This window comes from Paraburkholderia sp. BR10936 (assembly GCF_040965735.1).
GTDB classification, from domain to species: domain Bacteria; phylum Pseudomonadota; class Gammaproteobacteria; order Burkholderiales; family Burkholderiaceae; genus Paraburkholderia; species Paraburkholderia nodosa_A.
Genome location: NZ_JBFRCM010000017.1, coordinates 1 through 113,024, shown reverse-complemented (window position 1 = coordinate 113,024; position 113,024 = coordinate 1). Strand labels below are relative to the sequence as shown.

General features: G+C 62.4%; 101 protein-coding genes, 1 tRNA gene and 7 pseudogenes (1 of these 109 running past the window's edge). 39 read left to right on the top strand and 70 right to left on the bottom strand.

Annotation, left to right across the window (positions count from 1 at the left end; genetic code table 11):
• A protein-coding gene (locus AB4Y36_RS30200) for a D-amino acid dehydrogenase (RefSeq protein ID WP_368684922.1) crosses the window boundary here: on the top strand, window positions 1-458 show its end. 835 nt of this gene lie to the left of the window's left edge; 458 of the gene's 1,293 nt are visible here — the last part of the coding sequence; the start codon falls outside the window, past its left edge; it ends in the stop codon at window positions 456-458.
• A 49-nt stretch (window positions 459-507) separates the two neighbouring features.
• Here AB4Y36_RS30200 and AB4Y36_RS30195 read toward each other — a convergent pair whose 3' ends face one another.
• Window positions 508-1,044: a Uma2 family endonuclease gene (locus tag AB4Y36_RS30195; protein ID WP_368603385.1), complete on the bottom strand. Its 537-nt coding sequence runs from the start codon at window positions 1,042-1,044 to the stop codon at window positions 508-510.
• 348 nt (window positions 1,045-1,392) lie between these two features.
• Between AB4Y36_RS30195 and AB4Y36_RS30190 the strand changes: the two genes are divergently transcribed.
• The gene (locus AB4Y36_RS30190) at window positions 1,393-1,605 is read left to right on the top strand and encodes a hypothetical protein (RefSeq protein ID WP_342947076.1); all 213 of its coding nucleotides are present in this window, start codon (window positions 1,393-1,395) and stop codon (window positions 1,603-1,605) included.
• Between the two features lie 18 nt (window positions 1,606-1,623).
• Here the strand turns inward: AB4Y36_RS30190 and AB4Y36_RS30185 are convergent, their stop codons facing one another.
• Together AB4Y36_RS30185 and AB4Y36_RS30180 are read right to left on the bottom strand one after the other, a co-directional pair.
• Complete coding sequence (locus AB4Y36_RS30185) at window positions 1,624-1,803, bottom strand: hypothetical protein (RefSeq protein WP_368684982.1); 180 nt, start codon at window positions 1,801-1,803, stop codon at window positions 1,624-1,626.
• 11 nt (window positions 1,804-1,814) lie between these two features.
• The gene (locus AB4Y36_RS30180) at window positions 1,815-1,991 is read right to left on the bottom strand and encodes a hypothetical protein (protein ID WP_176732920.1); all 177 of its coding nucleotides are present in this window, start codon (window positions 1,989-1,991) and stop codon (window positions 1,815-1,817) included.
• 238 nt (window positions 1,992-2,229) lie between these two features.
• Between AB4Y36_RS30180 and AB4Y36_RS30175 the strand changes: the two genes are divergently transcribed.
• Window positions 2,230-2,448: a hypothetical protein gene (locus tag AB4Y36_RS30175; protein ID WP_069266156.1), complete on the top strand. Its 219-nt coding sequence runs from the start codon at window positions 2,230-2,232 to the stop codon at window positions 2,446-2,448.
• 162 nt (window positions 2,449-2,610) lie between these two features.
• On the opposite strand, the gene AB4Y36_RS30170 is transcribed toward AB4Y36_RS30175, so the two are convergent.
• The 6 genes from AB4Y36_RS30170 to glnT form a co-directional block, all read right to left on the bottom strand.
• Window positions 2,611-4,428 carry a bifunctional protein-serine/threonine kinase/phosphatase gene (locus tag AB4Y36_RS30170; RefSeq protein ID WP_368684921.1) on the bottom strand — a complete coding sequence of 606 codons (1,818 nt, stop codon included), beginning with the start codon at window positions 4,426-4,428 and terminating at the stop codon, window positions 2,611-2,613.
• Complete coding sequence (locus AB4Y36_RS30165; RefSeq protein WP_368684920.1) at window positions 4,429-5,862, bottom strand: APC family permease; 1,434 nt, start codon at window positions 5,860-5,862, stop codon at window positions 4,429-4,431.
• A gap of 77 nt (window positions 5,863-5,939) precedes the next feature.
• Window positions 5,940-7,301 carry an FMN-binding glutamate synthase family protein gene (locus tag AB4Y36_RS30160; protein WP_069266158.1) on the bottom strand — a complete coding sequence of 454 codons (1,362 nt, stop codon included), beginning with the start codon at window positions 7,299-7,301 and terminating at the stop codon, window positions 5,940-5,942.
• A gap of 26 nt (window positions 7,302-7,327) precedes the next feature.
• Window positions 7,328-8,017 (bottom strand): protein glxC, encoded by a 690-nt coding sequence (locus AB4Y36_RS30155; protein WP_069266159.1) that lies wholly within the window; start codon window positions 8,015-8,017, stop codon window positions 7,328-7,330.
• Window positions 8,005-8,913 carry a class II glutamine amidotransferase gene (locus AB4Y36_RS30150; protein WP_368603380.1) on the bottom strand — a complete coding sequence of 303 codons (909 nt, stop codon included), beginning with the start codon at window positions 8,911-8,913 and terminating at the stop codon, window positions 8,005-8,007. Before AB4Y36_RS30150 ends, AB4Y36_RS30155 begins: the two co-directional genes overlap by 13 nt.
• A 12-nt stretch (window positions 8,914-8,925) precedes the next feature.
• Window positions 8,926-10,314, bottom strand: a complete 1,389-nt coding sequence (gene glnT / locus AB4Y36_RS30145; RefSeq protein ID WP_368684919.1) for a type III glutamate--ammonia ligase — start codon at window positions 10,312-10,314, stop codon at window positions 8,926-8,928.
• 258 nt (window positions 10,315-10,572) lie between these two features.
• Here glnT and AB4Y36_RS30140 point away from each other — a divergent pair, with 258 nt between their 5' ends.
• On the top strand, window positions 10,573-11,175 hold the full coding sequence (locus tag AB4Y36_RS30140; protein WP_069266161.1) for a helix-turn-helix domain-containing protein: 603 nt from the start codon (window positions 10,573-10,575) through the stop codon (window positions 11,173-11,175).
• A 314-nt stretch (window positions 11,176-11,489) separates the two neighbouring features.
• On the opposite strand, the gene AB4Y36_RS30135 is transcribed toward AB4Y36_RS30140, so the two are convergent.
• The gene (locus AB4Y36_RS30135; RefSeq protein WP_368684918.1) at window positions 11,490-12,455 is read right to left on the bottom strand and encodes a LysR family transcriptional regulator; all 966 of its coding nucleotides are present in this window, start codon (window positions 12,453-12,455) and stop codon (window positions 11,490-11,492) included.
• Window positions 12,456-12,638: 183 nt separating this feature from the next.
• Here AB4Y36_RS30135 and AB4Y36_RS30130 point away from each other — a divergent pair, with 183 nt between their 5' ends.
• The 3 genes from AB4Y36_RS30130 to AB4Y36_RS30120 are packed head-to-tail and all read left to right on the top strand — an operon-like array spanning window position 12,639 to window position 15,588.
• Window positions 12,639-13,826: an FAD-binding oxidoreductase gene (locus AB4Y36_RS30130; protein WP_069266162.1), complete on the top strand. Its 1,188-nt coding sequence runs from the start codon at window positions 12,639-12,641 to the stop codon at window positions 13,824-13,826.
• Window positions 13,827-13,870: 44 nt separating this feature from the next.
• Window positions 13,871-14,644: an electron transfer flavoprotein subunit alpha gene (locus tag AB4Y36_RS30125; RefSeq protein ID WP_368684917.1), complete on the top strand. Its 774-nt coding sequence runs from the start codon at window positions 13,871-13,873 to the stop codon at window positions 14,642-14,644.
• 2 nt (window positions 14,645-14,646) lie between these two features.
• Entirely contained in the window at window positions 14,647-15,588 is a 942-nt protein-coding gene (locus tag AB4Y36_RS30120; protein ID WP_368684916.1) for an electron transfer flavoprotein subunit alpha/FixB family protein, read from the top strand.
• Window positions 15,589-15,802: 214 nt separating this feature from the next.
• Here AB4Y36_RS30120 and AB4Y36_RS30115 read toward each other — a convergent pair whose 3' ends face one another.
• Entirely contained in the window at window positions 15,803-16,006 is a 204-nt protein-coding gene (locus tag AB4Y36_RS30115) for a hypothetical protein (protein ID WP_342947184.1), read from the bottom strand.
• 302 nt (window positions 16,007-16,308) lie between these two features.
• Here AB4Y36_RS30115 and AB4Y36_RS30110 point away from each other — a divergent pair, with 302 nt between their 5' ends.
• Together AB4Y36_RS30110 and AB4Y36_RS30105 are read left to right on the top strand one after the other, a co-directional pair.
• Window positions 16,309-17,838: a CHAD domain-containing protein gene (locus AB4Y36_RS30110; protein WP_368684979.1), complete on the top strand. Its 1,530-nt coding sequence runs from the start codon at window positions 16,309-16,311 to the stop codon at window positions 17,836-17,838.
• Window positions 17,839-18,641: 803 nt separating this feature from the next.
• Window positions 18,642-18,914: a hypothetical protein gene (locus AB4Y36_RS30105; protein WP_368603375.1), complete on the top strand. Its 273-nt coding sequence runs from the start codon at window positions 18,642-18,644 to the stop codon at window positions 18,912-18,914.
• A gap of 279 nt (window positions 18,915-19,193) precedes the next feature.
• Here the strand turns inward: AB4Y36_RS30105 and AB4Y36_RS30100 are convergent, their stop codons facing one another.
• The gene (locus AB4Y36_RS30100) at window positions 19,194-19,637 is read right to left on the bottom strand and encodes a hypothetical protein (RefSeq protein ID WP_368603374.1); all 444 of its coding nucleotides are present in this window, start codon (window positions 19,635-19,637) and stop codon (window positions 19,194-19,196) included.
• A 195-nt stretch (window positions 19,638-19,832) separates the two neighbouring features.
• Between AB4Y36_RS30100 and AB4Y36_RS30095 the strand changes: the two are divergent.
• The 4 genes and pseudogenes from AB4Y36_RS30095 to AB4Y36_RS30080 all read left to right on the top strand — a co-directional run.
• Window positions 19,833-19,955 (top strand): annotated as a pseudogene (locus AB4Y36_RS30095) (glyoxalase); the annotation flags it as partial.
• Window positions 19,956-20,098: 143 nt separating this feature from the next.
• On the top strand, window positions 20,099-20,371 hold the full coding sequence (locus AB4Y36_RS30090; RefSeq protein ID WP_368603373.1) for a metal/formaldehyde-sensitive transcriptional repressor: 273 nt from the start codon (window positions 20,099-20,101) through the stop codon (window positions 20,369-20,371).
• 7 nt (window positions 20,372-20,378) lie between these two features.
• The gene (gene dmeF, locus AB4Y36_RS30085; protein WP_368684915.1) at window positions 20,379-21,668 is read left to right on the top strand and encodes a CDF family Co(II)/Ni(II) efflux transporter DmeF; all 1,290 of its coding nucleotides are present in this window, start codon (window positions 20,379-20,381) and stop codon (window positions 21,666-21,668) included.
• A 3-nt stretch (window positions 21,669-21,671) separates the two neighbouring features.
• Window positions 21,672-21,872, top strand: a complete 201-nt coding sequence (locus AB4Y36_RS30080) for a DUF1289 domain-containing protein (protein ID WP_342947065.1) — start codon at window positions 21,672-21,674, stop codon at window positions 21,870-21,872.
• Window positions 21,873-21,928: 56 nt separating this feature from the next.
• Here the strand turns inward: AB4Y36_RS30080 and AB4Y36_RS30075 are convergent, their stop codons facing one another.
• Both AB4Y36_RS30075 and AB4Y36_RS30070 read right to left on the bottom strand, forming a co-directional pair.
• The gene (locus tag AB4Y36_RS30075; protein WP_368684914.1) at window positions 21,929-22,939 is read right to left on the bottom strand and encodes an alpha/beta hydrolase family protein; all 1,011 of its coding nucleotides are present in this window, start codon (window positions 22,937-22,939) and stop codon (window positions 21,929-21,931) included.
• A 166-nt stretch (window positions 22,940-23,105) separates the two neighbouring features.
• Window positions 23,106-23,819, bottom strand: a complete 714-nt coding sequence (locus AB4Y36_RS30070) for a DUF4396 domain-containing protein (RefSeq protein WP_368684913.1) — start codon at window positions 23,817-23,819, stop codon at window positions 23,106-23,108.
• 353 nt (window positions 23,820-24,172) lie between these two features.
• On the opposite strand from AB4Y36_RS30070, the pseudogene AB4Y36_RS30065 reads away from it, so the two are divergent.
• A pseudogene (locus AB4Y36_RS30065) lies at window positions 24,173-24,595 on the top strand (flavin reductase family protein); the annotation flags it as partial.
• A 40-nt stretch (window positions 24,596-24,635) separates the two neighbouring features.
• A pseudogene (locus tag AB4Y36_RS30060) lies at window positions 24,636-24,803 on the top strand (phenol degradation protein meta); the annotation flags it as partial.
• Window positions 24,804-24,916: 113 nt separating this feature from the next.
• Here the strand turns inward: AB4Y36_RS30060 and AB4Y36_RS30055 are convergent.
• The 10 genes and pseudogenes from AB4Y36_RS30055 to AB4Y36_RS30010 form a co-directional block, all read right to left on the bottom strand.
• A pseudogene (locus AB4Y36_RS30055) lies at window positions 24,917-24,991 on the bottom strand (adenylate/guanylate cyclase domain-containing protein); the annotation flags it as partial.
• 98 nt (window positions 24,992-25,089) lie between these two features.
• Window positions 25,090-26,334 (bottom strand): alginate lyase family protein, encoded by a 1,245-nt coding sequence (locus tag AB4Y36_RS30050; RefSeq protein WP_368684912.1) that lies wholly within the window; start codon window positions 26,332-26,334, stop codon window positions 25,090-25,092.
• Between the two features lie 550 nt (window positions 26,335-26,884).
• Window positions 26,885-27,223, bottom strand: coding sequence for an L-rhamnose mutarotase (locus AB4Y36_RS30045; protein ID WP_342947182.1), 339 nt, complete (start codon window positions 27,221-27,223; stop codon window positions 26,885-26,887).
• 203 nt (window positions 27,224-27,426) lie between these two features.
• Entirely contained in the window at window positions 27,427-28,953 is a 1,527-nt protein-coding gene (locus tag AB4Y36_RS30040) for a UxaA family hydrolase (protein WP_368684911.1), read from the bottom strand.
• Entirely contained in the window at window positions 28,950-30,110 is a 1,161-nt protein-coding gene (locus tag AB4Y36_RS30035; protein WP_368684910.1) for a mannitol dehydrogenase family protein, read from the bottom strand. The genes AB4Y36_RS30040 and AB4Y36_RS30035 overlap by 4 nt, the downstream gene beginning before the upstream one ends.
• Before the next feature lie 31 nt (window positions 30,111-30,141).
• Window positions 30,142-31,152, bottom strand: coding sequence for a zinc-binding alcohol dehydrogenase family protein (locus AB4Y36_RS30030; RefSeq protein WP_368603353.1), 1,011 nt, complete (start codon window positions 31,150-31,152; stop codon window positions 30,142-30,144).
• 134 nt (window positions 31,153-31,286) lie between these two features.
• The gene (locus tag AB4Y36_RS30025) at window positions 31,287-32,303 is read right to left on the bottom strand and encodes an aldo/keto reductase (RefSeq protein WP_368684909.1); all 1,017 of its coding nucleotides are present in this window, start codon (window positions 32,301-32,303) and stop codon (window positions 31,287-31,289) included.
• Between the two features lie 82 nt (window positions 32,304-32,385).
• Window positions 32,386-33,333 carry an ABC transporter substrate-binding protein gene (locus AB4Y36_RS30020; RefSeq protein WP_342947057.1) on the bottom strand — a complete coding sequence of 316 codons (948 nt, stop codon included), beginning with the start codon at window positions 33,331-33,333 and terminating at the stop codon, window positions 32,386-32,388.
• Window positions 33,334-33,386: 53 nt separating this feature from the next.
• Window positions 33,387-34,418, bottom strand: coding sequence for an ABC transporter permease (locus AB4Y36_RS30015; protein WP_342922409.1), 1,032 nt, complete (start codon window positions 34,416-34,418; stop codon window positions 33,387-33,389).
• Entirely contained in the window at window positions 34,411-35,961 is a 1,551-nt protein-coding gene (locus AB4Y36_RS30010; protein WP_368684908.1) for a sugar ABC transporter ATP-binding protein, read from the bottom strand. The genes AB4Y36_RS30015 and AB4Y36_RS30010 overlap by 8 nt, the downstream gene beginning before the upstream one ends.
• Window positions 35,962-36,192: 231 nt before the next feature.
• Between AB4Y36_RS30010 and AB4Y36_RS30005 the strand changes: the two genes are divergently transcribed.
• Together AB4Y36_RS30005 and AB4Y36_RS30000 are read left to right on the top strand one after the other, a co-directional pair.
• Window positions 36,193-36,918 (top strand): FadR/GntR family transcriptional regulator, encoded by a 726-nt coding sequence (locus AB4Y36_RS30005; protein WP_342947055.1) that lies wholly within the window; start codon window positions 36,193-36,195, stop codon window positions 36,916-36,918.
• Window positions 36,915-37,061, top strand: coding sequence for a hypothetical protein (locus tag AB4Y36_RS30000; protein ID WP_176732800.1), 147 nt, complete (start codon window positions 36,915-36,917; stop codon window positions 37,059-37,061). Before AB4Y36_RS30005 ends, AB4Y36_RS30000 begins: the two co-directional genes overlap by 4 nt.
• Before the next feature lie 211 nt (window positions 37,062-37,272).
• Here AB4Y36_RS30000 and AB4Y36_RS29995 read toward each other — a convergent pair whose 3' ends face one another.
• The 4 genes and pseudogenes from AB4Y36_RS29995 to AB4Y36_RS29980 form a co-directional block, all read right to left on the bottom strand.
• Entirely contained in the window at window positions 37,273-38,058 is a 786-nt protein-coding gene (locus AB4Y36_RS29995; RefSeq protein WP_368684907.1) for an ABC transporter ATP-binding protein, read from the bottom strand.
• The gene (locus AB4Y36_RS29990; RefSeq protein WP_368684906.1) at window positions 38,055-38,966 is read right to left on the bottom strand and encodes an ABC transporter permease; all 912 of its coding nucleotides are present in this window, start codon (window positions 38,964-38,966) and stop codon (window positions 38,055-38,057) included. The genes AB4Y36_RS29995 and AB4Y36_RS29990 overlap by 4 nt, the downstream gene beginning before the upstream one ends.
• 17 nt (window positions 38,967-38,983) lie before the next feature.
• Window positions 38,984-39,922: an aliphatic sulfonate ABC transporter substrate-binding protein gene (locus AB4Y36_RS29985; protein WP_368684978.1), complete on the bottom strand. Its 939-nt coding sequence runs from the start codon at window positions 39,920-39,922 to the stop codon at window positions 38,984-38,986.
• A 572-nt stretch (window positions 39,923-40,494) separates the two neighbouring features.
• Window positions 40,495-40,704, bottom strand: a pseudogene (locus AB4Y36_RS29980) (hypothetical protein); the annotation flags it as partial.
• Window positions 40,705-40,807: 103 nt separating this feature from the next.
• On the opposite strand from AB4Y36_RS29980, the gene AB4Y36_RS29975 reads away from it, so the two are divergent.
• The 6 genes and pseudogenes from AB4Y36_RS29975 to AB4Y36_RS29950 form a co-directional block, all read left to right on the top strand.
• A complete protein-coding gene (locus tag AB4Y36_RS29975) occupies window positions 40,808-41,830 on the top strand; it encodes a sugar ABC transporter substrate-binding protein (protein WP_368684905.1) in 1,023 nt (340 codons plus the stop codon).
• Entirely contained in the window at window positions 41,827-43,440 is a 1,614-nt protein-coding gene (locus tag AB4Y36_RS29970; protein ID WP_368684904.1) for a sugar ABC transporter ATP-binding protein, read from the top strand. The genes AB4Y36_RS29975 and AB4Y36_RS29970 overlap by 4 nt, the downstream gene beginning before the upstream one ends.
• Window positions 43,437-44,465, top strand: a complete 1,029-nt coding sequence (locus tag AB4Y36_RS29965) for an ABC transporter permease (protein WP_342947049.1) — start codon at window positions 43,437-43,439, stop codon at window positions 44,463-44,465. The genes AB4Y36_RS29970 and AB4Y36_RS29965 overlap by 4 nt, the downstream gene beginning before the upstream one ends.
• Window positions 44,458-45,417, top strand: coding sequence for an ABC transporter permease (locus AB4Y36_RS29960; protein ID WP_342947048.1), 960 nt, complete (start codon window positions 44,458-44,460; stop codon window positions 45,415-45,417). Before AB4Y36_RS29965 ends, AB4Y36_RS29960 begins: the two co-directional genes overlap by 8 nt.
• 164 nt (window positions 45,418-45,581) lie before the next feature.
• Complete coding sequence (locus tag AB4Y36_RS29955; RefSeq protein WP_368684903.1) at window positions 45,582-47,300, top strand: ABC transporter substrate-binding protein; 1,719 nt, start codon at window positions 45,582-45,584, stop codon at window positions 47,298-47,300.
• 101 nt (window positions 47,301-47,401) lie between these two features.
• Window positions 47,402-47,605 (top strand): annotated as a pseudogene (locus AB4Y36_RS29950) (molybdopterin-dependent oxidoreductase); the annotation flags it as partial.
• Window positions 47,606-47,750: 145 nt separating this feature from the next.
• On the opposite strand, the gene AB4Y36_RS29945 reads toward AB4Y36_RS29950, so the two are convergent.
• A complete protein-coding gene (locus tag AB4Y36_RS29945) occupies window positions 47,751-48,101 on the bottom strand; it encodes a helix-turn-helix domain-containing protein (protein WP_256094432.1) in 351 nt (116 codons plus the stop codon).
• Between the two features lie 139 nt (window positions 48,102-48,240).
• On the opposite strand from AB4Y36_RS29945, the gene AB4Y36_RS29940 reads away from it, so the two are divergent.
• The gene (locus AB4Y36_RS29940) at window positions 48,241-49,203 is read left to right on the top strand and encodes an NmrA/HSCARG family protein (protein WP_368684902.1); all 963 of its coding nucleotides are present in this window, start codon (window positions 48,241-48,243) and stop codon (window positions 49,201-49,203) included.
• Between the two features lie 1,202 nt (window positions 49,204-50,405).
• A complete protein-coding gene (locus AB4Y36_RS29935) occupies window positions 50,406-50,978 on the top strand; it encodes a cupin domain-containing protein (RefSeq protein WP_069261308.1) in 573 nt (190 codons plus the stop codon).
• 72 nt (window positions 50,979-51,050) lie between these two features.
• On the opposite strand, the gene AB4Y36_RS29930 is transcribed toward AB4Y36_RS29935, so the two are convergent.
• The 15 genes from AB4Y36_RS29930 to AB4Y36_RS29860 all read right to left on the bottom strand — a co-directional run bounded on the left by AB4Y36_RS29930 (window position 51,051) and on the right by AB4Y36_RS29860 (window position 70,802).
• Window positions 51,051-54,203, bottom strand: coding sequence for a multidrug efflux RND transporter permease subunit (locus AB4Y36_RS29930; protein WP_368684901.1), 3,153 nt, complete (start codon window positions 54,201-54,203; stop codon window positions 51,051-51,053).
• A 16-nt stretch (window positions 54,204-54,219) separates the two neighbouring features.
• Window positions 54,220-54,777, bottom strand: coding sequence for a GNAT family N-acetyltransferase (locus tag AB4Y36_RS29925; RefSeq protein WP_069261310.1), 558 nt, complete (start codon window positions 54,775-54,777; stop codon window positions 54,220-54,222).
• Between the two features lie 5 nt (window positions 54,778-54,782).
• Complete coding sequence (locus tag AB4Y36_RS29920) at window positions 54,783-55,310, bottom strand: GNAT family N-acetyltransferase (protein ID WP_069261311.1); 528 nt, start codon at window positions 55,308-55,310, stop codon at window positions 54,783-54,785.
• Between the two features lie 44 nt (window positions 55,311-55,354).
• The gene (locus AB4Y36_RS29915; RefSeq protein ID WP_368684900.1) at window positions 55,355-56,716 is read right to left on the bottom strand and encodes a metallopeptidase TldD-related protein; all 1,362 of its coding nucleotides are present in this window, start codon (window positions 56,714-56,716) and stop codon (window positions 55,355-55,357) included.
• Complete coding sequence (locus tag AB4Y36_RS29910; RefSeq protein WP_368684899.1) at window positions 56,716-58,152, bottom strand: TldD/PmbA family protein; 1,437 nt, start codon at window positions 58,150-58,152, stop codon at window positions 56,716-56,718. Before AB4Y36_RS29910 ends, AB4Y36_RS29915 begins: the two co-directional genes overlap by 1 nt.
• Complete coding sequence (locus tag AB4Y36_RS29905; RefSeq protein ID WP_368684898.1) at window positions 58,149-59,780, bottom strand: ABC transporter ATP-binding protein; 1,632 nt, start codon at window positions 59,778-59,780, stop codon at window positions 58,149-58,151. The genes AB4Y36_RS29910 and AB4Y36_RS29905 overlap by 4 nt, the downstream gene beginning before the upstream one ends.
• Window positions 59,780-60,892, bottom strand: a complete 1,113-nt coding sequence (locus AB4Y36_RS29900; RefSeq protein WP_368684897.1) for an ABC transporter permease — start codon at window positions 60,890-60,892, stop codon at window positions 59,780-59,782. Before AB4Y36_RS29900 ends, AB4Y36_RS29905 begins: the two co-directional genes overlap by 1 nt.
• Window positions 60,846-61,901 carry a microcin C ABC transporter permease YejB gene (locus tag AB4Y36_RS29895; RefSeq protein ID WP_069261316.1) on the bottom strand — a complete coding sequence of 352 codons (1,056 nt, stop codon included), beginning with the start codon at window positions 61,899-61,901 and terminating at the stop codon, window positions 60,846-60,848. The genes AB4Y36_RS29900 and AB4Y36_RS29895 overlap by 47 nt, the downstream gene beginning before the upstream one ends.
• Window positions 61,902-61,909: 8 nt before the next feature.
• Complete coding sequence (locus AB4Y36_RS29890; protein WP_368684896.1) at window positions 61,910-63,739, bottom strand: extracellular solute-binding protein; 1,830 nt, start codon at window positions 63,737-63,739, stop codon at window positions 61,910-61,912.
• Between the two features lie 232 nt (window positions 63,740-63,971).
• Window positions 63,972-66,728, bottom strand: a complete 2,757-nt coding sequence (locus AB4Y36_RS29885; protein WP_368684895.1) for a TonB-dependent receptor plug domain-containing protein — start codon at window positions 66,726-66,728, stop codon at window positions 63,972-63,974.
• A gap of 293 nt (window positions 66,729-67,021) precedes the next feature.
• Window positions 67,022-68,158, bottom strand: a complete 1,137-nt coding sequence (locus tag AB4Y36_RS29880; RefSeq protein ID WP_368684977.1) for a tetratricopeptide repeat protein — start codon at window positions 68,156-68,158, stop codon at window positions 67,022-67,024.
• An 83-nt stretch (window positions 68,159-68,241) separates the two neighbouring features.
• Window positions 68,242-68,673 (bottom strand): biopolymer transporter ExbD, encoded by a 432-nt coding sequence (locus tag AB4Y36_RS29875; RefSeq protein WP_069261320.1) that lies wholly within the window; start codon window positions 68,671-68,673, stop codon window positions 68,242-68,244.
• 9 nt (window positions 68,674-68,682) lie between these two features.
• Window positions 68,683-69,108 (bottom strand): biopolymer transporter ExbD, encoded by a 426-nt coding sequence (locus AB4Y36_RS29870; protein WP_069261321.1) that lies wholly within the window; start codon window positions 69,106-69,108, stop codon window positions 68,683-68,685.
• A 14-nt stretch (window positions 69,109-69,122) separates the two neighbouring features.
• Window positions 69,123-70,034 (bottom strand): MotA/TolQ/ExbB proton channel family protein, encoded by a 912-nt coding sequence (locus AB4Y36_RS29865; protein ID WP_368603335.1) that lies wholly within the window; start codon window positions 70,032-70,034, stop codon window positions 69,123-69,125.
• Between the two features lie 75 nt (window positions 70,035-70,109).
• Entirely contained in the window at window positions 70,110-70,802 is a 693-nt protein-coding gene (locus AB4Y36_RS29860; protein WP_368684894.1) for an energy transducer TonB, read from the bottom strand.
• A gap of 1,529 nt (window positions 70,803-72,331) precedes the next feature.
• On the opposite strand from AB4Y36_RS29860, the gene AB4Y36_RS29855 reads away from it, so the two are divergent.
• Together AB4Y36_RS29855 and AB4Y36_RS29850 are read left to right on the top strand one after the other, a co-directional pair.
• On the top strand, window positions 72,332-72,973 hold the full coding sequence (locus AB4Y36_RS29855) for a TetR/AcrR family transcriptional regulator (protein ID WP_069261324.1): 642 nt from the start codon (window positions 72,332-72,334) through the stop codon (window positions 72,971-72,973).
• Between the two features lie 89 nt (window positions 72,974-73,062).
• Window positions 73,063-74,037, top strand: coding sequence for a DMT family transporter (locus AB4Y36_RS29850; RefSeq protein ID WP_368684893.1), 975 nt, complete (start codon window positions 73,063-73,065; stop codon window positions 74,035-74,037).
• A 237-nt stretch (window positions 74,038-74,274) separates the two neighbouring features.
• Here the strand turns inward: AB4Y36_RS29850 and AB4Y36_RS29845 are convergent, their stop codons facing one another.
• On the bottom strand, window positions 74,275-74,796 hold the full coding sequence (locus AB4Y36_RS29845; RefSeq protein ID WP_368616393.1) for a DUF2867 domain-containing protein: 522 nt from the start codon (window positions 74,794-74,796) through the stop codon (window positions 74,275-74,277).
• Between the two features lie 246 nt (window positions 74,797-75,042).
• Window positions 75,043-75,672 (bottom strand): TetR/AcrR family transcriptional regulator, encoded by a 630-nt coding sequence (locus AB4Y36_RS29840; RefSeq protein ID WP_069261327.1) that lies wholly within the window; start codon window positions 75,670-75,672, stop codon window positions 75,043-75,045.
• A gap of 324 nt (window positions 75,673-75,996) precedes the next feature.
• Between AB4Y36_RS29840 and AB4Y36_RS29835 the strand changes: the two genes are divergently transcribed.
• Window positions 75,997-77,127, top strand: a complete 1,131-nt coding sequence (locus AB4Y36_RS29835; RefSeq protein WP_368684976.1) for an alpha/beta fold hydrolase — start codon at window positions 75,997-75,999, stop codon at window positions 77,125-77,127.
• Window positions 77,128-77,399: 272 nt separating this feature from the next.
• On the top strand, window positions 77,400-78,089 hold the full coding sequence (locus AB4Y36_RS29830; protein ID WP_368603331.1) for an alpha/beta fold hydrolase: 690 nt from the start codon (window positions 77,400-77,402) through the stop codon (window positions 78,087-78,089).
• Between the two features lie 160 nt (window positions 78,090-78,249).
• Here the strand turns inward: AB4Y36_RS29830 and AB4Y36_RS29825 are convergent.
• The 3 genes and pseudogenes from AB4Y36_RS29825 to rpoD form a co-directional block, all read right to left on the bottom strand.
• A pseudogene (locus AB4Y36_RS29825) lies at window positions 78,250-78,399 on the bottom strand (integrase); the annotation flags it as partial.
• A gap of 130 nt (window positions 78,400-78,529) precedes the next feature.
• Window positions 78,530-78,617, bottom strand: a tRNA-Ile gene (locus AB4Y36_RS29820).
• 162 nt (window positions 78,618-78,779) lie between these two features.
• The gene (gene rpoD, locus AB4Y36_RS29815) at window positions 78,780-81,035 is read right to left on the bottom strand and encodes an RNA polymerase sigma factor RpoD (protein WP_256094438.1); all 2,256 of its coding nucleotides are present in this window, start codon (window positions 81,033-81,035) and stop codon (window positions 78,780-78,782) included.
• A gap of 34 nt (window positions 81,036-81,069) precedes the next feature.
• On the opposite strand from rpoD, the gene AB4Y36_RS29810 reads away from it, so the two are divergent.
• A complete protein-coding gene (locus tag AB4Y36_RS29810) occupies window positions 81,070-81,294 on the top strand; it encodes a hypothetical protein (protein ID WP_256094439.1) in 225 nt (74 codons plus the stop codon).
• Window positions 81,295-81,330: 36 nt separating this feature from the next.
• Here AB4Y36_RS29810 and dnaG read toward each other — a convergent pair whose 3' ends face one another.
• The 5 genes from dnaG to AB4Y36_RS29785 all read right to left on the bottom strand — a co-directional run bounded on the left by dnaG (window position 81,331) and on the right by AB4Y36_RS29785 (window position 86,684).
• Window positions 81,331-83,211: a DNA primase gene (gene dnaG / locus AB4Y36_RS29805; RefSeq protein WP_368616395.1), complete on the bottom strand. Its 1,881-nt coding sequence runs from the start codon at window positions 83,209-83,211 to the stop codon at window positions 81,331-81,333.
• A gap of 133 nt (window positions 83,212-83,344) precedes the next feature.
• Complete coding sequence (locus AB4Y36_RS29800; protein ID WP_368684892.1) at window positions 83,345-83,791, bottom strand: GatB/YqeY domain-containing protein; 447 nt, start codon at window positions 83,789-83,791, stop codon at window positions 83,345-83,347.
• A 225-nt stretch (window positions 83,792-84,016) separates the two neighbouring features.
• Window positions 84,017-84,229 carry a 30S ribosomal protein S21 gene (gene rpsU, locus AB4Y36_RS29795; RefSeq protein ID WP_013434742.1) on the bottom strand — a complete coding sequence of 71 codons (213 nt, stop codon included), beginning with the start codon at window positions 84,227-84,229 and terminating at the stop codon, window positions 84,017-84,019.
• 145 nt (window positions 84,230-84,374) lie between these two features.
• The gene (locus tag AB4Y36_RS29790; protein WP_368605197.1) at window positions 84,375-85,295 is read right to left on the bottom strand and encodes a universal stress protein; all 921 of its coding nucleotides are present in this window, start codon (window positions 85,293-85,295) and stop codon (window positions 84,375-84,377) included.
• 168 nt (window positions 85,296-85,463) lie between these two features.
• Window positions 85,464-86,684 carry an NAD(P)/FAD-dependent oxidoreductase gene (locus AB4Y36_RS29785; protein ID WP_368684891.1) on the bottom strand — a complete coding sequence of 407 codons (1,221 nt, stop codon included), beginning with the start codon at window positions 86,682-86,684 and terminating at the stop codon, window positions 85,464-85,466.
• Window positions 86,685-86,853: 169 nt separating this feature from the next.
• Here AB4Y36_RS29785 and tsaD point away from each other — a divergent pair, with 169 nt between their 5' ends.
• Window positions 86,854-87,882: a tRNA (adenosine(37)-N6)-threonylcarbamoyltransferase complex transferase subunit TsaD gene (tsaD, locus tag AB4Y36_RS29780; protein ID WP_368616720.1), complete on the top strand. Its 1,029-nt coding sequence runs from the start codon at window positions 86,854-86,856 to the stop codon at window positions 87,880-87,882.
• An 81-nt stretch (window positions 87,883-87,963) separates the two neighbouring features.
• Here the strand turns inward: tsaD and folE2 are convergent, their stop codons facing one another.
• The 4 genes from folE2 to AB4Y36_RS29760 all read right to left on the bottom strand — a co-directional run bounded on the left by folE2 (window position 87,964) and on the right by AB4Y36_RS29760 (window position 92,116).
• Window positions 87,964-88,770 (bottom strand): GTP cyclohydrolase FolE2, encoded by an 807-nt coding sequence (gene folE2, locus AB4Y36_RS29775; RefSeq protein WP_368684890.1) that lies wholly within the window; start codon window positions 88,768-88,770, stop codon window positions 87,964-87,966.
• Window positions 88,771-88,937: 167 nt separating this feature from the next.
• Entirely contained in the window at window positions 88,938-90,839 is a 1,902-nt protein-coding gene (dxs, locus tag AB4Y36_RS29770) for a 1-deoxy-D-xylulose-5-phosphate synthase (RefSeq protein WP_069261333.1), read from the bottom strand.
• An 84-nt stretch (window positions 90,840-90,923) separates the two neighbouring features.
• Window positions 90,924-91,805 carry a polyprenyl synthetase family protein gene (locus tag AB4Y36_RS29765; RefSeq protein ID WP_069261334.1) on the bottom strand — a complete coding sequence of 294 codons (882 nt, stop codon included), beginning with the start codon at window positions 91,803-91,805 and terminating at the stop codon, window positions 90,924-90,926.
• Window positions 91,802-92,116, bottom strand: coding sequence for an exodeoxyribonuclease VII small subunit (locus AB4Y36_RS29760; RefSeq protein WP_342946998.1), 315 nt, complete (start codon window positions 92,114-92,116; stop codon window positions 91,802-91,804). The genes AB4Y36_RS29765 and AB4Y36_RS29760 overlap by 4 nt, the downstream gene beginning before the upstream one ends.
• Before the next feature lie 307 nt (window positions 92,117-92,423).
• On the opposite strand from AB4Y36_RS29760, the gene AB4Y36_RS29755 reads away from it, so the two are divergent.
• Window positions 92,424-93,530, top strand: a complete 1,107-nt coding sequence (locus AB4Y36_RS29755; protein WP_069261336.1) for an aromatic ring-hydroxylating dioxygenase subunit alpha — start codon at window positions 92,424-92,426, stop codon at window positions 93,528-93,530.
• 139 nt (window positions 93,531-93,669) lie between these two features.
• Window positions 93,670-94,539, top strand: a complete 870-nt coding sequence (locus AB4Y36_RS29750; RefSeq protein WP_368684889.1) for a sulfurtransferase — start codon at window positions 93,670-93,672, stop codon at window positions 94,537-94,539.
• A 27-nt stretch (window positions 94,540-94,566) separates the two neighbouring features.
• Here AB4Y36_RS29750 and AB4Y36_RS29745 read toward each other — a convergent pair whose 3' ends face one another.
• The 3 genes from AB4Y36_RS29745 to polA all read right to left on the bottom strand — a co-directional run bounded on the left by AB4Y36_RS29745 (window position 94,567) and on the right by polA (window position 99,967).
• Window positions 94,567-95,439: a dienelactone hydrolase family protein gene (locus tag AB4Y36_RS29745; protein WP_069261338.1), complete on the bottom strand. Its 873-nt coding sequence runs from the start codon at window positions 95,437-95,439 to the stop codon at window positions 94,567-94,569.
• Between the two features lie 86 nt (window positions 95,440-95,525).
• Window positions 95,526-96,902, bottom strand: coding sequence for an NAD(P)/FAD-dependent oxidoreductase (locus AB4Y36_RS29740; protein WP_069261339.1), 1,377 nt, complete (start codon window positions 96,900-96,902; stop codon window positions 95,526-95,528).
• A gap of 257 nt (window positions 96,903-97,159) precedes the next feature.
• Window positions 97,160-99,967 carry a DNA polymerase I gene (polA, locus tag AB4Y36_RS29735; RefSeq protein WP_368684975.1) on the bottom strand — a complete coding sequence of 936 codons (2,808 nt, stop codon included), beginning with the start codon at window positions 99,965-99,967 and terminating at the stop codon, window positions 97,160-97,162.
• 1 nt (window position 99,968) lies between these two features.
• Here polA and AB4Y36_RS29730 point away from each other — a divergent pair, with 1 nt between their 5' ends.
• Entirely contained in the window at window positions 99,969-100,736 is a 768-nt protein-coding gene (locus tag AB4Y36_RS29730; protein WP_342946997.1) for a TIGR00730 family Rossman fold protein, read from the top strand.
• Between the two features lie 89 nt (window positions 100,737-100,825).
• On the opposite strand, the gene AB4Y36_RS29725 is transcribed toward AB4Y36_RS29730, so the two are convergent.
• Window positions 100,826-101,752: a transcriptional regulator GcvA gene (locus tag AB4Y36_RS29725; RefSeq protein WP_342946996.1), complete on the bottom strand. Its 927-nt coding sequence runs from the start codon at window positions 101,750-101,752 to the stop codon at window positions 100,826-100,828.
• Between the two features lie 100 nt (window positions 101,753-101,852).
• Here AB4Y36_RS29725 and AB4Y36_RS29720 point away from each other — a divergent pair, with 100 nt between their 5' ends.
• Both AB4Y36_RS29720 and AB4Y36_RS29715 read left to right on the top strand, forming a co-directional pair.
• Window positions 101,853-102,458: a chromate transporter gene (locus tag AB4Y36_RS29720; RefSeq protein ID WP_083244975.1), complete on the top strand. Its 606-nt coding sequence runs from the start codon at window positions 101,853-101,855 to the stop codon at window positions 102,456-102,458.
• On the top strand, window positions 102,455-102,982 hold the full coding sequence (locus AB4Y36_RS29715) for a chromate transporter (RefSeq protein ID WP_069261343.1): 528 nt from the start codon (window positions 102,455-102,457) through the stop codon (window positions 102,980-102,982). Before AB4Y36_RS29720 ends, AB4Y36_RS29715 begins: the two co-directional genes overlap by 4 nt.
• Window positions 102,983-103,080: 98 nt before the next feature.
• On the opposite strand, the gene AB4Y36_RS29710 is transcribed toward AB4Y36_RS29715, so the two are convergent.
• Complete coding sequence (locus tag AB4Y36_RS29710; protein WP_069261344.1) at window positions 103,081-104,607, bottom strand: AMP nucleosidase; 1,527 nt, start codon at window positions 104,605-104,607, stop codon at window positions 103,081-103,083.
• Between the two features lie 215 nt (window positions 104,608-104,822).
• Here AB4Y36_RS29710 and AB4Y36_RS29705 point away from each other — a divergent pair, with 215 nt between their 5' ends.
• The 3 genes from AB4Y36_RS29705 to AB4Y36_RS29695 all read left to right on the top strand — a co-directional run bounded on the left by AB4Y36_RS29705 (window position 104,823) and on the right by AB4Y36_RS29695 (window position 107,193).
• The gene (locus tag AB4Y36_RS29705; protein ID WP_069261345.1) at window positions 104,823-105,230 is read left to right on the top strand and encodes a hypothetical protein; all 408 of its coding nucleotides are present in this window, start codon (window positions 104,823-104,825) and stop codon (window positions 105,228-105,230) included.
• 173 nt (window positions 105,231-105,403) lie between these two features.
• On the top strand, window positions 105,404-106,411 hold the full coding sequence (locus tag AB4Y36_RS29700) for a homoserine kinase (RefSeq protein WP_342946994.1): 1,008 nt from the start codon (window positions 105,404-105,406) through the stop codon (window positions 106,409-106,411).
• Window positions 106,402-107,193 (top strand): BPSS1780 family membrane protein, encoded by a 792-nt coding sequence (locus AB4Y36_RS29695; protein WP_368684888.1) that lies wholly within the window; start codon window positions 106,402-106,404, stop codon window positions 107,191-107,193. Before AB4Y36_RS29700 ends, AB4Y36_RS29695 begins: the two co-directional genes overlap by 10 nt.
• A 343-nt stretch (window positions 107,194-107,536) precedes the next feature.
• On the opposite strand, the gene AB4Y36_RS29690 is transcribed toward AB4Y36_RS29695, so the two are convergent.
• From AB4Y36_RS29690 to AB4Y36_RS29660, 7 genes are all read right to left on the bottom strand, one after another.
• Complete coding sequence (locus AB4Y36_RS29690; RefSeq protein ID WP_368684887.1) at window positions 107,537-107,806, bottom strand: hypothetical protein; 270 nt, start codon at window positions 107,804-107,806, stop codon at window positions 107,537-107,539.
• Between the two features lie 213 nt (window positions 107,807-108,019).
• Complete coding sequence (locus AB4Y36_RS29685) at window positions 108,020-108,844, bottom strand: AAA family ATPase (protein ID WP_368684886.1); 825 nt, start codon at window positions 108,842-108,844, stop codon at window positions 108,020-108,022.
• 80 nt (window positions 108,845-108,924) lie between these two features.
• The gene (locus tag AB4Y36_RS29680) at window positions 108,925-109,386 is read right to left on the bottom strand and encodes a helix-turn-helix domain-containing protein (protein ID WP_368684885.1); all 462 of its coding nucleotides are present in this window, start codon (window positions 109,384-109,386) and stop codon (window positions 108,925-108,927) included.
• Window positions 109,387-109,768: 382 nt separating this feature from the next.
• Window positions 109,769-110,374 carry a hypothetical protein gene (locus AB4Y36_RS29675; RefSeq protein WP_368684884.1) on the bottom strand — a complete coding sequence of 202 codons (606 nt, stop codon included), beginning with the start codon at window positions 110,372-110,374 and terminating at the stop codon, window positions 109,769-109,771.
• A 68-nt stretch (window positions 110,375-110,442) separates the two neighbouring features.
• Window positions 110,443-111,702 carry a hypothetical protein gene (locus AB4Y36_RS29670; protein WP_368684883.1) on the bottom strand — a complete coding sequence of 420 codons (1,260 nt, stop codon included), beginning with the start codon at window positions 111,700-111,702 and terminating at the stop codon, window positions 110,443-110,445.
• A gap of 77 nt (window positions 111,703-111,779) precedes the next feature.
• Window positions 111,780-112,595 (bottom strand): hypothetical protein, encoded by an 816-nt coding sequence (locus AB4Y36_RS29665; RefSeq protein ID WP_368684882.1) that lies wholly within the window; start codon window positions 112,593-112,595, stop codon window positions 111,780-111,782.
• The gene (locus tag AB4Y36_RS29660; protein ID WP_368684881.1) at window positions 112,596-112,919 is read right to left on the bottom strand and encodes a hypothetical protein; all 324 of its coding nucleotides are present in this window, start codon (window positions 112,917-112,919) and stop codon (window positions 112,596-112,598) included.
• Window positions 112,920-113,024: the final 105 nt, after the last annotated feature.

Below are 113,024 nucleotides of genomic sequence, written 5' to 3'. Positions count from 1 at the left end.
TCACGGCGCCGATCCTGGACGAGGCACGCGCCCCTGTCTCGACTGTCCTCGACGAGACCTACAAGATCGCCATCACGCGCTTCGATAAACGAATTCGCGTGGGCGGCATGGCCGAGATCGTGGGGTTCGACAAGCGCCTGCGCGAGGCTCGGCGCGAGACACTCGAAATGTGCGTGAACGATCTGTTCCCGGGTGGCGGCGACACATCGAAGGCGACGTTCTGGACCGGGCTGCGGCCGATGACGCCGGACGGCACGCCCATTGTTGGCCGCACTGCCGTGCCCAACCTCTTCCTGAACACGGGCCATGGCACGCTTGGGTGGACCATGTCGTGCGGTTCGGCGCAGCTTCTCGCCGACCTGATTTCAGGCAGGAAGCCCGCTATCGAGCACGATGATTTGAACGTGTTCCGCTACGCCAGGGAGCCGGAGGCCCCGGCGGATTTCGCGCTGGACTAGTCAGTACTGCTGGTGGAGTCGCGAGCGTCGGCCGACGCTCATCTTATGATCAGTGCGAAGACGGAGCGAACGCTTCGAAGTACATCCGCTCGAGTGTGAGCATGATGCCGAACTGCGAAGTTTGCCGCAGCCCATTGGCGCCGCAGAACTGCAGCTCTCCGCGCTGGCCGACAACGATGACCTCCTGGGCGCCGCCCTCGAGGTACGCCCTGACCCGCGCGCCGATGTCGTGCGCATACTTGCGGTCGAGGAGCACCTCGACGCACAGATCCGGCACAAACGGAACAGGATCGTCCCGGTCAAACCCTTCCCACTTTTCAGGCGGCATCCAGACGACGTCGGGTACGCGGATGCCAAATGACGGTGTCGCCACGGCAACCGACATCGCTGCCACGTGACCGATCTGTTCGGCGATCTGGCAGTACACGTCGGTGAGAACAATCTGGCGCCGTGCCGAGGGCTGAGGATGCGGCACCACTTCACCGCGGCCATCGAGTTCACAGCATTCCCACGCCCCGGAATCGGCGCTGGGGTGCATCCGACGCCAGGTCGCTACCAGCCCGTCCTGCTCGAGAAGAGTCGACACAACCACAAGCCTCCGATAAGGGAATTTTCTAAGGGTATTCCCTTTGTTGGCCGCTGAAAAGCCATTGTTTCTGTGCATTGCACAATAAACTACGCAATGTGCATGGATTCGAATTTGCGCCCGTTATCGGGCCATATCGGGTGGTCTTACATTCAGGTCGATGCAAACGTTGCGGCCAAATCGGACGGACATTCGATTTTCATTGTGCAACGCATCAACATCGCCCCAAAGGGTAGTATCAGCGTGGGTATTCAGCTTCTGCCGAAGTCGCATTCTGCGGGTGCGTCGTTGAAGTGCTACCGTAAGGGTTTGTCGAGTGCGCCCCGGCGCTTGAACACGAGAAGTGCAATGGAAATCGATGCGGAGACTTTCCGGCAACTGCGCCGTCTCGCCCCCGTCGTTGACGACATACTCAACGCCGGGGAAGTTGAACATGCGGGCCAGGCAGTGAATCTCGCGGCACTCGCGCAACTATGCTCGACCCTCTTCGACGCTTACTGCTCGATGCATCCCGAGGAGACCGCGCAAGCCAACCTGGACATGCTCGAGTCGCAAAAGTAGCGACCGGCGGCGCCAGGGTCACTGCGGGTCCGGATGCGCCAGGCCCGCTTCCTCGATGATCTGTTCGTATTTTTCCGCGCCGACGACGTCACGGTACTCCTGTTTCAGCCGGATGAGCGCCTGCGCCGTTCTGGAAATCACCCCGGAGGCTTCCAGCTGCTCAGCGTGCACGAGGGCCTGCCCCAAAGTCATGGCCACGTCAGTATTCCTTATTGCAGTTGAACAGCCATCAAGTCGTTGACGAACGTGGGCTGGGCCGAAGCAAACTCCATCAGGTTGGGGAAGCCCTCGCTGAGCGCAAACGCTTCCAGCGCATCCTTGCCGCTGTCAGCCTTGATGCGGCCGTAGCTTTCGATCATCTTCAGGTCGGTAATCAGGTACACCATTTCAACCTCTTTGCGTCTATGGATGCCTCGAGTCGTTGTCCGCTCAAGGATTCTTTCGAAGAGTACGTAGCGTCACTTAAATCGAGCTTAAACAATGCCGACAGGACGAAAGCCTTGCCGGGCCGCGATCAGAAAGCGCAGGCTGCCGCTTCGGCGCGTGACGGCATGCCCTCGTCGAGGAGAGAAGTTAAGATGAGAACGAGATAAGCAACGGCTCCCGCCTTCAGGCACCAGAAAGATGGAACGAGAGACTTACAAAGGCTACGATTTGTGGGGTCATGCCATCGCGCAACAGGCAGAGCTGCTGACGCCAGAGCGCTACGCGGGGGGCGGGACCATCATCCAGGGGAACAAGCTCATCTGCACTTCCGGAGTTCTCGATCTGTTCGATTCGGAGGAGGAGGCGCAGGACGCGGGAATCGCCTGGGCAAAGGCGTGGGTCGACACACACGGTTAGCACGCAGGCGCAACGCAAGTTCCGTGGATACCTCGCTTCAGTCGGCGCCTAAGTGCGCGCAGATACACGGGTGGCACATCGCACTTCGAGGCAACCTTCCATCCGAAAGCCCACCGCGCCCCGGTCTCGCGGTTCAATGTGCCAGCATGTCAACGCGAAAGCTCATCGCCGTATCAGCGACCACAGCAGCAGCGCCAGCAATAGAATCGAGATCCCCTGCCAGAACAGCACTGGTTCGCTCTCGAGCAAGGGCTTGCGTCGAACCGGAGCCATCGCACCCTGGCCGCTCGAAAGGCGCTCGAGATCGGCGCAAACCGCCAGTACGTCCTGATACCTGCGTGCGGGATCGGACTGCAGCGCTTTCTCCAGCACGAGGTCAAGCCAATGCGGCGCGTCGAGCCGGTACTCGTAGAGCGGCACGCGACCATTGAAGCCGTACGGCAGTTTGCCGCCGCTGAATAGCCGGTACAGCGTCACGCCATACGCAAATACCTCCGAGCGCGCATCGCCTTGCGCACCCCTCATCAACTCAGGCGCCATGTACGCGGGCGAGCCAGGCGCGCAGGCTGAGCCCGGCAGCTCCATACCGGGCATATAACCAAAGCCCAGGTCGAGCAGGCATGTCCTGTCGTCCTGCATCACCAGCACGTTCTCGGGCTTGATATCGCGATGGAAGATATTGCGTCGATTCAGCGCGTCGATCGAGCGGCCCAATTGCCGTGCGATTCCGATCGCGCGCGGCAGCCCTATGGGCTCGGGCGCCGAAAGCAGCTTTTCGAGCGTGACTCCCGCGCCGAGCGGCATTACCACATAAAGCCGGGTTTGCCGATTGGCGTCAACAGGCAGCGGCGCGAGCACGCCGGCGTCGCCAACCTTGCCTGCGAGCCAGCGCTCACGCACGATCGACTGGCGTATGTTCTCGTCTTGCTCGACGCGCGGTTTGGGAAACTTGAGCGCCAGTGGCGTGTCCGGATCGGCCAGATCGTAGCCGGCGAAGATCCGCGAATAAAAGCCATCGCTGAGCACGCTCTTGAGCAGATATCCATCGATAACCTCACCGGCGTCGGGCACGGCGAGAATCGGCAGCATTCCGACCACTCGCTCCAGATACCCGCCGTCGAGCAAAGGCAGGCTGCCAACGTCAATCACGGCGCTCGTAACGTCGTCCTGGGAACCGCGCGTCAGTGCCAGCGCGTCGAGTCGGCGCGCAGTTTCGAGCGCGCCATTGCGCGTCGCGAGCACCGTCTGCAGTTCACGCACTGGCACATGACGGTAAAGACCGTCCGAGCACAATAGCAGGCGATCATCCTCACGCAGTTCGAACGTTTCGAAGCGGGTCACGAGCGCCGGGTTCATGCCAATGGCGTGCGCCACGTACGAACCAAAAGCGACCGGCACAATGTCGTCTTCGCCGATTTGTGCCAGTTGCCCGTCGCGCAGCAAATAGAGCCGGACATCTCCGGCTGCGACCAGATACGCTGTGGCGCGCCGTATGACCAGCGCCGCAAATGACGCGGCCATCTGTTTAAGCTTTGGATCGACGCGGCCCATGTGGTGCAGCCAGCCGTGCAGCGCCTGTAGCGAACGCGCAGCGGCCACGCTGGGCTGGAGCGTTTCGGGTAGCCCGTAATACGCATCGATGAAGGTACGCACCGAAAGCTCGGCCGCGACCCGGCCACCCTGGCTTCCGCTCACTCCGTCAGCCAGCGCGATCACACTGCCACGCGCGGCGCGCGCGGCCAGGTCGCCGAGCATCACGCCGAAATAGTCCTCGTTGACGCGATTTTGCCCACGCAGACGCGCGGGGCGGGAGACGCAGCCGATCTCGAGCGCGGCGCATTCGCCGCGCTCGGGCCGCAACTGCAGGTCGACTTCCTGGGAATCCGCTTCGCGAGTTGCAACGGCCGTCCCGGCTGCATGGACCGACCTCCGGTCCGCAGCCGGTGCGGAAAGGTGGTCCACGGAGCGCGGTTCAGTCATTTACTTTTTGCCGTGAGTCATCACGTCGCTGGTTTCCAGATCGTGCTCGATCTTCTCGAGCACCTGGGGCGAACGCTTCTTCAGCATGAGCAACCAGACCGTGCCGACCAGCATGTACGCCACGAACAGATACGGCAGTATGTTATACGGATAATCCGGCACCGGATACACGCTGCCGATCACTGCGCCGACCATCGCCAGCGCGCCAAGCACGCTCCACAGCACGTTGACCGGCTTGAGCACGCCCATCTTCTTCAGATAGAGAGGCGCGGAAACCGCGACGAGAAAATAGGTCACCAGAAAGCCAAAGGTGGCGAACGTACTCGTGTAGCCGAAGGTATTGAGCGGACCGGCGCCAAGCATCGCAATGCACACAACGAGCGTCACGATCGAGGAAAACGCCACAGCGAGATACGGCGTCTGATGCGTGCGGTGAATCATTCCCATCGAGCGGTGCACGAACTGGTAGCGCCCCATGGAGTACAGCAGGCGGCTGGACGAGTTGATGCACGCAAGGACACACGAGAACGCGCTGACCGAAGCGATCAGGTAAAACACCGGGCCGAGCGGCGAGGCGCCAACGCTCGCAAGCAAGGTGTTGAGCACGGCCGAATCGGCGCCGAGCTTGGCTGTGTCGTCGTGGTAGGCGATCGTCATCGAATAGGCGACGAACATGAAGAAAAGGCCCGACAGGATCACGCTCCAGACCACGGCGCGCGAAATGATGCGCAGCGGGTCCCGGGTCTCCTGGCCGAGCGAGGCAGCACTTTCGAAGCCCACGTACGAGAAGATGCCGAGCACCATGCCTTGCGCCATACCCTTCCCGCTCACGCCCTGCAGGCTCAATTGCGTATGGTCGATGATATGGTCAGGATGCAGGGCGAGCACGTAGATCAGCACGCCGCCCACGATCACCACCGACGTTGCCTCGATCGCCAGTGAGAGGCGCGAGGAAAGCTTCACGTCGCGTGCGGAGAAGAACCAGGCGAGAGCAATGAAAACGGTGTAGACCGCCCACGACGGGATATTGATGCCCCAGGAAGAGAAGGCATTCTGCACGAAAACCACACCTGCGGCACCTACCCCCATCGCGGTGCCCACATACGCCGCGATCAACCCCCAGCCGGCCATGCCCCCTGCCATCGGCCCGAGCGCGCGCGAAATATAGATGAAGAATGATCCAGCGGTTGCAATCCGGCTCGAGAGCGCGATGATGCTCATGCTGACCAGCAGCAGCCCGAGCGTCGAAAGTCCATAAATCAGCCAGGTCCCCGCGCCCGCCAGCGCCGCGATCGCGGTCACATTGATCGAAGGAGTAAAGGTTGGCGAAACGTTTGCGATAGATTGGCCAATCACCTCGGCAAAACCTAAAGTACCGGCACGCAGGCCGGTTGACGATGCCGGCGCTGCTTGTGTGGTGCTTTGCGTACTCATGTAGGGCTCCTGAAAGATTGGTGATTTAACGGACTTTGCTTTAATTTCCCAGAGTCAAAAATTCCAGCCAACTGAATTTAATTGTTCCAGCCAGGAATCCACGAAGTGCCCGCGAGCGGCACGCGTGCCATCGCTGCGGCTTCCACGGTCAGGGCGACCAGATCCTCGGGCTCGAGGTGATGCACGTTCTGCTTCCCGCAGGCACGCGCGATCGTCGTCAGCTCCATGTTCAACGTCTTCAGGTAGTTGCGCACACGGCGCGAACCTTCGTCGGGCAGGACGCGCTGCTCGAGAACGGCGTCCTGGGTCGTCACGCCAACGGGGCATTTGCCGGTATGGCAGTGGTGGCAGAAGCCCGGCGACGTGCCAAGCGCTGCATAGTCGGCAGCCGCCGAATGCAGTGCGCCGTTCTGGAAGTAGCTGTCACTATTGCAGCCGAGCGCCATCAGCATGCCCTGCCCGATCGCGACGGCGTCTGCGCCAAGCGCCAGCGCCTTGGCTACGTCGGCTCCCGTCCGTATGCCGCCCGACACGATCAGCTGCACCTGCCCTTTCATATTCAGGTCTTCGAGAGCATCCACCGCCTGGCGAACCGCAGCCAGCGTCGGAATCCCGACGTTCTCGATGAAGCAGGTCTGGGTGGCCGCGGTGCCCCCCTGCATGCCGTCGATCACGACCACGTCCGCGCCAGCATGTACCGCAAGCTTGACGTCGTTGAACGTGCGGGTTGCCCCGACCTTCACATACACGGGCGTGTTCCAGTCAGTAATTTCGCGCAGTTCCTGGATCTTGATCGCCAGATCGTCGGGACCGGTCCAGTCCGGGTGGCGGCTCGCCGAGCGCTGGTCGACGCCGGCTGGCAAGGTACGCATCGCCGCCACGCGCGGATTGACTTTCTGCCCGAGCAGCATCCCGCCACCACCCGGCTTTGCGCCCTGGCCAATCACGATTTCGATCGCGTCGGCACGGCGCACGTCGTCCGGATTGAAGCCGTAGCGCGACGGCAGGCACTGATAGACCAGCGTCTTCGAAGCGCGGCGCTCCTCCTGGGTCATGCCGCCGTCGCCGGTGGTCGTGGACGTGCCCATCGCCGTCGCGGCCTGCCCTAGCGCCTCCTTGACGTTCGCGGACAGTGCGCCGAAGCTCATGCCCGCAATCGTGACCGGAATATCCAGCACGACAGGTTTCTTTGCGAAGCGAGTGCCCAGCACGGTCTGGGTCGAGCACTTCTCGCGGTACCCTTCGAGCGGATAGCGCGACAGCGACGCGCCGAGAAACAGCAGGTCGTCGAAATGCGGCACGTGGCGCTTCGCGCCCAGACCGCGGATCTCATAGAGACCTCGCTGTGCCGCCGAGTGGATATAGTCGATCGTCTTGCGGTCGTAGCCGTGCGACTCTTCGTGCTGCAAACGAACGAATTGAACGGGTTTGGCATCCATTGGGAACCTTCTCAGAGAGCGTGTGTTCAATATTCCTGGTTGGCGTCGGCGTTCCAGTGATAGAGCGTGCGTGCCGACGCGATTCGCTTGAAGGACGCTGGATCGTGATCCAGTCCGCCCGCCGCCAGCAACACGCGCACTGCGTCGAGATCGGCATCGCTCATCGGTTCGTACTGCGCGTCCGCCCCCAGCGATTTCACTTCGCCGCGCACGTAGAGCACCGCTTCATAGAGCGAATCGCCCAGCGCGTCGCCCGCGTCGCCGCATATCACCATGCGGCCCGCCTGTGCCATGAAGGCCGAGAAGCTGCCCACGGAGCCGCCCACCACGATGTCGCCGCCCTTGAGCGAGATTCCGCAGCGCAGACCCGCGTCGCCGTCGATCACGAGCAGTCCGCCGTGCGCAGAAGCGCCCGCGCCGTTCGAGGCGAAGCCTCGCACATGCACCTTGCCGCTCATCATGTTCTCGGCGACGCCCGTGCCGGCGCTCCCCTCGATCACGATCGTCGCCTGCTGGTTCATCCCGCCGGCGTAGTAGCCCGCGTGGCCCTTGATCGTCACATGCAGGTCGGCATCTACGCCCACGGCGATGTTGTGTGCCCCATTCGGCGACGTGACGGCGATGCGCTGCCCCGCCAGCGCCGCGGTGTCGCCGTGCAGGTATTGGTTCAGGTCCCGGACCGTCTGCGTCTCGAGGTCGAAATTCAGGCTTTCCATACGTACATCTCCTCGGGAGCGGGTTCGAAGACCTTCGCATTGCGGATATCGGGCAGATGCGCGAGCGAGCGAAACTCAGAGGCAATCGCTACGTAGTCGTCGTTCTCCGCGACCACGGCCGGCTTGCACGCGAACGGATCGCGGATCAGCGCGAGCTCGGTCGTCGTGCCCATCAGGAACGTATAGAAGCCGTCCAGCTCCTCGAAGCCTTTTTGCAGCGCCTCGGGCAGCGCATCGCCCTCGCGCAAACGCCATTCGATGAATCGGCAAGCGGCTTCGGTGTCGTTGTCGGTATCGAAGCGGATGCCGAGCGGCTCGAGCTTGCGCCGCACGCCATATGGGTTCGAAAGCGATCCGTTGTGCACGAGGCAGAAGTCCTCTCCCGCCGTGAACGGATGCGCGCGGTCCGGCGTGACGGCCGATTCCGTGGCCATGCGCGTGTGGCCGACGAGGTGCGAGCCTTTGAGGTTCGCGAAGTCATAGCGCGCGGCCACTTCGGCCGGCGAGCCGATGTCCTTGTAGAGATCGATCGAGCGTCCGGTGGAAAGCAGATAGAGCTTCGGATAGTGCTCGCGCAACCACACCTTGACGCGCTCCGCATCGCCCTGGAGCGTGAGCACTGCATGATTGCCCTTCACGTCGAAGCGCGCGGTGACGTCCATGGCGTGGTTGAGTGCGTCGGCGAGTGCGGCCCAGGGAAATTGCGCGCCCTCGTCCGTGAAGCCCGCGTAGAGGCTCAGCTTGCGCTGGCTCGCATCCACCTCGCTGCCGAACACCGCAAGCCCCGCCGAATCGGGTCCGCGCTCGGTCATGCCGATCAGCATCGGCACCATCAGCTCGCCGAGCCGCTCGCGTAGCGCCGGCGTCTTCACCAGCAACCCTACGATTCCACACATTGTGTGTTCTCCTTAGAAAAATTCGAGGTAGCTCTTGAGTTCCCAGTCGGACACGTGCCGCATGTATTCGAGCCACTCCATGCGCTTGAGCTTGAGGAACTCACCGGCCAGGGGGCCGAGCGCTTCGCAGATCAGCGTGTCCGCCTCGAGCGCGTCGAGCGCCTGCTCGAGGTTTTGCGGCAACACCGCAATGCCGTGCGCGGCAAGTCGCTCCGACGACCACTCGTAAAGGTTTTCGTTTGCCGGCGCGCCCGGATCGAGTTGCCGGTCGATCCCGTCGAGCCCCGCGGCAATCACGGCGGCCGTTGCGAGGTACGGGTTGCAGGAGCCGTCCGGCAGACGCAGTTCGATGCGCTCGCCGGGCATGCGCACCATGGTCGAGCGGTTGTTGTCGCCATAACTCACATAGGCTGGCGCCCACGTCGCGCCGGTGAGCGAGCGCCCCACCACGAGGCGCTTGTACGAGTTGACGGTCGGATTGCACAGCGCGGTGAGCGCGGGGGCGTGCGCAAGAATGCCGGCGGTGAACTGGTAGCCAAGCGTCGACAGGCCCATGCCCAGCGGGTCGCCGCCGTCGGCGAACAGATTGCGCTTGCCGTCGCCGATCGAGATGTGCATGTGCATGCCGTTGCCGGGCCGGTTCGCGAACGGCTTCGCCATGAACGAGCAGATCATGCCTAGCTCGTTGGCAATCTCCGACGCGGCCATCTTGAAGAACACGTAGTGGTCGCACGACGTCAGGCAGTCGGTGTACGTGTAGTTGATTTCGAACTGGCCGTTGGCGTCCTCGTGGTCGATCTGATAGACGTCGATGCCGACCGAGCGCAGTGCTTCGGTGAGCCGCTCGAGAAACACCCGCGTGCGCGATAGCCCCTTATAGTCGTAGCACGGCTTCGCCAGCGTGTCGCTGGGGTCGCACGGTTCGAGGGTTCCGCTAGCGGAGCGGCGCAGCAGCGAGAATTCCGGCTCGAGTCCTGTGAAAAGGGTCCAGTCGCGCTCGGTCAGGCGTGCTACCTGGCGCTTGAGCGTGACGCGTGAATCGAACGGCCACGCTTCGCCGTTCACGTGCCCCTCGCAGACGATGCGTGCGAGGCCCGGCTGCCAGGGAACGGGCGTGAGCGTCGCGAGATCGCCGACGGCCATGAAATCGGGGCCGTTCGGCTCGATGCCGACACCCCAGATCGCAAACCCTGCGAAGCCGGCTCCCGCCTCGAGCACCGTCTTCAAATGCGCGACCGGCACCGACTTGGCCTTTGCGACGCCATGGATGTCGACGAACTGCGCCAAAACGTATTTCACGCCCTGCTGAGCAAGCCAGCCCTGCGCGTTTTCTGCCGAGTCGAAACAGGGCACGCTTCCGGGCTCGCTGAGCGGCAGCTTACTCGCGTCGTTCAGATTCATCGTCACTCCTTGCACCAACTCCGTTTGCGGTTGAAAGAGGCTGGGCACATCGTGCCTGGGCCGGTTCCGGGGACTTGCTGGCCATCGTTCAGGGCGCTCATGCGCACCCGCCATTGCGCACTCGTTGCACTTCTCGTTACGCGCTCCGTCTGGAACTTCTTTTCCTGCCATGCAACAATGCTTCATGGCGTGAAACAGCCGGCGCGCGCCACTGCGTGCCGGCCAGCTACGCGTCAAGCATTTCTACCGAGGCCGATCATGCACGCTGGGGACGACAACAAAACTGCGCTCGAGCGCTTTCTGGGCGCCACCATTCGCGACTTGCGCCAGCGCCACGACCTGACCATCGCCCAGGTCGCCGACCAGGCCGGCATCAGCCGTGGCATGCTCTCGAAGATCGAGAACGCGCAGACCTCAACGGGACTCGACGTCCTGCACCGCATCGCCCAGGCGCTCGGCGTCTCTCTTTCCGCGCTCTTTCGCAACTTCGACGTGCCGCAAGGCGACGCGCAACTCGTCAAGAAAGGCGCGGGCATGGAAGTCGTTCGCAAGGGCACCAAACGCGGCCATACCTACCATCTGCTCGCCTACGACCAGGGCCCGCGCAAAGCCTTCGAGCCCTTCCTCATCACCATGGAGGACGAAGCAGAACGCTTCCCGACCTTCGAACACCCCGGCACCGAATTCATCCACATGCTCAAGGGGGTGATCGAATACCGCCACGGCCAGCAAACCTACATCCTCCATCCCGGCGACACGCTTACTTTCCAGGCCGATATTCCTCACGGCCCCGAGCGCCTCATCAAGACGCCCATCCAGTTCCTGTCGATCTTCATCTATCCGCCGGGAACCGCCGACTGAGGCGCAAGCCTTGCAGCCTCGCCTGTGCTGCTTCTTATGCAACGTCCGTGCCATGTTTATCTTCATGAACTAAAAATTCCTGCAGATAAACATCTGGCACGCACGCCGGCCCTGTCCCGCTTACTTTCCCAATTCGCTTGCACCGGCGTTTGCCTGCTGACGGTGCGCGTTTTTCCTGTCTGCCGTGCGCTGCTGCACTGAATCGGGACGCGGGCTTACGCTCCATTATCAGAAATACTTATGTACGCACGAGCGTCGGTGCGAGCGCCTTAACGCGTCGAGCGCCGCCTCTCGTACAAAATATTGCGGATCCGCTACATCAATGCGTCTTCAGGCAGTTGCGGCAGTGCGCGCGCGAGTGCCGGCCTGATGGAGGCGTCAAGCACGCGCCGCGTCAGTGAGACGATCTCGTGCGCAAACGCGTCCCACTCGCCCTGTCGATGCAGCAGGAAGAAGTCGCGCCGCCCGAGCCGTCCGGCCGGCAGCGGCAACACGGCGATCTCAGGCAAATAATGGCGCGCCTGCCAGAGACACAACGGCGTGGAAATCGAGAAGCCGAGCCGGGCCGCGACGAGGCTCAGGAGCGGATCGGTCGCGTCGAATTCATAGCGGCGCGGACTGTTGATGCCGAGGTGCCGCGCATAGCGCTCGATCTGCTGTCCGATCACCGAGCGAGGGGTATAGCGGATCATCGGCATTTCGAGCGCAAGCGTGCGCCAGTCGATGTTCCCGCGCTCGGCAATCAAGGCGCGCGAGACGACCACGACGAACGCCTCCGAAAAGAGCGGCGCCTCGACGATGCGCGCGTCGTTGAGCGTCGTCTGCGTGCATACCGCGAGATCGAGCTCGCGATCGTGCAACTGCTTGCTCAAGCCGGGGGTCAAACCGGACCACAACGCAATCTGCCGTGCCGAGCCCGACACCGCGCGAATCAGCTCCGGGCCCACGGTCGCCGCGAACGAATCCACGCAGCCAAGCCGCACGGGCAAGCTGCCCGCGTTCGATGTGTCGCCGATGCGCGCGCTGACCATCTGCGCATGCTCGAGCAGCGGGCCTGCCAGTTCGAGCAGCGCGCGGCCCGCGACGTTCGGCCGGGGAGGCCGGCTTTCGCGATCGAACAGGACCACGCCCTGATCTCGCTCGAGCGCCGCGATGGCCTGGCTCACCGCGCTCTGGCTCACGCCGAGCTGCTTCGCCGCGCCGGTCATCGAGCCGGTCTCGCACACCGCGAGAAAAGCCTGCAAAGCGTTGAGGTCGATTGGCGCCTGGGTACGTCTCATGAGGAGCTCCGCGAAAATCTGCGCAAATGACGCTACCGCGTCGTCTTCCACATGGTGCCGCCCGGACGGCTCAACACACGGACGATGAGCAAATGCGTCGATGAGCCATAAGTTTGCCTAATACAAAATAATGGCGGGCAGCCGGGACGCAGAATTTGCCCATCGTTCACCCACGAGGGCACCATGAGCCACTTTGACTATGTCGTGATAGGCGCCGGCGTCATCGGCACGTCCGTCGCCCACCATCTCGCCGCGCTCGGCGCGAACAGCGTTCTCGTCCTCGATCAAGGGACGATCGGGGCGGGCACCACCTCGCAGTCTTCCGGGCTGCTGCGCACGCATTACTCGGTGCGCCAGAACGTCCAACTCGCCCGCGCTTCCTGGTGGGCCTTCAACAATTTCGCCGACTATCTCGGGGACGACGAAGCCTCCTGCGGCCTCGTCAAATGCGGCTACATGATCAGCGCGCCCGAGGGCGACAAGCTCGACCCGCTGGCAGCCTCGCTGCGCGCCCAGCAGGAAATGGGCATCGAGGTACAACTGCTCGACCGCCAGACGGCGCAGGCGCGCCTGCCGATCGCCACCTTCGACGACGCCGCGCTGATCGGCTTCGAGCCAGAAGCCGGCTTCGCCGACGCCTATCTCGTCGCGACCAGCTTCGCACGCTCTGCGCGCCGCCGCGGCGTAAAGATCATGGAAGGGGTGCGCGTGACCGGCCTCGTGCGCGAAGGCCGCCGCGTGGTGGGCGTGCAAACGTCGGCGGGACGCTTTGGTTGCGGCACGCTCGTCAGCACGCAAAACATCTGGACCCCTGAACTCTCCGAATGGATCGGCGTGCCGCTGCCGGTCAAGCCCGAGCGCCACACCGTGCTCGCGCTCGAATGCGAAGCCGCCCCCTACACGTTCGCCATGCCCGCATTCAAGGACCTCGGCTCGCCGGGCATGCTCTATTTCCGCAGCTACGGCGGCAGCCAGATGCTGGTCTCCGAAGGTGTGGTGGGCGAAACGCTCAATGCGCCCGAGACCGAGCAGGGCGAGATCTCCCTCGACTATGTGGCCGAAGTCGGCGCACAGGTGGCCGAACACTTTCCCGCCTACGAAACGGCGGGGCTCGCCTCGTCGTGGACCGGCGTGTACGACGTCACACCCGACTGGAACCCCGTGCTCGGCAACGTTGCCGACGTGGAAGGCCTCACGGTGGGCTTCGGCTTCTCGGGTCACGGCTTCAAGCTCTCGCCGGGCATCGGCAAGCTGCTCGCCCAGCACGCGCTCGGCCTGGCCACCGACGTCTCTCTCGAACCGTACGCACTCGAACGCTTTGCGAGCGGCGCGCTGCTGACCGGCAAGTACGGTCTCGGCGCGGTGTCGTAACACCAGCGCGCAATGTGCTTTCTCATGCAAACAGGAGAAAACAGATGACTGTCCGCATTCTCGTACCCGTCAAGCGCGTGGTCGACCCGAACGTGCGCGTGCGCGTGAGCAGCGCCGGCGCGATCGAAACGGCAGGGCTCAAGATGTCGCTCAATCCGTTCGACGAATGCGCGCTCGAGAAAGCGCTGCAACTGAAGGAAGCCGGGGTGGCCTCGCACGTCACGGTGCTGACCTGCGGCCTGCCCGCACACCAGGACGTGCTGCGCACCGCGCTCGCCATGGGCGCCGACGACGCGGTGCTGATCGACACGGGGGCCGCCACGGCCACGCTCGATTCGCTCGCCGTTGCGCGGCTCGTGGCCGCACACATGAACGAGGTCGACTACGGTCTCGTGCTGTGCGGCAAGCAGGCCATCGACGGCGACGTGGGCGGCGTGGCCGCCATGCTCGCCGCACTGCTGGGCTGGCCGCAGGCGCTGAATGCGAGCGCGCTCGACGCCATCGACGGCGGCTGGCGCGCGAGCTGCGGCGACGATGCGGGCACCGCCACGTGGCAACTCGACGGCCCCGCCGTGATCAGCGCCGATCTGCGCCTGGCCGAGCCGCGCCGCGTGACACTGCCGAGCATCGTCAAGGCGAAGCAAAAGCCGCTCGCCACGCGAGAGGCGGACGCGCTCGGCGGCGTGTCGAGCGCCCGCAGCCACGTGCTGAAACTGAACGATCCGCCCGTACGCGAGCCTGGTGTGAAGGTGGACAGTGTCGACGCGCTGCTCGCAGCACTCGCCGATCGACGCGTATTTGAATCCGTGGGAGTTTGACTATGAGAACGCTGGTTCTGGCCGATGCCGACGTGGGATCGATTTCCGATGTCACGCTGCGCGTGATAGGCGCGGCGCTGCAACTGGGGCAACCCGTCGATCTGCTCGTATTCGATGCGTCGAGCGCGGCAACGGCGGCGCATGTGAGTGGAGTCGAGCGCGTGCTGGTCGCATCCGCTGGCGCAGCCGATGCGCTCACACCGGAAACGATCGCGGCGCAATTGCACGCCCTCGCTGAAGGGTATTCGGCGGTGCTCGCGGCGCACCGCGCCTCCAGCCGCGCTGCATTGCCGCGCGCGGCGGCGCTCACCGAAGACGCCTTTATCGCCGACGTAATCGCCATTCGCGAGCGCACGCAGTTCGTGCGCGGCCTCTATGCGGGCAGCGTGATCGCGACGGTGACGAGCGCCACGGCGCGCACTTATGCCAGCGTGCGGACTTCGTCATTCGCACCGGTCGAGGCGGAAGGTGGCGCGGCGCAGGTCGTTGCGCTCGCACCTGGTGCGCCGTTCACAGCCACGCGGCTAATCGAGCGCCGCGCCGCCGGGCAGAGCGGCCAAGACCTCGGCAGCGCGCGCGTGGTGATCGCGGGTGGACGCGGCCTCGCTTCGCAGGAGAACATGGCGCGTCTCGGCAAGCTCGCCGACAAGCTCGGCGCGGCGCTCGGCGCCTCGCGCGCCGCCGTGGATGCCGGCTATGCGCCGAACGCCGCGCAGGTCGGACAGACCGGCCGCAGCGTGGCACCCGACGTGTATGTGGCGTTCGGCATCTCGGGCGCGATCCAGCACCTCGCCGGCATGAAGGACTCGAAGTTCATCGTTGCCGTGAACAAGGACCCGGACGCGCCGATCTTCTCGGTGGCCGATGTGGGGCTTGTCGGCGACCTGTTCGACGTGGTCGGCGCGCTCGAATCTCACGTGCAGAGTGCGGGGACGAGCGCGTGAACGCACGCCTGCCTCGCTCTTTCTGCTGATGCAAGCGCCGCCGAAGTCTGCGCCGTGCGTTTCATCGACGGCACGCGTCTGCCGCCCGAGCCCTGCGCCAATGGCGCAGGCACGACGCGCACCCTCGCGCGCGGAACGGAGCAGCACGGTACCGCGCCGTGGCGCGCGAGCATGGCGACCCTCGATGGCCCCGCGAGGTTACCGAGATCGCCAACTATTGGCTCGCAGGTTTGCTCGCCGCGGCTTCACTCGCCGCCTTCTGCTTCTTCGCTGCCTCGTGGTGTCCGACGGCACACCCAGCCGCGGCGCCTGCCGTGCCGTGCTTACCCGCGACGTGGCCCGCAACGCCACCCACGGCAGCGCCTTTCATGCAGCCAGCCGCCACCGCTGACGTCGGTGAAATCACTGGAAGTGACATAACGATCGCAAAAGTGAGAAGTGTTCTTTTCATGGTCCATTTTCGAAAGGGGCGGTCCGCTGCACAGGACGTCGTGCGGATCCGGTCCATTCGAGTAGCGCACCTGTCGTGCCTGCGGGGCAGTGTTATCGAACACGGTGATGACCGCCACAGGCGATCGTGCGACATAGTGCGGCCATCTACGGCCGCTCGACCAAAGACTGATTTGGCTACCGGGCAGCCTGGTTTCCCGTAATCGATGCGGACCGAAACTTGCGCGTCCGGGATTGTGTGATGACGCGGCGCGCGGCATGGAGGCAATCATGGAACGGGAGTTAAAGCTACGAATCGCCCCGGAGGACCTCGGCAAGCTTCGTGGCGCACCGCTGCTGGCGCGCGCTCAGGCCACTGCCGATCGACCGGAATTCCTGAACAGCACGTACTTCGACACGCCGGAACTGGCCCTCCACCGTTGCAAAGCCTCACTGCGCGTACGCGCCGTCGGAAAGCGGCGAATCCAGACGTTGAAGCTCGAGGGCGCTGTGGAGGCCGGTGTGTTCGACAGGCCCGAATATGAAATGCCGATCAAAAGGGACACGCCCGATCTGGCGCTGCTCTATGACGCCATATCGGCCGATAGCGATTGCGGCAGGCTGATCCGTGATCAGGCCGTCGCCGCGCAACTCGCTCCTGTTTTCGTCACACGCATCCATCGCACTGCAATCGCGCTGCACCTGCCGTCGGAAGACGAACTCGAAATAGCGCTCGACGAGGGAACTGTCGACGCGCAAACGCGCTCGGTGCCGCTCGCCGCTGTCGAACTCGAACTGAAACAGGGCAAGCCGGAGGCGCTCCATGCGACGGCGCTCGAACTTCTGAAGACCGTACCGCTGAGCATCGACCATCGCAGCAAGGCCGATATCGGCTACGAATTGCTCGTGGCCGAGCACGCCGCGCCCGTGAAGGCCGAACCCGTGCGCTTGTCGAAAGACAATTCGATTGAGGACGTGTTCTGTACGATCGTCCATAACTGCCTCTCGCAGGTGCATGCCAACGAGCGCGGCGTCGTGTCCGGTCATGATCCGTCAAGCGTTCATCAGATGCGGGTCGGACTGCGACGTTTGCGCTCGGCGCTGGACCTGTTCGCCAAGGCGATTCCTCCCTATTCCGGGCTCGACGACGAACTGCGCTGGATCGCGGCGGAACTCGGCGCCGCGCGTGACTGGGAGGTCCTTGCCGGGGCCACACTCGATCGGGCGGGCGCGGACGGCAATGCAGACGAACTCATGCCGGTGCGGCAGGCGTGCACGGTGGTCGCCGTCGACAACCGGCAGCGTGCGGCGGCCGCGGTCGAGTCGGTTCGCTACACGCGTCTGGTGCTCGAACTCGCGCTGTGGCTGGCCTGCAAAAAATGGCGCGACGATATGACCGGCAAACAACGCGCAGCGCTTGACAGCCCCGCGAGGCAGTTCGCCGACAAGGTGCTGCGGCGCAGGCACAGCAGGCTGATCAAGCGTGGCAAGGGCCTCGCCGATCTCGACGATCACCGCCGGCACCGCGCGCGTATCGCGGCGAAGAAGGTTCGGTATGCGACAGAGTTCTTTGCGTCGTTGTTCTCGAAACGGGCCGTGCAGCACTACGTGAAAGCGCTGACTGCACTTCAGGACGATCTCGGCTGGCGTAACGATGCGGTGGTCGCCGATCAGCTTCTGCGGACCGTTTCGCGCAGGTCGAGGGACGCAGCGCCAGGCGCGGCTTATGCCCGAGGCTATCTCTCTTCACGCGTCGCTGCAGATCATCAAACGCTAAAGAAGCTATGGAATCGTTTCAGACGCCTCCCGCCACCGCATTGAGTCGGCGCGCGACAGGTGAAACGGCACCTGAGGTCCGATTCGGCATCGGGTCCGATGCGTTGCAAACGGCGCGCAGCGCAGCATCGTCCCACGGCTACCTGCGACTACCGCGCGTTGTCGCCGCCGAGAGCAGCGTACCGCCTGGCGAGCATCAGATCGGCCACGCAGCGGAAGGGACCGGCAAAGGTTGCGGCGCTCGCACGTGAAATGGGCGTGCGCGAAAGTCCCCTTGATGCTGTGCGCTCCATTGCGCAACGTCCATCCTGAAGCAAGGCTCGCCTCATGGCCAGATCCGGATGCCCAGCAGCACAGCAACAACAAGGCCGAGCGAAGCGCCAAGCAGCAGCACGCCGAGAAGCAGCCACCGGTTTGGGGTCGTAATATGCACGTTCTCTATCGCTCCCGTGGCACGCGATTGAACCAATTCATGCGCAACGCAACAAATCGTCGTGCAGTTCTCAGGGTGAACGTCGACAATGGCAGCGTGAGACACGGCGTGAGCAGGGACAGGCCGAAGACGGTCAGTGGATGATGCGTCGCATCACTTGAATGACTCGAATCGGCGATGGTATGGGAGGCAGCCTTAAGGCTGCCTTATGGTGTCGCGGTCCTGGTCCCGCAAAGGCTACTGCATGGCGTCGGCGATCAGAATCGCAGGGATTCTGCGAAAATGATGCCGCACACGAGCAGAATCGTTGTCGGAAACAGGGCAACGAGGCGCAACATTCCGTCGGAAGACGCCCTGTTCCTGTTATCGGGCAAGTTCCGACTCGTGCACGCGTTCATATTTTGAGGACTGGTTCATGAAGAATCCCGCGCTCGCGCATCTGACATTCGCCGCCGCTGCAGTCAGCCTCACCAGTGCCGTCCACGCGACTGATGTCAATGTCGGCATCAATGTAGGCGCGCCTGTCGTGGTTGCCCCACCCGCTGCCGTGGTCGTCACGCCTGGATGGCACGACGACCGATATTGGGATGGACATCGCTACTGGAATCGCGATGACTGGGAAAAACATCACCATCACGACAAAGGATGGCACTGCCCTCCGGGACACGCCAAAAAAGGCGAGTGCTGATCGGCTTTGCGCGACCCCCGCTCCCTACCGCAGACGCAGCGCGCAGAGCTGCTGCTGGCCGCGTTGCCATTCAACGGACTTGGAGCGACGCCCACTGACCCAGGAGCGGACGATGGCCATCGTCCGCTTGCGGGCTAACTCACAGCCGAAGGGAAGGATGTCGTTACCGAACTTCGCGCCGACCGTCATCGGCCAGAGCGCAGACACTCGCAGCCAAGCCCCTGTGTGATCAACCGTACCGGCGTGACAGCGTGTCACTCTGGTGGCTTCAACGACTTCTCACGTCGGCCAGGTCCTGCCCGGACGATAACCATCGGTAACTTCCTTCTTGTCCAGTCCGAGGGCGCTGGCGACCTCGTTCTTCGTGGCGAACCGGGCGGTAACGTGAAATTTGGTGGTGCTCTGGCGCATTCGCCCGATACCATAGGCGCCCTTCTCGTTTTCCTTGATGATGACGTCTGCGGGATGAGCCGCCTCCCCACGGAAGCCCGCCGACTCGAAATCGATATGCTGGCGAGTTTTGATATTGGATTCGGCAGTTCGGTCGAGATCGTAGGCCACTAACCAGGCATTACCGGAAATTGCCCGCCCTGGCCGATAGGACTGCTCAAGGTCAAACACCCACAGCGCTGACCCGTTATGCGACATGAGCTTTTTCTCCACCGCGGCGGCTGCGTGCTGCTTGGGAATCCAGCGAAACAAGCTCCACTTTTCTTTCGCCATGAAAGTCTCCACGAGTGTTGTCGGACTCAAAGCATCTGTCGCGAACGGGTTGCTTATTACAACAGTTCGCTAGCCGGTTTATTCCGTGCCTCGGAGATGGCAACAGGTTCAGCGGGCGATACCTGGATGGGGAGTTGTGGTCCTGAGAGCAGCCATTGCCACTGCGAATGCGTAAGCGGTTGGGCGGGCTGCAGTCGGGCCTTCGGTATTCCCTTCAAGGAAGAGAAAGGCGGCTATCTCCATACGGAGAGTCTGCCAGGCGCAAACACTTTCGCCTTGTGGCCGCTCTCCCAGGCCGCTCAGTCGTGCTTCGACAGCAGCGAACATCGCGTCCGGAGCGGCTACTCCCCGAAGCGCGCGGCGATTGTCCCAAATGCATGCTGCCGCGATCCACAAGTGATTTTTAGTATACCCCCTTACCCTATTGGTGATAGACTTCGCCCGCAAACGGGAGAACAGGTATGAGCCATACGATTCGCGAAAAGCAGAAGCTGCTTAACCGCATTCGCCGGATTAAAGGGCAGGTTGAAGCGATTGAAAGGGCACTGGAAGAAGAACGCGGTTGCATGGCCGTGCTGCAACAGGTCACGAGCTGTCGTGGCGCCATGAACGGGCTGCTCGCCGTCGTGCTCGAGGACCACATTCGCACCCATCTCGTCGATGCAGAACCGGACGACGAGCATGGCAGCGGAACAGAGCAACTGATCGAAGTAGTCCACAGCTACTTCAAGTGAGACAAGCATGAGCAAGTTCGAGGATGCCGCCTTCGGGGCGGGACATGACCATATCTTCCTGGGCGCTGCCCACGAGGAAAACGAGCGCAGGACGTGGATGGTGATTGCGCTGTGCAGCGCGATGATGGTGACCGAGATCGTCGGCGGAAGTCTTTTTGGCTCGCTTGCGCTCGTTGCCGACGGCCTGCACATGTCGACACACGCCGGCGCGATGCTCATCGCTGCGCTCGCGTATACGTACGCGCGAAAGCATGCGAGCGACAGCCGCTTCGTATTCGGTACGGGGAAGCTGGGCGATCTCGCGGGCTTTACCAGCGCCATTGTGCTCGCCATGATCGCGCTGCTGATCGGGTACGAGGCGGTTTCGCGCTTTCTCTCGCCCGTGCCCATTCACTTCGGCCAGGCGATCCCCATCGCCGTTCTTGGCCTGCTGGTGAATCTTGCAAGCGTCTGGCTGCTCAGCGGCAACCATCACGGCCACAGTCATGGACATGGGCACAGCCACGGCCACGGGCACGGACATGAAGACGAACACGGTCATGAGGGAGAGGCGCATCGCATCTTCGGTACTGCTGGAGTTTTCGCCGTGTCGATCTTCGAAGATGGCGTGCCACCCGTCTTCCGTATTACGCCTGAGACGGCTTCTTCGAACCTGACCGCCGACGCGGTATCAGTCACGACGGTCCGCCCCGACGGTTCGCGTCAGACCTTCGCGTTTGCCGACCGTGGGAGCTATCTGGAGTCGAAAGATGAGATTCCCGAGCCGCATGCATTCAGGGCGATTGTCAGTTCGCCCGATGGCGAGCAGTCAATCGAATTCGAAGAGCACGATCACAGTCACGAAGACGCACATGCTGCCGCGAACCGCGACCACAACATCCGCTCGGCCTACATTCACGTCATCGCAGACGCGGCAGTTTCCGTGCTCGCGATCATCGGCCTCCTGCTGGCCCGTGCGTTCGGCTGGGTCTGGATGGATCCGCTCGCAGGCGTGATCGGCGCCCTGGTGATTGCTAACTGGTCGTGGGGCCTGATGCGCGATACGGGAGGCATTCTGCTCGACATGAATCTGGATAAGCGCATGGCCGAAAACGTTCGTCACATTATTGAAGACAACGGTGACGCCGTGCTTGATCTCCATGTCTGGCGGGTCGGTCCGGGCCACATGAGTGCGGTGGTGTCAGTCGTCACCAGTGAAGCACAACGCAGCCCCGGCTTTTATCACGCGGCGCTCAAGCGCTTTAAGGGGCTGTCCCATGTGACGGTCGAAGTGAACGCCCCTCGGGCCGCCACGTAAACCATGGCTGCCAAATCGCCCTGCATCGACCTGTGTGCGTTCGATGGCAAGACCGGGTTCTGCACGGGCTGCTACCGGACGCGTGAGGAAGCCCGCGGCTGGAAAAAGATGACGGACCACCGGCGCCATCAGATCCTCAATGAAAGGTCCCGGCGAGAGGCAAAGCTGGGACGTGAAGCGACGCGGGCGTCGGAGCAGGACTGAAGACCGCACACCCTATCGCGGTGTCATGATCCGCAACACAGGGTCGACCTGATGCGTTATAGATTTGCATGCAAGAAGTCCACGACCTCATGGTCGATCTGACGATGGATCTCCACGCGATCAATCCCGGGCGCGTCCTGACAGATCAGCGCCCCATTGGTTGCGACCGAGGCCGGGCAAGGATCGATGAAAACGAAGTGATTGCCTGGCACGATGTGAACCGCAGGCGGTGTAGGCAAGCTTGAGACGACAGCAAGAGAGTTGCTCGCAGAACCAAGGTAGCTGTCATCCTGCGGGCGATAGAGCATGGTCGGTACGCGCACAGCGGACAAGCCAGGTGCCCCAAACATCATGGCCAGTGGATCCATCAGCACCAGGGCCTTCAGGCGGTGATCAACGGGCGGTTGCCAAGCTATCAGTTCAGCAGGTACAGCTACTTTAACCTGAGTGCCGTGCGCACGATTGCTGGTTGCTGAACGCGGACATGACCCCGGATCATCGTGATTTGCGCAGTACGCACTGGCATAGGCAAAATCGGGTTTCGCTCCCGCCAGGATCAGTGCGGTGTAGCCACCAGCCGAGTATCCAATCATGCCAATCCGGTTGACATCGGCGCTTGCCGAAAACCGTGGATCTGCGAGCACTGCATTAAGCGCGGCCTCTGCCTGCCGGGGGCGGTCGATCAGAATCTGGGCTTGGGACGGCGCGCGGGGAAAGCCCGAAGCGTCCCCTACGTGCGTCGGCAAGACCGCGATAAATCCGGCGCGAGCCAGAGCGGTTGCCAATTCACGATGGCTTAACGGGCCTCCACCTCGTCCGTGCGAAATCAATACAACCGGGAACCGGCTATCCAGTGCAGGCGGAGCATTGAGTGTCGCCTCGACAGTAAATGGACCCGCTTGCCATGGAACCTCGCGCTCATGCGTAGGGTAAAAGACAACGGTGTCGAAAGGAGCAGCATCGCCCACCACCGTGAGACGGATTACCCCTGCGTTAAAAGTAGCCGGATCGGCCAGCGCGGAACACGTACATACGATTGCTAACACAACGGTCACTATCCAACGCATGTCGCTACTCCTGGACAGCCAGAATGAGAGGCGAGGATATCAGAACGCGCTACGTGCCTGGTCTTGACGCGGTGGAAGCTTCCCGACTGCTGGAAAACATCAGGACGCGTTGATTGCAATATATCTGCACCGGCCGGGCGAGGCCCGCCGCAGATCCAATGCAGAATTACATCTTTTCCTTCACCCCAGAACGGATCAGCCACACGTTGATAGGGTAGCTGGTTGCGAATCCTGCGAGCATCGCGAGCTGCATGGCGAACCAGAACTCAGCAGTCCCAACGTTCGCGACCATCCCGTAGGCCGGCTTGAACCAAAGGAACTGGATGATGGCCATAAGTCCATACATGCCGACCTGCCACGCCGTAATCGACGCGATATCCGCTTTGACTGCCGCGACCACGCCTTCGGTTGCCGACAGCCCGCGCATGGTTTTGATCGTGAAATATTGAAACACGATGCCGAGCAGAAAGGCGACGAGGAAGTCCGGGATCCAGACCGCAAACGTCTTGTCGTCGAACACTGTGTGCCATCCGAACCAGACTGCCAATGCGGGAAAGGCAAATGCGGTCCATTCGACGATGATGTCGCCGAGTGCACAGCCGGCGCCGCAGTGACTCGTTCCTTTCATCACCGTCGCGGAGAACGGCTGGGCGTCGCTCCTGCGTCGAGCGTCGCCAACACTCCGTCCCCACGCGTAGTAGGCGGCAATCCATAGGACGCTGCCGAATAACGCCGTTAGGGGCCAGACGACATTCATGATCCACATCTTCTGGGGGTGTCGAACTTCGTCGACCACGATAGCAACAGCACAAATAGCGCCCAAAATGATCCAGGCGAGTGAAAGCGTGTCAAGCCAAGATGGGAAGGTTCCGTAAGTCATCGCTGTCTGTGCCGGCCGGTCGGATACGAAGTCGGCAGCAAGGCGCGTTCCGTGCCTGCGAACCGGTGTGCCGTCTTGCGCCCGCACAGCGCACTCCCGACGTTTCTTCCACAGAGTCGCAGCAGAGCACATCGAGCAGCACCGGCCCACTTGACGCGCGACCGCGGCCTTTGCGAACGAATGACGCGCCTGCCTGCCCAGAATACTGCGCGCTCACAGCGGGCTCGTTTTCTCGCCAATTTCTATGGGGGCTGTTCTGAGCCGCGAGTGCCAAATTGTCGTCGGTCTGGATAGCTATCCCACTGCGCGCTCGCCACGAACGCTTGTAGGACTCGGGGCCTGGACTTCCGGCTTGCGAGGCACGGGATGGCCGCAAGATTGGTCTGACCGCAAACTCGTTCGCGTCACTGTCGCTCGATCCACCACTCGTGATCTGGAGTTTCGGCAAGACTTCACCCAGTTGCGCGGATTTCGTCCATGCCGGCTACTTCGCGATCAACGTGCTTGCCGAAGACCAGACCGACCTGTCGCGCCGCTTTTCGAAACCGTCGCCCGACAAGTACGTCGGCGTCGCCTGCCGTGAAAGCCTTGGTGGCACCGTGGTGCTCGACGGCTGCAGCGCGCACTTCGTGTGTCGCAACCTGGCGCAGCACGAAGGCGGCGATCACCTGATCTTTATCGGGCAGATCGAGCATTTCGAAGCAGAGGGCCACGCGCCGCTGGTCTTCCATTCCGGGCAGTACGGGGCGGTAACCAATAATCCGACATTAATTTAATCATATTATTTAGCATTACATATTTATAAGGTTTGCCGCCATGAAGCACCCCACGTCCCGCATGCTGCTCTGCTTCGCTCTTTCTGGAGTCCTGAGCACAGGATCGGCAATAGCGGGCGACCTGCCCAACGTCAACCTCGGCTTCACGAGCTTCCTCGATGGTGCACCGCCGGCGGGGTCCGGCTGGTATGCAACGCAGTACCTCGAGTGAATTGGCCGCTGCTACCCGCGAGGCGGGCTATATAAACCCACGTACGAAGATCGACCGCAGAAGACGTGAGATCGGCTAAATGCCGGATTGATGACTGCAGCGCCCCACTAGTCATAGATGAACTTTCGCCTGCCGATGACACCGGCGACCACGGGTCCGCTATTGATGCCAATACGCAATTGGAGGCCCTAGCCATCACCTGGACTAATCTTTGGGCACACCCAAGTGGGACAAACCCGGAAAATTCACGCTAGATCTGATCCGGGAAACGCAAGCGGATCACTTACTTGAGGGTGTACGTCAACGTGCCGTACCCAAGTTGGTCGAAGCCGCCGCTGGTCGAGCCGTAGTCGCCACCGCCGCCTTCCGGACGCACCCGCCGCGCGTGTTCGGCAACGCCCGGCGCCTTGAGTTTCTTCAACACCACGTAGTGGTTGTAGAGCAACTCCCAGATTGGCCGCGTATTGCCTCTCGATGCAGGCGAAATCACGAGCTGTGTCGCGAGACTGTCGGAATACAGGGTGTAAGGCACTTCATGTCCCAGGTTGTATTGGGCAGCGTATTCGGCTCCCTTCAGCAGACGATCGTGGTCGTATCCGAACAGATCGTCTCCCTGATTCCAGGCCATCTGACAGAACGCGCCCGCCAATGCGATGTCGAGCATGGTGTGTCCCTGGTCGCGGCCGCTTTCCTGAACCTGACCGAGCCCGTTCGGATACAACTTCCAGACGAGGTGTTCGATGGAACCGTTGCCTGCGCCGTGCTTGAAATACTCGACCGCTTCGGAATAAATGTCCCGACGGTCGGTGAGCACGCCGATCGCCAGCATCGATGTCATGTTGGCAAGATCCCAGTTCGCCCAGTAGTGATCGACCTTCGTGCCGTTGTGACGGGTCAGGAAGTCCTGGTTCATCGGATAGAACACAGTAATCATCATCGACTGGAAGCGATGAAAATCTGCCGCTTGCCATTGCGGCGACGTGCGCAGGATTTCCGCGGCGTTAGCCAGTTCGTAGCCGTAGATCCCGGAGGCGAGGAACTTGTCCGAACTCCCCTCGATCTTCCTCAGGCTATGCGACCAGGCATTCAGGATGGCGATGGCCTTGCCGGCATAGGCATCGTCGCCCGAGACTTTCCAGCGCAGCGCGAGCGCATAGGCCGCTGCTGCATCGTTGAACAAAGACGAATAATTCTGCGCATGCTCGGGATCCTCGCCGCGATAGATCGCATCCTGGGGACTTGCCTTCCAGTCCAGCGACGCGTGACGATTGGCGATCAAGCGCTGCCAACCTTGCAGCCATGGCTGCTTTCCCTGCGCCACGTTGACTCGCATGCGCTGAAAGTCCTGTTCACTGTGCAGCAGGCCCGGATGTGCGAACGGCTTCGTCTCGATACCAGTCGTTGTTTGCACGGCCACCACAGTGTGCTTCGCGTCTCCGCTAGCGTCGTGGTTAACCGGTTGAGAGACGCAGGCCGCGAGGATGTTCATGGCGCCGATTGATGCGATGAGTATCGATTTTCTGGACATCAGCAGAGGAAGCTCAAGTCTTGAATGAATGGCTACCCCCGCTTTGTTGCGAAGGCTGAACCCGTACTCAATCAACGAGAATTCGAGAAAAGCGTTGACACTGTCGGAACACGAAGCACAAACAAGCGAGGCGTCACGACGTCCGGCCGTCGGGCAATCGATAATCCACGGGGCCGCGTGGCACGGCCTTACTGCGTTTGGATGCGCTCCAAAACGTTTGTGTTTCGCACACTGGACTGAGGTCAGTCGACGCATCGTTCCCAAGGCCTGCATGAGGTTGGAATTACAGGCAACATTGACGGTGCAGCCAGACCTCTCCGATCCACATCTGAATCAGCACAGGTAAGAGAGGTCGGCTGACGCGGTAGCATGTGGAATCGCAAAGAACGCGGCACGCACATGCGTAACGCTGGATCGGAAAGTCAAGCCTTTGAACATACCGTTCCCCCGTCGTACGCGCCTCACCGTTTGTCCACGGCATGTTCACTGTCCTCGATGAGCCTGATTTATTCCTTCTTATTCCTTCGCCGCGCCACGTTCTCCGGCGATTCTATTGCTGTGCCAGGTCGAATATCCGGCTCATCGCCATCCACTTCTGTCCGGACGGCGTCCACGGTGTGGGCGCCTGAAACTGCCACATCAACGTCTCCCACCGCTGGACCACGGGGTTATTTTGAGCAGCAGTCGCCATCCTGGCAGCGTCATATATTGCGTCGTCTGTTTCCATCACCATGAGCAATCGGGTTCCCAGACGGTAAATCTCCATGTCCAGAACACCTTGGTCTCGTATGTGCCGGATCACTTCAGGCCAAACCTGGCGGTGAAGTTCTTCATAACGGGTAATAAGCTCAGGATCTTCTTTCAGGTCCAGGGCGAAGCAGTAACGCACGATCACTCCTGTTTTAAGTGCCGCAGTCATTCAGTCTGGGATCACGCCTTGCGTGGCTTGCTGCCGTATGGCGTTCCATGCATGCCGTCAAGTGAATCGCTAACCTCATCTCTCACAGTCGCATTGCTAACCGCTAGCGCCGAATCGCCGTAAGAGGTGAAGTCCATCACCGCTCCCCGCATACCATACCCGGGCATCGTCCGTTACATGATCGCTCCCCGCAGCCAGGGAACGAACTCGCGATCACCGATTCCGTTTTCCTCGCTGCGCGTTCGCCTTCCCGATGCGACCTCCAGAATGAACTGGAACAGTTGCATCCCTGCTTCCTCGACGCTCAGACGAGCGTCGACGATGTCGCCGCTGTTGAAGTCCATGTCCGGGCGCATTCGCTCGAACAGATGCGTAGTGGTTGCGATCTTGATGGTGGGAGCCGGCCTGGAACCGAAGACCGAGCCGCGTCCAGTCGTAAAGCAGATCAGGTTCGCCCCTCCCGCTATCTGCCCCGTAGCCGACACCGGGTCGTAGCCCGGCGTGTCCATGAATACGAGGCCGCTTTCAGATACCGGCTCTGCGTAGTCGTAGACCGCGTTCAGTACGGTGCCGCCTGCTTTCGAGACTGCTCCCAGTGACTTTTCAAGAATCGTTGTGATGCCACCTGCCTTGTTGCCGGGCGACGGGTTGTTGTTCATTTCGCCGCCATTTTCTGCCGCGTAGCGTTCCCACCACCGCAATTTCGCGAGCAGACGCGCGGCGACGTCATCCGACGCTGCCCGTGCCGTCAGCAGATGTTCTGCCCCGTAAATCTCCGGCGTCTCCGACAGGATCGCGGTGCCGCCATTGCGTGCGATCAGGTCGACCGCCACGCCGAGCGCGGGATTGGCGGTGATTCCCGAGTACCCGTCCGAACCGCCGCACTGCAGCCCGATTTTTAGCCGCGCCACAGGTACTGTTGTGCGCACGGCCCGATCTGCCAATTCGAGCAGTTCGTGTACGATCGCGGCTCCCCGCGTCACCGCCTCACGGACACCGCCTGCGTCCTGGATGACGAGCGTTCTGATCGACCCGTCATGGCCCGCTCGCAACGATGCCGCGAGATCCTCGACCTGATTGACCTCACAACCCAGTCCGACAAACAGCACGGCCGCAAAATTGGGATTGCGCGCATAACCGGCCAGTGTCCGACGCAATATCGCGATTCCGTCACCGGAGGCCGACATCCCGCATCCGCTCTGGTGCGTAATCGCGACAACACCGTCCACGTTTCCGAAGGCTTCCATGGCTGCCCCCCGGAACGCATCCGCTATCGCATGACAAACACTGGCCGAGCAGTTGACGCTCGCGATAACGCCGATGTAATTGCGCGTTCCTACCTGACCGTCCGGCCGCACGAATCCCTGAAACGTGTCGGAGCGGTCGATCTCTGCAGCCCGAAGCGCCGTCTCGTGGCCCGACTGCCCACTCCCATGACGTTCAGGCATGGCGACGTTGTGTACGTGAACGTGTTCGCCCGCAGCGATGTCGCATAGCGCAACGCCAATCGTCTGCTGATACTTTGTCACGGACGCGCCGCGGGCGATGTGCCGTATCGCCACCTTGTGACCGGCTGGCACGGGCGTCAAGACCTGAACCTGCTGCCCATTCGTATCGATCTGCGTGCCTGCATCCAGTGCGCGAAGCGCAACTGCAACGTTGTCTTCACGGTGAAGCACCAGAAACGTCTCCGCGTTCATGATGCGTGCCTCCCTTCTATAGCGTCCAGGCGGTTCTGCGCGGCCAGCATGCTTCGCAAGCGCGGCTGTGTAGACGTAAGCGACAACGAATCCGCGAGTTCGATCAACGGCTTTATTCGCCGTCTGACCTTTTCTCCGTGATTGGTCGCAATGTCCGCGATACGATGAGCCAACCAGGGATTGAGCAGCCGGTCGCGCACATTTTCGATGTAGCGCGCCGCGGCACTGTGCAGGCCCAATGCGTCGAACACCGGCAGGACCTCCTCGTGCCAGACTCCTTCGATACCGTCCCGAAGTCGGGGATCGCTCATCGCCACCAGCACCGTTTCATTCGACGGGCGGCGCTCGTTGATCCACCGATCGGCGAGCCAGCTGTGGCCGAGATTGAGAAAGAAGAGCTTCAGACGCTCATGGGTACGCAGGTCGTCTGTCACGACAATCTGCTCGTGCACACATGGCAACTCCATGCCTGTACGCCGCTCGATGGCCCATAGCGCATACGGTTCCGCGATCGCGCCGACCGGGTCGATCGGCTCGGACACGATCCGGTCGACCAGTGAGTTTACCCAGACGCAGATATGCTGCAGATACCCGATAAACGTCGCCGGCATTCCCCATCGCCGTGCCACGCCGAGCACGATATCGCGAAGCGTGTTGCCATTGTTCTCGACAAGTTCGCAGGGAAAGATCGACACACCATCATCGGGACGCACCTGCCAACGTGCATGCAGGAGAACCATCAGCTTCACCGGAAAGCTGTGCGGCACCTGTTCGTCGCCAACAAGCATGTCCGCCGAATCCCGGTCGTCAAGCCGGTAACCGGCATCGCCCGTGTTCGAGACAATGACCCGCACCTCCTCGATCATGACGCGACGAATGTCTGCCCAGTCAAGATCGGCGACCCACGCCTTCTGGACGGCGTGGCAATCGACGACGCGATCGACCGCCACACTGCCTTCCCTGCCCCGAATGCGGACGGGATAACTGCGTGTATGCGCAAGTGCGGCAACTCGCGCTCGGCTCGACGGATTGCCCGTGGTCTGCACAACGGCGATTGCGCCAATCGCGTCGCCGCGCTCAAGGGCCTGCGATACGAAAAAGGCGACATGGGCCAGCAAAAACCGGCTGGTGCCAAACTGAAGAATGGGTGTGCTCATGCTGCCTGTCCTGATTGTTTCGCCGTGCAATTCAACATTCGACCAACGCCTTGACAACGGTCTGCCCGGGTTCCAGCAATCGCGGAAATGCGTCGGGCACCTCGTCAAGGCGCATCCGGTGCGTATTCAACGCCTGGTCAGGAATGCGGCCCGCACGCATCGCCTCCAGCACGGTTTCGAAGTCGGTGGCGGTAGCGTTGCGGCTTGCAAGCAACGTGGTCTCGCGCTTATGAAATTCCGGGTCGGAGAATGTCACCTGACCCGGCACGATCGAGATGAGGGTGTATTTCCCGCCATGCGCGACGAAGGCGAAGCCGCGGTTCATCGCGTCGATGTTGCCGGTCGCGTCAAAGACCACATCAAAAAACTCGCCATGCGTGAGCGATGCGAGTTGCGCCACGTCGTCCGGGCCCACCGCGACCGTTGCATCGACGCCCAGATGCGACGTGCAGAATTCAAGGCGGTCCGCGCGCGTGTCCAGACAAACGACCGTGGCACCGCGCAGCCTGGCAAAGATCATCGCCGCCATGCCAATCGGGCCAGCCCCGACCACCAGCACCCGTTGACCGGGCGACACATCGGCACGCCGCACGGCATGTGCGCCGATGGCAAGAAATTCGAGCATGGCCGCCTGATCGAGCGACACCCCTTGCGCCTTGTGCACGAACTGCGCAGGCACGCTGAGATACTCGGTCAGTGCGCCATCGCGATGCACACCCAGCACCTGGATGTTGACGCAGCAGTTCGTCTTGCCTTGACGGCATGCGACGCAGTGTCCACACGACAGATAGGGCATGACGTAGACGCCGTCGCCAGCCGCGAACCCCGAGTCAGGTTCCGCCTCGACGACCACTGCGGACAGCTCATGACCCATTACGCGCGGGTATTGGAGGTAGGGTTGACTGCCGGTAAAAATATGCAGATCGGTACCGCAAATCCCGACACGGCTGACCCGCATCAGTACTTCGCCGTCACCCCGCGCGGGCAGATCACGCTCCTCGGCGCGCAGTACCCCGGGTGATTCGCAGATCACGCTAAGCATGTTGATATCCTCACGATCAGGTCAGGTATGGTGGCTCGGTGTGCACCGATAGATCGCATCCAGGTCGCGTGGAGGCCAGTGGCCGGCACGTGCTTCGTTGCACCCGTCGCGCTGGTGTGCGTCGACGCGCGGCGTCATTGACGACTCCCGGGAACCGGCGCATCTGGGACGATCAGCCCTTCCTGGCCAAGCGCGCCCCAGAAGTCCGCTGGCACGGGTTGTTCGAGCCACGTGATGTTCTGCTGCAGCTGCGAAACACTACGCGCACCGATCACGCAGGAAACGACAGCGTCATGCGCGAATGGAAACTGCAGCGCCGCCGCAGGAAGTGGAACATTGAAGCGCTCACATAGAGCGGAAAGGCGACGCACCTTCCCGACGACTTCGGCTGGCGCATCCGAATAGTTGAACTTGCCGTTGCCAGCGAGTACGCCGGAATTGAATACCCCGCCCACGACGACGCCTGTGCCTACGCGGGTGCAGCGATCGAGCAGCGGCTCCAGCGCGCCCTGTTCGAGCAGGGTGTACCGGCCGGCCAGCAGAATGACGTCGAGCGGCGCTTCGTTCAAAGCATCAACGGCGACTTCCCACTCGTTGACGCCAAGGCCGACTGCGCGGACTTCGCCGCCTGCGCGCAGCTCCTCGAGCGCGCGAAACCCACCGCCGGCCGTAAGTTGGCTCCAGTAGTGCGTATGTCGATCGCCGTGAGTCAGACTGCCGATGTCATGGACATACAGGATATCGATTTGCGCGAGGCCGAGGCGTTGCTGGCTATCTTCGTACGAGCGCATGATGCCCTCGTAGCTGTAGTCAAACACGGGGCGAAACGGCAGCGGTTCGGCCCAGCCATCCTCACCGGGCTCGACACCGACATCGGGGCGCATCAAACGGCCCACTTTCGTGCTCAATGTGAAAGCGTAGCGCTGACGCGCCGCGAGTGCCTGCCCGACGCGCCGTTCGGAGAGTGTATAGCCGTAATACGGCGCGGTATCGAAGTAGCGCAGGCCTGCGGACCAGGCGGCGTCGACCAATGCGCAGGCATCGGTGGCCGACATGGCACGGTAGAGCCCGCCAAGCTGGGAGCAGCCAAGGCCAAGCCTGGTCAGTTCGAGGCCGCTGCGCGGTAAGGCGCGTTTTTCGGAAGCGTTCATAAACCGGGGAGGCAGGTGTCAGGGGAATACCGTGAAGGCTCCCTGCGACGGGCCAAATGGCTTCGTCGCAGATCGGCCACCATCAGTAGAGGACGTTCTTCGCTTCCTGAGAGTCGAGGTTCGGTTTGTCGACCATGACGACACCGGTATCGACCAGCTTCGCGACAGGCTTGTGTTCGATGACGCCGACCACCGTCTGGATTCCCTTGCTCCCCATCTGCCACGACCCCTGAACGGCAATCGCCTGGATGGTGCCGTCGCGAACGAAGCCTTGCAGATCCTCATTGCCATCGAAACCGACCGCCACCAGCTTGCCAGCCTTGCCTGCCTGCTTGAGCGCGCGTCCCATGCCAACCGCGGTCGGTTCGTTCGCGCCGAAGATGCCCTTCAGATCCGGATTTGCGGACAGCACATCGGTCGTCTGGTTCAGCGCTGTCGCCATCTGCGACTGCGAGTAGTAAGGTCCGACAATCTGCAGCTTCGAATGGGCCGCGATGTATCTACGGAAGCCGCCTACCCGGCCAACTTCCGATCCGGCGCCGGGCACGTACGACATGACTGCAATTTTGCCCGTCTGTCCTACGCGAGCGATCAATGCCTGGGCACATAGTTCGCCCGCCTTCTCGTTGTCGGTCGAGAGGAACGATTGGTAATACGGTTTGCCTGAGTCCGAGATTGCCGAGTCGATCAGCACCACCGGGATATGTGCTTCCCAGGCTTTCTTGATGGCAGGCACGAGAGCGTCAGGATCGGAAGGCGCCAGCACGATACCTGCCACGTGCCGGTTGACCGCGTTCTCGACCATGTTTACCTCGTCGGCGATGTCCGACTCGGCGGCCGGCCCCTGGAAGGTCATCGTATAGCCCTTCGTTTCGGCAAGCGCCGCGTTCGCACCCTTCTGCACGTTCTGCCAGTAGTTCGAGTTGACCGTCTTGACGATCACGGCGATCTCGCCGCCTGCAGCATATGCGCCGGTACTGAACGCTGCACACAACATCGCCGATACCGTCAGCAGGGAAAGCTTTCGCATGTCTCGCTCCTCTCTTGTGGTTGAACTTCGTATGGTGGTTGAACTACGTGTGATTACCGCTTGCGATTTCGCAACTGGTCGATCCAGACAGTGCCGAGAATGACGACGCCGATGATGATCTGCTGGATGAAACTCGATACGCCGTTCATGTTGAGTCCGTTGCGCAGGACACCGATGACGAACGACCCGATTGCCGTTCCCGAGATCGTCCCCACACCGCCCATCAGCGAAGTGCCGCCGATCACCGAACTGGCAATCGCGTCGAGCTCATACATGACACCCTCGTTGGGTTGCCCGGTGACGAGTCGGGACATCAACACACAGCCCGTCACCCCAGCCATGGCGCCGGAGAGGACGTACGTGAAAAGCGTCACGCCTTGAACGTTCACGCCGGAAAGCCGCGCTGCTTCCGCGTTCGAGCCCACCGCGTATATGTGGCGGCCAAGCGAGGTCTTTGACAGCAACACCGAGACTGCGACGAACAGGACGATCATGATGACGACTGGATAAGGGATACCCGGAAACGTTGTGTCCGGAAATCCGTCCGCGCCAATATGGGAGACGCGAAACAGCGCCCCGTTTCCGAGTGCTCCAAACGCGTCGCCCAGATCTGAAACCGGGCGCGCGCCGGTGATCTGCAGCGCCAGACCCCGCGCGACGAGCATCATGCCCAGTGTCGCAATGAACGGCGGCAACCCCATACGTGTCACGCAGATTCCGTTGACGGTCCCGCACAGCGCGCCGACCAGTACCCCGCAAAGCATCGCAACCGGCACGGGCGCACCAGCCTTTGTCAGTAGTGCTGCGGAAACTCCCGCGAGCGCAAGAACGGAGCCGACCGAGAGGTCGATGCCGCCGGTGATGATGACACACGTAGCCGCAACGCCGAGGTAGGCGATGGACGTCACCTGCAGGCAGACGGTCATCAGATTGCCGACCGAGAAGAATGCCGAACTCGTTACGGAAAATGCCGCCAGGAGCACGATCAGGCTGCCCAATGCAGCAAACTTCTGGATAAGGTCGCGGCGCCGTTGCTGGGCGGTCTGCCTCGCGGCCTGGGTCGAGTCTGATGTCATTTCAAGCATGGGTGCGCCCCGAAGCGTAGTGCATGATTTCCTCCTGACTGGTATGTGCGGTATTGAGAACCGCAGTCATGCAGCCCTCATGGAAGACGGCAATCCGATCCGTCATGCCGAGCAGTTCGGGCAACTCGGAACTGATCAGCACGACCCCGACGCCCTCTGCGGCAAGCCGGTCCATCAACCCGTAAATGGCGAACTTCGCGCCAACGTCGATACCGCGTGTCGGCTCGTCGAAAAAGAGGATCTTTGAGCCACGATAGAGCCACTTGCCGATCACGACCTTTTGCTGGTTGCCGCCGGAAAGATTGCGCACGATCTGATTGACCGATGGTGTCCGGATCGCCAGTTCCTTGACGTATCGTTCGGCGACCCGGTGCTCCTCCCGAAAGCGCAGGAAGCCCGTGCGTGACGCAATGGCGCGCACATTTGCCAGCGTGATGTTCGCGGCAACCGGCATCATCAGGGCGAGGCCCTCCCTCTTCCGGTCTTCGGACAGATAGGCGAGCCCGTGCCGGATGGCCTCTCTCGGTGAGCGGATGCTCACCGGCTGACCATGAAGCGTGATCGTTCCACTATCCAGCCTGTCAGCGCCGAAGATTGCGCGCGCAACCTCGGTGCGGCCAGCGCCCATGAGGCCGGCAAATCCGAGAATCTCGCCTCTGCGCAGCTCGAAAGAAACAGGGCCGAACACACCGTTGCGGTGCAGATCCTTCACGCTCAGCAGCACCTCTTCGGCAGGAGAAGATTGTCTGGCCGGATAGGCGTCCTCGAGCGAGCGACCGACCATGCGCGCAACGATATCGTTGACGCTCAGCGCAGCGAAGTCATCGGTCGAGATGTGGCGGCCATCGCGCAGAACCGTGACGCGATCGACAATGTGCGCCATCTCGTCGAGCCGATGCGAGATGTAGAGAATCGCCACGCCTTCGGCGCGCAGCTCCTTGATGATCCGGAAAAGCTGGACTGTTTCCGATTCCGTGAGGGACGACGTGGGCTCGTCCATGATCAGTACCTGAGCGTTGAGCGAAAGCGCCTTGGCGATTTCGACCATCTGCTGCTGCGCGATCGAGAGCGTCCCGACCAGCGTCGTGGGCGCCACATCCAGCCCGATGCGTGCAAGACAACGCGTTGCATCCGCGTTGAGCCTGCGCGTGTCGACGAAGGGCCCGCGTTTAGGCTCCCGCGCCAGATAGAGGTTTTCCGCCACGCTCAGATGCGGCACCAGGTTCAGTTCCTGATGGATGATCGCGATGCCTGCGGTCTGCGCTTCGGAAGTCGAGAGGAACTGCACGGCCTCGCCGCGATAGCGGATCAGACCGACGTCCGGTCGGTATTGCCCGCTGATGATCTTCATCAACGTGGACTTGCCCGCCCCGTTTTCGCCGCAAATGGCGTGGACCTCTCCGCAGCGCAGATCGAGGTTGATGCCATCGAGCGCGATCACACCCGGGAAGCGCTTTCCGATCCCTTCGAGGCGAAGGATCTCCTCATTCGGTGGCTTATGGAGTTCTGCATCCAGGCTGGGCAGCCCGTTGGGCGCGCTCATCTCGTCTCCTTTGACACGGCCGACCTGGCTTCGCGCTGGTCAGTCCAATTGAGACGGATTAGACGGCAAACCAAGTTATTGGTCAAGCCAATATGATTTTTATTAACTGGCCTTACCCATAAGGAAAACCCTGGGACGGGCGCGAACGCTTGTCCCACGGTACTTCAGCCGAAATGCTAGACTCTATGAGCCGTTCAACTTGTCGGCAACTGGCAGGCACCGAACCTCATCGTGAAATCAACCGAACCCAAGCGGCTTTACCAATCCATTGCTACCCAGATCCTCACATTGATTCGTCAGGGTGAATTCCCGGCGGGCGAGCGCCTGCCGCCGGAGCGGGAACTCGCCATCAAGCTTGGCGTCTCGCGGCCCTCCCTACGTGAGGCGCTTATTGCGCTGGAGATCGGTGGCAAGGTCGAGATCCGTGTCGGATCCGGCGTCTACGTGCGTGAGACAGGTATCGATGATGAGAGTGCGGTGGGATCGCTCGGCGATAGCCCGTCCGAGTTGATGCAGGCGCGCGCTGCGATCGAAGGCAGCGTATCGGTGCTCGCCGCTGCGCGCATGACCGCCGCCACGCTCGATCGCCTGCGCCGCTCAATCGAGCGGATGCGCAGACTTGCAGCAGCGGGCAAATCCCCCGTTGAAGCGGACCGGCAATTCCACATGCTGATCGCGGAGGCGGCTGGTAACTCCGTACTGAGTCGTTTCGTCGGCGAACTCTTCGATAGCCGCCACGATCCGATCGCGGCCGCCATGCGCGGTCATACGGAAAGTCCTCAAACCTGGACCGAGGCAGTATGCGAGCACGAAGAAATCCTGAGGGCCCTGCAGGCCAGCGATCCTATCGCGGCGCAGACAGCGATGCGTGCTCATCTCAAGGCTTCCGGGGAGCGATGGATCAGCGGTGCGCTGAAAAAAGTTTCCGGTACAGGGCAAGCAAGTGAAAATGCATGACGGGGCTCGGTACCCGCCAATTCGCTCGACTGCTCGACTTCACGCTGAAGATCGTCTGCATTAAGGGGAACCTGCGCAATGCCGTCGGCACCTACGGTCTCGCCATGACGCATGGCGCTGTCGAATATCGCGGAGGTCAATGACTCTTACGATCTGACGGGCAAATGTCGGTTCGTCAACCTCTGCCCAGCCACCATCGAACGTTTCCTGAAGGGGCGCAGCCCGGTATTCGGGTAATCCGCGACCGCGTTTGGCCACCGCCACGAAGGTGCGCAGAAGTTCGAGATCCAGATTTTTCATTGCAGCGATGTCGCGCCAGACGCGCGCGTACGTGTGAGCGGAGGAAACGGTTCTTCACCGCACCAATGTCTCCAGCCCCTCGAACAGGATCCTGCGCCATGCCGAGCGGGCCGTGTCCTCGCGCCGGCGCGGACGTGCGCCGCCCACTTCAAAAATGCGGCTGGCAGGTCGTGTCCGTGCTCCACCGGCAGGCTCCAGCAAGACGATCCGATCGGCCAGATGCAGCGCCTCGTCGATATCGTGCGTGACGACGAGCGCGGCCGTTCGATGGGCATCCACGATGGCGAGCAGCAGGTCCTGAAGGCGCATACGCGTCATTGCGTCGACGGCGCTGAATGGTTCGTCGAGCAACAGCAGCTGCGGCTGCGTGAACAGGCCGCGTGCAATCGCCACGCGCTGGGCCATGCCTCCCGAGAGATGCTTCGGCCAGAGCGCACCGTCTTCGGGACGCAAGCCGACCTCTTCGAGCAGCGACTGCGCGCGTGCGAGCACGTCGCCGCGAGCGCGCTGCGGAAAGCACACGTTATCGGCCACGCGCAGCCATGGCAACAAGCGCGGCTCCTGAAAGATCACGCCCGCGAGCGGCGACGGCCCGCGTTGCACTTCGCCGTTGTACGAAACGGTGCCCGCGTAGTCGCGATCCAGCCCCGCCGCAATGCGCAGCAGCGTACTCTTGCCGCAGCCGCTCGGGCCGAGCAGCGCCACGATCTCGCCGGGCGCGAGCGTGAGCCGCAGGCTGTCGAGAATCGGCCGCTCGCCGTAGCGCTTCTGGTGGATGTCGATATCGACGAGGGGCGGATACGTCTCGCGCGCCGTGCTGGTCAACGAAGCCGCCATCATGTGCGCGCTCCCTCGACACTCGTGTCGCGCCAGGCCAGGACGTGTGCCTCGAGCGCCTTCATTGCGCTGTCGGTCAACTTGCCGAGCAATCCCAGCAGGAGGATGGCGCCAAACACGATATCGGGCCGGCCCGTCTCGCGGCCGTCGCTCAGGAGGTAGCCAAGCCCGCGCGTTGCGGCGATCAGCTCGGCCGCGACGACGAACATCCACGAGACCGCCAGCCCCGTGCGCAGCCCTGTGAAAATATGCGGCAACGCAGCGGGCAACAGGATTCGCACGAATAACCGCCACGAAGACAGCCGATACACCGCGCCCAGTTCGACGAGCTTGCGATCGACGTTTCGGACTCCAGAGAGCACGCTCAGATGCACCGGAAAGAATGCGCCAATCGCGACCAGCGTAATTTTTGGCGCCTCATCGATGCCCATCCACAGCAGCAGCACGGGCACCCACGCAAGCGAAGGAATCGCGCGCAGCGCCTGAAAACTCGGATCGAGCAGTGCGTCGAGCCGGCGGCTCAAGCCCATTGCCGCACCAACCACCACCGCAAGCAGCGCGCCGCACGCGAAGCCGGCCGCCACGCGCGCCGTGCTCTGCACGATGTGCTTCAGCAGGGTTGCGCCGCCGAGCTGCCAGAGCGCCTGCGCGATCTCCGAAGGCGCGGGCACGAGATTGTCCGGCAGCACCTGCGCACGCACGAGCACTTCCACGACAAGCAGGAAGGCGACCGGCAGCAGCAAGCCCGCCATGCGCCAGGCGCGCGGCGCACGCTCTTGCGGGGCACCCGCTTCCCGCACCGGCGCGCTGGTGCGTTGCGTGTCGCCATACGCGGGAGCCTCAGTCCTTCGCCCCGCCGTAACCTCACCGGACTGCGCCAGCGAGCGTGCTGCCGCTTCTTCCACTGCCATGTCAGCCTGCCCGGTTATTAATGTTGCGCCGATGCCAGCGCCGGCTGCGCCGCCTGCGCGTCGATCAGCGATTCGATCACCTGGTTCAGATCGGTGCCCGGCTTGACCAGTTGCTCCTGAACCAGGATCGGCGCGGCAGCTTCCAGCGCCTTGATCTGTTCCGCACCCGGCTGCGGGTGGCTGAAGTCGTTGCGGCTCAGTTGCAGCTTCGCGACCGCGAGCGACACCTTCGAGTCTTCGGAAACGATTTGCGCCGCCTCGTCGGGGTGCGCGCCAATCCATTCCCGCGCACGCTCATAGACCTTCAGCACGCGCGTGACGGTGTCCGGGTACTGTTTCAGGAACACATCGCGCACGTTCAGGAAGCCCCACGTGTTGAAGCCGACATTGCGGTACAGCAGACGCGCGCCGTTGTCGACTTCCGCGGCGGCCATGTGGGGATCGAGCCCGGCCCACGCATCGACCTGACCGTTGATCAGCGCCGTGCGGCCATCCGGATGCTGAAGATTGACGATCTCGACGTCATCCTTCGTCAGGCCCACGGTATGCAGTGCGCGCAGCGTGAAGAGGTAGGGATCGGTGCCCTTCGTGGCGGCAATCTTCTTGCCCTTGAGGTCGGCGAGCGACTTCAGCGGCGAATCCTTGCGCACAACCAGCGCCGTCCACTCCGGGCGCGAGAAGATATACACGGTCTTGATCGGATTACCGTTCGCCTTGCCGAGCACGGCCGCGAGGCCCGCGGTCGAGCCGATATCGATGGCGCCGCTGTTCAGATACTCCAGTGCGCGGTTGCTGCCGAGGCTCAGCACCCAGCGCACCTGCGTATGATCCGGCGCGAACTCCTGCTCGAGCCAGCCATTGCGTTTGATCACCAGACTTTCCGGCGAGTAGTACGCGTAGTCGATCTTGAGTTCCGCGGGTGCGGCGGCGGCCGCCCATGCCGGCGCGGCGATCATCGCGACCAGGCCGAGCAGCCACAGCGCGGCCGGCTTGCGCCAGGCGCGCAGCGACTGGCCGATATGCCGCCGCAGCGGCATCTTCGTCTTTTGGTTCTGCATGTGCTTTCCCCTTTTTTAGCGTGTGGCGTGAGGGGCCGCGTGTGCCGCGGCATACTCATCGAACCTGCCAGCATAAAAAGCACTGCCGCGAAACGGAACCAAGAATCGGTCAGATCGAAAGAAGCGGAACGAATATCCCTGCGCGCCGCGCTGGACTGAGAAGGTCGGTTACTGATCGGCGGGAATCCAGCGAGCGCGCGCTGCGCGTCATCCGGACTCGCAACAAGGGCCGCGTACCGGTCATGCTGCTCGACGCATTCCCACGGAGCTCTCGTCGCTGCATCCGGATATGCCGCTAAATGCCGTCGTGCCGATCGAAGTCGGCTCAACGGGGCCCTGGACCGCCGATGGTCCCCGCCTGGCTTGATTCATTGCGTCGACAGAGCAACCAGGGTCGTCGCGAACAGACGCGATGAGCCGTGTTCCCTGGCGGTTCTGCGCAATGCTGGTTGCGCGTGAGGCCGGAATCCGAACCGGCTGCCCGACAGCCCGCCTGAAGTCGCCTGAACGTTCGATTGGCCACCCTGGTTGTTCACTTCGCCGAGACCTGAATCGATGATCCCATACAGCGTGACCGAGGTAGTCGTCAGATTGGCGTGGCGCGCAAACGCCTTTTTGGCCTGGCTACGGTTCGGTCCTTTGGACTCGTCCCAGCGATCTGCGCCATTCGTACTAAGCACCGCAACATCCCCCTGATAACCTTAGCGGGATTTGTTCGTTTCCAGCGTCGTGTTGTTGTTTAAAGTCGTCGGATCGCTTCACCCGCTTCGACTCCACGACGACATGAAAAAAATCCATAGCAAACTGAGGCAGTTTCTTCCGGCACTCGTCACGCTTTCTCTTCTGGGAGCCGGTATCGGCGCACACGCGCAGGACGCGGCCGACAAGGACGTGCCGTCGCTGAAAGGCAAGCGGATCGGCATTACGGCAGCCGGCACGGATCACTACTGGGACCTGAAGGCCTATCAAGGTGCGGTCGACGAAGTCAAACGGCTGGGCGGTACGCCGATCGCACTCGATGCGGGCCGCAACGACAATCGGCAGATCGCGCAGATCCAGACACTGATCGCGCAGAGGCCCGACGCGATCGTCGAACAACTGGGCACGGCGAGCGTGCTGGAGCCTTGGTTGCAGAAAATCCGCCAGGCAGGCATCCCGCTCTTCACAATCGATACGGCCTCGCCGTCCAGCCTGAACGACACCACGTCGGATAATTTCTTCATCGGCGAACAGTTGGCGCTGAAACTCGTCAACGACATTCACGGCGAAGGCAACATTCTCGTGTTCAACGGTTTTTATGGCGTACCGGTGTGCGCAATCCGTTATGACCAGTTGAAAGCCGTGCTGAAGTACTACCCGAAGGTGCACATCATCCAGCCCGAACTGCGCGATGTGATTCCGAACACCGTACAAAGCGCGTATGCGCAGATCAGCCAGTTGCTGACCAAATATCCGAAGGGGCAGATCGCCGCGATCTGGGCCGCGTGGGACGTGCCGCAAGTTGGCGCGACGCAGGCTATCGACGCCGCGCACCGCACGGAAATCAAAACCTATGCGGTAGACGGCAGCCCGGACGTGGTCAACCTCGTCAAGGACCCGAATTCGAGCGCGGCCGCCGTGGTCGCGCAGCAACCCGCGCTGATCGGCAAAACCGCGGTCGACAACGTTGCGCGCTATCTCGCCGGCGAGAAGAATCTGGCGCCATACACCTACGTGCCGTCGATCCTTGTCACGAAAGATAACGCCGGCGCCATTCAGCAGACGCTCGGGCAAACGGCACCGAACGGCAGCATCGCATCGAAATGACGCAGTACATTCCCGCGCTCGCGCTGCGTGACGTCGTCAAGCAGTTCAACGGTGTGCCGGCGCTGCGCGCCGCATCGCTGGAAGTGCGGCGCGGCACCGTGCATGGTCTGATCGGTCAGAACGGCGCGGGAAAATCGACGCTGATCAAGATACTCGCGGGTATTCACCATGCCGACGGCGGGACCATCGCGGTGGACGGCGTGGACCGGGGTCCGAACGGAAGCGCGTCACGTGAGCCGCTTTCGCAGATCGGCTTCATTCATCAGGAACGGCTACTGCCCGCCACCTTCACGGTCGCCGAAGCCTTGCTAAGCGGCAACGAGCCGATTCTCGGCACGCGCCGCACGCGCTTCGATCGGCGCAGTTCTCCTCTGGGCATACTCGACGTCCGGCGCATGCAGCGTGAGGCGCGCGAAGCGGTCGCAACGCATTTCGGCATCGATCTCGCGCCCAACCGTCTGATCGCCGAGTTGAGCGTGGCCGAACAGCAGATCGTGCAGATCACGCGTGCGTTGATGCGCGAGCCGCGCATTCTGGTGTTCGACGAACCGACTGCCGCGCTCGTCAATCGCGAAGTCGAGCGTCTGCTTCAGACGATCGATCGCCTGCGGCAGCGCGGCCTGACGATCCTGTATGTGTCTCATCATCTGAACGAAATCGCGGCGATCTGCGATCGGGTCACGGTCTTGCGCGACGGCAAGGACGTCGCGCACGTCGACGCTCGCACGACCCCGACCGAAGCGTTGGTCAGCGCGATGATCGGCACCGACGCGACGCCCCGCACAGCGCGTGCGCCGCGAACCGCAAGCGCCCCGCTTCTGTCGGTGCACGAGCTCCACGCGGACAAGCGCTTCGAGCAGATTTCGTTCGAACTCGGGCGCGGCGAGATCGTCGGCGTGACCGGGCTGCTGGGCTCGGGCGGCAAGCAACTGGTGCGCAGCCTGTTCGGACTCGAACGCGAGGTTCGCGGCGCGATCACACTCGACGGCAAGCCCGTGCGACTGCGCCGCCCCGCCGACGCGGTGCGCGCCGGCATCGCCTTCGTGCCCGAAGACCGTCGCGCGCATGGTGTCGCGCCGTCGCTGAGCGTGCGCGAAAACCTCACGCTGTCGAGCCTCGCGCGTTTCAGCCGCTTCGGATTGCTGGCGCGACGCGACGAGCGCCAGGCCGTGCGGCAGGCGATCGACGCGTTCAGCATCCGCGCACCCGGCCCGGAAGCGCCGGTGCGTCATCTGTCGGGCGGCAATCAGCAGAAGGTCGCATTAGGCAAATGGCTGATTCGCGGCGCCGGACCGGGGTCGAGAATCTATCTGCTCGACGAACCCACTGTGGGCGTCGATATCGGTGCAAAGACCGAGATCTACCGGATGCTCGAGCGGCTCGCCAACGACGGCGCGGCCGTGCTGCTGTTTTCGAGCGACCTGATCGAACTGCTGGAAGTGACCGATCGCGTGCTGGTCATGACGCGAGGGCGCATCGTCAAGGAATTGATCTCGCGCGAAACCTCGAGTCAGGAGGTGCTTGCATGGGCCACTGGCGCTCGCACCGGATCCAACGGCGAGGCGACAGCCGCGCCGCCGCGCGCGCGCCGTACGGAGCGCGCCGCATGAGCAAGGTACTTGACGATACACGGGAGCGCCCACGCGTTGCGTTGCCGTCCGGATGGTTCGGCGCGCAGTTCTGGCTGCGCGGCTGCGCCGTGCTGGCGTTTGCGCTGGTGGCGGCGGTCTTCGCCGCGACTTCTCCGCTATTCTTGAGCATCGCGAATCTGGCGAACGTACTGCAGCAATCGGTCGTGGTAGGCATTCTCGGCTTTGGGCTGACGGCCGTTCTGATCGGCGGCGGCGCGGATCCGATCAAGGGCGGACTCGATCTGTCGATCGCGGCGAACATGGGCTGGTGCGCGGCGGTCTATGCCGTGAGTTTGCGCGACGGTCTGCCGGAAAGCGCCGCGCTGGTTCTGACGCTCGCCGCAGGTGCCGCGATCGGCGCGTTGAACGCATTCGCGGTGATCGCGCTGGGCATCTTCCCGTTGCTCGCCACGTTGACGACGATGAATATCGCCGCAGGCCTCGAACTGGTGCTGACGCAGAATACGTCTGTCCCGGTCGCCTCGCCGCTGATGACGTTCCTGCTGGATAGCGGCCCGTTCGACGTGCCGCATCTCGCGTATGCGCTCATAGGCGTCGCCGTGCTGTTCACGTTGCTGATCCACTACACCGCATTCGGCTTGCGCCTGCGCGCGACCGGCGCGCATCGCGACGCCGCGCGCGCCGCGGGAATCCGCACAGACCGGTATGTTGCTTCGAGCTATGTGGTCAGCGGTCTCTCGGCCGCGCTGGCGGCCCTTGCATCCTCTGCGCTGCTGAGCGGAAGTTCGCCAGGCGCGGGCGAGAATCTGCTGGCGGTCATCGCGGCGGCACTATTGGGCGTCGTATTCTCACGGCGGCTCGTGCCGACCATTCCGGGCACCTTGCTTGCCGTGCTGTTTGTCGGCCTCGTCAACAATGGCTTCCAGCTCGACAATCTGTCGAGTTATTGGGTCAACGGTGTCGAGGGCGCGCTGATCCTGTTCGTCGTCGCCACCACCGCTGTGATGCGCCGACGCCACACCGGGAACCATGCAAATGACTAACCGGATCGCCCGGGTGCAGCGCTACGCGTTGATCGTCGCACTCTTGGCCGTGTTTGCATTTTTCTCGGCGGTCGCGCCCGGCTTCGCGCGCGCCGACAATCTGGCGAACGTGCTCCTAAACAACTTCGCGTTGCTCGCGATCGCGTCGCTGGGGATGACGCTGGCGTTGTCAATCGGTGCGATCGATCTATCGTTGGGCACGTCGATCGACGTTGCGAGCCTCGCGTTCGTGCTGCTCAGCGCGCATCAGACGGCGCTGCCGCTCGCCATACTGGGCGGATTCGTGGCAGCGCTGGCGGTCGGCGCGCTCAACAGCGTGTTGATCGCCGGCTTCGGCATCGCGCCGTTTCTCGCCACGCTCGGCACGCTGTTCATCGGACAAACCGTGCAGCAGTTGGCGACCGACGGCGGACAGCCAGTCTATTTGCTCAATGTCCCGCTGTCGGCGCTGTTCAGCGAGCTGGCACACGGCGCAATCGCCGGAATTCCTGTGCCGCTGTGGCTGGTCGCGATACTGGCTGGCGCGGTTCACGTGGCCTCGGCGCGCTCGGTGTTTGGACGGCAGGCCGCCGCGTTGGGCGCACAACCGGGCGTCGCCCGCTACTCGGGGCTGCCTGTCGGCGCGATCGTGTCGTGGACGCTGATTGCCAGCGCGTTAATCTATGGCGTGGTCGGCGTGTTGCTGTCGTCGACGGTCAAGGCGTACGTCCCGCAGGCGGGCAATGGTTATCTGCTGAACGCGATCGGCGCAACCTTCATCGGCACCACGCTGTCGCCGAGCCGACGGCCAGGCGTGACCGGCACGCTGCTCGGCGTTCTGCTGATCAGCCTCGTGGCCAATGGCCTGTTGCTGATTGGCTGGAATTTCTATTGGCAGCAGGTCGCAACCGGCGTGCTGATCTTCGCTGTGCTGGCGCTGAGCTTCGCACCGCGCGGAGAGCAGCTGGCGTGATTGTTCTGGGGCTCGCCCCCGTCAACGAGGTGTGACGTCGCAACACTCCCAGCACAACCATATGCATGTAATCGCTTTCATCATAAGCATCCGATGATCGAATGGTTCACCTCGCAATTGAGGCGTGCCTACACTAAATCGCCCCAATTACCGAGTGGTTCGTCATGCGCCGCAAAGCAGGAAAACCCACTTCCGCACCGCCATCCAAACATGCACTCGCGTCGTCGAATGGCCATCACGCTCTGAAACGCCGCGCCTTCCTCCAGGGACTCGGGGCCGCCGCCGGCGCCACCGTACTGGCGTCAGCAATTGGCACGCCATCCGCCGCGTACGCGCAGCAAGTCGGCGGCAAACCATCCGGATCACCTGCGCCCAGGCGCGGCGGCCGCGTGACGCTGCTGGTCAATCCGGAACCGAACGTGCTGGTCAACTTCGCGACCACGGCAGGCGCGGAGGACAAGGCGAGTCCCAAGATAACGGAAGGTCTGCTCGCTTACGACTTCGACGTGCAACCTCAACCGCAACTGGCGACGAAGTGGGAAATCAGCAGCGATGGCCTGCAATACACGTTTCATCTTCGTGAGAACGTGCGCTGGCACGATGGCAAGCCGTTCACCTCGCAGGATGTCGCGCAGTCCATCAAGCTCCTGCAGACGTATCACCCGCGTGGCCGCGCCACCTTCGCGAACGTATCGGGTGTCGATACGCCGGATGCTCATACCGCCGTGCTGAGACTCTCCCGCCCTGCGCCCTATCTGCTCTATGCGCTGGCTGCGTCCGAGTCGCCGATCGTTCCGGCTCACCTCTATGCCGAGGGCGATCCGCTTAATAATCCTAACAATACGAAGCCAATCGGCACCGGGCCGTATTTGTTCAAGGAGTGGGTGCGCGGCAGTCATGTCCGTCTGGTGCGCAACCCCGACTACTGGGATGCACCGAAGCCGTATGTCGATGAACTCTGGTTGACGTTCATCCCGGATGCCGCCGCACGCGCTGCCGCGCTCGAAACCGGAGAGCTCGATCTTGCCGGCGAAAACCCCGTGCCGTTGACGGACATCGCCAGGCTCACGAAGGAGCCGCATCTGCAACTCGAAACGCGCGGCTACAGCTACGACGCCGCATTGACTCAACTGGTTTTCAACCTCGACAACCCGTATCTGAAAGATGTACGCATCCGCCACGCCATCGGTCATGCCATTGATCGCCAGGCGATCCTGCGATCCGTCTTCTATGGTTACGGCGTGCCCTCGCCGGCGGCGATCAGCCCTTTGCTGAGCCAGTTCTACGACCCCGCCGTAAAGTCCTATCCATACGATCCGGCACTCGCGGAGAAGCTGCTGGATGACGCGGGCTATCGGCGCAAGGGAGAGGGGCAGTCATTCCGTTTCCCGTTGACAATCGACTACAACCCGTACGATCCGTCGTTTCAGCTACTCGCACAGTTTCTCAGGCAATCGCTCAGACGTGTCGGTATCGACGCAACGGTTCGCTCGCAAGACTTCCCGACTTATGTAAAACGTGTGTTCACGGATCGTGCGTTCGATATCGACGCAAACTTCATGGGCAACACCTTCGACCCGACTGTGGGTGTCCAGCGCATCTACTGGTCGAAGAATTTCAAGCCCGGCGTGCCCTTCTCCAATGCCAGCCATTACGAGAACGCGGACGCGGACAGGCTTCTGGAAGCGGCCGCGGTGGCGGTCGACCGGAACAAGCGTATCGAGATCTTCAAGGAGTTTCAGCTGAAGGTGGCGGATGATCTGCCGGTCTACAACCTCATCACACTCAAGCAGGTCACGCTCTACAACAAGCGGGTGCATGGACACACGGTCACGGCGGACGGACTCTGCGGCAATCTGGCCGGGCTCTATGTAGACGCCTGATCGAGTGCGCAGCCCTCTCAATCCTGCGGCGCGAACAGCGATCGGCGAATCGGTCAAAGGTTGTCAGGTCACGGCGTTCGAATGTGGCGCACCTAATCCCCCATGCCGGCGTGCCCGCCATCGATCCCGACCAGCATCGCCTCGTCGTGCATGGCCTCGTGCGCGAGCCACGACTCTTCACGATGGACGGCCTCGTGCGCTTCCCGTCCGAGTCGCGCGTGCACTTTCTCGAATGCTCGGGCAACACCGGCAACGAATGGAACGGCCCGAGCGGGCTGCCCGTCCAGTTCACGCACGGCCTGCTATACATGCCCAACCGCGACGGCTTCGTGCCCGATCCGCGCCCCGGCGCGCTGTGATGCCTCGCGCCGTCCCGATCGAGACAGCGCCCTCACGGTCGATTCATTGCGGCCGGGCATCCGAGGTGAAACCTGCGATGACGCTTCGCATCTACTGCGTCGAAAAACCTCCTTCCCCCTGAACCGGGCCTTGCGCCGCAGAAAAAGCTTGCCGCGCGGCCTCGACCGCGTGCCGATGCTGCTCTGCCCATTCCAGAATCGCGCGCAGATGTGGTTCGAGCGAGCGCCCCAGTTGCGAGATTTCGTAGGTCACGGCCACCGGAGCGGTACTGACGACCGTCCGCTTGATGAAGCCGTTAAATTCCAGGCGGCGCAGGCATTGCGTCAGCGACTTCTGCGTAATGCCTTCGTTCGCCCTGCGCAGCGCGTTGAATCGCATCGGGCCACTGCAGAGGCAATCGAGAACCAGCAGCGACCACTTGCTCGTGATCTCTTCAAGCACGAAGCGATTCAGTTCGAGGTCTTCATGGGATGACGCGGACATGGGATCCTCCGGGGTACCTGGTAGCGTTCAGGTGCGTAATTGCATTCAGGTTTCAAATCTATACCATGAATCACCTCTGATAACGAGGAGAGTGAACATGTCAGTCAATCCGAAAACCGGCGGCCCGGTCTCCAGGAACCGTGTCGGCGGGAACCCCGTGCTCGTGTTCGGCGCAACGGGACAACAGGGAGGAGCGGTCGCCTCCGCGCTCAGGGCGAATGGATGGGCAGTCAGGGCATTCGTCCGCGATCCTGCCAGCGCCAGAGCGAAGTCGCTGGCTTCGCTAGGCGCGGATATGGCGGTGGGCGACCTGGCGGACAGCGCGTCGATCCGACGCGCGATGAAAGACATTTATGGCGTCTTCAGCGTGCAGCCAAGCTCAGGGCAAGGCGCAGTGTACGGGGTGTCCGACGAGGAAGAAATCTGCTACGGCAAGGCCATTGCGGACATTGCGCTGGAATCGGGTGTCGAGCACCTGGTTTATACGTCGGTCAATGCGGCCGGCGAAGAAAAGACCGGAATGGGTCATTTCGACAGCAAATCGGAGATAGAAGCGCACATCCGTCGTCTTGATCTGAACAGCACAATTGTGCGTCCCGCCGGATTCATGGAGATGCTGATGCTGCCGGGCATGGGTCTAGACAAGGACATCTTCACGTTCTTCCTTCGCGAGGAGCAACGCGGACAGATCATTGCCGTGCAAGACATCGGCAAGATCGTCGCCACGATATTCTCTGCGCCGGAACGCTACGTTGGACGGACCATCGAAATCGCGGGCGACGAACTCACCGCCGCGCGCCTGCGGGAAAGCCTTAGCCGCGCCGCAGGCACACCGATCGCCTATCACCGCTTTGCGGACAGTCTGCTGGAACAGGACCCGTTCCTTGGCCGACTGGCGAGCCTGATTGACGAAGATCGGCTCACCGGCCACGCGGATATCCGGGCACTCGACCGCGAATTCGGCCCGCTTCTTCGCTTCGACGAATGGCTGGCCGGCCCCGGCAAGCCGCTTCTTGAGGACGCGCGTCGCGCAAACGACGCGCCGATCGCGCTTCGCTGACAGTTCCCGAAGGCGCATCCGCGATGCGCCTTCTCGCCACCACGGCTTCGTCAATATGGTTGCACGAGCAACCACAAAATATATATCGGAGCCCCAGCGGACGCCTTCACGATCGCTCCGCTCGATGCACGAGGCGATGCGTTCGAATCCTCCGGCGTGGTGAAATCCACCTCCAAAAGCAACTGCGTTCGCCGGATTCCCGCGGCCAGCTAACGGCACTTACCTGGCGATCAAGCAGCACACAGCGCAGGCGAGTCCGGCGGGGTCCTCGCGGCGGCGAGCGCGTGTGCAGGACACGTCAGACTCGTCGAGTCTGCCAGCATAGGAAACACAACCGCGATACGGAACCAAGAATCGCTCAGAACGTAAGAAGTGGAATAAATATTCTCGCGTTGCTCATTGGACGTTATCTGCACAGTCGTCAAGCTGGTTCGCGAGCCCGTTCAGACATGACCGACAGCTCGCCGCCCCGGACGCAGCGCAGCGACCTGTCGTAGTCCTCGCATGAATCGCGTAGGGTCGTTGCGAAACGACTTCTGCGATTGTCCCTAATAGCGAATCCCCCGGATAGAAGGACGGTTACGTCGAGCGCGACGCACCGGTTCGATGCACGGTCGGCAGCCCACATCGGCTCACCTCCCCTGCGAGTCAGATAGGCCTCTCCGACCGCATCGCCGCGTCGATCGACGGACGCTGAGCCCGCACATGCCTTCACCGCGACTGATCTCACGCATCGCCGACCCGGTGCTCGTGATCCACCATCTCATGGCTTGCGATTAACCGCAAGCGAACAAAGCGCTTTTCCATGGCGCCACTCTTTCAGCATTCCTCCATAATCGGAAACGAGAATCGAAAGGATGCTTGAAATGACGGATTCTTTTTAGCACGTTGCAGAACAGTGGTACGCTGCGGCTTTCATGCTATCGTTTATGAGCCGCAGACGGCGCGCCACGGCAACGGCGCTTCCGTCAACTGGCGTCAAGGCATGATCGCCGACGTACGCAGGGGGAATTCGAATTGCAATCCCGGCGGTAATCGGCATATTCCATTACTTGTCGGCCGGTTTGTCTCTGAAATCGCGGGATATAGACCGTGCCGGAGCAATGGAAATGAATGGAGACCCAAAGTGCACGACAAGATCGGGCTTTCGCCCAGTCCGGTTTTCGGATTAAAACATATTCAACAGACAACAATATTCCGTCATGGTTTCGAAACCAATTGAATCACTGAGCGTAGTTTCCGTAGGCAGCAAGATTCGCGGACTGCGCCAGAGACAGGGCCGTACGCTCGATGACATCGCCAGCGCTGCGCAGCTCTCAAAGCCGTTTCTCTCTCAGGTTGAACGCGATCGCGCCACCCCCTCGATCACCTCGCTCGTGAGCATCGCGAAGGCGCTTGGCGTGCCGGTAAGCTATTTCGTCGATGCGCCCACCGAAGCGGGCTGCGTGTGCCGTGGGCAGGATCTGAAATTTTTCGGCTTTGCCAATTCTGCCGACCTTTACGCACGCCTGACCAATCCGTCCGGCGGTCGCCAGCTCGAAGCCATTCTCGTGCGCATGCCGCCCGGCGAGCGCTCCAGCGAAGTCACCACGCACGCGGGTGAAGAATTCCTGCATGTGCTCTCCGGTGAAATGACCCTCTCGCTGGAAGGACAGACATTCGTGGTCCGCGCGGGCGACAGCGCGCACTACGAATCGACAGTGCCGCACGCCTGGAGCAATACGTCTGATCAGGAAACCGTACTGCTCTGGGTGGGCACGCCGCGTCTGTTCTGATTTCCGCCCACCCGCGCATTGGACCATCCGCCTGCTGCGCGGCGGCCAATCAGCCATAGGGGCATGGGGAGGTCAAGGCGCCTCCGTTTCGGCCTCTCTAGCCTGCGCTGTGTGCTCGCTTCGGCGCCGCGGTACCCGATGCACAGGTTTCGCCGCCACGCGCGATACCACCGCGTAGTAGAGCAATGGTGTGAACACGATTCCAAGCAGCGTCGCCGCAATCACGCCGCCCAGGACTCCCGTACCGATGGCGTGCCGGCCTTGCGCGCCGCCGCCCCGCGAGAACGCGAGCGGCAGCACGCCGAGCACGAACGCCGCAGAAGTCATCACGATAGGCCGCAGCCGTTCGACGCTCGCGCCCACAACTGCGGCGCGCAGCGGCAACCCGCCCGTGCGGCGCACGCTCGCGGCCTGCACGATCAGGATGGCGTTCTTCGCCGCAAGGCCGATTACGGTCACCATTCCGACCTTGAAGTAAATGTCGTTGGGCAGCCCGCGCAGGAGCATCGCGCTCACTGCGCCGAGCGCACCGAGCGGAACGACCAGCAGCACGGAAAGCGGCGTGATCCAACTCTCGTAGAGCGCCGCCAGCACCATGAACACCGCTAGCAGCGAGAGGCCGATGAGGAGCGGAGTCTGGCGAGCCGCCTGGACTTCTTCGAACGCGGCGTCGGTCCATTCGCCATACACGCCTTCGGGCAGAGCAAGCGCGAGCCGCGCCATTTCGGCCATCGCTTCACCCGAGCTATGGCCCGGCGCCGCGCGCCCCGTCACGTCGAGCGACGGATAACCGTTGTAGCGGCTCAGCATCACGGGGCCGAGCGTCCAGTGCGTGGCCGCGATCGACGACATCGCCACGGACCCGCCGAATGTATTTTGCACAGGCAGGTCGAGCAGCTGGCTGGCGTTCATGCGCGTGGGTGCGTCGGCGGCGACGATGACGCGGCGCATGCGCCCCCCTGCTGGAAAGTCGTCGACATAACTGGAGCCGAACGTGCTGCCCAGCACGTCCGCGATGCGGTCGAACGATACGCCATATGCGTAGGCCTTCTCGCGGTCGACTTCGAGTTCCACGCGCGGCCCGTCAGGCAGGTCCTCCGAGTGGACCTGCGCCACCATGCGGCTCTTGCCGGCCGCGTCGATCAGTTGGTCACGCGCGGCCTTCAATCCGTCCGTGCCGACGCCCCCGCGATCCTCCAGCCGGTACGTAAAGCCCTCGGAGTGGCCGATGCCCGGCACCGCGGAAGGCAGCATAGCCTGCACGTCGCCGTCGAGGATGGTGCCGAATTGCTCGTTTAGCGTGTCGCGCACAGCCTGCGCGTCTATCTCGTCCTTGCCGCGCCGACCCCACGGCTTGAGTTCGACGAACGCCATCGCAACGTTCTGCCCGCTGCCCGCGAAGCTCCAGCCCACCACGCTCGTTACGTTGCCGACGGCCTGCTGCTTGCCGAGGATCGATTCCACGCGCTTTACCACGTCGAGCGTGCGGGCCTGCGTGGCGCCCGCGGGCAACTGAATCATCACCTGCAACTGCCCCTCGTCCTCACTCGGCAGGAAGCCCTGCGGCAGCTTCCAGTACAACAGCGCCCCAACCGCGCACAGCACCACGTAGATCGCTAGCACACGCGGGCCGCGCCGCAGTAGCGCAGCCACGACCGCCCGGTAGCCGCGCGAGGCCCGCGCCGCTTGCGCCGTCAAACCGCGCTCGGGTTTCGGCGTTCGCTTTGGCATCCTTAGCAGACTCGCACAAAGGGCCGGCGTTAGCGTGAGCGCCATGAACGACGAACACAGCATCGACGCGATCATCGTCACTGCGAACTGCCGGTAGATGCCGCCTACGTTGCCGTTGAAGAACAGCATCGGCACGAATACGGCGGTGAGCACCGCCGTCACACCGACGATCGCACCGCCAATGCGCTTCATCGCGGCGCGCGTGGCTTCGCGCGGTGCAAGCCCGCGCTCGTGCATCATGCGTTGCACGCTCTCCACGACAACGATCGCATCGTCCACGAGTATGCCGATAGCGAGCACGAGGCCGAACATGGTGAACACGTTGATCGACATCCCGGCCCAATACAGCGCCACGAATGCGCCCATGAGTGTAACGGGGATCACCACCGTGGGCACGAGCGTGGAGCGCAGGTCGCGCAGGAATAGCCACATCACCGCGAATACGAGCACCACGGCTTCGATGAGCGTGATCACCACTTCGTGAATCGCCACGCGCACGAAGTATGCGGTATCGAATGGAATTTCGATCGCTACGCCCGGAGGAAGACGTCTGGACAGCTCCCCGAGACGCGCACGAATCCTGTTCGAAGTTTCCAGCGCGTTGCCGCGTGGGCCGAGATGGATGCCCACGGTCGCCGCCGATCTGCCGTTCAGGCGCGAGTAGAACGAGTAGTCGGCGCGGCCCAGTTCCACGCGCGCGATGTCGCGTAAGCGCACTAGCGAGCCATCCGGCTTGGCCTTCAGCACGATTTGTCCGAACTCGTCGGGCGTTTCGAGTTGCCCCTTCACGCTCACCGACTCGGTGATTTGCTGCCCGTTCACGAACGGCGCGTTCCCGAGCGTGCCCGCTGTCACCGGCGAGTTCTGCGCGGCAATGGCCGCGTTGACCTCGGCCGCCGTGAGGCCGTATTCGCGCAGCTTCACCGGATCGAGCCAGATGCGCATGGCCTCGTCGGCGTCCCAGAGCTCCGCCGCGCCAACGCCCGGTGCACGCTTGAGGTCGCGAAGGATGAAGCGGTTCAGGTAGTCACTGAGTTGCGCGGAATCGCGCGTGCCGTCGGTGGACGTGAGCGCGACTAGCATCAGGAACGTATTCGACGCCTTCTCCACGTCGATGCCCTGCTGCACCACTTGCTGCGGCAACCGCGCCTCGACCTGCTTCAGACGGTTCTGCACGTCCACGAGCGCGATGTCGGGATTGGTATCCGACGTGAAGGTCACGTCGATTTCCAGGTCCCCCAGCGCATCGCTCGTCGTTTCGTAATACTGCAGGCCTTCGGCGCCATCGAGGCTCTCCTCGATCACGCTCGCGACGTTGTTGCCCACCTCCTCCGCCGACGCACCCGGATATTCCGCGCTGATGACGATGCGCGGCGGCGAGAGCTGCGGATACTGTGCGACCGGCAACATGGGAATCGCGAGCACGCCCGCGACCATTATCGCGAGCGCGATGACCCATGCGAAGACCGGCCTGTCGATAAAAAAGAAGGGCACGCGCTCGCCGGTACGGTTAGGGGAACAAGGGGGAAGCGAACGGTGGTGCTTCCGCGTAGCGCGCCATATGAAGCGTATCGGCAAGTACGCCGGCGCGCATTGCGGCACCGCGCGAGCGGCCCTCTACGACGAAGCCGAACTTGCGATAGAGCGCGATCGCGGCTTCATTGTCGGCGAACACTTCGAGTTCGAGCCTGCGCAGGCCCAGCGAATGGTCGGCACAGGCGACGATCGCCGCCATCAGCGCGCTGCCCACGCCACGACGCTGCCAGGCGTCGTGCACGCCGAAGCCCACGCAAGCGCAGTGTGCGCGGCGCGCCTTCGCGACATCGAGCTGCGATTGTCCCACCACGCGTCCGTCGATATCGGCGCAAATCGTGATGCAGCCGGGCGCCCGGCTCTCATACCACGCACGCAAGGATTCGGGGGTGCGCCACCCGCTCAATAGCGTGCCGTGGCGCACACCTGGCTGATTCATCAAGTCGGCGATCGCCTCGAAATCGGCGGGCTCGCAGGTGCGCACGCGGATAGTACCGGGTGACGCGAACGCGGGCGATGGTGTCGGGACGTGCATGGGGATCACTCCGGGGTGAGGGGCAGCGGATCGTGCAGGCGCGCCATCAAGAAGAAGTCGGCGAGTATTCCTTCGCGCAATACTGCGCCGCGCAAACGCGCCTCGACTTCGAAACCGCACTTTCGGTAGAGCGCGATCGCGGCAGCATTGTCGGTGTAGACGTGAAGTTGGAGCCGCCGTAGGCCCAGCCAGTTGTCGGCGAAGTCGAGGATTTGCTCCATGAGGAACGTTCCGACGCCCCGACGCTGCCAATCGTCGTGTACGTTTATGCCGATCTCGCCGACGTGCGCGCGGCGCAACTTCTGCGGATGCAGTTCAGCTTCGCCCACGATAGTCTCGCCCACCAACGCGCCGATGATGACGGCCGGCGATACCACGTTTGCGATCCACTCACGGGTCTGTGCGACCGAACTATACGGTGGCTCTGCATTGCCCCGCACTATTGACGGGCTGTGCCCCAGCGCATGCAACGCTTCGGCATCGCCGGGGCGCAATGCGCGCACGACGAGCCCCTCGGGTAAGCGCGACTGCATTGTTGTTTCCTTCTTGTTTGAGACGTCAGGGACGGTCAGGCAGGCTACAGCGTCAGTTCAAACGACTTCACCAGCACCCCGGGAAGCTGCATGCCGCCTGTCGCGCGTTGACCCCACGTGTCTTCGGACAGGCGCAGTTCGGGCTGCGCGCCGAGACGCTCGAGGCGCTCGCCCAGCAGGCCGTACAGACTGTCGTCGAAGCGCATCGCGTCTACCGGCGCAACGACACGCCCCTCCTCCACCCAGAACGTCGCAAAACGCGTCATGCCGGTCAGGCGGCAGCCCATGCGATCCGAGAAGTTCACGTACCAGAGGTTGCCGACGTACAGACCCGTGCCCAGCGCCGCGAGCACATCCGCATCCGCGAGGTCGCCGCCCGGCATCGAAAGCGACGACGGCGCCTCGCTCGCCAGTGCACCGTTAGGGAGCAGGCCATACTCGCGCGCCGTCCGGGCGTTTGTCAATTGCGCGACGCTCCTCCCCTCACGCACGAGCGGCACGCTTACGCGCAAATAGCCGTCTTCGTTGAAGGCAGGGGTAATACCAAGTCCGAGCTCTTCAGTGATCGAGACGCGCGCGTCGAGTGAAAGCTCGCCGCCGTGCAGCCGGTAAAGCGGGCTCTGCGACGTCGCCTGCGCGCGCGCCGAAAAGCCGCCCCACGCAGCAACGCCCAGCAGTTCTTCGAGCGCCGCTGGCGCGAGCCATGCACGGTACCGGCCCGGCCCGAGCGCTCGCGGCGCGAGCGCTAGCACGGGCAGGCGTACCGCCGCCTCCTGCACCTTGCTGGCAAACTTCGCGTCGTCCCAGTTCTCGCCCGCATAGGTCGTCTTGATGGCGCGGCCGCCCGGATGATAGAGCGACCAGCTGAAGCAGAAGTTTTCGACTTCGTGCCAGCCACGGCTGCCGCAACTGGAGGCGAAGCCGCGCGCGAGCATGCCGCCCGCGTAGAAGCCAACGAAGTCGAGCCCGCGCGCGCATTCGGCCACCACATGGATGAGGGCATGCGGATCCCGCAGCCGTCCCGTGCGCCGCGTCGAACGGTGCCACGCTGTCGTGTCGTAGAGCAGATGGGGATCATCAGGTGCATCACGCAGGTCCGAGCGAAGCGTTTGCAACGTCGCGCCCACATCGCGCAGATCCTGATCAGCGTTGCCGCAGATGTCGAGCGTGGAATACGCCTGGCGCGCGCCATCGATCATCCGAAGCGTGAGCTTGCCTTGGGAGACGAGTCCCATTTGCCGGACTTTGCCGCCGTTGAAGCGAATGAAGTCCGACTGCTCTGCGGCAAAAGACGTGAGCGCCGTTTCACCGGCCAGCAACAACCCGTCGATCGCATCGGCGAGCATCATGAAATGCGAGTGCCAGTCTACCGCCACACGCTCGCTTGCAAAGAGTACGTCGCTCATCAGGCGCCTCCAAAAACGTCTACGTTGCTGAAGACGCACGCCGGTGACGCGTGCCCCACACGAATGACCTGCGCGGGCTCTCCCTTGCCGCAATAAGGCGTGCCGTAGACCTCTCGGGTGCTCGCGTCGCCTACGGCGACGAGACTGCGCCAGAAGCTCGCCGAAATGCCGCGATAATTAGGCCGCTTGACGACCTGCGTGAGCTTGCCGTTCTCGATGAGCCGGCCATATTCGCAACCGAACTGGAACTTGTTGCGATGGTCGTCAATCGACCAGGACGTATTCGAAGTCATCAGAATGCCGTTGTCGATGCTTGCGATCATCGCGGCGAGGGTTTCGGTACCGGGCTCGATGTTCAGGTTCGCCATGCGGTCGATAGGCGGGCGATTCCAGTTGGCCGCGCGCGAGTTCGCGACCCCCGGCAGCCCGGCGCGCTGCTGCGAGAGTGCCCCACCGAGCGGCCGCTCCAGCACCCCGTTGCGGATCAGGTATTGCTTGCTCGCCGAACTGCCTTCGTCGTCGAACGCGTAGGTAGCGGCTTCTTCGCGCAGATCCGGATCGAACGTCACATTCAGCAACGGGGAGCCGTACTGATAGCTGCCGAACATCTCCGGCTTCACGAAGCTCCAGCCAGCGAAGTTGCGCTCGTCGCCGAGAATCCGGTCCAGTTCGAGTGGATGACCGATCGATTCGTGAATCTGCAACATCATCTGGTCCGGCATCAGCAGCAGGTCGCGCGTGCCCGACGGGCAATTCGGCGCCGCGAGCAGTTGCAGCGCCTCGTTCGCCACACGGGCGCCAGCGCCATTGAAGCCGTGCCGTGCGAGTATCTCCAGACCTCCCTGCCCGAGCGCGCCGTGGTCGCCGGCAAGTGTTCGCACCTGCGTGTCGCCGTTCGCATGCGCGGCCACGCTCAGCCCAGGCATGAGGTAGCGAAAGCGCTGCTCGATGCTCACACCGTCGCTCGTGAGATAGCGTTGATCCGTGTGCGCGACGTGCATGCTCGCCACGCGCTCGACGATGCGCGAGTCGAGGTTCGCCGACGCGCATTCGTGCGCGAGTTGGCTGAGCCACTCACGGCGGGTGGGGAGCGGCGTGTCGATGTTCGGCGAAGCATAGCTGCCGCTCGCAACGGGCCGGGCAATGCGGCGGTAATCGATCAACGAGACTTGCGCACATGCGAACGCCCGCGCCGTGGCGATGTCGAGCGCACGCTGGAGCCCCTCTGCACTGAGGTCGGCCGTCGCCGCATAGCCGGCACCGGCGCCGGTCCAGGCCGTCAGCATTGCGCCCCGCTCGCGCACCACACGCAGCGGCTGCGCGACGTCGTTGCGCACCACGTGGTCCTCGACAACTTCGCCCGTCATGCGCAGCGACCAGAAATCGGCGCTGCTCTTCAGCGTGCGCGCGCCCTGCAGCCAACGCTCTTCGATCATGCGAACTTCTCCTGTAGCACCGCCGGCTCGTCCAGCATCGACGACGCCAGCAGCGATTGCGTGTAAGGATGAGACGGCGCGTGCAGCACGTCGAGCGTGTCACCCTGCTCGACGATGCGGCCCGCTTTCATCACGATCACACGATGCGCCATCGCGCGCATGACGGCCAGATCATGCGTGATGAACAAATAACTCAGCTTGTACTTCTTCTGCAAGTTCGTCAGCAGCGCGAGCACCTGTTTTTGAATCGAGACGTCGAGCGCGCTGGTTGGCTCATCGAGAACGATCAGTTCCGGTTCCACCGCCAGTGCACGGGCAATGGCGATACGCTGGCGCTGTCCGCCAGAAAATTCGTGGGGGTACCGCTGCATCGAATCGGCGGGCAGGCCCACTTCCTCGAGCAGCGATGCGATACGCATACGTCGCGCCGGTCCGTCAACCTCCGGTCTGTGCACGGCCAGCCCCTCTCCGACTATCTGCTCGATCGTCATGCGCGGAGAAAGCGAGCCGAATGGATCCTGAAACACCACCTGCATGCGCGAGTACAGTGCGCGGCGGGCCCTCGCCTTGCGTTGCGCCGAGAGCGCGACCCCCTCGATGCGGATCTCGCCCGCTGCCGCGCTTTTCAGGCCGAGCACGGTGGCCGCGAGCGTCGATTTGCCCGAGCCAGACTCGCCGACGATACCGAGCGTTTCGCCGCGCCGCAGCGTCAGGTTCGCTTCGTGCAAGGCACGGAAAGTCGAACTGCCGAACACCGAGCGCCAGCCTTTGACCGCCGTGCGGTAATCCACGGCGAGGCCTTTCACGTCGAGGACGGGCGGCGCATCCACCGCGACTGGCGCCACCTCGCGACGCGGCTCGCTATCGAGCAGGCGCTGCGTGTAGGGATGCTGCGGGTTCGAGAAAAGCGCCGCGGTCGTGTTCGTTTCGACGAGGACGCCCTTTTCCATTACCGCGACGCGTTGCGCAAAGCGTCGCACGAGGTTCAGGTCATGCGTGATGAGCAATATGGCCATGCCACGCGCTGCCGCCTCCTGCTCCTGCAGGTCGATCAGCAGATCGACGATCTGCTGGCGGACGGTCACGTCCAGCGCAGTCGTGGGCTCGTCGGCGAGCAAGAGGCGCGGGCGGCACGCGAGCGCCATCGCGATCATCGCACGCTGGCGCTGTCCGCCGGACAGCTGATGCGGAAAGCTCTCGATGCGGCGCTCCGGTTCGGGAATGCCGGTCCGCCGCAGCAACTCGATACCGCGCTCACGCGCCGCGCCGGCGCTGAGCCCCTCGTGCAGACGCAGGCTTTCGGCAATTTGCTTGCCGATCGTGTACAGCGGATTCAGGGCGGTCATCGGCTCCTGAAAGACCATGGCGATATCGGCTCCGCGAATGCCGCGCATCTCCTGCTCGGTTTTCTGCAGCAGATCCTCGCCGTCGAACTGTATGCGCCCAGTGAATCTTGCATGCTCGACGAGGCCGAGGATCGACAGCGCCGTCACGCTCTTGCCCGAGCCCGACTCGCCGACGAGCGCCACGCGTTCTCCGCGCTCAATCGAGAGACTCAGTTCGCGCACCGCCTGTTTCTCGCCGAAGCGCACGCTGAAGCGCTCGATTTCCAGCAAAGGACGATTCATTATTTACCTCCGCCGAACGCCGAGCCACGCCTGCGCGTATCGAGTGCGTTACGCAGTGCATCGCCCATGAACGTGAGCAGCAGCAGCGTAATGACGAGCGCCGCAAAAGCCGAGAGCGAGATCCACCATGCCTCGAGATTGTTCTTGCCCTCCTGGAGTAGCTCGCCAAGGCTTGGCGTGGGCGGCGGCACACCGAGCCCGAGGAAGTCCAGACTGGTGAGCGAGAGAATGGCCGCACTCATGCGAAAAGGCAGGAACGTGATGACCGGCGTCAGGCTGTTGGGCAGCACGTGGCGCCACATGATCTGCCAGTTGGAGAGGCCCATCGTGCGCGCCGCCTTCACGTAGTCGAGCGAGCGGTTGCGCAGGAATTCAGCGCGCACGTAATCGGAAAGCACCAGCCATCCAAACATGGAGAGCAGGATAAACAGCAGCCAAAGCGTAGGCTCGAAGATCGAGGCGAAGATGATGAGCAGGTAGAGGTCCGGCATCGAACTCCAGATTTCGATGAGCCGCTGCCCGATGAGATCGGTGCGTCCTCCATAGAAGCCCTGCACCGCACCCGTCAACACGCCCAATGCGACGCCGGATACCGTTAGCGCCAGGGCCATCAGCACGGAAAGCCGGAAGCCGTAGAGCAACCGCGAAAGCACGTCGCGACCGAACTGATCGGTGCCGAGCCAGTTCGTGGCCGAGGGCGCGGACGGATACGGTCGCGCCGCGAAGTAGTCGATCGTATCGTAATGAAAATGATTGGGCGGATAGATCGCGAAATTGCCGTTCGATTCGAGGCGCTGCCGGATATACGGGTCGAGGTAGTTGGTCCTCGCCGGAAAGTCGCCACCGAAGATCGTCTCCGGATAATCCTTCACGATCGGGAAATAGTACTGACCGTCGTAACGCACGACGAGCGGCCGGTCATTTGCGAGCACCTCGCCGAGCATGCTGATCGCAAACAGCGTGACGAAGATGACAAGGCTCCAATAGCCGAGCGGCTGCGCGCGAAAGCACTGCCACGTGCGGCGCCAGGGCGAGACCGACGGCGCGTGCGCAACGGCGGCGGTTTCAGCCGTCCAGGCGTTGGAACTGGATGCGGGGGTCGACGAGGACATAGCAGACGTCAGCAATGAGTTTGGTTACGAGGCCAATCAGCGTGAAAAGAAACAGCGAGCCAAGCACGACGGGGTAATCGCGGCGGATAACCGAGTCGTAAGAGAGCTGGCCCATGCCGTCCAGTGAGAACAGCGTTTCGATCAGCAGATTGCCGTTGAGAAAAGCGCCAATGAACGCGGCGGGCAAGCCCGTGACGAGCGGAATGGCCGCGTTGCGCAATACGTGCTTCCACAGCACATCGCGCTCGGGCGCGCCCTTTGCCCGCGCGGTCAGCACATACTGGCGGCCAATCTCTTCGAGGAACGTGTTCTTCGTGAGAATCGTGACGATCGCGAAGTTGCCGACCACGGAGGCCGTTACCGGCAGGACGATGTGCCACAGGTAGTCGAGCACCTTGCCCGCGAGGCTCAGGTCAGCGAAGTCATCGGACGTGAGACCCCGCATGGGGAACACCTGCCAGAACGAGCCGCCACCGAAAAGCATCAGCAGGAGCACGCCGAGCACGAAACCCGGCACCGCATAGCCGGAGAGCACGAGTACGCTGGTCACGGTGTCGAATCGCGACCCGTTGCGCACCGCCTTTGCGATGCCGAGCGGCACGGATATCACGTAAGTTAGCAGTACTGTCCACAGGCCAAGCGTGATCGAAACGGGCAACTTCGAGCGGATCACGTTCCAGACGCTGTCGTGCTGGTAGTACGACTGACCAAGATCGAACGTGGCGTAGTCCTTGAGCATCAGGAAATAGCGCGTGAGCGGAGGCTTGTCGAAGCCGAACTCCTTCTTGATCTGCTCGATCTGTTGCGGATCCACGCCCTGGCTGCCGTGATAGCCGCCTCCTCCAGCGCCGGTCTCGCCGCCGCGCGTCGCATTGCCATGGCGCAGTTGCGCCATGATCTGCTCGACCGGGCCGCCGGGCACGAACTGCGTGACGACGAACGTGAGCGTGACGACGCCGATCAGCGTCGGCACCATCAGCAATAGACGTCGAAAAATGTAGGCGAACATGGTGGTCCTCAGTGGGCGGCCGCTTGCGCGGTCCGGGCGACCTGCGCGTTTTGCGGCTTGCGATACCAGTAATCGATGATCCAGTCCTGGGACCCGAACGATACGGGCACGACTGACGGATAACCGAGCGACGTCTTGTATGCGATGCGCGCGTTAGGTGGGTAGTACTCCGTCACGAGGTAGTACTCGTTCAGCAACACACGATCGAGGGCACGCGTTGCCGCTTCGAGATCGTCGAGCGTGTTCGCGGCTTGCACCGCCTTCACGAGCGCGTCGACGGCCGGCGAGCGCACGCCCGGATAGTTTTCCGAGCCCACCTGCGAGGCAGCCGCGCTGCCAAAGCGGCGTTCAAGCTCCGCGCCGGGAATCGTCACCGGGCTGTAGAGCCAGGTGGTCATGTCGTAGTCGAAATTGTCCAGGCGCTTCTGGTACAGCGCACTGTCGATTTCGCGCAGATGCGCACTGATGCCGAGCGTCGCGAGGGCCTGCGTGTAGGGGAGGATCACGCGGTCCATGCCCGGCTGGTCGTCCAGGATTTCGATGTTCATGGGCTCGCCCGCGGCATTGCGCAGCGCGCCGTCACGATAATGCCAACCCGCCTGCGCAAGGAGATCGCGCGCCTCACGCAGATTGCCGCGCAGCGAATCGGGCGGCAGCGTCGTTGGCTGCTTGATCATCGGCCCGAACACTTCCGGCGGCAGGCTCGCGCGCCACGGTTCGAGCAGCTTCAACTCCTTCTCGCCCGGCGTGCCGGTCGCGCCGAACGGGCTCGCCTCGAAATAGCTGTGCAGGCGCAGGTACTGACCGTAGAACATCATGCGGTTCATCCAGTCGTAGTCGAACGCGAGAGAAAGCGCATGGCGCACGCGTACGTCCTGGAACATCGGCTTGCGCAGATTGAATAGCATGCCCTGCATCTGTGCGGGACCGTCCGGGAAATTGGTCTGCTTGAGCGTGCCGTTACGGAAGTTCTTGCCCACGTACTTGCGCGCCCATTGGGTCGCGCTGTCTTCCACGTGCACATCGGCATCGCCGGCCTTGAACGCCTCGAGTTGCGTGTACAGGTCGAGGTAGAGTTTGAACGTGATGCGCTCGAAGCGGTACATGCCGCGGCGCGTGGGCAGATTGACCGCCCAATACGCGGGATTGCGGCGATACGCAATCTGCTTGTCGTTCTTGCGTTCGGCGATCAGATACGCGCCGCTCGCAATGGGCGGTTCGTTCGACAACTGGTCGAACGGAACGCGCGTGCCGTCCGGTTTCATCCCCCACTTGGGCGAGAAGATAGGCAAGTCGCCTGCAATGAGCGGCGCGTCACGCTCCGCTCGACGGAACTCGAAACGGATTGTCGAGGCGTTCACCACGACCGCCTTCTTGATCACCGAAAACTGCGCATTGAAGAGCGGCGAAGCTTGAGGGCTCGTGAGCGTATCGAACGAGTATTTGACATCGGTGGCCGTTATTGGATCGCGGTTCGAGAAGCGCGCAGCCGGGTTGATATGGAACGTCGCCGAAGCCAGATCGGCCGCGACGTCAACGCGATCGGCGATCAGCGGATATTCGGACGCCAGTTCGTCCCAACTGCGCTGCATCAGCGTGTCGAACATCAGATTCTGGATGTCCGGCGCGGGTGCGCCTCGCACGAGGAAAGGATTCAGCGAATCGTTACTTTGGTACTCGTTGTAGTTTTCGAAACTCAGGACGCCGTTCGACGGCGCATCGGGATCCGCGTAGTCAAAATGGGTGAAGCCGGCGGGATACTTCGGCTGATCGTACTGCGCGAGCGCCGTAGCCGCTCGTGCCGGCACCCCGGCAAGCGCACCCACTCCCACTGCCATGACCAGTGCGCAAACCGCACCTGACCAATGCGGCGACAATCGTGACAAGCTCAACTTCTTCAATCTCATCGTCTGTCTGCATGAGGACGCACACCGGCGTCTGGCCGATGCACGGTTCGTCTGTCCGACGGGGCAGGGGTTTGCCGCCGTCGCTCGCCACTACAGGAAACATTCGAGGCCGGCGGCCTTGGCCGCCTGCCTCATCGACTACTCACCACGTTGCACCGATCGCTCAGAACTTGTACGTCGCTCCGATCTGCGCGAAACGGCCGATATAGTTGTACAGCGACGTGTCGTAGCCCGTCTGGTCGAGCGCGCTGCTGGCAAAGATCGGATCGAACGGAGGCGTGCGGTTGAAGATGTTGTTGATGCCGCCGTAGATCGTCCAGTGCTTGATGCCCGTGTAGGTGACCATCAGGTTGAACTGGCTATACGAACCTACCTTGTCGGCAACCGGCGTGGGCGCAGCCACCGAAAGCGTCTGTGCGTACGGTCCCGTGTACATCCACGTTAGCGCCGCATTCCAGCCGTGATAGGCCCAGTCGAGCGTCGTATTGCCCTTCCAGCGCGGGAAGCTGCCGCCGAACGGCTGCGTGATCGTGAAGTTGTTGCCCGCACCGTTGATGGGACCCGTGGACTGCCCGAGCGTGAAGTCCTTCACGTACGCCCAGTCGGCCGTCAGCGTGAACGTGCCCGCCTTCGTCGGCAACGCCTGGCGGAAGGTGCCCTCGAAGCCGTTCGTGTCGAGGTAGCCGAGGTTCTCGTACGGGAACACTTCATAAACCACCTGGCCTTGCGCATTCGTCACGACCTGCGACGGCGAAGCCGCCTCGCCGATGACGTGATCGACGCGGATCTTGTACCAGTCGAAGCCGAAATCGGTCGTGCGCGTGGGCGAAGTCTGGAAGCCGAGGTTGATGTTGCGCGTGCGTTCAGGCTGCAGGTTCGGATTGCCCTCGGTGATCGTGGTGACCGTGCCGGTGGCCGACTGCTGGATACCGAGCGTCTGCGAAGCGCTGTTTTCGACGAATGTCGGCGCGCGGAAGCCGCGGTTATAGGAGCCGTACATCGTCAGCTCCTTGACGGGCTGATAGCGCAGGGCGAAGCGCGGCGAGAACGCGCCCCCGAAGTCGCTGTAGTGGTCGTAGCGGCCCGACTGACTGAACGTCAGGTTGTGGACGATGGGCACGTCGACCTGGTAGTACACCGCCGCGACATTGCGCTGGCCGTTGACGGTCTGCAGCATCGGGTTCGCCACGAGGCCCTGGGAAAACTCCGCGCCCGGGTTGATGACTTCGCTCTGGTGCAGGAACTGGGCGCCGAAGCCGACACCGATATCGCCCGTTGGCAGATGGTACAGATTCGGCGTGGCGAGCGTTGCGTCAACCGTATCGAGCTTCGAGATGCCCTGGTTGTTCGCATCCATGTACAGGCCGTTCAGGCCATTCGGCGTCGACGACGGATTGGCAAAGTTGAATGTGCCGTTCTGGTAGATGTTATTGAGCGTCGCAGCGTTGAGCTGATTCGTGTAGGTGTTCGAAACGTTGCTCTGCGAGTGGCTATAAGCAGTCGACCAGTCCCAGTCCCCATACTTCGGCACCGAGAACGAACCGCGAATGCCCGTGGACGCACGCCAGAAGTTCGCGTACGTCTCTTCTGCCACGGTACGCGGGAACGAATAGGTGAGCGGCGTGTCCACGCCATACGGGTTGTACGGGTTGCTTGCGGGAACGACGTTGTTGAACGGCGTCAGACCGACGCCCGGAGTATAGGTGAGCGTCGGGGTTTGGGGGCTGCCGACGATGTTGTTCCAGAGACCGTCGTTCGTGGTCGTCTGGGTGTAGCTTTCCCACAGATCGGCAAAGGCGGTGGTCGTGTCGTCGACCTTGAAGTCGGCGTGAACCTTTGCGCTCGCGCGCGTCGTCTCCGGCGCGATCGACATGCCGTTGGCGGTGTTGAACGCGCACACCGTGCCGCCCAGCCCAGCAGCCGCGCCCAGGAAATTGCTGCCGGCAGGATGGACGGAGCCGCCGTATGGGCACCCGCTCAACGCCTGTGCGGTGTTGGGCCCCGTTTGCCAATAGGACGGCGCGAGCAGCGAGAGGCCGCCCGGCTTGTTCGTGAAGTCCTGCGCCGACGTGGAATCGCGGTCGGCCAGCGTCGAGCCCGCCGAGTGATAGACGCTCGCCGATGCGGTGACGTTGAAGCGGTCCGCATTGAGGTCGCCGAAGCCCGCCAGAACGCCGAACTTCGTCGTGCCGTTGCCGCCACCGTCGCTCACCGAACTGCCGTAGCTGCCGTCGAGTTGAAGGCCGCGGAAATCGTGCTTCGTGATGATGTTGACCACGCCCGCAATGGCGTCCGAGCCGTACTGCGACACAGCGCCGGTTTTCACGATCTCGATGCGATCGATGGCGTTGAGCGGGATGGTATTGAGGTCGAAGAAATTGTCGGTGCTGTTCGAATAGAAGGCGAACGGCGCAACGCGCTGGCCGTCGACGAGCACGAGGGTGTACTTCTCGCTCAAGCCGCGCAGCGCGATACCCGCCGCGCCGGCCGCGAAGTTGCCCGCCTGGCCTTCGCTCCAGCTATTGGCCGAGTTGGCCGAAACCGAGCGCAGATAGTCGGCCACGGTCGTCGCGCCGCTATTCTGAATGTCCTTCGTGGTGATCGTTTGCACCTGCTGGAACCCCGTCTTGTCCGATTGCCGGATCAGCGAACCGGTCACTTCGAACTTCTTCAGCTGCTTGACGGTGGCTTTGTCACCAGTCGTGGCGGCTGCGCCGCCCGTACTGTCGGCACCCGTCTGCGCGCTCGCGCCCGACTGCTGCGCGGACGCTGGCGCGGTTGCATTATCCGCCGCGATCGCCGCGCCGCCGTTGGTCACGGGCTGGCTCTGCGCGAACGCCGGTACCGCAAACGCCGCTGAAAACGCCAATTCCGCCCAGATTATTCTTCGAATGGCAACAGCCAATGCTCTTTGTTTCACAGTTTCCCCCTTCTCTCTCGTCGGTCACGTCTACTTCGTTATGCGAAGCAAGGTCTCGTGAACCCCCGCATTAGATTTGACGACGCTGTCGCATCGCGCCACTTTTTACCTGGATTCGCCCTCCCCAGGGCTCTTCCATTTACAGCCGACCACTTGCCCCCAAAACCTCGTGCTGCTTCACTTCTGTCACATCCACCCCTGCCGAGCCAAACCGGGCCACGCCACTCCTTCTTTCCTACGTATACCTAACTAACTACCGAACTTTGATGCGTTGTTGCGGTTCGCTCAAACACTCACGGCTTCGATGCCACCAGCACCCAGAGCTGCGCCAGATCGGCGCTGCCATCGTTGCCCCGTACTGCATTGAAAGCCTGGATGGCTCGCGCTTTCTGCCCCGAGGCAAAATAAGCCTCGCCGAGGCGCAGTCGCGCTAGATCCTGGTGATCAAGGCCGCCCTTCACAATGAGCGATTCCATGGTCGCGAGACCCTGCTTCGCCTGCCCCGCATACACCTGATTGAATGCCGCATCGAACGGTGCGACGGGATTGGCCGGGTCGGGCGCAGCATTGGCGCGCTTTGCCGCTAGTGCCTGCAGGCGACGTTCGCGATCGGCTCCAGCATCGTGACCCAGCACGCCAGACGCAAAGCCCTGATCGATGATCTGCTTGCCTTCGGCCGTAGACCCGGCAACGATCGCCAGTTGCGTCATCTCCATGTAGTCATCGGCGCTGGAAAGCGAGCCCGTCGCGCGGCGCAGGCGATACGTGTCCAGATCCAGTGCGCCGAGATAGCCGGGCTTGCTGCGAATCGCGTGCAGCAGGTCGTCCCAATATGACTGCTTTGGGTGATAAGCCACGAGCTTTTCGAGCGCACTGCGATAAGCTTCCTGGTCGTTCGCATGCTGAGCGCAGGTACCGAGCAACTGGAGTTGCGCCTCCTCCGGCGTATGACCGCCGCGCACCTGAGCTTCGACGCTCGCGTTCAGCAGACGCGTCGCGCTGGCGTAGTCGCCGGAGAGGTAGTACGACTCGACCAGCAGCGTGGCCATCTGGGGATCGCCGCCGCCAGCCTTCTGGTAGCGCTGCGCGACCTTGATCGCCTGGGCATAGTTCTTCTGCTGGAAGTAGATGCCCGCAAGCGCCGCCGTCGTGCGCTGGGCGTCCTCGCCCTTGAGCTGCCCGCTCGCGAGCAGCGATTCATACGCCTGCGCGGCAACGCCGTTCTGGCCCGCCGCCATGGCGGCGGCGCCGCGCATCTCCTCGACCATGTACGTTTCGTACGGCGTCTTGTTCGATACGGCCGCGGCCTGCGCAATCTTGTTGAGCGCGTCCTCGTAGTGGTGCGCGCGGTACAGGTTCTGCGCATCGTTCAGCGGCTTCGCCACGTCGGGACGTAGCGTGTCCGCCGCCCGCGCCGCTGTCGGCACCATGGCCAGCGTCGACAATGCGCTCACCGCGAGCGCAAGCGCCGTCCTCTTGAATCGATAAGAAATGCTCATCGCTTTCGAATGCCTCACTGCATGTACTGTTCGTTGCCGATCAAGCCGATCTTCGTTGCGCCTTCGCGCTGGGCCGCGGCCATCACTTCGGCCACGTCCTTGTATGGCGCGAGCCGGTTCGGACGCAAATGAATTTCTGCCTGCTCCGGTTCGGCCGCGACCTGCGCGAACCTGCGCTCCAGCGTCTCCTGATCGGGCACCGGTGTGCCGTTCCAGGTCATGGCGCCGTCGAAGTCGATGTCGATTTGCACCACCTCCGGCTGCACGGCCGGCGGCGGCGGATTGCCCACCGGCAAGTTCATCTTCACCGCGTGCATCTGGATCGGAATGGTGATGATCAGCATGATCAGCAACACCAGCATCACGTCGATCAGCGGCGTCGTGTTGATGTCCACCATCACTTCGGGTTCGCTTGCTCCACCGCCCGACGATACGTTCATGCCCATAACCGCCCCTTAACCGCCGCGCGCCGGCGGCTCCGTAATGAATGACACCTTGGCGATTCCCGCCCGCTCGCACGACGTGATCACGCGCCCGATGGCCTCATAGCGCGTCGCCTGGTCGCCGCGGATATGCACTTCCGGCTGCGGCGTCTGCACGGACACTGTCTTCAGCCGTGCCAGCAGCGTCGGCGCATCGACGTGTTGCTCGTACCAGAAGAAGTCGCCATCGCGATTGACCGCGATCTCGACGCTCTTCGGCTGCGTCTGCAGCGGCGTCACCGTCTGCTTCGGTAGCTGGAGCTGCACTGTATGCGTCACCACGGGAATCGTGATCAGAAAGATGATCAGCAATACCAGCATCACATCGACGAGCGGCGTCGTGTTAATGGACGAGATGACCTCGTCGTCATCGCCCTCGCCTCCAACGCTCATGGCCATGGCGTACTCCTCGCTCAGTCGGCCATGACGGCGGCGCGCGGCGCGGAGCGCGCGACGCGCTTGCCGCCAGCCAGCAGAACCGTATGCAGTTGCGCGCCGAAGCCGCGGACACGCTCCATCACAGCCTTGTTGCGTCGCACGAGGAAGTTGTAGCCGAGCACCGCCGGCACGGCCACGCCCAGACCGATGGCGGTCATGATGAGCGCCTCACCGACCGGACCCGCGACCTTGTCGATCGAAGCTTGACCTGCAATACCGATGGCCGTCAGCGCGTGATAGATGCCCCACACCGTACCGAACAGGCCGACGAACGGCGCGGTCGAGCCCACTGTGCCGAGGAATGCCAGGCCGTCCTGCAGGCGATTCGACACGCTGGTGATGGCGCGCTCGACCGAAACGTCGATCCACGTGTTTCGATCGACGGCCTCGAGCAGCGCTTCGTCGTGATGCTCGCCGGCCTCGATCGCGGTTTCCGCGATGAACCGGAACGGCGACGACTCCTCGAGCTGCTTTGCGCCTTCTGCTAGCGACGGCGCGCTCCAGAGCTGCTCGTCAGCGCTCTTCGCACGACGGTTTGCGCGGAACTGCTCGAAGAACTTGGTGATCATGATGTACCAGCTGCCCATCGACATCACCACGAGCAGCAACAGGACGAAGCGCGCGACGAAGTCGCCGTTCTTCCAGAGCGCGCCGAGACCGTATGGGTTCGTGACCGTCTCCGAGGTGGCCGGTGCGGGGGGCGGCGCCGGCTGGTCCGCGCTCGCGGCGGGTGACGGTGCGGCGACGGCTGCGGTGGCGGGCGCCGACGCGACTGCCGCAGGGATGCTAGCCTGCGCGTTGGCAAGCTGCGGCGCGACAAAGGTATCGACCGTGGCTACCGCGATCAACATGCTTGCCGCGAGTGCGGCGTAGGAACGCTTTTTCATGCCTGCTCCAATTCATCCGTTGAACATCTAAAAATCCGGGTAATGAGTCGCCACCCGATACATGCAGCCCGAGCGTCAGTTGAGACTGAACGAGAACGGAACCTGCACGCGTACCGGCTGGCCTTGCGAAATGCAGTTGAACTTCTTGACTGCGTTGAATGCCGCGGCATCCAGACTGTCGTCATTGGCCGACTGCGCCACTCGCTCATTCGTAACATGACCTTGCGGATCCACCACGAATTCGATGAGCACGTCGCCGGTCACACCGTTGTCCTGTGCCTCTTTCGGATAGCGGATCGACGAACGGATCTCATCCGAGTTTGGACACACGACGCCCACTTCGTGGCTCACCGGCTTCTGCACGGGTGCAGGCGGCGCGGGTGGTGCAGGCGGTGCGGTGACAGGCGCGCTGACCACGGGCGCAGCCTGATGCACGATCGACTGCTGCGGTGGCGCCTGCACCGGCACTTCTGGAGGCGGCACGAAAGGCGGCGGCGGAGGCGCGAACTTCGGCGGCGGCAGCTGCACGGTAGGCAGCGGCGGCGGCGGCGGTGCTACGGGCTGGATGATCTTCGTTTCAATGGGATGCTGAATCACCTGCACGACCTTGTTTGCAAGACCATTGACCAACGCGTAGATGAGCACAATGTGCAATACGATTACCGCGCCAATTCCGCCGTAGCGGCGCACAGGGTTCTGCTGCCTACGCCCGAATTCGCGTGGGCGGCCTGGTCCGCCCGAGCGCACGCCTTCGGCTGGCGCTCCCATTTGCACTTTCATCACCACCTTCGCTCCCTCGGCGCAGTACGCCCCAATCCTGCCGCAGAAAACCCTCGTCACGCCATGACCACAAGTCGCGCGTGACAGAAACCGACTTGATGCGAAATTACATTCGCACTACGAATTAGAAAATGCAGCCCACGCGGCAATTCCTGGCCGCTCATGAACCCGCAATGTTTCTTGTGCTTATCGACAATCGATAGTTGTACTAACCCAATACATTTCGCTTCGGCACCAACGCGGCCGACTATCCGTCATTTGCCCTCCGCCTGGACGCCATCAGGGGTCTCGGACCGCCAGATCTATGTGTCAGTTTTGTTGAAGCGAGTCGAAGATAGCAAAAAAAAATGCCAGTGAGAAAACTTTTTTTGATGGAGCAATATCATGTTTAAGTATTTGCTCTCTAATTGCGAATTCCGGCACCAACGTGGTTCAAGCGCTTTCTGTCGATCATCGAAATGGTGCAAATATCCATTAATTACAAAATCATTATTTAATCATTTCACGTTTACAGCGTTAATTCAGGCGGCTCTGATTTCCGCTAGCGGCGTCCACGGGAGCGCACGAGATCGGGGGGAGTCGACCGCAACGACTACACTGGAGTTCTTGAGCCGCTGGGGAGAGACGGTCATGGAACTGCATTGGAATATCTATCTGGAGCGGCAAGGAACGGGAGAAAGGGTCACTGTTGGCGCTGTGCGACGACCGGTTGAAGGCGCGACGATTGCGGATTTCGGCTTATCCCTGGCGGAAGGCCGTCGACTTCCGAGGGCCCTGCAACAGCTCGCTGCACAAGATCAGATCCGCGCTTTAGTCCCGAGAGTGATTTCCTGCTTGTGCACACCCGAGCCGTTGGACGACAACGATGACTCCCCCGACGTTGAGCGATGCCGACGCGCTACTTGCATTCGAGGTCGAAAACCGGGCCTACTACGAGCAATGGATTAACGCTCGCCCTTGCGACTACTACAGCGCTTCCGCGGTTCGCGAAGCGATAAGAGCAGCAACTAGCGATAGAGTCGGAGATCGAGCCTATCAGTACCTCGTTTGGCTCGACGATACGATCGTCGGTAGCTTGTCAGCGTAACTCGCCCATCCATGGCGAGTGGCATCACCTCCTCTATTTCGAATGCCATCTCGACGAGCCGGAAGCGCCGCCTGCAACAGGTCGAGCGAACGTTGCATTGACTTCCAAATCGAACTAGTCGTTTTGGGAGGGGTGGTAAGCAAAAGCACCCATTTCGCCGCAGCTGAATGGCTCTCGCGCGAGGACGCGACAATCCTCTCTACGTTTCTATAGGGACCGCTCCGGGTCGACTATGCCTGTTGCATCAGGCGCGTCCCAGACGACTGGTGCACTCGGTCGTTCAATTCCGGCATCAGTATCCCTCTCTTATTTCCGATTGCGGCGATCAAGGTTTCATCCAGAAAACTGAATATCCTCAATCGCCCAGCGAGCGTTTTGGAATAGAGTCTGCAGGTTGATTTTGAGAACGATTGGTTCTAATATCTACTCCATGACTACCTTCGACAGTTCCCGAACTCGCGCTCGCTCCCGTCCCGGACGTTCTGCGGAACGCGGCCGACCGCGGGAATTCGATGTCGACCAGGCGATCGACGCTGCTGCCCGAATATTTTGGGCGCATGGTTATCACGCGACGCCTGTCGAGGCGCTGTGCGACGCTACAGGCGTGTTCCGCGGCAGTCTTTACCGGACCTTCGGCGACAAGCACGGTTTGCTTGTCGCGGCGTTCGATCGCTATGCGGAAGGTGCAGTCGCGCGGCTGAAGGAGCGGCTGGCCGCCGACATGCCGCCGGCTGACGCGTTGCGCGCGGCGCTGCTGCATTACACGTTGGTCAGCGCGAATCTGCTCGATCGGCACGGCTGCTTGATCACCAATGCGGCGATCGAATTGCTACCGGACGACCAGGACATGCGTTCCCACATCGAATCGACGCTGCACCGCATCGCGACGCAGTTCAGTCTTGCGATCGCGCGCGGCCAGCAGGCTGGCCAATTCGATAAACGCTTGGACGCAGAGGAGGTCGGTCGGTTTCTGCTCTGCATCGTTCAGGGGATGCGAGTGCTCGGCAAGACCGACTTGGACAAATCCGCGCTCACGTCGATTGTGGACATGACAATGCGAGCGCTAGTCTGAGATGAACGTTTCCATTGGCACGAGTCGGTGATTGTGGGGATGTCGGCGGCCGCTGGCATTTTTTTAACCCATTTTGAGAACGATCAGTCATGAAATCAATCTCAGCTTCATCTGCATCTTCGATACGTTACTGGAAGGGCGTTGCACTGTGCCTGGTGGGTACGGTGCTGATGGGCGCGATGTTTCCCATAATGACTGACGCGTTGACACACGTCGATCCATTCACGTTTACGTCCCTGCGCTATCTGATAGCCGGGGTCGCTTTCGCTATGCTGCTACGGTATCGCGAAGGTGCTGGCGCGTTTGCCGCCCACGGCCACTCGCTCGGGACTGCGTGGTTGCTCGGCTCTGTCGGCTTTTGCGGCTTCGGCTCGTTCGTTTTTCTCGGGCAGCAACTTGCCGGGCCGGGCGGCGCGCTCGATGCGTCGATCATGATGGCAACGCAACCGATGATGGGCTTGCTTCTTAGCTCGTGGCTACGACGCAGCGCACCACCAGTGCTCTCGCTTCTGTTCGTCGCGGCATCGTTCTCAGGCGTGTCGCTGGTGATTACGAACGGCGATTTGCTGGCCGCCATTCACGGACCCCAGCACTACGCTGCCAGCGGGCTGATCGTGATGGGAGCGTTTTGTTGGGTGGTATACACGTTCGGCTCGGCGCGGTTCGCACGCTGGTCAGCACTGAAGTACACAACGATGACGACCTGGCTAGGTCTTACCACGATCGTTACCGTCAACGCGATCTTGATTGCACTGCACGCAGTGCCCGCGCCGACGTTGTCGATGCTGCGTTCCATTGCGCCGCATCTGCTCTACATGGGGCCCGTCGCTGGGTTCGGCGCGATCTTGTTCTGGGTCTCCGGAAACCGGATCCTGGGTCCGATGAACGGCGTGCTGTTCATGGACGTCGTACCGATCACCGCATTCGTCGTGTCCGCGCTGACCGGAGTAGTGCCGATGTCGGCCCAGATCGGGGGCGCAACATTGACTGCCGTCGCGCTAATCATGAACAACGTTTATTTGCGTCACCGCTCGTTGAGGATGACGGCGTCGGCTGCAGCATGATCGGATACTCCACGATGCACATGGGGACGGCTGAACGGATCAATGGCGTATTTAGCTGGTACTGCGTCTGGAACAGCCTCGGCGGCCCTGTCGGGCATGAATGACTGCAAGTGAAGGGGCGAGAGAGTGACTGAACAGGCCAGAATGGATAGCTACGCCTGGTCCTGACCGCTTTCAAGAGGCCGCCACTTTGAGATCTGACCATCTACGGGTGGAAGTAGCGTTGACGAATCAGCGCTACCGGCCGGGCCATCCGATCCGCTGTGCCCGGTCGAGCGAGGCTCGCACGACGAGGCGGTGGAAAGGAGCGATAAGGCCGAGATAGGCCCGACCCAGCAAACGATTGTAGAAGACAAGCGTAGTGACTATCAGCCGCTGGGGCCGGCCCTCAGATGCAGGCTGCACGAGAACCGACACACGGAAATCAAGATGCGTGTCGTTCTCGCCCAGAATGATCTCGTCTTTGTGCCGTTCGAACACGCGGAAAATACTAAGCCGGTCTCCCTTCGCGATTTTCAGATCGACCGTTCTTTTAAGTCCGAATGGCCATACGGCAATGTCGCGAACTCCCTGCAGCGTCGCGATCCACTCGGGTTGCTCGGCAAAGATGTGTCGAGCGAGAGACTCTGCGTCGTTGCAGGAAGTCCCTGGCAAGTCCACCGAAAATGCGTCGGCAAAATCAGCCTTGCCGTACGACCGGCTCAGCCGTGAGGTCGCCGGGAGGCCGACCTGTTCGGCCTTCTTCGAATTCGTCTGCATGGCCATTCTCCAGGCGTTCAAATTGCCCCGGCTGCCGCTGCACGTCCCAAGCGAACACAGTCGAGAGAATTGGCACGGCATATGCCTGCTTAAGCCGAAGCCAAACCGGTTGTGCGGTCCGGCAATGGACAATGCCAAGACGTTCCTGCGGTGGCTGCTCGTCTGCGAACGGACATTGGCGAAAGACCGACGGTCTTCACAGGATGCTCGGTGCCGATTTCGTCCGACCGAGAACACTGGACCGGATCACCCCTCCGGCCCAGCCCACCTTTGGGCACTGACCTCTGCCAGCGCCTCGAATATAGCCGGCGTGCGTTCAAGGCGGGCGATCGTCCGCGCGCCTTCGAGGGCTGCAACCAATGCGGCTGCCGTAGCGGACGCGCGCTCGGGAGCGAAGCCGCATCCCCTGAAATGCTCCGCAATAAGCCCAGTCGACTCAGCAAATCCGCGCGCTACCCGTTTGGTCAGGTCAGCGTCGAGCGCGGGCAGCTCATTCGCCAGATTTTGCATTAGACATCCGTACTGGAAATCAGAGGCGACCATTTCGGCCGCAAAGGTCCTGAAAATCTGATGAACAAAATTCAGGGCATCACCCGTCGTATTCGCCGAGATGTCCCGTAATACAGCAATTCGATTCGCAACGTACTCATCGATTGCTTCTTCCGCGAGTTGTGCCTTGCCGCGTGGAAAGTGAAAGTAGAACGATCCTTTAGGCGCACCGCTTTCTTCAAGGAGCTGGGTCAATCCCGTCGCAGTGTAGCCCTGGATGCGAAACAGTCGTTGGGCCGTGGCAATCGCACGGGCGCGGGCGTCAGTCTTACGTGGCATGCCGAGAACATAGCACGTTTCGCTTGCTGATTCTATGGTGATTGCCATACTATGGCGATCACCATACCAGGAGTTGCCGATGCCTCCCGACCCAATCGCAAGTCAAGAAGGCTCGTTCAATCATGCGCCGCCTGCCCAGATTGCGGCGGCGCGCTCGCTGGAACTGAACCCAGCGCTTGCATGCGGACGGGGCGTTCCGTCATGAGTCATCCACGTGGCTTTATGCCTTCCCGACGAGCTGTCCTGGCGATGGGCGCGGTCAGCCTGGCGGCCTCTTTAATTCGACCCGCCCGCGCAAACCCCATTGGAGGAATTGACTTGTCCACATCAACATATGCCGAGGGAACGCTCCCGAAGACGGTTCGCTCGCGCATGATCCACGGGGTAAATGGCCTCGATGTCCATATTCTCGAGGCCGGTTACGACAAACCCGGCCGGCCGCTCGCACTGCTTCTGCACGGTTTTCCTGATCTGGCTTACGGCTGGCGACACCTGATTCCAATTCTGGCTGACGCCGGCTACCACGTCGTAGCGCCTGACCAGCGGGGCTTTGGCCGCACCACCGGTTGGGTGAACGAGTACGACGCCCAGCTAGCGCCCTTCAGCCTTCTGAATATGACGCGCGACGCCCTCGGACTGGTTTTGGCATTGGGATATCGGCGTACGGCAATGCTTGTCGGGCACGACCTCGGCTCGCCCGTGGCGGCCTATTGTGCGCTAGCCAGACCTGATGTTTTTCCCTCGGTGGCGCTGATGAGCGCACCGTTCCCCGGCCCGCCGGCGCTTCCGTTCGACATTGCGGAAAGCGAGGTATCGCCGGTTCAACCGAACACGGCCAATCAAAAGTTAGCAGCCGCGCTGGCGGCACTCGACCCGCCGAGAGAGCATTACCAGCAATACCTGAGTTCACGAGAGGCGAACCATGACATGTGGCACCCCCCTCAGGGCTTACACGCGTTTCTTCGAGCATTTTTCTACGTCAAAAGCGCCGACTGGCCGGGAAACAAGCCGCATCCGTTGAAGGCGCTAACCGCCACAGAACTTGCACAGTTGCCCACCTATTACGTCATGGATCTCGGCAAGACGATGCCCGAGACCGTCGCTCCATTCCAACCTTCCTCCGCCGATGTCATGGCCTGCAAATGGCTCACCGAGCCGGAACTTGGGGTGTACACGGAGGAGTATGGCCGCACGGGATTTCAAGGCGCCCTGCAGGCCTATCGCGTCTTTTCCGACCCTGACCTGAACGCTGAGTTGCGCCTGTTCTCGGGCAAGACGATCGATGTCCCGTCGGTTTTCATTGGCGGGAAGAGCGATTGGGGCACCTATTCAGCGCCTGGCGCGCTCGATCTCATGAGGACGAAGGCGGCGACGAGAATGGGGGGCATCGAGTTGATCGACGGCGCCGGTCACTGGATCCAACAGGAGCAGCCGGTTCGGCTCAGCGAGCTCCTCCTTGCCTTCATCAAGGAAGTGGGCGAGCCAGGTCACATCAGCGATTAGGTTGGGGAATGGCTACCGCCTGGGCCCTTTGCGCACCGCGGTCGCGGGTCGCCCATTTGCTTGCCGACAGTCGGTCGGCGAACTGCCGCGGCCGAGAACGGCAGTTCGCCATCAACCTATAGATCGTTGACGGTCAATGAGATCGTCATTGCAACAGCCCGTCGCGAGCGTCTGCTCTAATTGGAAGGTTGGTCAAAAACGCGGACAATCGCTTTGCTGCCTAGTCGGCACGCGCGCCGCCCGCTGGGCCTGAAAACACCTGTCTTCCCTCTATGCCGCTACCGCTGATTTTTCTCCCCGCTATGCCGTGCGACGGGCGTATGTACGCCGAACAGGTCCACGGACTAAAGGATCTTGTATCAGCGTCTGTTTGCGTACTCACGCAATCGACTTTTGCCGAAAGTGCGGAGAGCCTTTTGGCTTCCACAAAAGGCCCATTCATCCTCGCTGGCACAGCCTATGGTGGGTGCCTTGCAATGGAGGTACTGGCACGGTGTCCAGATCGTGTCCACGGAATCTGGCTAATGAACTGCCAACCAGGCGTTCACCCGAATCCGGATGTGGCTCGTGCAACAAGCCAGAGAATTCGTTCCGGCGAACATGAGCGCGTAATCGCGGAGTTCGCCGAGCACGCGATTCCTTCTCAGGACGTTGTTTCGAGGGCTGCGTTCGTTCAGATGGCCCGCGACGCGGGGGCCGAAGTATTCGCACGCCAGTCGGATGCTACGTTGACTCGCTCAGATCATTGGCCGACGCTTGCAGCGAGCAGGATACCAACACTGCTCGTATGGGGGGATGCTGACCGTTTCGTTCCAGTCAGCGTGGGCCGTCGCATTGCCACGTTGATTCCGCACGCCCGCTTTGTGTCGCTCGAAGGTTGCGGACACTTCCCAACCCTCGAGCGGCCGTCGCTCTGCACCGAGCTTGCACGTCGTTGGCTGGTCGAGTCAGCCCTCGGCTGAATTCCATATTGCTCAGGCAGCCGGGCGTCGCCCAGCCTGCTTCGGTAGGTCATCGGCCAAATGAATCCACGGCACCGCTTCTCTCTCCGCGCTGCGTGAGCGGTTGAAGTTTTCTCGAAGAAATCGAAGCGGAATCGATCTATGATGGTAAGTATTCCTATTAAAACCGTGTGTGCTCTTTTGGGGTCGTCCTTGCGCCACGTTCCAATTTATCGAGATGATCGGCCCAAGCCTGCATCATTTTCCGACGTGCGGGCAGGTATTCAGCAAAGTTGTAAGCGCTCCGAACCTCGTCGCGTTCACCGTGTGACCCCCACCAACCAGCGGAAGTCAACGGACCAAGCCAGCAAACAGCGGAACAGCCGACGGCCTGAGAAGCCCACCCAGTAAGGGTTTCGGCTACTCCATCGGAATATGTTGGAGTTCTATGGAATAGCGAATGGTGGGCCGGGTGGGGTTCGAACCCACGACGTCCTTTCGGAGGCGGATTATGAGTCCGCTGCCTGCAACCAACACGGCGTCCGGCCCACGAAGCTACGAAGCGTAGCGACAAACGAAACAACGATGACGTGTCAACAAAAAAGCCCGGTCTACCCAAAGGCCGGGCTTTTCGACGACAGGCCGACATACTACACGAAAGCGGGTCGGCCTGGCCATCTTGCACATGACTTCTGTGCATTAAAACCAATCTCAATTCCCTTCAAGGAACGACTTGAGCTTGTCCGAACGGCTCGGGTGGCGCAGCTTGCGCAGCGCCTTCGCTTCGATCTGGCGAATGCGCTCGCGCGTCACGTCGAACTGCTTGCCCACTTCTTCGAGCGTGTGATCGGTGCTCATTTCGATGCCGAACCGCATGCGCAGCACCTTCGCCTCGCGCGGCGTAAGCGAGTCGAGCACGTCCTTCACGACATCGCGCATCGAGGCATGCAGCGCGGCGTCGGCAGGCGCCACCGTGTTGTTGTCCTCGATGAAGTCGCCCAGATGCGAATCGTCGTCGTCGCCGATCGGCGTTTCCATGGAGATCGGCTCCTTCGCGATCTTCATGATCTTGCGGATCTTGTCCTCCGGCATTTCCATCTTCTCGGCGAGCGTTGCCGGATCCGGCTCGAGACCGGTTTCCTGCAGGATCTGCCGCGAAATGCGGTTCATCTTGTTGATCGTTTCGATCATGTGAACCGGAATGCGGATCGTGCGCGCCTGGTCCGCGATCGAGCGCGTGATGGCCTGACGGATCCACCACGTCGCGTAGGTCGAGAACTTGTAGCCGCGCCGATATTCGAACTTGTCCACCGCCTTCATCAGGCCGATGTTGCCTTCCTGGATCAGGTCGAGGAACTGCAGGCCACGGTTCGTGTACTTCTTCGCAATCGAGATCACGAGACGCAGGTTCGCCTCGGTCATTTCGCGCTTCGCCTGGCGCGCCTTGAGTTCGCCGGCCGCCATCTGGCGGTTGGTTTCCTTCAGGTCCTTGAGCGGCAGCACCACGCGCGCCTGCAGATCGAGCAGGCGCTGCTGCTGTTCGCGGATGGCCGGAATGTTGCGCGAAAGGATGCCGCTATACGCATGGCTCTCGCCGACGATCTTCTCCGACCACTCGAGGTCGGTTTCATTGCCCGGGAAACGCGCGATGAACTCCGAGCGCGGCATGCCGCACTTGTCCACGACCGTGTGAAGAATCTGGCGTTCGACCTGGCGCACTTCGTCCACCTGCGCACGCAGCGTGTCGCACAGACGCTCGACGGTACGCGCCGTGAAGCGGATCGACATCAGCTCGTTCTGGATGGTTTCCTGCGCCTTGAGGTAGGACTTCGACTTGTAGCCTTCCTTCTCGAACGCACGGCGCATCTTGTCGAACCATTCGCTGATGAGGGCGAACTTTTCGAGCGAGGCACGCTTGAGGGCTTCGAGCTGCGCCGCGTTGGCCGTCGCCTGCGCCGCGCCGTCGTCCTCTTCCTCCTCCTCTTCTTCTTCCTCTTCGGCCTCTTCCTCTTCGTCCTCGTTTTCGATCTCTTCCGCTTCCTTCGCGTTGAAGCCGTCGGTGTCTTCGGCGTTCGGATCGATCAGGCCGTCGACGAGCTCGTCCACGCGAATCTCGTCGTTCGCTACGCGCTCGGCCATGGCGAGGATGTCGGCAATGGTGGTCGGGCAGGCGGAGATCGCCATGACCATGTGCTTGAGGCCGTCTTCAATGCGCTTGGCGATCTCGATTTCGCCCTCGCGCGTGAGGAGCTCGACCGTGCCCATTTCGCGCATGTACATACGCACCGGGTCGGTCGTGCGGCCAAATTCGGAGTCGACGGTGGAAAGCGCGACTTCCGCTTCCTCTTCCACTTCGTCGTCCGAAGAAGCGTTGGGCGCGTTGTCGTTGAGCAGCAGCGTTTCGGCGTCGGGGGCCTGCTCGTAGACGGCCACGCCCATGTCGTTGAACGTGCTGATGATGCCTTCGATCGCCTCGGTTTCCGTGAAGTTGTCCGGGAGGTGATCGTTGATTTCCGCATAGGTGAGGAAGCCGCGCTCCTTGCCGAGCTTGATGAGCGCACGCAGCTTCGTGCGGCGCTCCTCGAGCTCCTCGACGGTGCCGGGCTGCGACGACGCGAACGCGTCTTTCAGCAGCGCCTTCTCCTTCGCTCGCCGGTCGCGCGCACGGGTGGTCTTTTCGACCTTGCCCGCGGCGGGGGTGCTGTCTTCGCTCTGGTTTGCGTCGTCATCGACGGGTACTTCATTCAGCTTTTTCGTCATGGAGTTCGCCGTACCGGCTAGTGTCTCGACTCGCGGCTGCTGGACAACAGCCTCTTGAACCGTGGATGCTTGAGCCTCGCGCTCTGCCGCATCGTCCTCGACGGCAGGCACTTCCCTTGCACTTCTCGAACCGGACCGCTTCGTTGCCGGCTGCGTAGCGGCTTTCGCCGCACGGACAGGCGCTGCTCGCGCAGCCGAAACAGTCATCGACCTCTTCCGGGTAGCCGGTTCAGAACGGTTGGTGGACCCACTGCCCGACGACCGGGCGGAAGAACTGGCAACTGTGGCCGTTGTGACCTTGCTGGTCGGCTCCGTCGAGCCCTTGCCTGTTGCCTTTTTTCCGCCTGTAGTCTTTGCCATTGCCATTCCGCCCCTTGCTGGAAAACTGGACATTCACGGATTACCCCAACCCATTATGCCCACCCGGAAAAAACAAAAACAAACCGCTGAAAACCTGTTATTTTAGCACGCAGGGCAATAATCCCCCTGCGCGGTCCTTCCCTTACAAACCGAGCTGACGTTTCATGTCAGCCCGCGTCTGATTCAGTGACATCAATTCGGCAAGTTCCTCAGGCGTATGTCGCGACTGCCGCGAAAGCGCGTCCAGGCGATCGCAACAGGCGTCGTACCGCATTTTCAGGATTGCCGCCGTCAATTCTTCGCTCACGAGCCGCTCCTGCTCGCGGCGCTCCTCCACTGCAGCGCCATCTTCCGGATTTTTCATCAGCAAATCCCGAACGTTTTCATCATAGTCCAGAATTTCGCGAAAAATCTCCTCGAAGGTTGGAGCATTGGCCCCATTTCTCAGCAGGTCCGAAAGGAGCTGAAATTCCGCCGACTCGCCCAGCGCCCGCGCGTGAGTGGTTACTTCCTCGAACAGCTCGCCGTGGCGCGTCAGTCCGATCAACGCCTTTTCGGCCTCTTCCTCCAGTTGCAGCACGATGCGCGGGTGCATCACGAGGTTGCGCAGCGCCTTGCGCTCGATCCCGGTCACGAGGTGCCGGTCCTTGCGTGCGGGCGCCTGGCGCGCCGCCTGGGCAATGCGCGCGTCGACTTCGCACAGCGCCGCCACTTCTTCGAACGGCACGTCGAGGCGGTCCGCGAACATGTGCATGATCTGCGCCCGCAGGGCGTTCGCCGGCAGCTGCTGCAGCAGCGGCTTCGCGTCGAACAGCGCCCGGGCGCGCCCTTCCGGCTGGTCCAGTTCCTTGTCCGCCAGTACCTCGTTGAGCATGAACTGGGACAGCGGCATGGCCCGCTCGACCTGCTCCGAGAACGCCTCGGTGCCGAATTCGCGTACGTAGCTGTCCGGGTCATGCTCCTGGGGCAGGAACAGGAAGCGGATCGTGCGATTGTCGGCCGCGTGCGGCAGGCAAGCGTCGAGCGCACGGCGCGCCGCGCGGCGGCCGGCCGAGTCGCCGTCGAAGCTGAAAATCACCGTGTCGGTCTGACGCATGAGCTTCTGCACGTGGATCGGCGTGCACGCGGTGCCAAGCGTCGCCACGGCATTCTGGAAACCCAGCTGAGCGAGCGCGACGACATCCATATACCCCTCGACCACCAGAACGTAGCGCTGTTCCCGGATCGCGAGGCGGGCCTCGAACAACCCGTACAGTTCGCTGCCCTTGTTAAATAGCGGCGTTTCCGGGGAATTCAAATACTTGGGCTCGCCGCCGTCCAGCACGCGGCCACCAAAGCCGATGACCTGACCCTTCACGTTGCGGATCGGGAACATCACGCGGTCGCGGAAACGGTCGTAGCGGCGCGACTGGCCTTGCGCGTCCTGCTTTTCGCTGACGATGACGAGACCCGCCTCGACCAGCGCATCGTCTCGATAGTTGGTAAACGCAGATTCGAGGTTCTGCCATCCATCGGGCGCGTAGCCGAGGCCGAAGCGCGCGGCGATTTCGCCGGTGAGGCCGCGCTTCTTGAGGTACTGGATGGCGTTGGTCGCGCTGCGCAGCTGCTTGCGGTAGTAGTCGCAGGCAGTCTGCATGACGTCGGAAAGCGCGGTGGTGACGGCCTTCGAGGCTGCCGGAGCATAGCCGCCCGCCGCGCCAGCCCCACCGCCGCCGCCACGCATGGGCGAAGGCTCTTGCGGCACGGTCAGGCCGACCGACTGGGCGAGTTGCTCGACGGCTTCAGGGAACGTCAGTCCCGCGTGCTCCATGAGGAAGCCGATGGCGGTGCCGTGCGCGCCACAGCCGAAGCAGTGATAAAACTGCTTGGTTGGACTAACCGTGAACGAAGGGCTCTTCTCGTTGTGGAACGGACACAAGCCCATGAAGTTCGCGCCGCCCTTCTTGAGCTGCACGTAGCGACCCACCACGTCGACGATATCGACGCGGTTCAGCAGGTCTTGCAGGAACGAATGCGGAATCATCGAAGCGAGCGCGCTTGGGCAGCCGGGGCTCGCGCGGCCCTATACGTGACATACGCGCGGCATACGCGTGACGTACGGGCCTCGCGGCGTCCGCCCTTGGGCCGGGCCGGCGCCGCGTGCGAGCCGGTTGCGCTTACTTCGAGAGCGCGGCTTTGACGAGCCAGGAAACGGCCGTCATGTCGGCGCGCCCGGCCAGCTTCGGCTTGAGCACACCCATCACCTTGCCCATGTCCTGCGGGCCGGCTGCGCCCACCTGGGCGACGGCGGCCTGCACTTCGGCGGCGATCTCGGCGTCAGAGAGCTGCGCGGGCATGTAGGCGGTCAGGACGACCAGCTCGGCGGCTTCCTTCTCGACGAGATCGGTGCGGCCCGCGGCCTCGAACTGGCTGATCGAGTCCTTGCGCTGCTTGATCATCTTGTCGATGACGGCCGTGATGCCCGCGTCGTCGAGCGTCACGCGATCGTCGACTTCACGTTGCTTGATAGCGGCGAGCAGCAGACGAATCGTGGCGAGGCGCTCGCTTTCGCGCGCGCGCATCGCGGTTTTCATGTCGTCGTTGATCTGGTCTTTGAGACTCATCACTCACCTGAAATACGTTGGGGTTGCTGGAATGCAAAAACCCGCCTGGAAACGCTTCCAGGCGGGTTGGCGCAAATTCGACATGGTTGCGACCACACCAGAGGACAGCGGCGGCCGCGTTGCGCGATGAAACCAGAGACCGCGGACCGGCTGTCCACGTCGCCGTGACATTGATGCGAGGCCCACGCTGGAACTGCGCGGGCACGCGTCACGGCTACGCCGGAATCAGTACAGCTTCTTCGGCAACATCTGGCTGCGCAGACGCTTGAAGTGGCGCTTCACCGCCGCCGCCTTCTTGCGCTTGCGTTCAGCCGTAGGCTTCTCGTAGAACTCGCGCGCGCGAAGCTCGGTCAAGAGACCGTTCTTCTCGATCGTGCGCTTGAAGCGGCGCATGGCAACTTCAAAGGGTTCGTTTTCTTTTACGCGGATGGTCGTCATTTTCCAATAACGGATCGGGGGTAAAGAAAATTGAGTATAGCAGTTCCGGGTTGGGGCATCGCGTGCCGGTTCGGGGGGAAACCCCAATTCCGGCAGCCGCCCCGATCGCCCCCGGAGCCTTTCCCGGCGGGGCTGCGCAGCATCATCAGGCAGCGCCCGGCCCGACCAGCAGCAACGGCACATGCGTGATCTCGATGGCGCGCTGGGCGACGCTGCCGAGCAGCCAGCGCGCGACGCCACGCCGGCCCTGCGTGCCGAGCGCGACGAGATCGGCTTGCCAATCCTGCGCGTCGCGCAAAACGGTGTGGGCGATGTCATCGCGCATGCGCCCGGTGGCGACCAGCGCCGTTTCATAAGCACGTCCTGACACGTCGAGCTGCGTGTGTGCGCTGGCCAGCGCCTTGCGCCCGAGGTCGGCAAGCGCATCTTCCAGCACCGAGCCCGGCACCGGGTCGCCGGCCACGCTGCTGCGGTCCACGACATAAACCGCGCGCAAGGTGGTTTGCGGTTCGGCCAGCCGCAGCGCCGCGTCGATCGCCTGCGCCGAGGCCGGACTGCCGTCCGTCGCCAGCAGGATGCGGGCGAGTGGCGCGTGACCTTTCGCTTCCTCGTACTCCACGGGCACGACCAGCAGCGGACAGGGCGCGCAAACCGCGAGCGCGCCCGAAACCGAACCGTCGACCCAGCGCTTCATGCGCCCCTGGTGCCGCGTGCCGACCACCAGCATGTCGGCCTCCCAGTCACGCGCCGCGTCGGCGAGCGCAGGCACGACAGTGCCTGCTTCGCCGGAAAGACCGACCACCTGCCCTTCGACCAGCGCGACCTGGCCGTTGAACGCCGACATCGCGTGCTCGAGCGTACGCTCGGCGGCGTGGAGAGAATCGCCGCGCGCCGCGTTGAGCGCGCCCGTCATCCACGCATCGCCCGCGCTGTACGCGCCGCCCGCGTTCCACGCGCCCGGCTGTTCGGCTGCGCAGACGATACGCACCTGGACGTCGCGCGGCGCCACGCGCGACGCGAAACGCAGTGCCTGCGTCGATGCCTTCGAATCGTCCACGGCAATCATGATTCGCCGCAGTGGCCCGCGCATTTGCCCGCTGTGCTGCTGTTCCTCTCGATTCACGTTTCGTACCTTTTCCTCGTGGTCAGGCATTCAAGCGTGAACCTCGGGCGCCCAGCCAACAATGACAGGGGTCAACCGCGAGAGATTCGGCAGTGCGTATCGGTCAGGAAATCAGTCCGTGCCCAGTGAATATTCGGCGGCAGCCTCCCCGGCCGCGACGCCCGAGGCCCACGCCCACTGGAAGTTGTAGCCGCCAAGCCAGCCCGTCACGTCCACGGCTTCGCCTATGAAATAGAGGCCCGGCACGCGCTGGCTCATCATCGTCGCCGAGGAAAGCTCGCGTGTGTCCACGCCGCCGCGCGTGACTTCGGCCTTCTTGTAGCCTTCGGTGCCCGTGGGAGTAAGCGTCCACTGGGCCAGCCCCTCGCCGATCTTGCGCAGCGTTTTATCGGGCAGATCGGCAATACGCGCGTCGGCCTTCACCTGATGCGCCTCCAGCCATACATGCGCGAGGCGTGCCGGCACCCACTCGGCGAGCAGGTTGCCGATCTGACGTTTCGTCGCGCCCTTGGCGTCGATCAGCGCCGCCGCCGGATCGTGCTCGGGCAGCAGGTTCACGCGGATCGGCTGGCCGGGCTGCCAGAAGCTCGAAATCTGCAGGACGCCGGGGCCGGAAAGGCCGCGATGCGTGAAGAGCAGGTCTTCGTCGAACGCGCCCCCGGTCCTGCGCTCGCCCGTCGCCACGTGGACTTCGAGCGATACGCCCGCGAGCGGCACATAGGGCGCCCACTCGTCCTGCGCGAACGTGAGCGGCACGAGCGCCGGGCGCGTGTCGATGAGTTTGTGGCCGAACTGCTTCGCGACGCGATACGCGAAGTCGGTTGCGCCGATCTTCGGGATCGACAGGCCGCCCGTCGCGATCACGAGCGCTTTCGCGCGTATCTCGCCCTGCGGCGTGCCGAGCGTGAAGCCCGCGCCGTCGGCGTGGCTCACCGCTTCGACGGGCAGCGGCCGGCGCCACGCCACGTGGCCCGCGTCGCACTCGGCGCGCAGGACGTCGATGATCGCGTCGCTCGACTGGTCGCAAAAAAGCTGGCCCTTGTGCTTTTCGTGCCAGGTCACGCGATGCTGGCGCAGCAGCGCGAGGAAGTCGCGCGGCGTGTAACGCGCCAGCGCCGAACGGCAGAAATGCGGGTTGTGCGAGAGATAGTTGGCCGGGCTCGCGTGCAGGTTCGTGAAGTTGCAGCGCCCCCCGCCCGAGATGCGGATTTTTTCCGCGAGGCGCGGCGCGTGGTCGATCAGCGCCACGCGGCGGCCCTGCTGGCCCGCCACCGCCGCGCACATCATGCCGGCCGCCCCTGCGCCGATCACGGCGATGTCGAAAGATTCCATGGCGCGCATTCTACCTGCGCGGCGGCGGGGCTTGTCCGGGAGGGACACCGCTTGCCGCGCTCAACCGGCTTCGACGCGCGCTGCTATACTGTTATGTTCTGTTAATTCTTGATTTAGCGGCGGTTTTTGGCGGCTCGTGCCGCCCAATGCCGCCGCCCTGCCTCCCACCATGCTCGTTCTCGGCATCGAAAGCTCCTGCGACGAAACCGGCCTCGCGCTCTACGACAGCGAGCGCGGCCTGCTCGCGCACGCGCTGCATTCGCAGATCGCCATGCACCGCGAGTACGGCGGCGTCGTGCCGGAGCTTGCCTCGCGCGACCATATCCGCCGTGCGCTGCCGCTGCTCGAAGAAGTGCTCGCGAAGAGCGGCGCGGCGAAAAACGACATCGACGCCATCGCCTTCACGCAAGGCCCCGGCCTCGCGGGCGCGCTGCTCGTGGGCGCGAGCATCGCCAATGCGCTCGCCATGGCCTGGAATCGGCCGACCGTGGGGATTCACCACCTCGAAGGGCACCTGCTTTCGCCGCTGCTGGTCGATGCGCCGCCGCCGTTTCCGTTCGTCGCGCTGCTCGTGTCGGGCGGCCATACGCAACTCATGCGCGTGACCGACGTGGGCGTCTACGAAACCCTCGGCGAGACGCTCGACGACGCCGCCGGCGAAGCCTTCGACAAAACGGCCAAGCTGCTCGGCCTCGGCTATCCGGGCGGCCCGGAAGTCTCGCGTCTCGCGGAGTTCGGCACGCCAGGCGCGGTCGAACTGCCGCGTCCGATGCTGCATTCGGGCGATCTCGACTTCAGCTTCAGCGGCCTCAAGACGGCCGTGCTCACGCAGGTGAAGAAGCTCGGCACGAACATCTGCGAGCAGGGCAAGGCCGACATCGCACGCGGTTTCGTCGACGCAGCCGTCGAGGTGCTGGCCGCGAAATCGCTCGCCGCGCTCAAGCGCACGAAGATGAAGCGCCTTGTGGTGGCTGGCGGCGTGGGGGCCAACAAGCAGTTGCGCGAGACGCTTTCGGCGGCGGCGCAAAAGCGCGGCTTCGAGGTGCATTACCCGGACCTGTCGCTGTGCACCGACAACGGCGCGATGATCGCGCTCGCGGGGGCGCTGCGCCTCGCGCGCTGGCCCGAGCAGGCCACGCGCGATTATGCGTTCACAGTAAAGCCGCGCTGGGATCTGACGTCGCTCGCGCAGCACTAATCCGTTCGCCGCTGCAGAAGCCGCCCAAGGGCCACGCCCTTGGGCGGCTTTTTTATTGACGGTGCAACCAGGCGGCCGGCGTTACGCCGCGCGCTTGTCGTGCTCGATCACGGCGTAGGCGCTGTGATTGTGGATCGACTCGAAGTTTTCGGCTTCGAGCGTATAGGCGATCACGCGCGCATCGGCATTCAGTCGCACGGCCACGTCGCGCACGAGGTCTTCGACGAACTTGGGGTTCTCATACGCGCGCTCGGTCACGAACTTCTCGTCCGGACGCTTGAGCAGGCCCCACAGCTCGCACGACGCCTCTTGTTCGGCGATGCGAATGAGGTCCTCCACCGGCAGGTCGCCTTCGAACTCGACATTCATCGTCACGTGCGAGCGCTGATTGTGCGCGCCGTACTGCGAGATCTTCTTCGAGCACGGGCACAGGCTCGTCACGGGCACGAGCACCTTGAGGAACAGGTGCGTTTGCCCGTTGCGCACGTCGCCCGTGAGCGTCACTTCGTAGTCCAGCAGACTTTCCACGCCCGACACCGGCGCCACTTTCTTCACGAAGTACGGGAACGTCACTTCGATACGGCCCGCCTGCGATTCGAGCTTCGTGAGCATCGCGGCCAGCATCGCGCGGAACGTGGCGGGTTCCAGCGGCGCCTTGTTCTCTTCGAGCAGCGCGACGAAGCGCGACATGTGCGTGCCCTTCTGGTCGGCCGGCAGATGAACGTCGAGATTCCACGTGCCGACGCTCGGCTGGACGTCGCCCGCGCCCGTCTTCACCGTGAGCGGATGGCGCACGGCCTTCACGCCGACGCGCTGGATCACGATCTGACGGGTATCGACGGAGCTTTGGACGTCCGGCATCACGAAGGCCGGGTTCATCTGATTCATGTTCTTATCCTCAAGCCGCGCCATACGCGGCGCGCAAATAACAAACGCCGGCATGAGCCGGCGTTTGCTGGCGGAAAGCCGGGTAGGAACCCGCCCGCCAGTTCAAATGTGAATTGGGCTGCCGCGAGGGCGACGCACCAATCAAACTATCGCGATCTCAATCGACCTCAGGCAACGCGCATCACCGACTTGCCGGACACTGCCTTGTCGAGAAAGCGCTCGCGAATCGACTTCGCGATCCCTGCTGCGTCGAGCCCACAGCCCGCCAGCAGCTTCGCCGGGTCGCCGTGGTCGATGAAGCGGTCGGGGAGGCCCAATTGTAGTACGGGCTTGATAACCCCACTTTCAAGGAGGGCTTCCACGCAGGCCGAACCGGCGCCGCCCATGATGCAGCCTTCCTCGACGGTCACGAGGTAGTCGTGCGTTTCGGCGAGCTGCTTCACGAGGTCCGCGTCGAGCGGCTTCACGAAGCGCATGTTCGCCACGGTGGCGTCCAGTTCCTCGGCGGCCTTGAGCGACGGCGCAACCATCGTACCGAACGCAAGGATCGCGATGCGGCTGCCTGCCGGCGCGTTGCTCTCGCGGCGGACTTCGCCCTTGCCCACCGGCAGCGCGGCCATCTGCTTGACGGTCGCCACGCCCGTGCCCGCACCGCGCGGATAGCGCACGGCCGTCGGGCAGTCCTGCTGGAGCGCCGTGTAAAGCATCTGGCGGCATTCGTTTTCGTCCGACGCCGCCATGATCATCATGTTCGGAATGCAGCGCATGAACGCGAGATCGTACGCGCCGGCGTGCGTTGCGCCGTCCGCGCCGACGAGGCCCGCGCGGTCGATCGCGAACACGACGGGCAGGTTCTGCAGGGCCACGTCGTGGATCAGCTGGTCGTACGCGCGCTGCAGGAAGGTCGAGTAGATCGCGACCACGGGCTTCAGGCCTTCTGCCGCGATGCCGCCCGCGAACGTGACTGCGTGCTGCTCGGCGATGCCGACGTCGTAGTAGCGGTCCGGGAAGCGCTTTTCGAACTCGACGAGGCCCGAGCCTTCGCGCATGGCCGGCGTGATGCCGATCACGCGCGAATCGAGTTCAGCCGCGTCGCACAGCCATTCGCCGAACACCTGCGTGTAGGTCTTCTTGGCGGGCGTTGTCGACGGCTTGATGCCTTCGGCCGGGTTGAACTTGCCGGGACCGTGGTACAGGACCGGGTCGGCTTCGGCGAGCTTGTAGCCCTGGCCTTTCTTCGTCACGACGTGCAGGAATTGCGGGCCGCGCAGTTCCTTGATGTTCTGCAGCGTCGGGATCAGCGAATCCAGATCGTGGCCGTCGATCGGCCCGATGTAGTTGAAGCCGAATTCCTCGAACAGCGTAGCCGGCACGATCATGCCCTTCGCGTGCTCTTCGAGCTTGCGCGCGAGGTCGAGCACCGGCGGCGCATGGCGCAGCACGCGCTCCACGCCCGCGCGTGCGGCGGCGTAGAAGCGGCCCGACATGAGGCGCGCGAGATGGCGATTGAGCGCGCCAACCGGCGGCGAAATCGACATGTCGTTGTCGTTGAGGATGACGAGCAGCGGCACGTCGTCTTCCACGCCGCCGTTGTTCAGTGCCTCGAAGGCCATGCCGGCCGTCATCGCGCCATCGCCGATCACGGCGATGCCCATGGCATTGTCGCCCTTGAGCTTGCTCGCGACGGCCATGCCGAGCGCCGCCGAAATCGACGTGCTCGAGTGCGCGGTGCCGAACGTGTCGTACGGCGACTCGTCGCGTTTCGGGAAACCCGAAATGCCGCCGAGTTGACGCAGCGTCGACATCTGATCGCGGCGGCCCGTCAGGATCTTGTGCGGATAGGTCTGATGGCCCACGTCCCAGACGATGCGGTCGCGCGGCGTGTCGAACACGTAGTGCAGCGCGATCGTCAGTTCGACCGTACCGAGGTTGGACGACAGGTGGCCGCCCGTCTGCGAGACGCTCTCGAGAACGAAGGCACGCAGTTCGTCGGCAAGCGGTTGCAACTGGCGGCGATCAAGGCGGCGCAAATCCGCCGGGTCGTCAATGGTTTTCAGCAAGTCGTACATCGTCGTTCCATTGTAGGAAAACTGGCGCTCCCGCACTTTTTCTGCGCATTACTTCCATTTCATGCGCGTGGGCGGGTTGCGCGGTCAGCTCACCCGGTTCACCACCAGGTCAGCGAGTTCGGCGAGGCGCTGAGCGCGCGCGCCGAACGGTTCGAGCGCCGCGTGCGCGTCGGCGCGCAACTGCTGCGCGAGCGCACGCGAGGCATCAAGACCGATAATCGACACGTAGGTCGGCTTGCCGTCCTTCGCGTCCTTGCCAGCGGTCTTGCCGAGCGTTGCGGAGTCGGCGGTGACGTCGAGAATATCGTCCACCACCTGGAACGCGAGGCCCACGGCCGCCGCGTATTTGTCGAGTGCGGCGAGGTTTTCCGCCGAAGGCGTCTCGCCCGCCAGCGCGCCCATGCGGACCGCGGCGCGCAAGAGCGCGCCGGTCTTCAGGCGGTGCATCGTTTCGAGCTGCTCGCGGGTGAGCGAATGGCCCACGCTCGCGAGGTCGATGGCCTGGCCGCCGGCCATGCCGATCGAGCCGCTGGCCAGCGCGAGTTCGCGCACGAGCGATGCCTGGTGCTGGGCACCGAGCACATCGGAGGTCAGCGTGACGAAGGCTTGCGACTGCAGCGCATCGCCCACCAGCAGCGCCGTCGGTTCGTCATATTTGACGTGTACGGTGGGTTTGCCGCGACGCATGTCGTCGTCGTCCATGCACGGCATGTCGTCGTGCACGAGCGAGTAGACGTGGATCATTTCGAGCGCGCAGGCCGCCGCGTCGAGCGCTTGCGGCGTGGCGTTGGTGAGTTCGCCCGCCGCGTGGCACAGGAGCGGACGCACCCGCTTGCCGCCGCCCATTACGGCATAACGCATGGCGTCATGCAGCGGCGCCGGCAATACGTCGGCAGCCGGCAAATAGTGATCGAGCGCGCTTTCGACCCGGTCGAGTACGTGCCGGGTCCATTGGTCAAATGTCATAGATCGTCGTCTCCGCCCGCTGCGGAGTCTGTCGTATTGAGGGGCACGGGCCGCAGCGTCTCGCCGTCGAGCACGCGCACCTGTTGTTCAACCTTTTCGAGCTGCTGCTGGCAGAAGCGCACGAGCGCCGCGCCACGGCGGTAGGCTGCAAGCGATTCTTCCAGACTCAGGCTGCCGCCTTCCATGCGTGCAACGAGCCCGTCGAGCTCCGCAAGCGCCACCTCGTAGCTCTCTGGCAGGGCTTCGCCCTCGGCCAGCCCGGCTTCGCTTTCGCCCGCGCCAGCGCGGTCTTTCGTTGCGGATTTCGCCATGAGTCGTCGCCAGAATGAAACAAGGCGGACATTCTACGGCAAAAGGTCCCGTTCGACCCGCTCCCCGGCTTGTGTACCCTCTCGACCACATGTTCGGGGCCAGTACAAATCGGTTCCAGAAGGCCCGATTACCCGTGCATTTGTCTCATACTTCCTGAATTCCTGCCGTCTTTCCGGTGTAATTTTGGCAAAAATCAGTCACTTAGCTACCCCACGAGGGGGTAACCGGGTATAATCGCCGGCTCCCTAAATCGAATCTTCGATGGTTGGGTTGTTCACTGCTTTCACGTCTTCATCGGGAGTGGGAATGTCCAATCTGAGCAATGCATTGCAGCTGAAGTCTATTCACAGCCAGCTGCCAGTCACCGCTTATTTTGACGAAGCGCTACTCAAGCGCGAAATCGACACGCTTTTCCAGAAGGGTCCTCGCTACGTCGGGCACGAACTCATGGTGCCCGAGGCGGGAAACTATTTTGCGCTGCCCGGCGAAAAAGAAGGCCGCGTGCTCGTTCGCAACAAGAGCAACGAAATCGAGCTGCTCTCGAACGTGTGCCGGCATCGCCAGGCCATCATGCTAAACGGTCGCGGCACGGCAGACAACATTGTATGTCCGCTGCATCGCTGGACCTATGACCTCAAGGGCGAATTGCTCGGCGCGCCGCACTTCGCGGACAAGCCGTGTCTGAACCTGAACAGCTCGCCGCTCCAGAAGTGGAACGGGCTGCTGTTCGAATCCGCGGGCCGCGACGTCGCGCGCGATCTCGCCCGCCTTGGGCCGGCGAAACACCTCGACTTTACGGACTACATGTTCGATCACGTCGAGGTTCACGAGTGCAACTACAACTGGAAGACCTTCATCGAGGTCTATCTGGAAGACTATCACGTCGTGCCGTTCCACCCGGGACTCGGCAACTTCGTCTCGTGCGACGATCTCCAGTGGGAGTTCGGCGAGTGGTATAGCGTGCAGACGGTCGGCGTGCACAAGCACCTCGGCAAGCCGGGCAGCCCGACGTACCGCAAGTGGCACGACGAAGTCCTGCGCTTCCGTAACGGTGAGCCACCGGAGTTCGGCGCGATCTGGATGGTGTACTACCCGAATCTCATGATCGAGTGGTATCCGCACGTGCTCGTGGTCTCGTGGCTGATCCCCGAAGGCACGCAGAAGACGAAGAACATCGTCGAGTTCTATTACCCCGAGGAAATCACGCTCTTCGAGCGCGAGTTCGTCGAGGCCGAGCGCGCCGCCTATATGGAAACCGCCGTCGAAGACGACGAGATTGCCGAGCGCATGGACGCCGGCCGCAGGGCGCTGTTCGAGCGTGGCGTTTCCGAGGTCGGCCCGTACCAGAGCCCGATGGAAGACGGCATGCAGCACTTCCACGAGTTTCTGCGCCGCGAGTTGGGACCGATCTGACGCGCGGCCTGGCGCGGGCGTCGGGCAACTCGAACGCATCACGGAAAGACGGGCTTCGCCCCGTCTTTTTGTTTAGACTGACGGCACCGGGCCGTCGCATCGCGAGAGAGGGCGGCCTTGCACGATTCAAGGAGCCGTCATGCCCCACACGCACTACACCACGCTGATCTCGGCCGCCAATCTGCACGAACGCCTGACCGCCGCGCCGGGCAGCGTGCTGGTTTTCGACTGCCGCTTCGATCTCGCCAATCCCGCCGCGGGTGAGAACGCCTATGCGCTCGGCCATCTGCCCGGCGCCCAATACCTGCATCTGGACCGCGACCTCTCGGGCCCGAAAACCGGCAAGAACGGCCGCCATCCGCTGCCCGACCGCTCGGCGCTCGTCGCCACGCTCCTGCTGCGCGGGCTCAACGAAGGCCAGCAGGTCGTGGTCTACGACGCGCAAGGCGGCGCCTACGCCGCCCGCCTGTGGTGGCTCCTGCGCTGGCTCGGCCACGACTCGGTGGCCGTGCTCGACGGCGGCCTCAAGGCGTGGGAAGCCGCGGGCTTCCCGCTCGTGCGCGACGTGCCGACACCCGCGCGCGGCACCTTCAAGGCCGGCGCGCCGCTGCAGGTGACGGTGGACGCGCAGGCCATCGTCCGCAATCTCGCCACGCACGAACTCACGGTCGTCGACGCGCGCGCCGCCGACCGCTATCGCGGCGAGAACGAAACGATCGACCCGGTGGGCGGCCATATTCCTGGCGCGCGCAATCGGTTTTATCAGGACAATCTCACGCCGGACGGCCGCTTCAAGTCGGCGCATGCGCTGCGCGAAGATTTTACGGCGGTGCTGCCTGGCATCACGCCCGAACACGTGGTCCTGCAATGCGGCTCGGGCGTGACCGCCTGCCACAATGCGCTCGCGATGGAGATTGCCGGCCTGCACGGCGCGGCGCTCTATCCCGGTTCGTGGAGCGAATGGAGCGCCGACGCGTCGCGGCCGGTCGCGACTGGCCCCAACCCCTGAGCCGGGTATCCGGAGCCGGGCACGGCGTCACACCACGCCGTGCTCCTTGAACCAGGCAATCGCGCGCTTCCAGCCATCCTCCGCATCGGCCTTGCGATAGCTCGGCCGGTAGTCCGCGAAGAACGCGTGGCCCGCATCGTTGTACACGACGATTTGCGAGCCGCGCCCATCCTGCGGACCCTGCGCGATGGCGGCCTTCATCTGCTCGAGCGTGTTCTGCGGAATGCTGTTGTCCTGCAAGCCATACATGCCGAGTACCGGCACCTGCAGATTGCCCGCGAGATCGAGCGGATTCTGCGGCGAATTTTCCGTGTGTGCGCCCGCTACGCGGCCATACCAGGAAACCGCCGCCTTGATGCGCGGATTGTGCTCGGCATAGAGCCACGTGTAGACCCCGCCCCAACAGAAGCCATTGACGCCCACGCGCTTCAGATCGCCACCGTTCTCGCCAGCCCAGACAAGCGCCGCATCGATGTCGCCGAGCACCTGTGCATCGGGCACCTTGCTCGCGATGTTCTCGCTGATTTGCTGCACTGTCGGGTACGCCGAGGCATCCCCCTGACGCACGAAGAAGTCCGGCGCGATGGCCAGATAGCCGAGCTTCGCAAAGCGGCGGCACACATCGGCGATATGCTCGTGCACGCCGAAGATCTCGTGGATCACGATGATCACCGGCAAGTGCGTCTTGCCGCGCGGCTGCGCGCGATACGCCGGGATGAGCGTGCCGCCGGACTGGAAGCCGATCTCGCCGGCTTCGAGGCCTTCGCTGTCGGTGTGGATGGTTTGCGCCGAGACGGGCAGCACGGCAGCGGCGAATCCGCTGCCGAGCGCCGCCTTGATGAAGGTGCGCCGATCGAACGGCACGTGCGGGACGAGGCTATCGACTTCGGGTTTCAGCATGCAGCGCTCCTTGAAGATAGATCAAACAGCGGAAACAGGCAGAATAGCGCCGCGCCCCGGACACAAGCGCCGCCCGGTGCAGCCGCTCAGTGCAGCTTCACGCGCGGCAACGTCGTGCGGCGCAGCCAGTGCGCGAAGGTGTCGAGCACCATGCGCGCGTAGCCGTGCAGCGCCGCGATGTGCAGCCGGTACAGCGACATGTACATGAAACGGGCAAACAACCCTTCGATCAACATATTCCCGCCGATCAGCCCGCCCATCAGATTGCCGACCGCGCTGAAGTGCCCGAGCGACACCAGCGAGCCGAAGTCGCGATAGGTGAACTCTTCCAGCGGCTTGCCGGCGAGCAGATTGCCCAGCGACTTGAACAGGAAAGTGGCCTGCTGGTGTGCGGCTTGCGCGCGCGGCGGCACACCGCGTTCGTGGCCCGGCCATTCGCAGGCCGCGCAGTCGCCGAGCGCGAAGATGTTGTCGTCGAGTTCCGTTTGCAGCGTACGGCGCACGATCAGTTGGCCGAGCTTGTTGACGGTGAGACCGTCGAGCCGCGAGAGCACAGCCGGCGCGGTAATGCCAGCGGCCCAGACCGTGAGGTCCGCGCGCAGGTTCTTGCCGCTCGCGGTGCGCACGACGCCAGGCGCCACTTCGATCACGCGTTCGCTCGTCAGCAGCTTCACGCCGAGCTTGTTCAGCAGCTCGCCTGTCGCCGAAGAAACGCGCTCCGGCAGCGCGGGCAGGATGCGCGGGCCGGCCTCGATCAGCACGATGCCCACGTCGTTGCGCGGATCGAGCTTGTGCAGTCCATAGGCCGACAGCACCTGCGCGGTGTTGCGCAGCTCGGCTGAAAGCTCGACGCCCGTCGCGCCCGCGCCGATGATCGCCACCTGCACGCGCGGCTCGGCGCCGGCGTCCATGGCCGGCGCGAGGTCGTCCGCCGTCACCTCCACCGCGACTTTTTCGGGCGCTTGATGTTCGGCGCGCATGCACGCGGCGATCAAACGCTTGCGAAACCGCTCGGCCTGCTCGACGGTGTCGAGCGCGATGGAATTCTCGGCCGCGCCCGGCACGCCGAAAAAATGCGTCGTGCTGCCGATTGCGAGCACGAGCGTGTCGTATTCGAGCACGCGCTCGGGCAGCATTTCCGCGCCGTCTTCGTCGAGCACGCGCCCGAGCGTGATGCGCTTTGCCGCGCGGTCGAGCCCGGTCAGCTCGCCCTGCTGGAACTCGAAGCCATGCCAGCGCGCCTGCGCCGGATATTCGAGCTGATGCGTGAATGGGTCCATGCTGCCCGCCGCGACTTCGTGCAGGAGCGGTTTCCAGATATGCGTTGGATTGCGGTCGACCAGCGTGATCGATGCCGCTTGCGGCTTGCCCCGCTTCGCGCGCGCCTCGCCATAACGATCGCCGAGCCGTGTTGCCAGCTCCAGCCCGCCTGCGCCTCCTCCCACAACGATAAAGCGATGCATAGACTCTCCGTGCATGTCGAAAGGCGATAGAAAGGCCGATGCGTCGACAACGTGACGTGCGAGGCACCGGCCTTCAATCAAATCATTGTCGGCCGACGGAGCGCGCGGCGGCAACCCTTGCGGCGCGCATTCGCGACATCACGCACGCGAGGCTTGCCTTATCGCGCGCGGGCAGTTACGTCCTGGTTACGGCTTTTGCGGCAGCACTTCGCATTCAGTATGTACTTAGTAGAGCTTCACTAAGCACTACAACGCCTTCAGTGCGCCTCTTCCCAGTTCTCGCCCACGCCCACTTCGGCGACGAGCGGCACCTTGAGCTGCGCCACCGAGCACATCAGCTCGGGCAAGCGCTTGCGCACTTCGGCGAGTTCGTCGCCCGGCACTTCGAGCACGAGTTCATCGTGCACCTGCATGATCATCTTCGTGCCGATCTTGCGTTCGTCGAGCCACTTCTGCACCGCGACCATGGAAAGCTTGATGAGGTCGGCGGCCGTGCCCTGCATGGGCGCGTTGATGGCGGCGCGCTCGGCGGCCTGGCGGCGCGGGCCGTTGCCGCCGTTGATCTCGGGCAGCCACAGGCGGCGCCCGAAGACGGTCTCGACATAGCCGCGCGACTTCGCGTCCATGCGCGTTTCGTCCATATAGCGCGCCACACCCGGATAGCGCGCGAAATAACGGTCGATATAAAGCTTCGCCGCGTCGCGCGTAATGCCGAGATTCGATGCGAGGCCGAACGCGCTCATGCCGTAAATCAGGCCGAAATTGATGACCTTGGCGATGCGCCGCTGGTCCGCGCTCACTTCGAGCGGCGTGACGCTGAACACCTCGGAAGCCGTGGCGCGGTGAATGTCGTCGCCGCGTGCGAACGCCGCGAGCAGCGACTCGTCGCCCGAGATATGCGCCATGATGCGCAGTTCGATCTGCGAATAGTCGGCGGAAACGATCTTGTGCCCCGGCGGCGCGATGAACGCCTCGCGAATGCGCCGGCCTTCGCCCGTGCGCACGGGAATGTTCTGCAGATTCGGATCGTTCGACGCAAGACGGCCCGTGACCGCCACCGCCTGCGCGTAGTTCGTGTGCACGCGGCCCGTTTGCGCATTCACCATGCGCGGCAGCTTGTCGGTGTACGTGGACTTGAGCTTCGCAAGCCCGCGATGCTCGAGCAGGATCTTGGGCAGCGGGTAATCTTCGGCGAGCTTTTGCAGCACTTCTTCGTCGGTGGAAGGCGCGCCGCTCGGCGTTTTCTTCACGACCGGCAGCTGCAGCTTCTCGAAGAAGATCTGGCCGATCTGCTTGGGCGAGCCCAGATTGAATTCGCCGCCCGCGAGCGCATACGCTTCCTCTTCGAGCGCGATGAGCCGCACGGCAATTTCCGCGCTCTGCTTTTCGAGCCTCTCGGAGTCGATCAGCACACCGTTGCGCTCGATCTTGCGCAGCACGCGCGATGTGGGCAGTTCGATGTTGCGATACACGTGATCGAGGCCCTTCTCGGGCGCGATCTGCGGATAGAGCGCGCGATGCAGTTGCAGCGTGACATCGGCATCTTCGGCAGCGTATTCGGCGGCCTTTTCGAGCGAGACGTCGTCGAAGCCGATCTGCTGCGCGCCCTTGCCTGCTACCTCTTCGTACTTGATCGTCTTGATGCCCAGATGGCGCAGCGCGAGGCTGTCCATGTCGTGGCTGCGATGCGATTCGAGCACATACGATTCGAGCAGCGTGTCATGCTCCACGCCATTGAGCTCGATACCGTAGTTCGCGAGCACCTGCTCGTCGTACTTCATGTGCTGGCCGACTTTCTTGTGCTTCCCGCTTTCGAGCCAGGGCTTCAGGCGCGCAAGCACTTCGCCCTGCGGCAGTTGATCGGGCGCGTCCGGGCCGCGATGTGCGAGCGGCAAATAGGCGGCCACACCGGGTTCCGTCGAGAACGAGATGCCGACGAGCTTCGCGACCATCGGATCGAGCGCCGTGGTCTCGGTGTCGAACGCGGTGAGTTCGGCGTCTTCGATGCGCCTGAGCCACGTGTCGAACTGCGGCCACGTCTGGATCGTTTCGTAATGACGCGGGGCATCGACGAACAGCGCGGGCTGCACGATCGCATCTTTTTCGGGCACGTCGCCCTGGGTCGCGGCGGGCACCGTCTCGCTCTGCTGACTCGCTTCGGTGACTTCGCGCAGCCAGGTCTTGAAGCCGTGGCGCGCGAAAATATCGCGCAGTTCTTCGCGCGCTTCGGCTCGCGTGGCGAGCGACGCTTCGATCGACTCGAGATGCGGCGTGAGATCGCAAGCCGTTTCCACCGTGACGAGCTTTCTCGCCATCGGCAGGAAGTCGAGCGCGTCGCGCAGATAGCCGCCCACTGCACCCTTGATTTCATCCGCATGCGCGATCACGCCGTCGAGCGAGTCGTATTGCGTGAGCCACTTTACCGCCGTTTTCGGGCCGCACTTGTTCACGCCCGGCACGTTGTCGACGGTGTCGCCGATGAGCGAGAGATAATCGATGATGCGCTCCGGCGGCACGCCGAACTTGGCGATCACGCCTTCGCGATCGAGCGTTTCATTCGTCATCGTGTTGATGAGCGTGACGTGGTCTGTCACGAGCTGCGCGAGGTCCTTGTCGCCGGTGGAAACGATGACCTTCATGCCGAGCTTCTCGGCCTGATGCGCGAGCGTGCCGATCACGTCGTCGGCCTCCACGCCTTCGATCATCAGCAGCGGCCAGCCGAGCGCGCGCACGGCCGTGTGAATGGGCTCGATTTGTGCAGCGAGCGGCTCGGGCATGGAAGGCCGGTTGGCCTTGTACTCGGGGTACCAGTCGTCGCGGAACGTCTTGCCCTTTGCATCGAACACGCACGCGCTATACTCTGCCGTAACGTCCTTGCGCATGCGACGCAGCATGTTGATGATGCCGTATAGCGCGCCCGTGGGTTCGCCGTCAGGACCGCGCAGATCCGGCATCGCATGGAAGGCCCGATAGAGGTAGCTAGAACCGTCGACCAGCAGCAGGGTCTTACCTTCCAGCCCGTTTTGTAGCTTCAGCTTTGTATCCACGCGTAGTTCTTCAGGCATTATGGACAAGAGAAAAGTGATTCCGAGTCTGCGTTCACTCGCAGATCAAGAGCGCGCGACGGCCAAGAAGGCGCGCGCATCGTGGCAGATGTTCACGATTATGGCAGAGTTTATCGAGGCGACCGAGTACCTGTCCGAGATCCGGCCGGCGGTCAGCATCTACGGTTCCGCCCGCCTGAAACCGGAGTCGGAATACTTTCAGCTCGCCACCACCATCGCGCGCAAGGTGTCCGATGCGGGCTTCGCCGTGATCTCCGGCGGCGGCCCCGGCATCATGGAAGCCGCGAACCAGGGCGCGCATGCGGGCAAGTCGCCTTCCGTCGGCCTGAACATCGAATTGCCGCACGAGCAGTCGGGCAACCAGTGGCAGGACATCTCGCTGCGCTTCCGCCATTTCTTCACGCGCAAGGTCACGTTCGTGAAGAACTCGGACGCCGTGATCGTCATGCCCGGCGGCTTCGGCACGCTCGACGAACTGGCCGAAGTGCTCACGCTCATCCAGACGAAAAAGTCGCGTCACGTGCCCATCATTCTGGTGGGCGCCGACTTCTGGAAGGGCCTGCTCGACTGGTTCCGCTCGGCGCTCGTGCCCATGGGTCTCATCAATCCCGAAGACATGGACCTGATGCAGGTGATCGACGACCCGGACCAGGTGCTCGAAGCCGTTCTCAAGTTCTACGAAGATGCGGACACCGCCGAAGATACCGGCAAGGAGCATCCGGCGCGCAGCGACCGCGACTCCGACGAAGACCGGATGTTCTATCTCTGATGCACCGCTTGCGGCGCAGCGTGCGGATGGCCTGCGGATAACGTTTCCGTAGGCCTTCGCACCGCTCGCGCTTCAGCGCATCACTCCCCTCATGCTTTCTCCGCGCTTGCGGGCACGCCCGATGCACCGAGCGGCGCCCGCGCGCTCGCCTGCTCCTCCAGCCAGCGGCAAAACTGCACGACGAGCGGCGCTTGCGCCACCTCGCGGCGCGCCACCCACCAGTAGCCGCGCGCGTCGAGATGCGGCCCCGCGAGCGGCGTGACGAGACGTCCCGACGCGAGTTCGTCGTCGAGCAGCGGCAGCGGGCCGAGCGCGACGCCCAGACCATCCACGGCAGCCTGCAAAGCCAGATAGAAGTGGTCGAACGACTGCTTCTTGCGGCATTTGGCTTTCACTCCTGCGGCCGCAAGCCAGGTGCGCCACGCATCGGGCCGCGTGTCCGAATGTAGCAGCACGTGACGCGCAAGATCGCTTGCCTGATGAATCGGCGCGCGCTTGAGCAGCGCTGGACTGCATACCGGCAATTCCATCTCGTCGAGAAAATGACCGGCCTCGCAGTCGGGCCAGTGGGCCGGACCGCGCCGCACGGCCACGTCGAAGCCTTCGAGCGTCTCGACCGGCGCGTTCGAAGTCGACAGGCGCAACTCGACGTTCGGCGCGAGGCGCTGAAACTGCGAGAGCCGCGGCAGCAGCCATTTCATCGCGAAGGTAGGCAGCGCGCTCACGCGCAGCACGTGCACCACGCCCGTGTCGCGCAGCTGAGTGGTTGCGCGCGCGATGTCGTCGAATGCCGACTGCACGGCGGCGAGGTAGCGCCGCCCGTCCTCGGTCAGCGCGACCCGCTTGCCGTGCCGGTGAAACACCTGCACGCCGACCCACGCTTCGAGCGCGGCCACCTGCCGGCTAATGGCACCGTGAGTCACATTGAGCTCGCCCGCCGCAGCGGAGAAGCTGTTGTGCCGTGCAGCGGCTTCGAACGCGCGCAGCGCGGGAAAGGGAGGAAGGGAGCGTGCCATGCTTGTGAGTGTAGATCACAAGAGCGCGCCATAGAAATCGTTTTGCCGCGCGCGCGATTGGGCTTAATCTCCGAACTTGCCTCAGAGGTCCCTTCCATTCATGAAACAACCCATTTCATCGCCCGCCGCAGCCGGACATGGCGCGGACGACGGCCTGCACACGCCGTCGGTACGCGATCTGTTCCTCGGCTTTCTCGGGCTCGGCTTCACGTCGTTTGGCGGTGCGCTGCCGTTGGCGCGCCGCACCATCGTCGAGCAGCGCCGCTGGCTCACCGCCGGCGAGTTCACCGATCTGCTCGGCCTCTGCCAGTTTTTGCCGGGCGGCAACGTCATCAATCTCTCGGTCGCGCTCGGCATGCGCTTTCAGGGATGGCGCGGCGCGCTCGCCGGCATCCTCGGCCTGATCGCGGGTCCGTCGCTCGTCGTGATCGGGCTCGGCGTGCTCTACGAGCGCACGCAAGACGACCCGCACGTGCGGCATCTGTTCGTGGGGCTCGCCGCGGCCGCCGCCGGGCTGCTCGTTTCGATGGCCCTGAAAATCGTGCTGCCGCTGCGGCGCGATCCGGCCGCGGCCGTCGTCGCTACGTTCGGCTTCGTAGCCATTGCCGTGCTGCGCACGCCGCTCTTGCCCACCATGCTCGTGCTCACGCCAATCGGCATCGCGCTCGCGGCACGCGCGGCGCGCAAGGAAGGAGGCTCGCGATGAGCGCCACACTCGTTGCGCTCGCCGCGATCTTCGGCCAGCTCTCGCTGCTCGCTTTCGGCGGCGGCAACACGATCCTGCCCGAGATGCAGCGTCAGGTCGTCGAGGTCCACCACTGGATGCCGGCGAGCGAGTTCAGCGCGCTATTCGCGCTCGCCCAGGCCGCCCCGGGCCCGAACATGATGGTCGTGACGCTGGTGGGCTGGCACGTGGCCGGCTGGGCAGGCATGCTGGTCACGTCGATTGCGAAGTTCGGGCCGTCGTCGCTCGTCACGATCGCCGCGCTGCATGCATGGGATCGCTTCAAGGACCGCCCGTGGCGGCGCATCGCGCAAAAGGGCCTCGTGCCGGTGACGGCGGGTCTCGTGGCCGCGAGCGCCGTGCTGATCGCGCGGGCCTCCGATCCATCGTGGATCGCCTGGGCGATTACCGGCGTGTGCGCCGTGCTCGCGTTTCGCACGAAGATTCATCCGCTGTGGCTGCTTGGCGCGGGAAGTTTGATTGGGCTGACGGGGTTCGGGCAGTAAGCGACGCCGAATGATTCGGCATCCGAATTGATAAAAGGCAACAGCGCAATTCGACAGACTGGCCGGCGCTCACCGCGCGCCGGCCAGCCATCAAGCGGCTACTGGAACGCCACCTCGGCGAAGCTGCGCAATTTCCGGCTATGGAGCTTGTGCAAGCCGTTCGTGCGCAGGATCTCCATCGCCTTCACGCCGATCTGCAGATGCTGATCGACTTGCGCGCGATAGAACGAATCGGCCATGCCCGGCAGCTTGAGTTCGCCGTGCAGCGGCTTGTCGGACACGCACAGCAAGGTGCCATACGGCACGCGAAAGCGGAATCCGTTCGCGGCAATGGTTGCGCTTTCCATGTCGAGCGCGATCGCGCGGCTTTGCGAGAGGCGTTGCACCGGCTCGCGATGATCGCGCAGCTCCCAGTTGCGGTTGTCGACGCTCGCCACCGTCCCCGTGCGCATCACGCGCTTGAGTTCCACACCGTCGAGCTTCGTGACCTCCGCGACCGCGCGCTCGAGCGCGAGTTGCACTTCGGCGAGCGCCGGAATCGGCACCCACAGCGGCAAGTCGGCGTCGAGCACGTGATCCTCGCGCACATAGCCGTGCGCAAGCACGTAGTCGCCCAGACGCTGCGTGTTGCGCAAGCCCGCGCAGTGGCCGAGCATGATCCACGCATGCGGACGCAGCACGGCAATGTGGTCGGTGATCGTCTTCGCGTTCGAAGGTCCCACACCGATGTTGATCATCGTGATACCGCTGCCGTCCGCACGCTTGAGGTGGTAGGCCGGCATTTGCGGCAGGCGCGCGGGCGCCGTGCCTTCGTCGTCCTGTTCGCCCAGGTTCGCGTTGTAGGTGACCACGTCGCCGGGCTCGACGAACGAGGTGTATTCGCTGCGATAGTTGCGCAGGTCCGCGTCGTCGGTATGCGCCATCATCGCGCGGCCGAGCTTCACGAACTCGTCGATATAGAACTGGTAGTTCGTGTAGAGCACGTAGTTCTGCACGTGCGTGGGCGACGTGGCCGTGTAGTGCCTGAGCCGATGCAGCGAAAAGTCCACGCGCGGCGCGGTGAAGAGCGCAAGCGGATGCGGCTCGCCGGGCTCCGGCTCGAAGGTGCCGTTCACGATGCGGTCGTCGAGCTGCGCGAGATCGGGCGTATCGAACACGTCGCGCATGGCGAAGAGGCGCTCGCGGTCGAGATCGCCTTCGAGGTGGATGCCTTCGGCGAACGCGAAGTGCACGGGAATCGGCTGATCCGACACGCCCACTTCGATGCCCACATGATGGTTCTTCGCCAGCAGACGCAACTGCTCGCGATAGTAATTGCCGAAAAGATCGGGCCGCGTCACCGTGGTCTCGAACACGCCGGGGCCCGCCACGAAACCGTACGAGCGGCGCGAGTCGATATGCGTGTTGACGTTGGTGCGGATGCGCACGAACGGGTAGCACGCGCGCACACGGCGCTCGAATGCCTCGCCGCGGCGATAGCGCGCAAACGCATCGCGCAGGAACGACGTATTCGCTTCGTAGATGCTCGAGAGGCGCGCCACAGCGTCGGCGGCGTCTTCGAAAAACTCGTCCGGGAAGTCGTGCGCCGGCGTCATGAGGGGCCGCAGGTAGCTATCGTTGTTCATCTTCGTTCGCCTCTCCGTTTGATGGGTCCACATTACCACGGAAGGTGCGACTTTCTGGCGACGGACCTGGCCGCGCCGAGGGCTTTTGGAGCACCCGCCGCGAGAGCGCTGCGAGCGCCGCGCACCGCCCGCCGGGCGCGGGCCGCAGCGCTTGAGCGACATGGGGCAAAGCGCCCGGATTTGCTAGAATTGGGGCATCCCATCGGAGAATGACCATGAAGTCGCACCTTCTTGCCGCCGTCGCGGTGACGCTCGCTTTCAGCGGGGTCGCCATGGCCGCGCCGGCCGACGACGCAAAGACCGCCGTCGAGGCACAATCCGCGCAATCGGAGAACGAACGCGCGGGCCTGCCCGATCTGGCTGCGATCAACAACAAGCCGGCCGCACGCGTCACCTCGAAGGTCGACATCAACGACGTGCCGCGCGTGCCCAGCTATCACGAAGTGAGCCCGAACGGCACCGAAATCACCGAGTTCCGCGACAAGGGCAAGCCCGTCGAGATCAACGTGCATTCGAACTTCGGCACGCGCTACACGATGAGCGCGAACCCCGACACCTCGCCGCAAGTGCGCAACAACGGCCAGGCCAGCACGCGCCTGCCGTCGATCAACCTGCATTACTGAGCCATCCGGGCGCGCGCATGCCTTTGTTGGGCATGCCCGCGCCAACGCCATGTGCGCCGCCCCTTGAGCCGGGCCGCGGCCATCGCGCCTGAGCCGGACACGCCTGCAAGCCCCTCGGGCAGCACCTCGCAGCGTTCGCCGACCCGCCATTACCAATCAACCGACCTTCTTGCATGGCCGTCTTCACCGCTGTCACCGACCAAGAGCTTGCCCAATGGCTGCGCGACTACGATCTCGGCGATGTCGTCGAATTTCGCGGCATCCAGTCCGGCATTGAGAACAGCAACTTCTTCCTGACGACGACGCGCGGCGAATACGTCCTGACGATCTTCGAAAAGCTGACGGCCGAACAACTGCCGTTCTACCTCGACCTGATGCGGCACCTCGCCTCGCATCGGGTGCCGGTACCCGACCCCATGCCGCGCAAGGACGGCGCGCTCTTCGGCCTGCTGCACGGCAAGCCCGCGGCCATCGTCTCGAAGCTCGAAGGCAAGCCCGAACTCGCGCCCGGCGTGGAGCACTGCGCGGAAGTGGGCCAGATGCTCGCGCGTATGCACCTGGCGGGCCGCGACTACCGCGGCGACCAGCCGAATCTGCGCAGCCTTTCATGGTGGGAAGAAACGGTGCCGACGGTGCTGCCGTTTCTGGACGACGCCCAGCGCACCCTCCTCACGAGCGAACTCGACCATCAGCGCGCATTCTTCGGCTCGGCCGACTACGCGGCGCTGCCGGGCGGTCCGTGCCACTGCGACCTGTTCCGCGACAACGCGATGTTCGCGCACTCGCACCCGGCGCCGGGCCACGAAGTTCGGCTGGGCGGCTTCTTCGACTTCTATTTCGCCGGCTGCGACAAGTGGCTCTTCGACGTGGCCGTGACCGTGAACGACTGGTGCGTCGACCTCGCCACCGGCAAGCTCGACACGGCGCGCGCCGACGCGCTCCTGCGCGCCTACCAGACCGTGCGCCCATTCACGCCCGAGGAAACGCGGCACTGGATGGACATGCTGCGCGCAGGCGCGTACCGCTTTTGGGTCTCGCGCCTGTATGATTTCCACCTGCCGCGCTCGGCCGAACTGCTCAAGCCGCACGATCCCGGCCACTTCGAGCGCATCCTGCGCGAGCGCCTCGCCGGCAGCGAGGCGGGTTCCCATCACGCCTTGCCCCATCGCCCATGCAACTAATTGAAGTCCCCGCGAAGACGGGCTACATCTGGTTCCGCCAGGGTATCTGGCTGTTCCGCCGCAATCCGCTCGCGTTTCTCACGCTGTTTTTCGCCTATTTGCTGGCGATGACGCTGATTTCCGCCATTCCCGTGATCGGCGGCGTGCTGCCACTGCTGTTCGTGCCCGGCGTGGCCGTCGGCTTCATGGCGGCGTGCCGCAACACGATCGCGGGCAAACCGGTGTTCCCGACCATTCTGATCGACGGCTTTCGTTCGTACGGCAGCAACGTGGCGAAGCAACTGCTGGTGCTCGGGGCGATTTACGTGGGGGCGATGTTGCTGGTGCTGGCCGCGTCTGCGTTCGTGGACGGCGGCGCGCTATTGCGGCTGATGACGATCGGCGGCGACCTCGACGCGCAAGCGCTCGCCAACAGCGACGTGCCGCTCGCGGTGCTTGCTTCGCTGCTCTGCTACGTGCCGGTGTCGATGCTGTTCTGGTTTGCGCCCGTGCTCACGGCGTGGCACGACGTGCCGCCCGTGAAGGCCCTGTTCTTCAGCATCGTGAGCTGCTGGCGCAACAAGGGCGCGTTCATGGTGTATGGGGCGCTGTGGTTCGCCGTCTCGACGGTCGTATCGATCGGCCTGTCGACGCTGCTGCGCGCGCTCGGCGCCGGCGACTTCACGGTGGCGATCCTGATGCCCGCGCTCATCATCGTGACGACGATGCTCTATTGCTCGTTCTACGCGACCTATCGCGGCTGCTTCGGCGTGCAGGAAAAAACTGAGGAAACAATTTCCTGATTTTTCAACAACTTACGCCAACCGTCGAATCAAGGTGTGAACCGCTTAACCACTGTTTCCACCCAGAAATACAAGGGCACTATGCACTTCGATGTACACAAAAAGCAGCTTCCGCAATTGTGTACATCCCGTTTAAAAACAAGCACTTAAAGGATCGCTACGAACGAGCAATAGAGCATCGTCGTCACGACTTTTGAGCGCGGGCATCCAACAGCTTGCGGCGTGCACAACAAACCGCAGTACAGCATCCATCAGATAGCATGCCGTTCTGGTGGCATCAAGCAAAGAAAAGGGGCCAGTTTGACTGGCCCCTTCTGCTTTTAGAGGAAAACCTCTAAATTCGTCACATGTACTTCAGCTTGAACGCAACCGCAGCTTCATCTCCCAGCGATACCTCAACCACGTAGCTATACCCGTTTGCGCGACTGTCATACATCTGCTTAAAGCGATCTCGAATCGCAACGCTCGTCGTAGATCGAACCAGTTTCAGTGAGTGGGTCGTGAACCCGCACTCTGCCAGCCACGCATACACATCTGCATCAACATCAATCGCGGTTCGCTCATTTGGCATTTCGGCTTTGAAGTAGTGTTTGTATCTACCGGTGCGCTTCATGTGCTTCCATGGGACTTGGCACATATCTGGATCCTTAGTGTGAGCAATACCCTGCCCCCTGTGCAGAGCATTGCGATTTATTCGAGGGAAGCAGCCTGAGATATTGCGGCTCAACGAACCGTCATACGTCAGACTGCTTTCCCGCTAGAACTACAGTCTTTGTGGACATGGCCTTATCAGGTCAAGGGTTGAACGGAACCACCGGTTAAGGGGTTACGCTGCTTCTTGCTCCCACTTGTCGATCGTGACAACAGGAATCGCGAGCTTCTTCGCTACTTGTTCCGCTGACATCCCATCAAGCATCTTCAACGCCAATTGCTTGACCTGTGAGTTGGCGGTTGCCACGCTCTGCGGTGCGGCGACAACTGCCACTTGCGGTGCGGTGGCAACCGTCACACTGCTACTCGGCGTCGAGACTGCTGCATAAAAATCAACTTGCGCCACCACATTGCGGATGTTGTTGCCCGCTGGAATTACGATATCGCGCAAAATCTCAGCGTCGCTCAGGTCGAAACCTCGGTTCAGCAGCAACTGTCGAGCATGCGGCACCCATACGTTAGGGCTCGACGGGTTGTAGTCGATAACGTGGCAACGTCCAACAAGCGGCTTGTCCAGCTTGTCGATATGGTTCGTAGTGAAAATCCAAACGACGCTCCCTTGCACTTGATCCATCAAACTCTTGAACTGCGGCATCGCAGCGGGAGCAAGCTGGTCAATCTCGTTCAGCACACAGTAGTGGTAAGAGCCGAGTGGCCAGGTCATGAAGTTGTTCTCCAAGCTCTGAATCAAGGCGACCCCGTTATTCGGCGACTTGACGTGGTGTTTGACGACATACGGCGTCACGCTGGGATCAAGGTGCTTTTGCATCTCGGCGGGAATTGCTTCCGCAACCGCCGACTTGCCGTTGCCAGATTCGCCGTGCAACAAGATGCCGGTCTTAGTGCCGTTAGGAAACTTGACGAGGCCCGTTACCAGCGCGTCAAGCACACGCTTCGCGGCGTCGTTGGGAAATGCAATATCGTTGTAAGGTACTGTCATGTGGAAAACTCCTTCTGGTTGTTGATTTGGGGAATGACACCCCTAGTTGATTAATCGTCTTGCTCAAGTTGTGGGTTTGCTTATGCGTTTGCGCGCTCCTGGTTCCAGTTGTAAATGGTGGTGGTGCTGACGCCGAGATAGTCCGCGAACTCCTTCTGGGTCATCTTCTTTCCGCTATTGAGCATCTTGAAGTACTTTGCCTTTTCAGCTTCCTTCTTGCTCTGACCGCCCTTTCCAGTCACAGCGTGGCTGTTGATTTCCTCGTTAAACTTTTCCAGCGCATCGTTGCTGATGGTCGCACTGACGACATAAACAATCTTCGGATCTCCAATCGTAACGGTGCGCTTCTCACCGGTTACCATGTCCTCGTCTTCGCGAATTTGAGGAATGTTGCTCTTCGAAAAACTGGGGGCTGCTTCTCCATGCTTTACACAGAACATCTTGAGATTGTCGAAATCCTGTCGTGCAGTTGACTCGTCGTCGTACTGTGCGCTGACGTTGTGTGCGACCGGATTGATGCTGAAGTTGCGAATTGCTGCCATGCTTTTTCTCCTATGGAGGGTTAGTAAAATACTGCGTTGGATTAATGCTGCATCTTCTAAAACCGCCCAGTCATGATTTACTAGGCGGGCACAACTTTTGAACGCGGAAAGAGTTTCGGCTCGGCAAACTCCGAAATTCAGTTGCTGATGAGTTCATGCTTCAATTTTTAAAGAGCGAGTTAATCCGCAGTCGTGAGCGCTATGTCACGTCTGGGTTTGCCGTTATCTAGGTTTGGCTTAGTGGTTAATCGAACTTGCTTGGTTATCGGCGTTTCGCGTTCATTGCGCTGCGTCGATGTGAGTATCTTATGTAAGAGGAAGAAGCGACGCTATGTGCTTAGGTCGCTGGAGACACCAGTCGTTGATTCTGCGGCGTGCCGCGCTAGAAACCAGCTTCTCTGAACCAGTCATTGAGCTTCTTGATGATGTTGCCTTCCGACATGCCAATGTTCTTTTCTTTTTGAAAATCAAATACTTGCTGCGCAAGGTGAATGGCGGCTTGGTTTCTGTTGGGGAATGTATGCGGAAGTTTTAGGAGACCAACAGCGTATTCCTTGACCTGGCCGTACTTCTCTTTGCCCACCGAAGCGTTCTTTCGCCCTCTTGAACTGATGACGCGCTGTGCGCCCACCGTTGCCATCGCAGCCCGATGGGTGCGACCAATGTAATAGTTGGCACGACACAGATAGAGCCAAGCCTGGGGACCATTGCCACTGTCGAAGGTGGATATGGAAGCTATTTGAAAGGCACAAGCGAGACGGAGATATTCTGTGTATTCAGGGCGCTTGCCTTTGGGAAGTGCAGCTTGAATGGCCTTGGGATCAAGCTGTGTGTCCGTCAGCATAGGGTTGTAGATCGATTCAAGAAACGCTATCTCAGTTGCGTCCTTCCCTGCACAGGCAAGATAGGTGCTACAAGCGATCTTCAGGAACGAACTGCAACCAATATCAAAAGCCTTGCGGTAGCTATCACTTACGTCTTTCATCATCTGCACATGAGGGAAACGGCCACACTATCGCGGCGTCGTCACTCTTACGGCAGATCGGCGCGACTTCTTTAGTACATTCCAGGAATCAGGTAGCTGGGATTCATCATCCCGCCTGCACCCGGCAAGAAACTACCAGTTGATCCTGATCCGAGCAGCCCTGCTGTTGGCGGCTGCATCTCGTTGGTCAGCATGTTCGTAAGCAGGTTCTGATACGTGCTTGACGTTGTCGGCAACATAGTTGCTCCCGGCATCGCCGCGTACGACGCCGACGGATTAGTCATCATTGGGAGCGCAGATGGGATCGGCATGCTTGCACCGCTTCCTGTTCTGCGGTATTGCGCCGCTGGTGCGCGTGCTGCGCCCGCTTGCTGTGGTTCCATCGCGTTGATCGCGCTGTAAGCTCGTTGGCCGTTAGACAACGCATTACCGAACTGGCCAACAGTGCCGATCATTGGGCTGTTTGCGAGGCCGCCCATCGTTGCGGTAGCGCCTGAGCCGTAACCAATACCCGCTGAACCATCAACAGCGCCCGAAACACCACCACCGAGTGCGCCCGAAGCTGTACCAGTCATACCACCACCGGGCAGCAAGCCGCTATATAGACCAGTTGGCGCTTCACCCAACGCAGACGAGTAAGCCGAAGGCATCGCAAAGAAGCCGTTACCGACTGTGCCCGTCAAACCAGCGTCGCCGTAGGCGGCAGCACCTTGCAAGCCACCGTAAAGACCTGTGCCAACTTGACCAGCACCAGCGCCGATGCTTGCTCCAATGCCGTTACCTACGCCGGTAAGTCCAATACTGGTTGCTCCTGCGCCGAGCCCAGCAGCACTGAAACCACCAGCAGCGCCAATTGATCCCGTCGCACCCGCTGTTGTGCCCAAAGATGCGGCAAGTGCCCCGGCACCAAGATCAGTGCCGGCAGTACCGGCAAGCAAGCCAGAACCAAGGCCAGCGGCTGTACCAACGTCAGCGGCACCCGCACCGATTGCTGCTGCTGTACCTGCATCTGCGGCACCAACACCAGCGGCACCTGCCCCCGCTGCTCCACCAGCACCAGCCATTGCGCCATCAAGCGCGCCACCTGAAAAGATAGAGCCAACGACAAGACCAATCGTATCTGCTGGCTTTGCTTCTGCAATGTCGCCGATTTGGTCGATGATCCCGATTCGACGTAGCGGGTTGATCGCTTTGTCGATCTTTCCCAAGCCCTGCGTGATAGGCGCAAGTGCAGTGTTGGCAAGCTTTGGAATTTCCTGACTCGTCAAATCCGCCCATTTGCCACCAGTGACCCATGAAAGCGGATCGGTGTATTTCTGAATTGGCTCCATGAGCGCGCCAATGGGCGAATCATGGTTTGTTGGCGAGAGTGTGTTACCTAGTGATCCCATATTATTCTCGTTGTTCTTTAGGAAATCTTCATCACATAGCAAAGCGCGTAGTACGGCGGAATCACGCTGAACGCTGCACCTGAACCTGCGTTGCTCAGCGAAATGCCTGTGCCGGATCCGTAGATGCTGATGCCTGTACCGGCACCGTAGATGCCGATACCAGTGCCTGACGTGGCAGTTGGAAAGCCTGTGCCGCCGTTACCAAACGATGTAGCACCACCGCCTGAGAACTCGTTTGTGCCGTTACCCAGATACGCTTTACCCGCGGCACCAAGCATTACTGCTGGGTTGTGTGCGTGACCTGGGTCATACACACCGTGAGCATGGCCCGGATCAGCAACGCCGTGCCCGTGTCCAGGATCAGAAACGCCGTGGCTGTGAACTGGCATGTTCGCAACAGACAGCGTGTAGCTAGTAGCACCACCTGTAGCACCCGGCAAGTATGCATTGCCGGCACCGATGATGAACTTGTCCATCAGGTTTGGCGTTCCGTTCTGGCCATTACACAAAGCCCAGCTTGATCCCCATACAGTCGGAATGCTTGCTGCTGTCCCGCTATAGAGCATGATTGCGCCAACCGGCAGGTAGCTGCGAAGCTGACCCATCGTTGCTGCGTCGGTCGCTGCCGTACCGTTTGCTAGGTTGTTGATCTGCAAATTGTTCATCGACAACGGAATTGTGGTCTTAAACTGCGTGCCGTTTGCTACCTGAGCGATAAACGCAGCGTGAGCCTGAAAGTAAAGCGCCGCATTGTTGCCGACTGGTTCACTACCAATTGGGCTGTTCAAGCTAGGCGTAACACTCAGCTGTGAAATTGATGATGGAACTGACATTTATAGTACTCCTGAACTTGACAGAGACGACAAAATCCCTGCACCGGCAGTAAGACCGCCTACAGCCAAGCCAAGTGGATTTGCGCTCTGCGATGAGCTTGTAATACCCTGTGCGCCGTTACCCAACGCACCAGACAATGCGCCTTGCTCGATACCAAGCTGCTCATATGGCTGCATCGCGTTCTGATACCACTGCTGATACTGAGAATTAAGCTGGTTCTGTGCTGCGGTTTGTTGCGCCGTGCCGCCTGTGTATGCGGCGTTCAACTGATTGATCGTTGACGAATCTAACGTTGGGGCAAGACCCAGAGTGTGTGGAAACACCAACTTTTTCCGGAGGTGAGCGGTAGGCAATCAGATCGATCGAGTTCGATACGCCGAATTTGCGCTAATCGGACGTCGCGAGTACAACAAAGCCCCTCGGGGCTT

Bases quoted from the DNA above. Each gene is read 5' to 3' on its own strand.
- AB4Y36_RS29985 (WP_368684978.1), bottom strand. From the start codon at position 39,922: ATGATCGCCGCGCCGGCATGGGCGGCCGCCGCCGCACCCGCGGAACTC.
- AB4Y36_RS29880 (WP_368684977.1), bottom strand. From the start codon at position 68,158: ATGGTGCCGACAGCGGCGCGGGCGGCGGACACGCTACGTCCCGACGTG.
- AB4Y36_RS29745 (WP_069261338.1), bottom strand. From the start codon at position 95,439: ATGCTGAAACCCGAAGTCGATAGCCTCGTCCCGCACGTGCCGTTCGAT.
- AB4Y36_RS30040 (WP_368684911.1), bottom strand. From the start codon at position 28,953: ATGAACGCGGAGACGTTTCTGGTGCTTCACCGTGAAGACAACGTTGCA.
- AB4Y36_RS30105 (WP_368603375.1), top strand. From the start codon at position 18,642: ATGAAGAATCCCGCGCTCGCGCATCTGACATTCGCCGCCGCTGCAGTC.
- AB4Y36_RS29865 (WP_368603335.1), bottom strand. From the start codon at position 70,034: ATGAAAAAGCGTTCCTACGCCGCACTCGCGGCAAGCATGTTGATCGCG.
- AB4Y36_RS29990 (WP_368684906.1), bottom strand. From the start codon at position 38,966: ATGGCAGTGGAAGAAGCGGCAGCACGCTCGCTGGCGCAGTCCGGTGAG.
- AB4Y36_RS30175 (WP_069266156.1), top strand. From the start codon at position 2,230: ATGGAACGAGAGACTTACAAAGGCTACGATTTGTGGGGTCATGCCATC.
- AB4Y36_RS29975 (WP_368684905.1), top strand. From the start codon at position 40,808: ATGAAAAAAATCCATAGCAAACTGAGGCAGTTTCTTCCGGCACTCGTC.
- AB4Y36_RS30080 (WP_342947065.1), top strand. From the start codon at position 21,672: ATGGCTGCCAAATCGCCCTGCATCGACCTGTGTGCGTTCGATGGCAAG.
- AB4Y36_RS29750 (WP_368684889.1), top strand. From the start codon at position 93,670: ATGCCCCACACGCACTACACCACGCTGATCTCGGCCGCCAATCTGCAC.
- AB4Y36_RS29755 (WP_069261336.1), top strand. From the start codon at position 92,424: ATGTCCAATCTGAGCAATGCATTGCAGCTGAAGTCTATTCACAGCCAG.
- AB4Y36_RS29725 (WP_342946996.1), bottom strand. From the start codon at position 101,752: ATGGCACGCTCCCTTCCTCCCTTTCCCGCGCTGCGCGCGTTCGAAGCC.
- AB4Y36_RS30160 (WP_069266158.1), bottom strand. From the start codon at position 7,301: ATGGATGCCAAACCCGTTCAATTCGTTCGTTTGCAGCACGAAGAGTCG.
- AB4Y36_RS29965 (WP_342947049.1), top strand. From the start codon at position 43,437: ATGAGCAAGGTACTTGACGATACACGGGAGCGCCCACGCGTTGCGTTG.
- AB4Y36_RS29680 (WP_368684885.1), bottom strand. From the start codon at position 109,386: ATGGCAGCAATTCGCAACTTCAGCATCAATCCGGTCGCACACAACGTC.
- AB4Y36_RS29870 (WP_069261321.1), bottom strand. From the start codon at position 69,108: ATGGCCATGAGCGTTGGAGGCGAGGGCGATGACGACGAGGTCATCTCG.
- AB4Y36_RS29915 (WP_368684900.1), bottom strand. From the start codon at position 56,716: ATGAGCGACGTACTCTTTGCAAGCGAGCGTGTGGCGGTAGACTGGCAC.
- AB4Y36_RS30130 (WP_069266162.1), top strand. From the start codon at position 12,639: ATGAGCCACTTTGACTATGTCGTGATAGGCGCCGGCGTCATCGGCACG.
- AB4Y36_RS29765 (WP_069261334.1), bottom strand. From the start codon at position 91,805: ATGACATTTGACCAATGGACCCGGCACGTACTCGACCGGGTCGAAAGC.
- AB4Y36_RS29895 (WP_069261316.1), bottom strand. From the start codon at position 61,901: ATGTTCGCCTACATTTTTCGACGTCTATTGCTGATGGTGCCGACGCTG.
- AB4Y36_RS29925 (WP_069261310.1), bottom strand. From the start codon at position 54,777: ATGCACGTCCCGACACCATCGCCCGCGTTCGCGTCACCCGGTACTATC.
- AB4Y36_RS29700 (WP_342946994.1), top strand. From the start codon at position 105,404: ATGGCCGTCTTCACCGCTGTCACCGACCAAGAGCTTGCCCAATGGCTG.
- AB4Y36_RS30070 (WP_368684913.1), bottom strand. From the start codon at position 23,819: ATGACTTACGGAACCTTCCCATCTTGGCTTGACACGCTTTCACTCGCC.
- AB4Y36_RS29720 (WP_083244975.1), top strand. From the start codon at position 101,853: ATGAAACAACCCATTTCATCGCCCGCCGCAGCCGGACATGGCGCGGAC.
- AB4Y36_RS30165 (WP_368684920.1), bottom strand. From the start codon at position 5,862: ATGAGTACGCAAAGCACCACACAAGCAGCGCCGGCATCGTCAACCGGC.
- AB4Y36_RS29695 (WP_368684888.1), top strand. From the start codon at position 106,402: ATGCAACTAATTGAAGTCCCCGCGAAGACGGGCTACATCTGGTTCCGC.
- rpoD (WP_256094438.1), bottom strand. From the start codon at position 81,035: ATGACTGTTTCGGCTGCGCGAGCAGCGCCTGTCCGTGCGGCGAAAGCC.
- AB4Y36_RS29955 (WP_368684903.1), top strand. From the start codon at position 45,582: ATGCGCCGCAAAGCAGGAAAACCCACTTCCGCACCGCCATCCAAACAT.
- AB4Y36_RS30015 (WP_342922409.1), bottom strand. From the start codon at position 34,418: ATGCTTGAAATGACATCAGACTCGACCCAGGCCGCGAGGCAGACCGCC.
- folE2 (WP_368684890.1), bottom strand. From the start codon at position 88,770: ATGAATCAGATGAACCCGGCCTTCGTGATGCCGGACGTCCAAAGCTCC.
- AB4Y36_RS29690 (WP_368684887.1), bottom strand. From the start codon at position 107,806: ATGAAGCGCACCGGTAGATACAAACACTACTTCAAAGCCGAAATGCCA.
- AB4Y36_RS29905 (WP_368684898.1), bottom strand. From the start codon at position 59,780: ATGAATCGTCCTTTGCTGGAAATCGAGCGCTTCAGCGTGCGCTTCGGC.
- AB4Y36_RS29855 (WP_069261324.1), top strand. From the start codon at position 72,332: ATGACTACCTTCGACAGTTCCCGAACTCGCGCTCGCTCCCGTCCCGGA.
- AB4Y36_RS29960 (WP_342947048.1), top strand. From the start codon at position 44,458: ATGACTAACCGGATCGCCCGGGTGCAGCGCTACGCGTTGATCGTCGCA.
- AB4Y36_RS29800 (WP_368684892.1), bottom strand. From the start codon at position 83,791: ATGAGTCTCAAAGACCAGATCAACGACGACATGAAAACCGCGATGCGC.
- AB4Y36_RS29875 (WP_069261320.1), bottom strand. From the start codon at position 68,673: ATGGGCATGAACGTATCGTCGGGCGGTGGAGCAAGCGAACCCGAAGTG.
- AB4Y36_RS29935 (WP_069261308.1), top strand. From the start codon at position 50,406: ATGGTTTCGAAACCAATTGAATCACTGAGCGTAGTTTCCGTAGGCAGC.
- AB4Y36_RS30125 (WP_368684917.1), top strand. From the start codon at position 13,871: ATGACTGTCCGCATTCTCGTACCCGTCAAGCGCGTGGTCGACCCGAAC.
- AB4Y36_RS29940 (WP_368684902.1), top strand. From the start codon at position 48,241: ATGTCAGTCAATCCGAAAACCGGCGGCCCGGTCTCCAGGAACCGTGTC.
- AB4Y36_RS29665 (WP_368684882.1), bottom strand. From the start codon at position 112,595: ATGTCAGTTCCATCATCAATTTCACAGCTGAGTGTTACGCCTAGCTTG.
- dnaG (WP_368616395.1), bottom strand. From the start codon at position 83,211: ATGATTCCGCATTCGTTCCTGCAAGACCTGCTGAACCGCGTCGATATC.
- AB4Y36_RS29730 (WP_342946997.1), top strand. From the start codon at position 99,969: ATGGACAAGAGAAAAGTGATTCCGAGTCTGCGTTCACTCGCAGATCAA.
- AB4Y36_RS29790 (WP_368605197.1), bottom strand. From the start codon at position 85,295: ATGATTGCCGTGGACGATTCGAAGGCATCGACGCAGGCACTGCGTTTC.
- rpsU (WP_013434742.1), bottom strand. From the start codon at position 84,229: ATGACGACCATCCGCGTAAAAGAAAACGAACCCTTTGAAGTTGCCATG.
- AB4Y36_RS29830 (WP_368603331.1), top strand. From the start codon at position 77,400: ATGCCGCTACCGCTGATTTTTCTCCCCGCTATGCCGTGCGACGGGCGT.
- AB4Y36_RS29970 (WP_368684904.1), top strand. From the start codon at position 41,827: ATGACGCAGTACATTCCCGCGCTCGCGCTGCGTGACGTCGTCAAGCAG.
- AB4Y36_RS29850 (WP_368684893.1), top strand. From the start codon at position 73,063: ATGAAATCAATCTCAGCTTCATCTGCATCTTCGATACGTTACTGGAAG.
- AB4Y36_RS30000 (WP_176732800.1), top strand. From the start codon at position 36,915: ATGACGGGGCTCGGTACCCGCCAATTCGCTCGACTGCTCGACTTCACG.
- AB4Y36_RS30110 (WP_368684979.1), top strand. From the start codon at position 16,309: ATGGAACGGGAGTTAAAGCTACGAATCGCCCCGGAGGACCTCGGCAAG.
- polA (WP_368684975.1), bottom strand. From the start codon at position 99,967: ATGCCTGAAGAACTACGCGTGGATACAAAGCTGAAGCTACAAAACGGG.
- AB4Y36_RS30120 (WP_368684916.1), top strand. From the start codon at position 14,647: ATGAGAACGCTGGTTCTGGCCGATGCCGACGTGGGATCGATTTCCGAT.
- AB4Y36_RS30050 (WP_368684912.1), bottom strand. From the start codon at position 26,334: ATGTCCAGAAAATCGATACTCATCGCATCAATCGGCGCCATGAACATC.
- AB4Y36_RS29910 (WP_368684899.1), bottom strand. From the start codon at position 58,152: ATGATCGAAGAGCGTTGGCTGCAGGGCGCGCGCACGCTGAAGAGCAGC.
- AB4Y36_RS29685 (WP_368684886.1), bottom strand. From the start codon at position 108,844: ATGACAGTACCTTACAACGATATTGCATTTCCCAACGACGCCGCGAAG.
- AB4Y36_RS30010 (WP_368684908.1), bottom strand. From the start codon at position 35,961: ATGAGCGCGCCCAACGGGCTGCCCAGCCTGGATGCAGAACTCCATAAG.
- AB4Y36_RS30150 (WP_368603380.1), bottom strand. From the start codon at position 8,913: ATGTGTGGAATCGTAGGGTTGCTGGTGAAGACGCCGGCGCTACGCGAG.
- glnT (WP_368684919.1), bottom strand. From the start codon at position 10,314: ATGAATCTGAACGACGCGAGTAAGCTGCCGCTCAGCGAGCCCGGAAGC.
- AB4Y36_RS29890 (WP_368684896.1), bottom strand. From the start codon at position 63,739: ATGGCAGTGGGAGTGGGTGCGCTTGCCGGGGTGCCGGCACGAGCGGCT.
- AB4Y36_RS30135 (WP_368684918.1), bottom strand. From the start codon at position 12,455: ATGAGACGTACCCAGGCGCCAATCGACCTCAACGCTTTGCAGGCTTTT.
- AB4Y36_RS30155 (WP_069266159.1), bottom strand. From the start codon at position 8,017: ATGGAAAGCCTGAATTTCGACCTCGAGACGCAGACGGTCCGGGACCTG.
- AB4Y36_RS29785 (WP_368684891.1), bottom strand. From the start codon at position 86,684: ATGGAATCTTTCGACATCGCCGTGATCGGCGCAGGGGCGGCCGGCATG.
- AB4Y36_RS29995 (WP_368684907.1), bottom strand. From the start codon at position 38,058: ATGATGGCGGCTTCGTTGACCAGCACGGCGCGCGAGACGTATCCGCCC.
- AB4Y36_RS30035 (WP_368684910.1), bottom strand. From the start codon at position 30,110: ATGAGCACACCCATTCTTCAGTTTGGCACCAGCCGGTTTTTGCTGGCC.
- AB4Y36_RS29705 (WP_069261345.1), top strand. From the start codon at position 104,823: ATGAAGTCGCACCTTCTTGCCGCCGTCGCGGTGACGCTCGCTTTCAGC.
- dmeF (WP_368684915.1), top strand. From the start codon at position 20,379: ATGAGCAAGTTCGAGGATGCCGCCTTCGGGGCGGGACATGACCATATC.
- AB4Y36_RS29740 (WP_069261339.1), bottom strand. From the start codon at position 96,902: ATGCATCGCTTTATCGTTGTGGGAGGAGGCGCAGGCGGGCTGGAGCTG.
- AB4Y36_RS30100 (WP_368603374.1), bottom strand. From the start codon at position 19,637: ATGGCGAAAGAAAAGTGGAGCTTGTTTCGCTGGATTCCCAAGCAGCAC.
- AB4Y36_RS29670 (WP_368684883.1), bottom strand. From the start codon at position 111,702: ATGGAGCCAATTCAGAAATACACCGATCCGCTTTCATGGGTCACTGGT.
- AB4Y36_RS29900 (WP_368684897.1), bottom strand. From the start codon at position 60,892: ATGTCCTCGTCGACCCCCGCATCCAGTTCCAACGCCTGGACGGCTGAA.
- AB4Y36_RS29835 (WP_368684976.1), top strand. From the start codon at position 75,997: ATGATCCACGGGGTAAATGGCCTCGATGTCCATATTCTCGAGGCCGGT.
- AB4Y36_RS29840 (WP_069261327.1), bottom strand. From the start codon at position 75,672: ATGGCAATCACCATAGAATCAGCAAGCGAAACGTGCTATGTTCTCGGC.
- tsaD (WP_368616720.1), top strand. From the start codon at position 86,854: ATGCTCGTTCTCGGCATCGAAAGCTCCTGCGACGAAACCGGCCTCGCG.
- dxs (WP_069261333.1), bottom strand. From the start codon at position 90,839: ATGTACGACTTGCTGAAAACCATTGACGACCCGGCGGATTTGCGCCGC.
- AB4Y36_RS29920 (WP_069261311.1), bottom strand. From the start codon at position 55,310: ATGCAGTCGCGCTTACCCGAGGGGCTCGTCGTGCGCGCATTGCGCCCC.
- AB4Y36_RS30030 (WP_368603353.1), bottom strand. From the start codon at position 31,152: ATGCTTAGCGTGATCTGCGAATCACCCGGGGTACTGCGCGCCGAGGAG.
- AB4Y36_RS30075 (WP_368684914.1), bottom strand. From the start codon at position 22,939: ATGCGTTGGATAGTGACCGTTGTGTTAGCAATCGTATGTACGTGTTCC.
- AB4Y36_RS30170 (WP_368684921.1), bottom strand. From the start codon at position 4,428: ATGACTGAACCGCGCTCCGTGGACCACCTTTCCGCACCGGCTGCGGAC.
- AB4Y36_RS29860 (WP_368684894.1), bottom strand. From the start codon at position 70,802: ATGGGAGCGCCAGCCGAAGGCGTGCGCTCGGGCGGACCAGGCCGCCCA.
- AB4Y36_RS30090 (WP_368603373.1), top strand. From the start codon at position 20,099: ATGAGCCATACGATTCGCGAAAAGCAGAAGCTGCTTAACCGCATTCGC.
- AB4Y36_RS30025 (WP_368684909.1), bottom strand. From the start codon at position 32,303: ATGAACGCTTCCGAAAAACGCGCCTTACCGCGCAGCGGCCTCGAACTG.
- AB4Y36_RS30140 (WP_069266161.1), top strand. From the start codon at position 10,573: ATGCACGCTGGGGACGACAACAAAACTGCGCTCGAGCGCTTTCTGGGC.
- AB4Y36_RS30115 (WP_342947184.1), bottom strand. From the start codon at position 16,006: ATGTCACTTCCAGTGATTTCACCGACGTCAGCGGTGGCGGCTGGCTGC.
- AB4Y36_RS29715 (WP_069261343.1), top strand. From the start codon at position 102,455: ATGAGCGCCACACTCGTTGCGCTCGCCGCGATCTTCGGCCAGCTCTCG.
- AB4Y36_RS30020 (WP_342947057.1), bottom strand. From the start codon at position 33,333: ATGCGAAAGCTTTCCCTGCTGACGGTATCGGCGATGTTGTGTGCAGCG.
- AB4Y36_RS29675 (WP_368684884.1), bottom strand. From the start codon at position 110,374: ATGATGAAAGACGTAAGTGATAGCTACCGCAAGGCTTTTGATATTGGT.
- AB4Y36_RS29710 (WP_069261344.1), bottom strand. From the start codon at position 104,607: ATGAACAACGATAGCTACCTGCGGCCCCTCATGACGCCGGCGCACGAC.
- AB4Y36_RS30180 (WP_176732920.1), bottom strand. From the start codon at position 1,991: ATGGTGTACCTGATTACCGACCTGAAGATGATCGAAAGCTACGGCCGC.
- AB4Y36_RS30190 (WP_342947076.1), top strand. From the start codon at position 1,393: ATGGAAATCGATGCGGAGACTTTCCGGCAACTGCGCCGTCTCGCCCCC.
- AB4Y36_RS29760 (WP_342946998.1), bottom strand. From the start codon at position 92,116: ATGGCGAAATCCGCAACGAAAGACCGCGCTGGCGCGGGCGAAAGCGAA.
- AB4Y36_RS29845 (WP_368616393.1), bottom strand. From the start codon at position 74,796: ATGCAGACGAATTCGAAGAAGGCCGAACAGGTCGGCCTCCCGGCGACC.